This window comes from Bradyrhizobium ingae, assembly GCF_055791185.1.
The window spans coordinates 1-114,784 of record NZ_JBVUBB010000002.1; the positions used below are offsets into that span (position 1 = coordinate 1).

Sequence of the window (114,784 nt, forward strand, 5' to 3'; positions counted from 1 at the left end):
TGGAACTCGTGTCGCGGAAACCATCTTGGCCAGCGGTCCAACAAGCCGCATCAACAGGCCGGACATATGGATGCAAGCGATCCGATCAAACCTCACTTGGCTCTTGTGCCACGGGGGCCGTCCACATATGGGTCCTGGCTTTCGCCAGGACGACGCTGAGGAGAGAGCGCCGCAAGCACCTACGCCAGCGTATGCACGATCACAGGCCCGGCCGCAGCACTGGCGTGGCCTGCGAGCAGCGGGCCCAGATCCTTCTCGATCCAGGCAATCGCGCGCCGGTTCGCCTCCTCCGCCTGCTCGAACTTGTCGAAGATGGAGATCGCAGTCACCGTGTCGTCGCCGGCATAAACCACGTAATAGGCACGGAAGCCGTCGACATCGCTGATGATCGGAACGGCGCCTTCCTTGATGCGGCGCGCCAGCTCCTCTGCGCTCCCGCTTTTCGCCTTGGCCTGACGGATGGCGGCATACATGGGATCCTCCTTCCGGCTCGCTGATGTGGGGCCTGGTGCCCTCCGGGCGATGTTACGCCGAAGCGCGGGGCCGATCCACGCCCTCGCGCGAAGTTGTGCAAGCGCCCCTCCCGCCCCTTCACATTGCCAAGCGGATGCGGCATCTGCATAGTCGCGCGCAACAATCGTGACCGTTACGAAGAGGATAAAAGACATGGCGGACGCCGACCTGGATGTCGTGATCCGGCAGCTGGCAAGACAGCTCCACACGGGCCTGATGGCCCGCGCCAAGGAGCGGCGGGATCGCTTCAACACCCTCGCGGCCAAGGCCAAGGGCAAGGACGTGCGCGATCGCTACAAGCTGATCGCGAAGAACACCATGGAGCAGGCCACCACTGCGGCCAAGCGCCTCCAGATGTCCGCCGACAATGTCGCCGACAGCTACGCAAGGTCGATGCGCCTCGCAGCTAGCGCAGCCGCCGAGACGGTTGAGAAGAAGCAGGCGGCGGAGAAGAAGCCGGTGAAAGAGAAGCCGGCCGCCAAGAAGAAATCTGCGAAGAAGAAAAAAACCTAGAAACGCGATGCCGCCTCTTGCTCCCTTGTGGAAGTAAAAACCGTTGAGGCATCAAAGGCTCGGTGGATCATTATCCACCGGGCGCCGCAATGACGCACGGCAAGATGGCGCGTCCAACGCCGAGTGATCGCAATCGCCCTGGCGGGCCTCCCATCGCGGGTGCATCCTGCCGTTGCCGCGATTGCTTCAGGCCGCCGGCATGGTCGTAACGAGGAAGCACACCCAAAAGTAGTACCTCCAGATCGCGGTTCAGAATTCACATAGTTTGTTTTTTCGTAATTGCACGCGCTGCCACGATGGCCTTCGATATTGCGGGCAAAGCGAAGAGACCTTCTTGATGAGTCTGCAGCAAGTGTTGCCCGATCACGATGATCGGGCCGTCGCGCATTCCCAACTGAGTGCTTTCAGGCAGTGGTGTGAGGGCCGGACCGGGTTGCACTTGCCCGATCATGCCGCGATGGATCGCTTCTCGGTGAATGACTTTCGCAGTTTTTGGCGCCTCTTCCTGGAGTGGTGCGGCCTGCCGCGCGATGGTGCTGTGGATCCGGTCTGCGTTGGCGATGCCTGCGAGACCGCCCGCTTTTTCCCGGATGTCCGTCTCAACTACGCCGAGTGCCTGCTCGCCGGGAGTGCGGACCAAATGGTTCTGACGGCCCGCCACGCCGGTTGCAACCCGGACAGGTACACACGCGGCGAACTGCGCATCGCGGTCGCCCGGCTTGCGACATCGTTGCAGCGACTGGGCGTGCGCCGTGGCGATCACGTCGTGGCGATCGCACGCAACAATGCCGAGGTGGTCATTGCCGCGCTGGCCAGCACTGCCATCGGCGCGGCCTTCGCCAGCTGCGCGCCGGACATGGGCATTCCCGCCGTGCTCGCGCGCTTTGCTCCTCTCAATCCCGTGGTGTTGTTCGGCTGTTTCGAGGCGAAGCCCTGGGATCCGGGCGTTCCGGTCGCAGAGCGCGTCGCCGGCGCGGCGGCCGGCCTGCCGAGCCTTGCCGCGATCGTCGCGCTGGATGGTGGTTCGCTCGTCGCCGGCGAGAGAACGGTGTCGATGCACCGATTTTCCGATCTGCTCGGTGATGCCGTCGACGGCGAGGAAGGAGCTGGCTGGCTCCGTCATCCGTTCGACCAACCTCTGTTCACGATGTTCTCCTCCGGCACGACAGGGCCGCCGAAACGCATCCGGCACGGCGCCGGCGGTACCCTGCTCGAGCATGTCAAGGAGCACCGGTTGCACTGCGATCTCGCCCCCGGCGACAAGCTGTTCTTCCAGACCTCCTGTGGCTGGATGATGTGGAACTGGCAGCTTTCCGCGCTCGCTTCCGGCGTTGAGATCGTTCTCTACGATGGGCCGCTCGAAGGGCCGGATACTTTCTGGCAGATCGTTGCCGAGGAACGCGTGAGCGTATTCGGCACCAATCCTGCCTATCTGCACTTTTGCGAGCAGCTCGCCTTCTCCCCGCGCCGGAGATTCGACCTTTCAACCCTGCGCGCTGTGCTCTCCACCGGTTCGATCCTGTATCCCCGCCAATACGATTGGGTCCGCGACGAGGTGAAGGCGGCCATGCCGCTGCAATCGATCTCCGGCGGCACCGACATCATCGGCTGCTTTGTCCTGGGCAGTCCAAATCTGCCTGTCCATCGCGGCGAGGTACAGTGCCGCAGCCTCGGCCTCGACGTGCGCGCGCTACCGCCGCGCGATGATCCCAAGGCGCTGATCGGTGAGCTGGTCTGCGCCAACCCATTCCCTTCGCGTCCCCTCGGCTTTCACGATGATGCCGACGGCAGTCGCTTCCATGCCGCCTATTTCGCAGAGAATCCTGGCTTCTGGACGCATGGCGATCTGATCGAGGCCACACCCCATGGCGGTTGGCGGCTTCATGGCCGCTCCGACGGCGTCCTCAACGTGCGCGGCATCCGCATCGGCACCGCGGAGATCTATCGCATCCTGGACAACGTCGAGGAAATCCTCGGCGCGATGGCGGTCGAGCAGCATGCAGAGGGCGAGGTCGGCGGCTCGCGCATCGTTCTCCTGGTCGTACTGCGCAACGGCCTGCTGCTCGACAATGCGCTGGCGAAGCACATCCGCTCGACGCTTGCGCGCTGCGGCTCTCCGGCCTTCGTCCCGGCGCGCATCGCGCAGGTCGCCGCCCTTCCCGTCACCTTTAGCGGCAAGCAGTCCGAAGCCGCGGCGCGGGACGCCGTGAACGGCCGCCCGGCCCGGAACCGTGATGCCCTTCAGAACCCGGAATGTCTCGATGCCATTGCCGGGCATCCGGCTCTCGGGACCGCGGCTGCGGCCGTCGAGCCGCGGCCGGAGCCGGTGCTCGGCCGCAAGCTGATCGCAAATCCGGATCGGCTACGGCCGGAGTTGCAGGCGATCTGCGAGCGCGTGCTAGGCGTGTCGCCCATTGCCTGGTCCGAAAACATTCTTGATGTCGGCGCGGATTCGCTTGCAGTGACGAACCTGCTGCTCGAGATCGAAAATTATACCGGCCATCCCGTGTCCCTCTCCGACTTTCTGGCTGCGCCGTCGGTCGAAGGGTTGGCAACGACTTTGTCGGTCGGTCCGGTGTCGACGGCCGCGCAGCGGCCCGATCAGTCGGGCTTGCAGCTGCGTGCTATGGGTCCGGACGACAAGGAGCCGGTATGCCAATTCCTCGCGCAAATCTGGGGAGGGTCCGGCATCAAGTCCGCCGCCTGGCGCCGGCTGTTCGAGCATGCCTGGTCCGATCACGGCGGCGGCTTCATCCTCCACGACGGCAATGCAGTCGTCGGCTTTGTTGGCACCATCGTCACGCGGCGACAGGTTAACGGGAAGGCCGCGCTCGTCTGCAACATCTCGTCCTGGGCCGTGCATCCGAAATACCGCGGCTGGGGGATGGCTCTGCTCGCTGCGGTACTGCGGGACGAGGGCCTGACCTATACGGCTTTTACGCCGGCGCCGGTTTCCTGGTCTGCCCTCATGGCGCAGCGTTTCACGGCGCTGGAATCGAAGAGGATCGCCATGCCCCCGCTGCTGCAGGCAGAGACGCTGTTCGCGGCCGACCGACCGGTCGTCAGCTTCGATCCAACGACGGTGCGCAATAGATTGACCAGCGAGCAACGACAGATCTTCGACGATCATGCGCCGTATGATTGCCTGCAGCTCACCGTCACCGACGGGCCCGATCACGCCTTTCTCGTGGTGAAACGCCGCCGGCAGCGGTTCAATGGAGCGCGATTGGGCGGGCTGGCGAGAGTTCTGCCTGTCCGGATCCCCTATTCGGACATCCTGTACTGTAGTGCCCCAGAGCTGCTGTTGCGGCATCTCGAGCGCGTCAAGCTGGCGATCCTGCGCCGACAACGGACGGTGGCGCTTGTCGCGGAGGCGCGCCTGTTTCCCGTCCGGCCCCGAGGCGTGACGCTCCCATTGAGCAGTTGTTACCGTTCACCGCTGCTGGGCGCCGGCGAACTCGACAGGCTATATTCGGAACTCGTGCTCCTGCCCATCTGAACAGGCATCACCCCGTCCTCTCGCACAAAAGCCCGCAGCTTCGGGGTGGCGCGGAGGTCACCGCAGCGGAACGGAAATGTGGGTCGGCCTTGGTTCGCCAAGCTCGCTGAGCTTGGCGCGCGCAAGCTGATGGGCGGCGCCGTCGGGGCGTTCCGGAAGTGCGAGGACGGCTTCGAAATCGGCGCGCGCTTCCTCGGTTCGCCGGCTGCCGAGCAATGCCAGGCCGCGATTGACGCGCGCATCCGCATCATTCGGCGCAAGGCGGATGGCGGTATTGTAGCTCAGGATCGCGCGATCGAGATCGCCCCTGGCCGCAAGCGCGAGGCCCCGCTCGAAATAGGACGCGGCGGGCTTCGGATCGAGCGCGATCGCCTGGTCGTAATCGGCAATTGCAAGGCCGAGCTGGCCGTTCCGCCAATATGCCTGCCCACGGTCGCGGAAGGTCGCGGCACGGTTCGGGTTGAGATGAATGGCCTGGTCGAAATCCGCGATCGCCCGCTTGGCGTCACCGTGCCGCAACGCGATGCGGCCGCGTCCCTCATAGGCAAACGCGATCAGCGAGCCGCGGAACGGGCTGAAGCCGATCACGGCCGAGCAGATGTCGGGCTCGTTGGCATCGCCGCAATTGACCACGGTGTGCAACGACAATCCGACAAGAATGCCCGACACGATCAACAATGGCGCGGTCAATCTGGTCATCGCCGGCGGTCGCCGGCGAGAGGCCGGCCACGCATCCCCTTTCAGACGCTTGAGATCTGCACCGGTGTTAGCACCGGCGGGGACGATCTTGTGTGCGCCAGCTCACAAAGGCGCCTGCAATCTCTGCCGCGATAGGCCTTTAGGTCACCCCGTCAAACGCCCCAGGAGAGCGCTCTCATGAGCCACATTGCCAGCAGACAGAGCCAACCGATTGCGGCAAGTGCAAAGGATGTCAGGAGGAGCGCGCCTTCCGCCTTCACCAAATTCTCGTGCGACGCGGCCCCGTCCCGCACGACCCGGTTCATGTGCAACATGCGCACCTCCGGCAATCTCGTTTAAACAATTCTCCCACTCGGCAAGCCGTCCGGCCTTGCCGACTCGCCGAAAAAAGCGAGTCGCATTGGTGTGAATCAATGCGAGACGAAGCGCAAGAGTCCTTTGGGACAATGATGGGAGCAAATCGCATCCTGACGCCCGGATGCGAGGCTGAATGGCTGGTTCCCCGCATCAATTGCGACGCCGATCCGTGTCAGCTCATCTCATCCCCACGGTCCACGCGAGGACGAGCGGCCCCACGGACTCTGCGGCGGATAGTTTTCGTTGGCGCCGAGCGAGGGTGCCGCGTTCGCGCCGAGCTCGGCCGCGAGCTGCTGGAGCGCGTCGATGCGGTTCTGCGTCGAGGGATGGGTGGCGAAGAGATTGTCCACGCCGTGCCCCGACAGCGGATTGATGATGAACATGTGCGCGGTGGCCGGATTGCGCTCGGCGTCGAAGTTCGGCACCTGATGCGCGGCATTCTCGATCTTGACCAGCGCGGATGCGAGCCACATCGGCTGGCCGACGATGCGCCCGCCGAGATCGTCGGCGGCATATTCGCGGGTGCGGCTGATCGCCATCTGCACCAGCATGGCCGCCAATGGCGCGAGGATCATCAGCAGGATCGAGCCGACGATGCCGGGGCCGGAATTGCTGTTACGATGGCCGCCGAAGAACATGCCGAACTGCGCCAGCATCGAGATCGCGCCCGCAACCGTCGCGGTGATGGTCATGAGCAGCGTATCGTGGTTTTTGACGTGCGCGAGCTCGTGCGCGATCACGCCGGCGAGCTCCTCGCGGCTGAGCTGATGCATCAAGCCGGCGGTGACGGCAACGGCGGCATTCTGCGGATTGCGCCCCGTGGCGAACGCGTTGGGCTGCGCCTCGTCCATCACGAACACGCGCGGCATCGGTAACCCGGCACGGCCGGCAAGCTCGGCGACGAGGCCGACCAGTTCCGGCGCGCTGGTACGATCGACCTCATGGGCGCCGTACATCGAAAGCACCATGCGGTCGGAGTTCCAGTAGGCGAAGAGATTGGTCGCCGCGGCGATCAGCAGCGCGATCATGGCGCCAGTGGCGCCGCCGATGAGATAGCCGATGCCCATGAACAGGGCGGTGAGGCCTGCAAGCAGGATTGCGGTACGAAGATAGTTCATGGCCGGTCTCCCTCGCCGGCCGGGCGACCGCCTGCAGCCGGCGCCATGGAGGTAGGCATGCCCCATCGTGCTGCAAGATCGGCCGCTGCGTCGCAGAGCCGCGGCGCGTGCGCGCAAGGTGGGTGTTCGGCAATGATAAACCTTACGGCGCATTTGCGCCAAAGCCCACGCCGAAGTTTACCGGTTGGAAAGGCAGCCGTCGCTTAATCGACAACAACCGGGCACTCCAGGCCTGCCTGGGCATTTCCCGGTTCCATGCCACAAGTCAGCAAGGTGACTGCCCATGATGGACCGGTCTCGAGCGGCTTCCGCCGGCGATACATCTCCGCCCTTCGCGCACGAGGCAGAAGGTGCCTCCGATGCCAAGAACTTGGACGCCGGGAGCTTGGATGCCAGGAGCCTGCAGCATGCGCTGCACGAGCGCCTCTTTGCCGAAGAAGAACACCCACAGGAACCCGCCGCCCGGATGGAAGCCGCGGAACCGGCGCGGCGTTGGCCGCACTTCTGGCGGGGCGTGAAGATTGCTGCGGGCCTTGCCGTCATTGCCGTGTTCGGCTGGCTGCCGCTGCGCGCCATGTTGCAGAATTCCAGCGTCGAGGCCGTGCTGAATTCCCGCCTCGTCACTTTGCGCACGCCAATCGGGGGGCGCGTTGCCGCCGCTACTCCCCTCAAGGACCAGGCCAGGCTCGATGCCGGCACCGTCGTGCTGCGCGTGGTGAATTCGCGCAGCGATCGTACGCGGCTCGACGATCTCCGGCGGCAGAAGTCTCGCCTGGAGAACGAGCGGCCCAGCGTCGCCGCCAAGCTGGCCACGGCGCAGGCCTCGCAAGCAGATCTGGCGCGGCAGGCCGCGCAGTTCAGGGACGGCCGCGTGCTCCAGCTCGAGGCACGCATCGCCGAGATCCAAACCTCGATCGAGGCGGCCGCAGCGCGGCGCGAGGAGGCCAGCGCCGCCGTCGACCGCGCCTCGTCGCTGGCGAAAACCGGCAACGTCTCCACCGTCGAGCTGGCGCGGCTGACACGCGAGCTTTCGGTGGCCCAGCAGACCGAGCTCGGCGCGCACAAGCGGCTCGATGCGGCCAAGGTCGAGCTCACTGCGGCGAAGGCCGGCTCGTTCCTCGGCGACAGCTACAACGATCGGCCGAGCTCGGTGCAGCGCGAGGAGGAGATGCGCCAGCGCGCCCACGATCTTGATGCCGATCTTTCGCGCATCGACACCGAGATCACCTGGATCAGCAACGAAATCATCACCGAGGAGATCCGCTTCGCCGATCTGTCGGAGGCCGACATCAAAACCCCGGTCGCGGGCCGCGTCTGGGAGATGATGACCTCGCCGGGCGAGGACGTGCAGGCCGGCCAGCCTCTGCTCAAGGTGCTCGATTGCAGCGGCGCCGTCATCACGGCCAACGTCACCGAGAGCGTCTATAACCGCTTGCAGCTCGGTGATCACGCCATGTTCGAGCCGAACGACGGCGGTGAGCCGATCGCCGGCATCGTCGTCAACCTGACCGGCGCCGCCGGAGCGCCCGCCAATCTCGCCATCAATCCGGATGCGCTGAGCAAGGAGCCCTATCGTGTGACGGTTGCTCCGGCCGACACCGCCGCCCAAGGCTGCATGGTCGGACGGACGGGCCGCGTGGTCTTCGCCCGCCGCGAGACCACGCCATGATGATGGCGCTGGCGCCCGGCTTTCTCGCGCTCGGCGCCTTCATGGCGATGGTGCCGCTTCTCAGGCGTGACAACACGCTGGCGCGCTCGTGCCTCGCCGGCGTCGCGTTCGTTCTCCTGCTGCGCTACTTCTATTGGCGCGTCACCAAAACCCTGCCCCCACCGGGACTGACTGCGGATTTTCTCTTCGGCTATCCCTTCATGCTGGCGGAGGCGGCCTCGCTGGTCGCGACCGCGTTGTCGCTTCTATTCCTCAGCCGCACGATCGAACGCACGACCAAAGTCGACGGCCGCGCCACCGATCCGAAGGCCCCGCTGATCGACGTCTTCATCTGCACCTATAACGAGGAGCGATCGATCCTCGAGCGTACCATCATCGGCGCGACCGGAATGGAGTACGGCAATTACCGCGTCTGGGTGCTCGACGACGGCCGGCGCCTGTGGCTGCGGCACCTGTCGAGCGAGCTCGGCTGCCATTATCTCACGCGTCCCGACAACCGCCATGCCAAGGCGGGCAACATCAATCACGCGCTCAGGCATGTCGGCGGACTGCCGGAACGGCCGGACTTCGTTGCCGTTCTCGATGCGGACTTCGTGCCGCGACCTGATTTTCTGGCGCGGACCATCGGCCTGATGGACGATGCATCCGTCGGCGTGGTGCAGACGCCGCAGCACTTCATCAACCCCGACCCGATCCAGACCAACCTCGCCGCGTCGGACGTGTGGCCCGACGAGCAGCGCTTCTTCTTCGACATCCTGATGCCGGCCAAGGATGCCTGGAGCGTCGCGTTCTGCTGCGGCACCTCCTCGCTGATCCGCTATGCCGGGCTGGTGCGGATCGGCGGATTCCCGACGGACTCCGTGACGGAGGATTATCTCCTCACACTGCGTTTGAAGGAGCAGGGCCTCAAGACCGTCTACCTCAATGAGCGGCTGACGATCGGGCTCGCGCCGGAGGGGCTGAAGGAATACATCACCCAGCGCGGCCGCTGGTGTCTCGGCTTCATGCAGATCGCGCGCGGCCGCAGCGGCCCGCTGTCGCGAACATCGAAGGTCTCGTTGATCGATCGGCTGTCGCTGGTCGACGCCTTCATGGGCTGGACGGCGGTTTACGTGGCGAAAGCCTTCGGGCTCGTGGTGCCCTGGCTGTTCCTGCTGTTCGGCGTCAAGGCGGTGCAGGCGGACCTCGGCGAGCTCTTGCAAGCCTTCCTGCCATTCTATGTCTGGCACGGACTCACGATGGTCTGGCTATCGCACGGCCGTTCGCTTGCCATGATGAGCGACGTGTCTCAGCTCGTGGCGATGCCCGCGGTGCTGAAAGCCGTGACGACAGGCCTGTTGAAGCCGAAGGGACACAAGTTCAAGGTCACGGCCAAAGGCGGCGACCGCGACAAGAAGTTCGTCGAATGGCCGCTGCTACGCCTCTATGGCACCGCGCTTCTGATCACGCTCGCCGCCATCGGCTATGCCTTCATCCTGCACCTGCGCGGCGAGAGCATCGCCTATGGCGGGCTGGCACTCGCTTGGAGCCTCTACAACGTGCTCATCCTCACCGTTGTCTGCTTCGTCTGTATCGAGCAGCCGCGCAAGCGCAAGGCGGAGCGGTTCAATCGGAACGAGCCGATTTTGCTGCGCCAGGGCGGCAGCTCGCATCTGGCACGGCTCGCCGATATCTCCATCACGGGGGCGCGGCTGATCGATCCCGATCCGCCTGCGGTCGGTAGCGCGGTCGAGTGCCGGATCTATGGGCGCTCCATCGCGGCCATCGTGGTGCGGCGGACCGTGGACGGATTTGCCGTCAGGTTCGAGGAGGGCATGGATACGCGCGTCCATGCGATCCGGGCATTCTATGCCGGCGAATATGTCCGCGCCTATCGAGGTATCCGGGCGCTCCCGGTCGGCAAGGCGCTGTTGCTGCGGCTGTTCGGTTAGTTGCCCAAGGGATGGCGTGAGGCCGACACTTCACCTAGACTTCGGCAGATTCCACTGCCGCCCTTTCCCTCCGCCGGAACCCCGATGATCCAGACCAGATTTGCGATGGCGGCCCTCGCGCTTTTCGCATGCTCCACGACCGCTTCCGCCCAATTGCTGCCGCCGCCCGCAAGGCCTGTTGCGCCGAAGCCCGCGGCCGCCTCGCCGCGTGCGGCCTCGTGCCACAATGGCGCGAGCTTCGACCGCTTTCTCACTGAGGTAAAGCAGCAGGCGATCGCCGCCGGCGTGTCGCAGCGCGCGATCAGCGAGGCTTCGCCCTACCTCGTCTACGACCAGGGCATCGTCAATCGCGACCGTGGCCAGCGCGTGTTCGGCCAGCTCTTCACCGAGTTCGCCGGCCGCATGGCCGCGACCTATCGCATGCAGAACGGCCAGCAGCACATCAAGCAATATGCAGCAGCGTTCGCACGCGCCGAGAAGGAATATGGCGTGCCGCCGGCGGTGATCGCCGCCTTCTGGGGGCTGGAGAGCGATTTCGGCGCCAACATGGGCAACCTGCCGACGCTGAAGTCGCTGGTCTCGCTGGCCTATGACTGCCGCCGCTCGGAGATGTTCGTGGGCGAGACCATCGCGGCGCTCAAGGTGATCGATCGCGGCGATCTTACGCCGTCCGAGATGCTCGGCTCCTGGGCCGGCGAGCTCGGGCAGACGCAGTTCTTGCCGACGCATTACGTCAACTACGCCGTCGACTATGACGGCGACGGAAGGCGCGACCTCTTGGGCAGCGGGCCCGACGTGATCGGCTCGACCGCGAACTACATCGCCAACGGGTTGAAGTGGCGGCGCGGTGAACCGTGGCTGGAAGAGATCAAGGTGCCCGCCAATTTGCCGTGGGAGCAGACTGACCTCTCCGTGCAACAGCCGCGCTCGAAATGGGCGCAGTTGGGCGTGACCTATCCCGACGGCCGGCCACTGCCGAACGACAATCTCGCAGCTTCCGTACTCCTGCCGATGGGGCGGACGGGGCCGGCCTTCATGGCCTATCCGAATTTCGCGGCCTACACCGAGTGGAATAACTCGCTGATCTATTCCACGACCGCCGGTTACCTCGCCTCACGCATCGCGGGCGCGGCTCCCATGCGCAAGCCGGCGCAGCCGGTGGCGCAACTGCCGTTCAGCGAGCTGAAGGAATTGCAGCAGCTCCTGGTACGCGCCGGCTTCAATGTCGGCAAGGTCGACGGCGTGCTGGGCCAGCAGAGCCGCAGCGCGGTGAAGGCGATGCAGATCAAGTATGGCCTGCCCGCCGATTCCTGGCCGACGGCGGAGCTGCTCGCGCGCATGCGCGGCGGTACGGCGCAGGCGCAGCCGACCGGCGTCGTGCGGTAGAATTTTTAACCCGCGAAGGCCATTTCGGCGATTGTATTTTCCTGCGTTGCTCCCATGTCTTGGGATCAGGATACCTCCTGATGTCCCAACAAGAAGAGAGCATCACATGTCCTTTTACGACGCCGTCGTCCCTGCCTATCTGCAGATGCTGAACAGCCTCACCGGCCTGCTCGTCAAGGCAGAGGCCCATTGCGCGACGAAGAAGATCGAGCCCAGCGTGCTGATCGGATCGCGGCTCTTCCCGGACATGCTGCCGTTTGGCAAGCAGATCCAGCTCGTCAGCGACTTCGCTGCCAAGGGCTGCGCGCGGCTCACGCATACCGAGGTGCCATCGATGCCGGACACCGAGACGACGTTTGCGGAGTTGAAGCAACGGCTGGCGAAGACGATCGATTTCGTGAAATCGTTCAAGCCCGAGCAGTTCGACGGTGCCGATGGCAAGGATGTCACATTCCCAGCCGGCCCCGACCGGACCGTGACGCTCAAGGGGCAGCAATTCTTCAGCTCGGTCTCGCTGCCGAACTTCTATTTCCATGCCGCGACCGCGCATGGGATTCTGCGTCACAACGGCGTCGAGATCGGCAAACGCGATTTCCTCGGCATGAGCTGAAATTTGCGATCCATATTTTCCGCGGCGCGGAGATCAACTCCGCTGCTGCGGACGAGACTGCAGAAGAGCCATCCTTTTTCGGCATCATCACTGCCGCCTTAGCGGAGCTCTCCTGCAGTTTCCGTATGGCTTTGCCCTTGCGCGGCGTGTGGCGATGCACAAGTGAGGTTGACCTGCCACTGCCCGAAAGCATCCGCCCATGAGCCGTTCGACCAAATTGTTTGAGCCGTATAAGCTTGGCCCGATCTCGCTGGCCAATCGTTTCGTGATGGCGCCCCTGACGCGCAATCGCGCAGCGCCCGGGACTTTCGTGCCGAGCCCGCTTGCGGCCGACTATTACGGGCAACGCGCCTCCGCCGGGCTGCTGGTCACCGAAGCGAGCCAGGTCTCCCAACAGGGCCAGGGCTATCAGGATACGCCCGGCATCTATTCGAAGGACCAGGTCGCCGGTTGGCGCAAGGTCACCGACCGCGTGCATGAGAACGGCGGGCGCATCTTCATCCAGCTCTGGCATGTCGGCCGGATCTCGCACACTGCCCTGCAGGCCAATGGCGGCGCGCCGGTAGGCCCCTCCGCGATCCGCGCCAAGGGCAAGACCTTCGTCAACGGCACCTTCGCCGACGTCTCCGAGCCGCGCGCGCTCGAGCTCGCCGAAATTCCAGGGATCATTGACGATTTCAGGCTCGCGACGAAAAATGCGCTGGAGGCGGGTTTCGACGGCGTCGAGATTCACGGCGCCAACGGCTATCTGCTCGATCAGTTTGCGAAAGACGGCGCCAACAAGCGCACCGATTTTTACGGCGGCTCGATCGAGAATCGCGCCAAGCTGATGTTGGAGGTCTCGAAAGCCGTCGCGGCTGAAGCGGGCGCCGACCGCACCGGCATCCGCATCTCGCCGGTGACGCCGGCGAACGACATCACCGACTCCGATCCGCAAGCACTGTTCGACCATATCGTCGACAGGCTCAATGCACTCAAGCTCGTGTATCTCCACGTCGTCGAAGGCGCCACCGGCGGTCCGCGCGACTATGCGCCATTCGACTATGCGAGCCTGCGCAAGCGCTTCTCCGGCGCCTACATCGCCAACAACGGCTACGATTTCGAGCTCGCGACCAAGGTGCTCGATGCCGGCGCCGCCGACCTCATCGCGTTCGGCAAGCCCTTCATCTCCAACCCCGACCTCGTCGAACGGTTGAAGAAGGGCACGGCCCTGAACGAATGGGACAAGAACACCTTCTACGGCGGCGGCGCGAAGGGTTACACGGATTATCCGACGCTGGAGGCGGCTGAGCCGGCGGAGTAGTCCCCTCTTGCTACGTTATTGCGAGGAGCGAAGCGACGAAGCAATCCAGGCTGCCGCTGCGGAAAAATTCTGGATTGCTTCGCTTCGCTCGCAATGACGGCGCGGGAGCAGCACGCACCAACCTGTAAAGGCCGGGAGCAATCCCGGCCTTCCTTATCGAAGCGTCGCCGGCAACTCCGCGACTCGTTCTGCACCGAGAAGCGCCATCGCCGTGTCCATCTCGCCGATGACCATGCGCAGCACGGCTTCCGCACCCCCCTCGCCGCCAGTTGCGAGGCCCCACAGCGGCAGGCGGCCGAGCAGGACGGCCTCGGCGCCGAGCGCGAGATATTTCAAGACGTCCGTGCCGCGACGGACGCCGCTGTCGGCAAGCACCGTCAGCCGCCCCCTCACGGCATCCGCGATGGCCTGAATGCACTCCGCCGGTGCAGGCAGGCAATCGAGATTGCGTCCGCCATGGGCGGAAACCACGATGGCATCACAGCCGAGCCCGGCCGCGATCTCCGCATCCTTGGCGGCCAGGACGCCCTTGATGATCAGCTTGCCCGGCCAGATCTGGCGCAGCCAGCGCACGTCGTCCCAGTTGAGGCGATGGTCAAGCCGCACGGCCTCCGCGATGCTTGGCCGGGTGATCGCCGTGCGGAACCCGTCCGGATAGTGCCCATAGGTCGGCATGCCTTCGCCCAGGAGATAGCGCGCGAAGACACTGACGAGCCAGCGCGGATGCAGTGCGACATCGATGGTGCTGCGCAGGCCGGGTACGAAAGGAATGCCGAAGCCGTTGCGCTTATTGTACTCGCGGTTGGGCGAGACGGGCGTATCGGCCGTGACGACCAGAGTTTCGCAGCCGCAGGCGCGGGCGCGCTCCAGAAGCTTTGCCGTCAGCGCCCGATCGCGCCAGACATAGAGCTGAAACCATAGCGTCGCATCGGGCGCGCCGCGCCGGATGGTTTCGACCGTCGTCACCGATTGCGTCGAGATGCAGACGGGAATGCCGACGCGCGAGGCCGCGCGCGCCAGCTTGGTTTCGCCATCATGCGCGACGAGGCCGGCGAGCGCCGTCGGCGCCACAACGAGCGGGGCTGCGAGGCGCTGTCCCAGGAGTGTGGTGTCGAACGATCGCCTGTCATGCCCGGTCAGCACCGATGGCATCAGCGTGATCGCATCGAGCGAGGCGCGCAGGCGCCTCAGCGCGACCTCATCCTCCGTGCCGCGATCGATATACTCGAACAGGCCGCGCGGCAGGAATTTTTGTGCGCGACCGCGGTAGTCGTCGGCATTCAGCAGCATCCGCATCAGGCAGCGTAGCGGTTGAATTTCGATTTCGAGATCGAGGTCGCGGCGACATGGACATGCTGCACGAGCTCGGCCTCGGCACGCTCCTTGGTCCAGCGTGTGGTCGGCACGGAGATGTTGACCGCGGCGACTGCGCGGCCGTGCTCGTCGATGATCGGCGCCGCAACGGAAATGTCACCCATGACGCTCTGGTTGATCTGGATCGAATAGCCGCGCGCCGCGGCGACGCGCACCTGCTCCAGAAGCTTGTCGGGATCTGTGATCGTATACGGCGTAAGCGGCTCGAGTCGCGTACGCATCAACAGATCCTGCCGCACCTCCTCGGGAAGAGCCGACAGAATGGCTATGCCGGACGCCGTGAAATAGGCCGGCAACCGGCTTCCGATCACGAAATCGATATGGATGAGGTGCCGGCCAGGAAAACGCGCCACGAACACGACCTCGTGCCCATCGAGCTCGTGCAAATTGCAGGTCTCGCCGAGATTGCGGCTCATGTCCAGAAGATAGGGCGAGGCCTTGTCGATGAGCTCGTTGGCCTTGAGATAGCTGTGCGAGAACTGGAGCACCTTCGAGGTCAGCCCGTAATTGCGTGTCCCCTCGATGCGCTTGAGATAGCCGAGCGTCTCCAGCGTATAAACCAGGCGCTGGGTGGCGCTGCGGTCGAGATTGGCTGCGCGCGCGATGTCGGCCAGCGTCATGAAGCGCTGCGGCCCGTCGAAGGCGTGAAGGACCTGAAACGCCTTTTCCGTCGAGCCGACGAACAGCGAGGAGCGCGCCAGCTTCGCTCTCTCTCCAGCGCTCTTTTCGACGCTCTTTCCAGCGCTCCCGGCCTTGCGCACCTTCTTCGTGCCGCCCTCGCCGCTACGCGTCATCTGTCATTCCTCGCCTCATGCAATCCCTTCCGAGACCGCCAATTGCTTGCCGAGCTCGGCGCGGAAGGCCGAGACCAGCGCCGGGGCCGGCTGCAGCAGCGGCGCCAGCATCCGCGGCGCGTCGACGCCGACCATGTCCATGACCGCCTTCATCGGCCCCGGATTGGTCTCGGCAAACGCCATGTTCATGAACGGAATCAGGCGGCGGTGCAAACTCAGCGCCTCCGCGGTCCGGCCTGCGATCGCCGTCTCGTAAATCTCTCGCCAGGCGCGCGGCAGAAGGCATGCAGTGACGACGATGCCGCCCGTTGCACCGGCCGCCAGATGCAGCGGAAACAGGCTGTCCTCGCCGCTGAGCACCGCGAAGCTGTCGTCGATGCCGGCCACGACCTGAAGGAAATGATACATATCGAGATTGCAGGCCTTCATGCCGATGATGTTGGGATGCTTCGAGAGCTCATGCAGAATCCTCGGCTCGATCGCGATCCGGGTGCGGTAGGGAATCTCGTAGATCAGGACAGGCACGGGCGAAGCATCGGCATAACGCAGGAAATAGTCGCGAATGCCGGTCTGAGTCGGATTGGTATAATATGGCGTAAGAACCAGGAGGCCGTCCACGCCCTCGGCGGCGAACTCCTTGCCCGCCTGAAGAGCGTCATGGAAACCGGTATCGAGCACGCCCGCGATCACGGGCCCCCGGCCCGCCATGGCCTTCACCGACAGGCCCGCCATCCGGATGCGCTCGGCGCGCGCGAGCGCGCCATATTCACCGGTGCCACCGAGCGGCACCACGCCGTCGATGCCCTGCCTGAGCAGCCAGGCAAACAGCGCCGAGACCGCCTGGGCGTCGATCGTATCGTCGGCCTTCACCGGTGTCGGAATGGCGGGGAACAGGCCGCGAAGACGATTTGCAGTGAGCATGACGAAAACCTCTGGTTGGAACGCGGGGTGACTACCTTGCGGCAGCGCGCCGACGCAGGCGCTCGGCGATGAAGATCAAGAGACCCATGAAGATGAACAGGCAGGTCGACACGGCGGCGATCACGGGCGAGACCTGAAGCGTCACCTCGTCCCAGAACTGCTTTGGCAGCGTGGCATTGAGGCCGCCGGTCGCGAACAGTGCGATGGTGAGCTCGTCGAACGAGGTCGCGAAGGCGAACAGGAACGAGGAGAACATGCCCGCACCGAGGATCGGAAAGGTGATGTAGCGCAGCGTCGCAAAGGGGCGCGCGCCGAGGCTTTGCGCGGCATGGTCGAGCCGCGTGTCGTAGTTGCGCAGCACCGCCATCATGGTCATGACGACATAGGGCACCGCGACGACGGTATGTCCGAGAATGAGGCCAAAAGCGCTGCCGACGAGGCCCATGCTCGCGAACACGTAGAACATGCCGACCGCGATGATCATGCGCGGCACGACGATCGGCGACAGGATGAAGGCGAGCCAGGCGGCCTTGGCGGGGATGTTGCTCCTCACCAGCAGAAACGCCGCCGGGGTTCCGATCAGCATGGCGAGCCCGCCCGTCCCAAGGCCGACCAGCAGCGAGCGCAGGAAGGCCTGGGTCCATACCGGCGAATGCAGCACGGTCTCATACCAGTGCAGCGTAAATCCCTGCGGCGGCCAATTGAGGCCACCGGTGCCGAACGACAGCGGGATCATCAGAATCGTCGGGGCACTGATGATGATGAGCATGGTCCAGACGAAGGCCTGCAAGCCGAGGCCCGCTTGATCCGGATTGCGACCGCGACGGCGCGAGGGCAGTGCGAGAACGATGCGATCAGAGATCACACCGAGCAGCGTCAGCACGGCATCGCCGATCCTCTGGGCGGGACCCGCAAGGCGCGAGGGTGCCGCGCTGCGCGGCGCCGCTGCGCCCGTCATGGTCGACAGGCCGAGCAGCCGGTCGTAGACGGCAAAGACGATGAGCACGACGATCAGGAGCAGCACGGAGATCGCGCCGGCAAATCCCCAGTTCAGGGTCTGCTGGACCTGGTCGATGATCAACTGCGTGATCATGGTCTCGCGGCGCCCGCCGAGCAGCGCCGGCACGATGAAAAATCCGATCGCGGTGACGAACACCATGATGCCGGCCGCGGCAACGCCTGGCAGCGAGAGCGGAAAATAGATCTTCCAGAAAGCCATACCCGGCCGCGCTCCGAGCGTTGCCGCCGCGCGCGGCAGGTTGCGGTCGATGTTCTCCATCACCGAAAGCATGGTCAGCACGGCAAGCGGCAGCAGCGCATTCACCATGCCGACGAGGACGCTGCCGAAATTGTAGAGCAGGCTCGCCGGGCTCGATATGATGCCGAGCGACAGCAGCAGCTTGTTGATGACGCCGTTGCGCCCGAGCAGCACGATCCAGGCGAAGGCGCGCACCAGAAAGCTGGTCCAGAACGACAGCAGCACCCAGAACAGCAGCGTCGCCTTCCGTTCCTTGCCGACGACGGAAATCAGATAGGCGATCGGGTAGCCGGTGATGACACACACCAGCGTCGTCGCCAGCGAGATCTTCAGTGTGATGAGGAGGACGTCGATATAGACGGATGAGGCAAAGAGCTGGCGGTAGGGCGCAAGCGTGAATCCGCTATCGTTGTGGATGCTGAGCAGCAGCAACTGGCCGACGGGGTAGACCAGGAAGAGAACGAGCAGCAGAACGAGCGGGCCGCCCATCGCAGCCCAGGTCCAGGCCCGTGACCGGACGCGAGAGCGCGTCGTGGTCCGAAGCTGTCCCGGCTCGATCGCAGGCGCTTTGGCCAATGCCATGGCGTCAGTGTCCCCTGCCGTCACGGATCGCCACGGCATCCGCGGGATTCCAGCCGAGCGAGACGAGCTGGCCGATCTCGTAAGGCGATGCACTCGATCGCGTCGGATAGGCTGCAACGAGTTGCGGCATGTCGGCCTTATCGGGCGCGATGTAGAGCCGGGTCATGCTGCCGCTGATCATCACGTCGACCAGCCTGCCGGTGAGCTTGCCGTTGGCCACGTCCGCGACATGGAGGTTCTGGGGGCGGACCATGAGCTTGATCGGCTCGCCGGCAGCGAAGCGGGCGCCGTTGCCGACAGCGCGCGAGGCCGCCGCCTGGTCGGCCAGTACGACGTCAAGCCCCTGCGCATCGACCTGCCGCACCGTCGCACTGAGCAAGTTGGATTCGCCGAGAAAGTCCGCGACGAAGACCGATTGCGGGCGGAAGTACAGATCCTCCGGCGTGCCGAGCTGCTCGATCGCGCCTGCGTTCATCAGGCAGATGCGATCGGACATGGTCATCGCTTCCTCCTGGTCGTGGGTGACATAGATGATCGTGGTGCGAAGCTCGCGATGGATACGCTTGATCTCCAGCTGCATCTGGTCGCGCAGCTTCTTGTCGAGCGCGCCGAGCGGCTCGTCCATCAGGATGATCGCGGGCCGGTAGACGATGCAGCGGGCGAGCGCGATGCGCTGCTGCTGGCCGCCCGAGAGCTCGCGCGGATAGCGTTTTGCGACATGCGGCAGGCGGACTGTCTCCAGCGCCTCCGCGGTGCGCCGGCGCGCTTCGGCATCCGTGACCTTCCGCATCTTCAGCGGAAACGCGATGTTGTCCTCCACCGTCATGTGAGGGAACAGCGCGTAGTTCTGGAACACGACGCCGATGTCCCGGTCATAGGCCGGGCTATGCGTCACATCGGCATCGTCGACCAGGATCTGCCCCTCGTCCGGATGAGCGAGCCCCGCAATCAGGCTGAGCAGCGTCGTCTTGCCCGACCCCGAAGGGCCGAGCAGCGTGAGGAATTCTCCCTTCGCGACGTCGAGACTGGTCGGCGCCAGCGCGACGAAGTCGCCATAGCGCTTGGTGAGTCCTTTGACGCGCAAGCTCGACGATGTCATGCCCTGCTCCGATCGCGACGATTCAAGCTAGGATCCAGCTATTGAAGCGCTCGATGACGGCGGCCTGGTTGTCGTACCAGAACTTCGCATCGATCTTCAGGCCGGCCTTGATGTTGTCCGGATAGGTCGGACAATTCCTGGCGAGCTCCGGCTTGACGTAGTTGAAGGCCTCCGGCTGCGTGAGGCCGGCGGGGAAATACTCCATCAGCGCGGCCTGCCGCTTCGGATCGGAGGCGAACTTGATGAACTCGCGGCAGGCATCCGCATTCGGCGTGCCGGCGAGGATCGACCAATTGTCGCCGCCCCAGATGCCCTGATTCCAGACGATCTCGACCGGTGCGCCGGCCGCCTGCGCAGCCTGGGGACGCGACACCCAGGTCGGCAGCAAATCGATCTCGCCCGAGGTCAGCATCTGCTCGACCTGTGCGCCGCTGGTCCACCACACCGCGACGGAAGGCTTGATCTTGTCGAGCGAGGCAAAGGCCTTGTCGAGATCACAGGGATAGACCTGCGCGGTCGGCACGCCGGCGCCCATCAAGGCCTCCTCGATCGTGTCGAACGGATGCTTGCGCACGGCGCGCCGTCCCGGAAACTCCGCCACGTTCCAGAAATCGGCCCAGGACTGCGGTGCCTTGCGGCCCTTGAAGGCGTCCGTGCGGTAAGCAAGCACGGTGGTGTAGACGTTGGTGCCGACACCATAGGGCGACATGAATTCGGCGGGGATCGACTTGATGACGGGCTCGGATTCGAGGCCGTGCTTTTCGAGATATTGCTTGCTGCCGGTGGTCAGCAGCAGGATCGCGGGCCAGCTGATCTTGGCCATGTCCCAGGTGTAGTTCTTGGTATCGACCATCGTCTTGATCTGCGCGACCGGCTCGGCATTGGCCTGCACCCCGACCACCTCGATGCCCGTCGCTTCGGTGAACGGACGATAGAACACCGCGCCATAAGCCTTGGTGTAGATGCCGCCGTCGTCGCGCACGACGATGCGTTTTCCTGCGGCGCGCGACGGAGACCATACGGCCGGCGCGGCAAGCGCGACGGCACCGGCGCCGGCACCGAGAAGCAGGCGGCGGCGGGAGGTGAGGATCTTCGGAAGATGGCTCATGTCAGTCCCCTCTGTGTGATGTTGCAATGGATGGCGATGGCAGAACGCGGCCGGGATTGAAGAGCCCCTTTGGATCGAAGGCCTGTTTCACGACACGCATCAGCGCGAGCTCGACGGGTTGCTTGTAACGGGACATCTCGCCGGTCAGCGTGCGTCCGACCCCGTGCTCGGCGCTGAAGGTGCCGCGCAGCGAGCTCGCGACGTCGTTGACCGCGCGGCGGATTTTTTGCGCGACGACGTCGCGATCATCGAGCGCGTCCCATTCGGCGAAGCCAAAGAACGGAATGAAATGGATGTTGCCGTCGCCCATATGACCGACGATCACGAACGCCAGATCCGGTACGATGGCGCGCACCGCCGCCATCGCCCTTTCAATAAAGGGCGGTACGGCCGACACGGGAACCGCCGTGTCCGAAGTCAGGCCGACGCCCGCCTTCTTGTTGGCTTCCGACACGCTGTGACGCACCAGCCACATCGCCTTGCGCTGCGCTTCGCTCGAAGCGACGACGCCGTCGCTGATGATGCCGGCCTCCAGCGCGCGCTCGAGCACGGCCTGCATCGTAGCGGCGAGCTCTTCGGCGTTTCCGGTGTCGGACAGTTCGACCAGGACATGCCAGGTGTCGATCCGCTCGACCGGACAGCGGCGGCCGGGAACCTGTTCGAGCACCAGCTCGATCTGCCTGGCATTCATGAGCTCGAAGGCCGAGAGCCGCGAGTTGCAGGCGGCCTGGAACAGGCCCAGCATGTCGAGCGCGCGTTGCGGATTGTCCACGGCGAGCCACGCCACGGCTTCCGCCTTCGGCAACGGATGCAGCTTCAGGACGGCACCGGTGATGATGCCGAGCGTGCCTTCCGAGCCGATGAAGAGATGCTTGAGGTCATAGCCGGTGTTGTTCTTGCGCAGCGCCGAGAGGCCGTCCCAGATCGAGCCGTCGGGGAGCACGACCTCGAGGCCGAGCACGTTGTCTCGCGTGTTGCCATAGCGCAGCACGCCCGTGCCGCCGGCATTGGTGGCGATGTTGCCGCCGATCTGGCAGGAGCCCTCGGCGCCGAGGCTCACCGGATAAAGCCGGTCCGCCGCCGCGGCCGTCTCGTGGATGGTGGCGAGCACGCAGCCGGCGTCGACCTCCATCGTGTTGTTGACGGGATCGATCGACCTGATGCGGCGCATGCGCGTCAAGAGGACGATGACCGGTGGCCCGGAGAGTTCTGACGGCGTCGCGCCGCCACACAGGCTGGTGTTGCCTCCCTGCGGCAGCACGGGCGTGCCACTCTCGACACAGAGGCGGACGATGGCTGCGACCTGCTCGGTGCTTGCCGGAAGCACAGCGCAGAGCGCGGGGGCGCGAAAGCGGCCGCGCCAATCCTCGGTGACAGCCGCAAGGTCCTCCTCGCGCGTCAGCACGGCTGTGTCGCCCAGCAGGCGCTTGAACGCCTCGATCAATGCCATCAACCGGCCTCCCGGATGGGGCCGCCAGTGGCCCCGACCGCATGTTTCGTATTAATTGCTATGCGATTACTTCGATCGCATTATGCTAATCATGGATTTGAGACCGGACGGAGTCAAGCGGGTGCCGATCGATGGGCCGGACCCGGGGCCCTTCGCCGCATCCTGCGCCGTCGTCACTCTCCGGGAAGGTGAAGCCGGCAGCGAGATGGAACCGATGAGCCGCGGTACTGGATCGTCCGCTTTCGCGGACGATGACGGCGGACAATTGGAGGGCGCAGCGCACAGCGCAAAAGAAAAAGGCCGGGATCGCTCCCGGCCTTTCGTTTTGGATGACGTGATGCGCGAGGCTTACTTCGCTTCCGCGCGCTTGGGCGGGCTGGCCGGCCACGACTTGATCAGCGTGTCGTAGTCGATCGTTTCGCCCTTCGGCTTCTCGTTCGCGAGCTTGCGCTGCGGAGCGATGGTGCCGTCCTTCTCGGCCTTGGCGAACCAGTACTCGGCCGACTCCTTCTTGTGGAGCTTCGGACCGCAGGCGCCCTGCACGCCCGACTTCTCGATGCGCTCCATGACGGCGTCCTGTGCAGCAGCGAGCGAGTCCATCGCGGCCTGCGCGGTCTTGGCACCCGACGACGCGTCGCCGATGTTCTGCCACCAGAGCTGCGCGAGCTTCGGATAGTCAGGCACGTTGTTGCCGGTCGGGGTCCACTGCACGCGCGCGGGCGAGCGGTAGAACTCGATCAGACCGCCGAGCTTGGGAGCACGTTCGGTGAACGACTTGTCCCAGATGTCGGATTCACGGATGAAGGTGAGACCGACATGGCTCTTCTTCAGCGACACCGACTTGGAGACGATGAACTGCAGATAGAGCCAGGCCGCCTTGCGACGGTCAGCCGGGGTCGACTTCAACAGCGTGAGCGAGCCGGCGTCCTGGTAGCCGAGCTTCATGCCTTCCTTCCAGTACGAGCCGTGCGGAGACGGAGCCATACGCCACTTCGGCGTACCGTCCGCGTTCATCACGGCGATGCCCGGCTTCACCATGTCGGCGGTGAAGGCGGTGTACCAGAAGATCTGCTGGGCAATGTTACCCTGCGCCGGGACGGGCCCCGACTCGGAGAAGGTCATGCCTTGCGCCTGCGGCGGGGCATACTTCTTCAGCCACTCGAGATACTTCGAGATGGCGTACACCGAGGCCGGACCGTTGGTGTCGCCACCGCGATCCACGCTCGAGCCGACCGGACGGCAGCCTTCCATGCGGATGCCCCATTCGTCGACCGGCAGACCGTTCGGAATGCCCTTGTCACCGTTGCCGGCCATCGAGAGCCAGGCGTCGGTGAAACGCCATCCGAGCGAGGGGTCTTTCTTGCCATAGTCCATATGGCCGTAGACCTTGACGCCGTTGATCTCCTTGATGTCGTTGGTGAAGAACTCGGCGATGTCCTCATAGGCGGACCAGTTCACGGGCACGCCGAGCTCGTAGCCATACTTGGCCTTGAACTTGGCCTTGTAGTCGGGGTTGGTGAACCAGTCGTAGCGGAACCAGTAGAGGTTCGCGAACTGCTGGTCGGGAAGCTGATAGAGCTTTCCATCCGGCGCTGTGCCGAAAGACTTGCCGATGAAGTCATTGACGTCGAGCATGGGGTCGGTGACGTCCTTGCCCTCGCCGGTCATGTAATCCGACAGCACGATGGTCTGGCCGTAGCGGAAGTGCGTGCCGATGAGGTCGGAGTCGTTGATCCAGCCGTCGTACACGTTCTTGCCGGACTGCATCTGGGTCTGCAGCTTCTCGACGACGTCACCTTCCTGGATGATGTCGTGCTTGAGCTTGATGCCGGTAAGCTCGGTGAACGCCTTGGCGAGCGTCTGCGACTCGTATTCGTGAGTCGTGATCGTCTCCGAGACCACGTTGATTTCCATGCCCTTGAAGGGTTCGGCGGCCTTGGCGAACCACTCGAGCTCCTTCTTCTGGTCGTCCTTCGACAGCGTCGAGGGCTGGAATTCCGCGATCCACTTCTGGATCGTGGCGTCATCGGCGGCGCGAACCGGCGCCGAGGTCGAGAATGCAGCCGCAATGATAGCTGCGGCACTAGATACCGTCAGAAAGCTGATCTTGGTCAATGGACCTTTCCTTCTCCTAAACTGTCGCATGTTGTTCCTCCGTTGCAGCGACAAACTCTAACAGGCCCGGGTTGACCCCGGATCTGGTCTTCTTCGCGAGCTTCAGACCGTGCGGAATATGAGCGCGGCCGTGACAAGCGAAATTCCTGATGCGAGCCACAGGCTCGACAGTTCAAACCCTTCCTCGCCGATCGGCAGCGTCGCGATCGTGTCGGTGCCGACGAGGCCGATCCACGCGAGATGGATGACGGCGGCTGCGATCAGCGAGATGAACAGGCGATCGCCGCGCGTGGTCGGAATGCGCAGTACGCCGACGCGCTCTGCCTCGGGATAGACAGCGGCAAGATACGTCATCACTGCGAGCGTGCAGGCAAGCGCGCCGAAGAAGATCGCGGTCGGTATCGTCCAGGCCATCCATGCGATGGATTCCATGGTTATTGCTCCTTGCGCATGATCTGATCCGAAAACCGGTGTCCACTTTTCGGGATCATGCGCGTTACACCCGGCCGAGCGCGAAACCACGCGCGATGTAGTTGCGGACGAACCAGATCACGAGCGCGCCCGGAATGATGGTGAGCACGCCGGCGGCAGCGAGCAGCCCCCAATCCATGCCCGCCGCGGAGACCGTGCGCGTCATGATCGCAGCGATGGGCTTGGTTTGCACCGACGTGAGCGTGCGCGCGAGCAGCAGCTCGACCCAGGAGAACATGAAGCAGAAGAAGGCGGCGACGCCGATGCCGCTTGCAATCAGCGGGATCAGGATCTTCACGAAGAAGCGCGGAAAGGAATAGCCGTCGAGGAACGCGGTCTCGTCGATCTCGCGCGGCACGCCGGAGACGAAGCCTTCGAGGATCCAAACCGCGAGCGGCACGTTGAAGATGCAGTGCGCGAGCGCGACGGCCCACGGCGTATCGAACAGGCCGATCGCCGAATAGAGGTTGAAGAACGGCAGCGCGTAGACCGCGGCCGGCGCCATGCGGTTCGACAGCAGCCAGAAGAACAGGTGCTTGTCGCCGAGAAAACGGTAGCGCGAGAAGGCGTAAGCCGCCGGCAACGCCACCGTGATCGAGATCAGGGTGTTGAGGACGACGTATTCCAGCGAGTTGATGTAGCCGGAATACCAGCTCTCGTCGGTGAAGATGCGCTTGTAGTGCTGCAGTGTCGGCGCATGCGGCCACAGCGTCATCGTCGAGACGATCTCGCTGTTGGTCTTGAAGCTCATGTTGACGAGCCAGTAGATCGGCAGCAGCAGGAAGATCAGGAACAGCGCCATGATGACGCGTCGGCCGGGGATCGAGTGCATCAGGCCACTCCTTCCTTGGGCTGCAGCGCATGCGCGGGCTGGAGCGCACCGGCGGGCTTGAGCTCCGCCGCGGGCTCTTTCTCGGCCAGCGTTTTGCGCTCGACGCCGGCATTGGTCATCACGGTGTAGAACACCCAGCAGACGATCAGGATGATCAGGTTATAGACCAGCGACAAAGCGGCGGCCTTGCCGAGATCGAACTGGCCGAGCGCGATCTTGACGAGCTCGATCGAGACGAAGGTCGTGGAGTTGCCGGGACCGCCGCCGGTGACGACGAACGGCTCGGTGTAGATCATGAAGCTGTCCATGAAGCGCAGCAGCACCGCGATCAGCAGCACGCGATTCATCTTCGGCAGCTGGATCGCAGTGAACACCGCCCAGCGCGAGGCGCCGTCGATCTGCGCCGCCTGGTAATAGGCGTCCGGAATCGACTTCAGGCCGGCGTAGCACAAGAGCGCGACGAGGCTCGTCCAGTGCCAGACGTCCATGACGATGACGGTGACCCAGGCGTCGATTTCGTTCGAGACGTAGTTGTAATTGATTCCGAGGCTGTTCAGCGTGTAGCCGAGCAGGCCGATGTCGGGACGGCCGAAAATCTGCCAGATCGTGCCGACCACGTTCCACGGAATCAGCAGCGGGAGAGCGAGGATCACGAGGCAGGCGGCCACCGTCCAGCCCTCGCGCGGCATCGACAGCGCGATGACGATGCCGAGCGGCACCTCGATGGCGAGGATGACGAGCGAGAAGAACAGGTTGCGGCCGAGCGAGGCCAGGAAGCGGCCGCCGAGATCGGTCGAGGGATCGAGCAGCTCCTTGAACCAGCCGACGCCGTTCCAGAAGAACTGGTTGTTGCCGAAAGTGTCCTGCATCGAATAGTTCACCACCGTCATCAGCGGGATCACCGCGGAGAAGGCGACGACCAGGAACACCGGCAGGACCAGGAACCAGGCTTTTTGATTGATGGTCTTGTCCATCAGGCAGCTCCCTCCACCAGAAGGCTGTCCGCATAGACGTGGACATGGGACGGATCGAATTTCAGCCCGGCGGAGCCGTCGGAGCTGGTGAAGCCGCCCGGCGCACGGGCAGCGAGCTTGGCATCGCCGACGCGCACGCGGGCGAAGCGGATGCGGCCGAGATCGTCGATCCGGTCGATCTTCGAGGTGAGCAGCCCCGGCGCCGGCGCGACCACGTCGACGAACTCCGGACGCACGCCGATCTCGATCTTGGCTCCCGCGGGCAGATTGTCGTAGCTGCGGTTGAGCGCGATGACGTGGCCGTCGATCCGCGCCTCGCGGCCCTTCACCTCCGCCGGCATGATGTTCATGCCGGGCGAGCCGATGAAGTAGCCGACAAAGGTATGCGCGGGCTTGTCGAACAGTTCGGCCGGCGTGCCGCTCTGCACCACGCGGCCATCGTGCATCACCACCACGGTGTCGGCGAAGGTCAGCGCTTCGGTCTGGTCGTGGGTGACGTAGATCATCGTGAGATCGAGCTCGCGATGCAGCGCCTTCAGCTTCGAGCGGAGCTGCCACTTCAGCTCGGGGTCGATCACCGTCAGCGGCTCGTCGAACAGCACGGCGGCAACGTCGTTGCGCACGAGGCCCCGGCCGAGCGAGATCTTCTGCTTGGCGTCGGCGGTGAGCCGCGTCGCCTTGCGGTTCAAATAGGGCTCGAGATCGAGCAGGCGACCGATCTGGGCCACGCGCTTGTCGATATCGGCCTTCGGCACGCCGCGGTTCTTCAGCGGAAACGCCAGGTTCTCCCCCACCGTCATGGTGTCGTAGATCACCGGAAACTGGAACACCTGGGCGATGTTGCGCTTCTGGGTTGACAGCGGTGTGATGTCCTTGCCGTCGAACAGGATTTTTCCACGCGAGGGCGTGATGATGCCGGAGATGACGTTGAGCAACGTGGTCTTGCCGCAGCCTGAAGGCCCGAGCAGCGCATAGGCACCCCCCTGCCGCCAGGTCATGGTCACCGGCTTCAGCGCAAAGCTTTCGGGCGCAGCATCATTGCCGCCGTAGGAGTGCGCGAGATCGACGAGGTCAATGCGGGCCATGGCGCACCTCCCTCACGTGCTTATGGAGCCGGGCGCGGCGACCAGGCGGTCGGCCGCGTCGAACACGAAGACGTCCTGCGGATCGAGCACGGCGTCGAGCGTCTGACCCGGCTCGAACTCGTGCACGCCGTGCAGCACCGCAACCCAGTTCAATCCGTCGCGGGTCAAATGCACGAAACTCTCCGAACCGGTGATCTCGGTCACCGTCACTGTGGCGTGGAAGGCGTGGCGATCGGTCTGCCCATTGGCGAGCCCGAGCTGGTGGGCGCGGAAGCCGACACGATAGGGGCCGTCGGCAAGTCCGGCATAGAGGCCGGAGGCCGGCGCCGAGCTGCCGCCGGCATAGGCGACCTGCCCGTTCTTCTTCTCGATGCCGACCAGATTGAGCGGCGGATCCGAAAATACCTGCGCAACGCGGAGCGTCTGCGGGCGGCGATAGACGTTGGAGGTCTCGCCCATCTGGAGCGCCCGGCCCTCCCACATGCAGACGGTGTTGCCACCGAGCAGCAGCGCTTCGGACGGTTCCGTCGTCGCATAAACGAAGATCGAGCCCGCGGCCTCGAAGATGCGCGGCAGCTCGGCACGCAGCTCCTCGCGCAGCTTGTAGTCCAGATTGGCGAGCGGCTCGTCGAGCAGCACGAGATCGGCGCCCTTCACAAGCGCGCGCGCGATCGCGGTGCGCTGCTGCTGGCCGCCGGAGAGCTGAAGCGGCGTGCGCTTCAGGAACGGCTCGAGCCGCAGCAGCTTTGCGGCCTCAGCGACGCGCTTCTCGATCTCCCCGCGCGGCTTGCCCTGCACGCGCAGCGGCGAGGCAATGTTCTCATAGACCGTGAGCGAGGGGTAGTTGATGAACTGCTGGTAGACCATCGCGACGGAGCGCTGGCGCACGTCGATGCCGGTGACGTCCTTGCCGTTGACCAGGACCCTGCCGGTGGTCGGCTTGTCCAGCCCCGCAAGCAGCCGCATGATCGAGGTCTTGCCCGACAACGTCGGCCCGAGCAGCACGTTGAGCGTGCCGCCCTCGAGTGTCAGCGAGACGTCGCGGATGTGAGGAACGCCATCCACGGAGCGGCTGACGTGATCCAATGTGACGGTCATGAGCGTCCTCCTGCTTCGAGCAGGGGACTCTGCGGCACGGCATGGCTGGCGATCCAGTCGTCAAGTGCCGCGATCTGATCGGCACTTAGTCGCAGGCCAAGCTTGGAGCGCCGCCAGACGATATCCTCGGCGGTCACCGCCCATTCGTTGTTCATGAGATAGCGAACCTCGCGTTCCGTCAGCGTGGCGCCGAAGGACTGGCCGAGATCGGCCGCCGACCTGGCGTCGCCCAGGAGCTTGATGGCACGGGTGCCATAGGCCCGCGCCAGACGGCGGGCATGTTCGACGGAAAGGAAGGGATAGCCGCGCTGGAGGTCCGCGATCAGGGCATCGACGGCCGACACGTCCATGTCGCCGCCGGGAAGCGGCCATTTGCCGGTCCAGCCCTCACGCGCCTTGGCGCTGCGCAAGTAAGGCGCCAGACGCTCGAGTGCCTCTTCGGCGAGACGGCGGTAGGTCGTGATCTTGCCGCCATAGATCGAAAGCAGCGGCACGCCGCCGGGCGTGTCGAGCTCGAACACGTAGTCGCGGGTCGCGGCCTTGGCCTCGCTGGCGCCGTCGTCATAGAGCGGGCGCACGCCGGAATAGGTCCAGACGACGTCCTCGGGCTTCACGGGTTTGGCCAGATATTCGCTCGCGGCGGTGCAGAGATACTGGATCTCTTCCGGCGTCGCCTTCACCTTGGCCGGATCGCCGTCATAGTCGCGGTCGGTGGTGCCGATCAGCGTGAAGTCGTCCTGGTAGGGAATGACGAAGATGATACGGCCGTCCGCGTTCTGGAACATGTAGGCGCGGTCGTGGTCGTAGAGCTTTTTGACGACGATGTGCGAGCCCTGCACCAGGCGGACTTTTGCCTTGGCATTCACGCCGGCGCCGCGCCCGAGCACGTCCTCGACCCAGGGGCCGCCGGCATTGACCAGCGCACGGGCGCGAATCGTCGAACGCACGCCTGTGATGGTGTCGACCATGCTGACGGTCCAGACGCCGTCGGACTGGCGGATTTCGGTGGCCCGGGTGCGGGTGCGGATCTCCGCGCCCTTGTCGGCGGCATCGCGCGCATTGAGGACGACGAGGCGGGCGTCGTCGACGAAGCAGTCGGAATATTCGAAAGCGCGCGAATAGCGATTCGGGATCAGCGGACGGCCGACTTCATCCCTGGTCAGATCGACCGAACGGGTCGCCGGCAACAGATGGCGGCCGCCAATATGGTCGTAGAGGAAAAGACCGAGACGGAGCAGCCAGGCCGGACGCAGGCCGGCGTGATGCGGCAAAACGAAACGCAGGGGACGGATGATATGGGGCGCCACGCCCCAGAGGATCTCGCGCTCGATCAGCGCCTCGCGGACCAGGCGGAATTCGTAATATTCGAGATAGCGCAGGCCGCCATGTACGAGCTTGGTCGACCAGGACGACGTTCCACTCGCCAGGTCGTTCATTTCGCACAGGAAAACCGTGTTGCCGCGGCCGACCGCATCGCGCGCGATGCCGCAACCGTTAACACCGCCTCCAATGATGGCGAGATCGAAAATACGCTCCAACAGACGCATCCCCCGGCGATCGCCCGTTCGCTTGGGCGATTTTGCTTTCGGTTTCGATTAGATCAGAACCGAAAACGAAAGCAAGGCGAAAGGAAGCGAAGATGGAACTTTTTTCGTGGGCAATTAGGGGGGCTTTACTGGGCAATCGGATGAAACGGTGAGCACTGCCGCCATTCCAGGTAAGCGAAACGCGCTACCTCAACCGCACCACCGGCGCCGCCTCCGGCGCGGAATCCTGTGTGGGTTCCGTCGCCGCGTCGTCGTCGGGCGAGCCCTTCGGCATCGCCTCCACAACCTCGATGCCCTTGCTGTGGCAGATCGTGGCGAGGCGCTCAGGGAGCTCCTGGTCGGTGACGAACGTCTGGATCTGGCTGATATGAGCGATGCGCACCGGCGCGCTGCGGCGGAGCTTTGTTGAGTCCGCGACCAGCATGACGCTGCGCGCATTCGCAATGATCGCCTGCGCCACCTGCACCTCGCGATAGTCGAAATCGAGCAGCGCGCCCTCTTCGTCGATCGCGGATGCGCCGATAATGGCATAGTCGACCTTGAACTGGCCGATGAGCTGCGTCGCGGTCGAGCCGACCACCGCACCGTCGGCGCGCCGCACCGTGCCGCCGGCGACCACCACCTCGATGCGGGGATGGCGATAGAGCAGCATCGCGACGTTGAGGTTGTTGGTGATGACGAGCAGGTCCTCGTGCGAGGTCAGCGCACTTGCCACCTCTTCCGTCGTGGTGCCGATGTTGATGAAGAGCGAGCAGCCGTTCGGGATGAGCGAGGCGGCCGCGGCGCCGATCGCCTTCTTCTCGTCGGCGGCAACGAAGCGCCGCGCCTCGTAGGCGAGATTTTCGACGCCCGAGGCGATGATCGCGCCGCCATGGATGCGGGTCAGCGAGCGTCGCTCGCAGAGATCGTTGAGATCTTTCCGGATGGTCTGCGCCGATACTTCGAAGCGGCGCGCGAGCTCTTCGACCATCACCCGGCCCGAGGCGCGGGCGATATTGAGAATTTCGGCCTGGCGATGGGTCAATCCGGTCATGGGCGGCAACCTCACATCAGAGTTTTGCATGGTGCGGCGGTTCGACGCCGTGGTCAACGAGAGAGCACGGTAAAGTTAACGACAGTGCACCGGCGCCCTGCCCTCACCACTTCATGGCGGCCGCGACCAGCTTCATCAGGGTGTCATCATCGTAAGCGCCGGCCGAGGCGACGGCACCGGCGGCGACCAGATCGTCGTGACTGAGCGAGGTTCGCATGCCGATCGTCGGTATGCCCGCGGCCGCAGCCGATTGAATTCCGGAGCGGGAATCCTCGAATGCGATCGAGGCATGGGCGGCAGCGCCGGCGAAGCGAAGCCCTTCCAGATAAGGCAGCGGATGCGGCTTGCCGTGCGGCAGTTCGTCGCCGATCACGATCGCCTTGAAGCGATTCATGATGCCGAGGCCCGACAACAGCATTTCGGCATTCAGCCGCGGCGCATTCGTGACGGCGACCATTGGAATGCCCGTCGCGTCCGCCTTGTCGAGCAGCGCCATCAGGCCCGGCACCGGCTTGATCTGCCCGGCCACCAGCGTACGGAAGATGTGCTCTTTCTCGTCAAGGATCGCTGCGCGGGCTTCGAGCGATTCCCGCGGCAGAAACCGCTCGCCGATCGACGCATTGGAGAAGCCCTGCAGCTCCTTCGAAAACCTGATGTGGTCGAATACATGACCGCGCGGGCCGAAGATCTGGTTGAACGCCTCGCGGTGCAGCGCGTCGGTATCGGCCAGCGTGCCGTCGATGTCGAACAGCAGTGCCTGGCCCGTGGCTTGCGACATTTCAATCGATTCCTCTTCGTCAGGACGCACCAATAGCCGAGGAATGCCGGGAGTGAAACACTCGACAAATCTGTGGGCGGCTGCAACACTACCTGCAAGAGCAAAAAGGAGAAAACGATGACCATCAATCGGCGCGAACTGGCCGTCTCAGCCCTGGCACTTGCAACCCTCACCGCGGCTCCCGTGCTCGCTGGCTCGGCGGACGAGGAAACGGTCGCAAAACAAGTCGAGGCGTTTCGCCTCGCCCAGATCGCAGCGGATCCCAAGGCGCTCGGCGCGCTCTGCTGGGATGATCTCAGCTACAGCCATTCCAGCGGCAAGGTCGAGGACAAGGCGACCTTCATCGCCAACGCCACGGATGGAAAGTCGAAATTCCTGTCGATCGAGTACAAGGACCCGACCATCAAGGTCGTCGGCCCCGCCGCGATCGTACGTTTCCACTGGATCGCCGAGCAGGAAATGGCAGCCGATGGGAAAAAAGTGCCGACCAACCTTCACATCCTGATGAACTGGCAGAAGCAGGGCGACGACTGGAAGCTGCTGTCGCGCGCCGCGACGAAGCTGTGATGCTTCTCTTCCCTTCTCCCCTTGCGGGAGAAGGTGCAGCGGAATCGCGGTTGGCGCATCTCAACTACGCTTCCGCATTCCGCGACGCGTCACGCCGCTTCCTTCAAATCGCCATTCACCAACCGTCGCGCTGCGCGTTCGGCTTCGCGGGCATTGCGGAAGATCTGGCCTTCGAGGCGGTTGAAGCGATGGGAGGAAGCGAAGAAGCGGTATCCTTCCGGATTGCGTACGACGATACCTGCGGTCTTTGAATTGACTTCGATGATGTAGCTGTCCGGCATTGCCCGTGATTCCTCGAGTGCGGGCAAATAACGGTGCTCCTACCCAAAGGTTCCTATGGGTATTGCGGCCGTTTCCACCCCGAATCGACACGCAATGGAGTACGCTGCGACCTCATCCGTTTTATGACTTGTTCTTGGCGAAGCCGCGACATCCGCGGCGCACGATCACCACATGCGTTAATCACCACATGCGCCACGGCGCCGCGCGCGCTTACGTCGCGATCGGCGGCGCGGTGCGGTTGACGGTCTGCGGACGGCCGTGATCGTCGATCGAGACGTAGGTGAAATTGCCGTCGGTGACGAGAAACGGATGCTGCTCTCCGCGGCGCAGCGCCCAGGCTTCGAGGCGCACGGTGAGCGAGGTGCGTCCCACGCGCACGAGGGTGGCGTAGACCGAGACGAGATCCCCGACATAGACCGCCTTACGAAAATTCATCGCCTCGATCGCGACCGTCACGGTGCGCGACTTCGCGACTTTCGAGGCGAACACGCCGCCGCCGACATCCATCTGGCTGAGCAGCCAGCCGCCGAAGATGTCGCCATTGGCGTTAGTGTCGGCGGGCATCGCGAGCGTGCGGATGCAGAGATCGCCGCGCGGTTCGGTGCTGGTCTGTTCGGTCATGCGTGTCCCGTGTGAAGATGTTTTCGTGGCCCGGATGGAGCGAAGCGCAATCCGTGGAGCCGTGCAAGAATAACCCGGCGTGCAAGAATAACCCGAATTTCGCTGCGCTCCATCCGGGCCATGCATCGACGAGAGCGAGGCAAGATCAATCCGGCCTCACCATCTCGAACATGTTTTCCGGCTTGATTTCGAAATAGTCGCCGCGCCGGCCTACACGGACGATCGGACGCGGCGCAGCCGTCTGATAGACGCCATCCTTGATAAAGGCCTTGTCGATGTGGACGGCAACCACCTCGCCGAGCGTCAGCCATGCGTTGGCCTGCCGGCCATCGGCGCCCGAGATGCATCCGCGGAAGGATTCTGGATTGCTTCGCTGCGCTCGCAACGACGGAGTGTGTTGAACCGATTTGCCATGAAAATTCCGGGTTCGATGCTTGGCATCGGCCCGGAATGAGGGTCAACACAAATTATTGGGGGCAAACCGCGTCAGTGGCGCGGCGAGAGGCCCGCGATCACGAAATCAATCATCTGGTCGATGCTCGGGCCCGGCTTGGTGGCACATTGGGCGATCATCTGAGGGTGGAAGAAGCGCATCATCGCGGTGCAGGCACACAGCGAGGCCAGTTGCAGGTCTGGTGCTTCGAATTCGCCGGAGGCGGCACCTTGCGCGATCATCTGGCCGATGATCGAGGCGATGCACTCCATATGGGCGACGCAGACGTCCCAGTCCTCCTGCATCGCGATCTCAACCATCTCATGCAGCTTGGAATCACCGACATAACGCTCGGTGTTCATCCGATGGATGGTGGTCAGAAGCTGCCGGAAGCGATCGCGCACCGGACCGGGCTGGGCCACGATCCGCTGCGCCTCGAGTTCGACCTCGCCCATCAACGCCCGGGCCACTGACTGATGGATCGCCTTCTTCGATTCGAAGAAGCGATAGACGTTGGCCGGGCTCATTCTGAGCTCTTTGGCGATGTCGCCGACAGTTGTCTTCTGGTAGCCGATCTGCCGGAACAGCCGCTCGGCCACCTCGAGAATACGCTCCCGGGTGTCGCTTTCGATATGTTCCGAAACCAGTGTCATCTGTCAGGACTCGTCAGTACTCACTCTTGATCTATTCAGCCGCTTCAGCAAGCGGAAATGCGGGCTCGGCATCGCTGCCATGCTGCGGCGCAACTTCCGGCTGCCCGGCCGTTCCAGCCTCGTCGAGGCTCTTGCGGAACCACAGGGCATAGAGGCCCGGCAGATACAGCAGCGTCAGGAAGGTCGCAACGAACAGTCCACCCATGATGGTGATCGCCATCGGGCCCCAGAACGCCGAGCGCGACAGCGGGATCATGGCGAGGATCGCGGCGAGCGCGGTCAGCACCACCGGACGCGCGCGCCGGACGGTTGCCTCCACGATCGCCTCGCGCCGGGTCAGGCCATGGGAGACGTCGGTCTCGATCTGGTCAACCAGAATAACGGTGTTGCGCATGATCATACCGGCGAGCGCGATCAGGCCGAGCAGTGCGACGAAGCCGAACGGCTGATTGGCGACGTTGAGTCCGAGGGACGCACCAACGATACCGAGCGGCGCGGTCAGAAACACCAGCAACAGGCGCGAGAAGCTCTGGAGCTGGATCATCAGAAGCGTCAGCATCACCATGACCATCACCGGGAAGAGGATGAAGATCGAGGCGTTGCCCTTGGCGGATTCCTCGAACGCTCCGCCCGGCTCGATGCGGTAGGCCGGCTCGAGGGCGTCCTTGATCTGCTGCAGCTTCGGCGTGATCTGGCTGGTAACGTCGGGCGCCTGGACGCCGTCGACGACGTCAGAGCGCACGGTGATCGCCATGTCGCGGTTGCGCCGCCACAGGATCGGCTCCTCGTGGGAATACTCGATCTTGGCAATCTGCTGCAGCGGCACGGCGACGCCATTGCGCGAGGTGATGGTGAGATCGCCGACATGGGCGAGGTCGAGCCGCTCGGACGGGATCGCCCGGGCGACCACGCCGACCTTCTCGATGCCGTCGCGCACGGTCGTCACCTGCGCACCGGAGATCAGCATCGCGAGCGACTGCGAGACCTCCTGCGGCGTGAGGCCCATGGCACGCGCGCGATCCTGGTCGACGACGAGCTTGAGGTACGGCGACTGCTCGTTCCAGTCGAGCTGGACGTCCTTGACGTTCTTGTTCTGCCGCATGACGTCGCGGACCTGATAGGCGATCTCGCGCACCTTGTTGGGATCGGGCCCGATCACGCGGAACTGCACGGGGAAGCCGACGGGCGGACCGAAATTGAAGCGGTCGACGCGGACGCGGGCTTCGTTGAGCGCGCCGTCGGCGACGGCGTTCTCGAGCTTGGCCTTGATGCGCTCGCGCGCCTCGACGCCCTTGGCGACGATGACGATCTCGGCAAAGGCCTCGTTCGGAAGCTGCGGATTGAGGCCGAGCCAGAAGCGCGGCGAGCCCTGCCCGACATAGGCCGTGTAGGTCGCGATGTCCTGGTCATCCCTGAGCAGCTTCTCGGCATCCTTCACCGTCTTTTCGGTGACGTTGAAGGCGGTGCCTTCCGGCAGGCGGAGCTGGAGGAACAGCTCGGGCCGCTCGGACAGCGGGAAGAACTGCTGCTGCACGTGGCCGAAGCCGACGATCGAGGCGGCGAAGACGCCCACGGTCGCGACCACCACCGTGATACGGTGATTGACGCACCATTGCACGATCGCACGAAGGCCGCGGTACATGCGGGTCTCATAGACCGCGTGCGGATCGTGATTGTGATGCACCTTGATGTTGGGGAGCAGCTTGACGCCGATATAGGGCGTAAAGATCACCGCGACGAACCAAGAGGCGACCAGTGCGATCGCCACGATCCAGAAGATGCTGCCGGCATATTCGCCGACTGCCGAATTGGCAAAGCCGATGGGGAGGAAGCCGGCGGCCGTGACCAGCGTTCCCGTGAGCATCGGAAACGCGGTCGATTCCCAGGCAAAGGACGCGGCGCGGACGCGGTCCCAGCCCTGCTCCATCTTCACCACCATCATCTCGACCGCGATGATGGCGTCGTCGACGAGCAGGCCGAGCGCGATGATCAGCGCGCCGAGCGAGATGCGGTGCAGGTCGAGCGACATCGAGTTCATGACGATGAAGACTATGCCGAGCACGAGCGGCACCGACAGCGCGACCACGATGCCGGTGCGCCAGCCGAGCGCGACGAAAGAGACGAACAAGACGATCGCGAGCGCCTCGACGAAGGAATGCACGAACTCGCCGACCGCATGCTCGACCACGTTGGGCTGGTCGGCAATCAGCTCGACGTCGATGCCCTGCGGCACGGCCTTCATGAATTCGCTGGTCGCCTTCTCGACGTCCTTGCCGAGCTCGAGGATATTGGCGCCCTTTGCGGTGACGACTCCGATGCCGATCGCGGGCTTGCCTTCCTGGCGCACGACGAAGCTCGGCGGATCGACATAGCCATGGGTGACGGTCGCGATGTCGCCGAGGCGGAACACGCGGCCGTTGCTCTCGACCGGCGTTTCGGCAACAGCCTTGGCACCGTCGAGCGCACCGGTGACGCGCAACGGCACCCGCTGCGACGACGTCTCGACCGTGCCGGCGGGGGTCACGTTGTTCTGCTTGGCAAGCGAATCGAACAGCGCTTGCGGCGTGATACCGAGGGTCGCAAGCTTGGCGTGCGAAAACTCGACATAGATGCGCTCGTCCTGCGTGCCGTAGATGTCAACCTTGGTCACGCCGGGAACCTTAAGGAGGCGCTGGCGGAAACCTTCGGCGGTCTTCTTGAGCTGCGCATAGTCGGCGCCGTCGCCGGTCATCATATAGAGGATGGAATCGACGTCGGAGAATTCGTCATTGACGACGGGCCCGAGAATGCCGGCGGGCAACTGGCCCTGCACGTCGACGAGCTTCTTGCGCAAGAGATAGAAGAGATACGGCACGTCCTTCGGCGGCGTGTTGTCGCGGAAGGTCACCTGCATCGCAGTGAAGGCGGGCTTCGAGTAGGTCTGCACCTTCTCGAAATAGGGCAGCTCCTGCAGCTTCTTCTCGATGGGATCGGCGACCTGGGTCTGCATCTCCTGCGCGGTCGCACCCGGCCAGATCACGGAGACGTTGACCACCTTCACCGTGAAGAACGGATCCTCGGCGCGCCCAAGCTTCTGATAGGAGAAGAAGCCGGCGGCGCCGAGCACGATCATCAGGAACAGGACCAGCGTCGGGTGGCTGACGGCCCAGGCTGAAAGGTTGAAGCGCTTCATCGCACTCTCTCCAGAGATGACCCAATTGCCGAGAACGAGATAATTTGAACCCATCATTGCGAGGTGGCGAAGCGACCCAAGGGGCTGGGCAGATTTGGATCGCTTCGCCGCTTCCGCCCTTGCATTCGCGCGCAGGCGGAAAACTCTCCTCGCAATAACAAACGGTGTGACTAGAACGACAGCGAGGACACGATCCGGACCTTCATGTTCGGATCGAGCTTTTGCACACCGAGAGCAACGATCTTCGCGCCTTCTTCCACGCCACTGGTGATGACGACGTCGTTGCTCTCGTAGGATTTCACCGTGACCGGCTTCAGCGCGACGGCGCCGTTATCGCCGACGACATAGAACGAGGGCTTGCCGCCTTCGTTGAACAGCGCCGACAATGGCAGCCGCGCGACGCGCTCGGTGGCGGCATCGGACAACGTCAGTGTCGCCGTCATGCCGAGCGCGACCTTGTCGTCGGCTTCGGGCAGCGAGAATTTTGCAAGATAGGTGCGCGTGGCGGGATCGGCGGCAGGCGCGATCTCACGCAGCCTGGCGGCATACTTCTTGTTGGGCTCCGACCAAAGAGTGACGCTGGCGACGCCCGACTTGGCGCGTCCGACCAGCGTCTCAGGGATCGCGACGACCGCTTCCTTCTCGGCAAAGCGGGCGACGCGGATCGAAGCCTGGCCCGCGGCGACCACCTGGCCGGGCTCGATCAGCGTTGCGGTGACGACGCCGCGGGCGTCGGCGTTGAGCGTCGCGTAGGAAAGGGAATTCTTGGTCAGCTCGACCGAGCGCACGGCGCGGTCGAGGCGCGCGCGGGCTTCGTCAGCCGATGCGCGGCTCTGGTCGAGTTGGGCATCAGTGGTCCAGCCCTTGGCCTTCAAATCCTTGGCGCGCTGTTCGGCGGCGGCGGCCTGGGCGAGCACACCGGTAGCCGCGGTCTGCTCGGCCACGGCTTGCTCGGCCTGCAGCTTCAGATCGACTTCATCGAGAGTCGCGAGCGGCTGGCCCTCTTCGACGGTCTGGCCGACCTCGACCAGGCGCTTGGCGACCTTGCCGGCCACGCGAAAACCGAGATCACTCTCGATCCGGGGCCTGATGGTGCCGACGAAGCTGCGCTCCGGCGTATCGGCCTCATAATGAGCGGTTGCGACCAGAACCGGCCGCGGCGGCTCGGCCTTTTGCGCCACGGTGTCGTTGCATCCGGCCAGCGCCACCGCCATCAGGGCCAGGGTGGCACCGGCCAAGAGTCTGGAATAGCTCGACAAAATCGACCGGACGAACATCGGACACTCCTGCGGCTGTGCTGGGGAGGAATGTCGACTAATCACTGATAAAAGTCAATAATCGTCAGTCATCAGAAAAACGTGAGCGTTAAGGGAGAGTAACTCCCCCTCTCGTCGCCCTTGCGAAAGCCAGGGCCCATTACCCCAGAAGTCGGTTGCTCAAAGAAAAGCATTCGCCCGCGTGCCCCGAGCCGGGCCGCGGGTTATGGGCCCTGGCTTTCGCCAGGGCGACGGAAGCTAGTTACCTGGCTCGCCGGCGAACTCGTGCTCGCTCTCGTGGCCGCCGACGAACACCAGGACGCCGGCGATCAGGGGCAGAATGGCGAGGACCAGGAGGCCGGTCGAGGTCTGGCCGGTGGCTTCCTTGACCCAGCCGATCAGATAGGGCCCGGCGAAGCCGGCGAGATTGCCAATCGAGTTGATCAGAGCAATGGCGCCGGCGGCCGCCATGCCGGACAGCCAGGCCGTCGGCAGGGTCCAGAACACGCCGAAGCAGCAGAACACGCCGATCGCGGCCACCGTGAGCGCCACCATCGTCAGGGTCGGGTCGGTGAGATAGGACGAGACGGCGAGCGCGACGGCGGTCAGGAGCAGCGGCGCGCCGACATGCATCACGCGCTCGCGCGTGGCGTCGGAATGCCGCGCCCACAGGATCATGGCGACGGTGCCGAACAGATACGGGATCGCGGTGACGAAGCCGGTCTGCGCATTGGTGAGGCCAAACGCCTTCACGATCTGCGGCAGCCAGAACTGCATGCCGTAGAGCGCGCCGACGAAGCCGAAGTAGATCAGGCTCAGCGTAATCACCTTCGGCGACGACAGGGCCTCGCCGAGCGATAGGTGCTTCACCGCCTGCTTGGCCGCGATCTCCGAATCAAGCCGGGCCTTGAGCCACGCCTTCTGCTCGGCCGACAGCCAGTCCGCCTTCTCCGGCTTGTCCGTGAGATAGAACCAGGTGACGATGCCGAGCAGCACCGATGGCACGCCCTCGATGATGAACAGCCACTGCCAGCCCTGCAAGCCCAGCACGCCATCGAGACCGAGCAGCAGGCCCGAGATCGGCGCGCCGATCACGGTCGAGACCGGCACCGCGATGGCAAAGGCCGCAAGGAAACGCGCGCGATATTCGGCAGGGTACCAATAGGTGAGATAAAGGATGATGCCGGGGAAGAAGCCGGCTTCAGCGACGCCAAGCAGGAAGCGCAGGACATAGAAGCTCGTCACCCCGTTCACCGTGGCCATCAGCGCCGAGATCACGCCCCAGGTCACCATGATGCGGGCGATCCAGCGGCTCGCGCCGAATCTCTCCAGCGCCAAATTGCTCGGCACCTCGAAGATGAAATAACCGATGAAGAAGATGCCGGCGCCCCAGGAGAAGATCAGCGGCGTGAACTTCAATTCCGCATTCATGGTCAGCGCGGCGAAGCCGAGATTGACGCGGTCGAGATAGGAGAAGAAGTAGGCCAGCACCAGGAATGGAATCAGGCGCCAGGAGATGGCGCGGATGGTCGAGGTCTCGATCGCGCTCTTGTTGGGGTTCTTGGCAGTGCCTGCGGAACCCGCAAAGGTGGTGGTCTGGCTCATGGCGTCCCCCTTGGTTGCTGTTTTTTCTCAGCCTGAGGGCGGTTTTGGGCATCGCGGCGAAAGAGTCAATGGAGCGAGCAATGCACGGAACGCAATCGACCAACCCTGTTGCGCCGTTGCAGGTGTCGCTGACCCGCGCGGCCCTCGCCCTCGTCGTGATCGCCTGCGGCCTCGCCTTGCGCTGGTATGGCCTTCCGCTCGGTCTCTCCGCCTTCGTCGTGAAATATGGCGGCTCGCTGTTGTGGGCGACTATGGTGTTCTTCCTGGTCGGAGCCTTGCTGCCGCGCCTGACGCGGGCACAGATTGCGGGCATTGCGGCGGCGACCGCGGTCGTCGTCGAACTATCCCGCCTGGTGCATACGCCCTGGCTCGATGCGTTCCGGCTCACCACCGCGGGCGCGCTGCTGCTCGGCCGCATCTTCTCGCTGTGGAATGTGGTGGCGTATGGCGTGGGGATTGTTGTCGGCGTTTGGATTGATCGTCTTGTCGCGCTGCGCAGGCTGGGTTAGCCCTGCGGCTGCGCGAAGCGCAGTCCGCTAGGCGTAACCCACCTCTTCTCTGTCCCCTCGGAAAGTAAAGCGGTGGGTTACGCTTCGCTAACCTACCCTACGACGCTACGCAGCCGCATCTTGCTCCGCTAACTGAAACCGCTCGAAACGATCGAGCTCGTCCTCGATCCTGCGCTTCAGCTCCTTACGCCCCGCAGTCTTCTTGCCGTTGCTGACCCAGGTCCATTTCTGCATCAGGAGTTTCTTGTTCTGCCGATCGGCCTTCAAATCGAGCGCGGCGACGATCTCGTCGCCGACGAGCACGGGTAGCGCGAAATAGCCGAGCTTGCGCTTGGCCTTCGGCACATAAGCCTCGAACAGATGGTTGTAGCCGAAGATGAGGCTGGTGCGTTTGCGCTGGATGATCAGGGGATCGAACGGTGAGAGGATGTGCACGAGATCCGGCGGCGCGCCCTCGCCCGGCTCCAACGCTGACGGCGCCACCCAATGCTCCTGCTTGCCGGCGCCCTCGAGCGCGATCGGCACCAGCTCGCCGCGTCGGACCCGTGATGCGATCAGGCGCGCCACCGCCTGCTTGCGCGGCGCGTCGAGATGGCAGATCGAATCGAGGCTCACGAGCCCTTGCGACCGCAGCGCGCGGTCGAGCAGGTAGTTCGTGCTGTCCTTCGCGGAGGCCGGCTTGGGCAGCTTGTCCCAGCCGAAATGGCGCGTCATCAGCTCATAGGTCTTGAGCATGCCCTGACGTTCGCTGATCGTGACGGCACCGGTGTAGAAGGCAAGTTGCAGCGCCCGCTTCGAGGGCTTGCGGCTCTGCCACAGATGCTCCTTCTCGGTGAGGACGTCATCCTCGATGTCGCGGATCGTCAGCGGGCCGGCCCGCACCAGCCGCATCACCTTGCGCATGTCGGCCGAGGTCACCGATGCGAACCATTTGTGTCCGTCGCGCCGGTGCTCACGCATCGCCGGCAGGAAGAAGCGGAAGTCGCTCGTCGGCACGTAGGACAGCGCATGCGTCCAGTATTCGAACACGCTCCTGTCAACGCTCTGGGCGTGGCGCAGATCGGCGCGGCGATAGGACGGGATACGGCTATAGAGAATGTGGTGATGGCAACGCTCGATGACGTTGATCGTGTCGATCTGCACATAGCCGAGATGGGCGATGGCTTCGGCGACCGCCTGCGCGCCCGCGCCAAAGGGCTCGCGCGTGTCGAGCCGCTGCGCGCGCAGCCAGATCTGCCGTGCCTGTGACATCTGAAGCGGAAGTGGGTCGGGCGTGCGGGACATTGCGAGCGGCAATGTAGCCGGATTCGCAAGGAGGCAAAGAAACAACGGCAAAGAAAACGCCGCGCTGCCACCTGCTGACAGCGCGGCCGAACCCGGCCAGAGCTGGCCGGCTCAAGGGCCGCGCTTCGATCCCTTGGTGCGGTCGCCGACGCTGCCGGTCGCGATATCAGGCTCGCAGGCTGCCTTGCCGCGGTCGGTCGCCTGGCAGCGATAGACGCTGCCGGTCAGGCGATCGACCAGCCACATATTGTCCTCGGTCACGCCTTCCAGGCCGACATAGCGATTGGTGAGACCCGTGATCAATGTCGACAGCAGGATCGCGACCGCGATCATCGCCGCGCCGATATAGATGGGCATTGAACTCTGCGAAGTCGTCCGATCCGGCGGGCCGCCACGATTGAACTGATACTCACTGGGCCTTGGCACTGTTCGGAACCGGCTCCCTTCGCCCGGCTAGCGCTTCTTCCGGGGTAAAGGGGGTTGCTAGGCGCCCATCTGGCCGATTTCTTGTTCGCAGCCGGGCCGCGCGACGACCGCTTTGCGACCATCGTCAAGCACGGCTTCCAAAACGAAGAGGCGGCCCGGATCAGGCCGCCTCCGCTTTGCCTGTCTGCTTGTCAGCGACGGCCGAACAATCCGCCCATCATGCCGCCGAAGAGGCCGCCCGGGCCGCCCATCGGGCCGCCACCGCCGCCGCCGCCGCCACCATGATAGCGGCGGCCACCGCCGGAGGAGTGCCGGCGCGCCGGCTCGTCGTCGGCCTGCTCGGAGGAGGCAGCGCGGGTCGACACGATCTCCGACAGCAGTGCCTTGTGCTGAAGCTTGTTGAGGTAGCCGGTGGCGGGGTAGCCACGCGCCGCCTGCCACCGCTTGAGCACCGAACGGGTCTCGTCGTCGAATTTACCTGTCGCCTTCACGTCAAAACCGAGCCCGGTAAGGCGACGCTGCACGTCGCGGCGCTGACCTTTGTCGAGACCGATCTGATCTTCGGTGACCTGGCTGGCTTCCTCGGTGAAGGTCGCGGGATCGACCCCGGCGGACAGGTTGCGCGTGGTGTTCGAAGGCCCGTCCTGCAGCGCCGCAATGCGAGCGAGGGCAATCGCCTTGAACGTGCCGTTCGGATAGTTGGTGAGATAGGCGTTGAGCTCTTCCACCTTGTTGGAATCCTTGATCGAGCGCCAGAACTCGAGCTCGACGTCTGCGCCCTGCCGGGTCGCAGCCGATGCCGGTTCGCTCGGGGCGTCGCTCGCGGTAACGGCCGGCACGCCGACCGGATTGAGATAGACGTTGCCGGTGAGGTTGGTGTGGCCCCAGGGCAGTTGCCCCTTGTTGGTCTCGTCGCTGACCTGGGCGCGGACCTTGGTCATCGCCTGCTGGATCTCGAGGCCGGGCTGGGCAATGTTGGCCACGAGCGCGCGGGTGAACGGGCTGTTGGTGCCAGCCTCGCCGTCGAGAGCGGTCTGGCCAGGGCCGGTGGCAAACGCGATCAGCGTACCCTCGCCCGATTTCATCTCGGCAAGGCCGGTCTGCACGTTGACCGAGCGCGTTGCCTTGGCCGAACGAATCTTGGCCGCGAACGGGTTGTCGCGGCAGGCATCCAGGAATACGAGCTTCACCTTGGCGTCCGCCATGGTCTGATCGAGCGTGATGTCGACGTTGATCGCCGCACCCAGCTTGACGTCCATCTCGGATTTCAGGTCGGCGTCGATCGGCAACAGGTAATTGGTGCCGTTCACGGCGATGCCGTGACCCGCATAGAAGAACACGGCGACATCGGCGCCTTCGCTCTTCTTGCCGAACTCCAGGAGCTTTGCCGTCATGGCATCGCGGGTGAGGTTGGAGCCCTCGACGACATCGAAGCCGACATTGCGAAGCACCCTGGCCATCGCCTTCGAATCGATCGCCGGGTTGGGAAGCTGCGGGACATTCTTGTAGGCGGAGTTGCCGACCACGAAGGCAACACGCTTGTCGGCCAAGGCCACGTCGCCACTGACAAGAAATGCTGCGATTGAAATTGCTGCGATCAAGAAGCGCATGATCATTCTCCCCTGATCCAAACTTCTTCGCTGCCATCGGATCGATTTGAGCTGATCCGATGGGTGCAATCTGATCCAGTCCACGAGAAAGCACTGTGATCTGGATCACTCGGGGATTTCTGCTGCTCGAACCGAGCTGGACGACGCTGCGACGTCTACTCTTCAGGCTGCTGACGCAGCGGCAATAACGGCGGTGACGAGCAATGGCAGAAAGCGAGCAATGGCGGAAAGAATGTACCCGTTGGCGCGCGGAGTCCAGCGAGCGCGATGCCTGTCGCTGCAAACGATCCGAAAAGCAGACAGTCAATCCGCGGCGCTCTTTAAAAGCTTGAAAGAGACAGCCGTACTTCCCGATCAACGCAAAGACTCTCCGCCTTGCCGGCCAGCATGCGATTGGATGGCGGGCGGCTCCAGCGCTAAAATGCGCGCAGACATGAGGCCATTTTTGAATGTGATACGCATCACATCCGGGTGTTTAAGCCTGACCTAGGCTCGCGGCATCAAATCGCCAACAGGCGTAACAGCGAGGACTTACGACTATGACCCGTTTTGATAAGTTTTTCGGATTGAAGGCGATTACCATCTCGGCCGCGCTGTCGTTGACCGCCGGCCTGGCACTCGCCGGCGACAACAACGTCACCGCCGGCCAGATCCTGGATGCGCTGAAGTCGAAGCCCCTCACCCGTGGCCTGTCCGCCGCGACGCAGACCGGCACTGCGGATCAGGCCAAGGAGGCCAGCTTCCTCAATACCGTGCGCAACCGGCAGACCCGTTCGCTCTCGATGGGCGAACGCGATCAGATCGCCGAGCTCGCGGCAAGCAAGCCGAAGATCGATCTGGAAATCCAGTTCGACTACAACTCGGCCAACATCGCCCAGGGTTCGCTGGGCTCGGTGCAGGCGCTCGGCAAGGCGCTGTCCGATCCGGCTCTGAAGGGCTCGACCTTCGTGGTCGCCGGCCACACCGACGCGATCGGCAGCGATCCCTTCAATCAGGACCTGTCCGAGCGTCGCGCCGACACCATCAAGAAGTATCTGGTGCAGAACTACGGCCTCAACGGCGGCGACCTCGTCACCGTCGGCTACGGCAAGACCAAGCTGAAGGACGCTGCGAACGGCGCCGACCCGGTCAATCGCCGTGTCCAGGTGGTGAACATGGAAACCAAGACGACCGCCTCGAAGTGATGGCGGCGACCAACTCGACAAATCGCCCGCCGCGTCCGCGACGGGCGATTCTCATATCCAGTTCTGGAAGATCATCAGCCGGTTGAAAGTCTGCATCGAGGTGCCGACGAAGGCCGCGGAGATCGGCAGCATGACGGCGAAGCCGACGGCCGCGAACGCGACGTAGGCCCACAGCACCCAGGGCGGAAGCTTGTCACGTCGCAGCGCATAGACCAGTGCGAGCGAGGACGCAGTTGCTGCCGGCAAATAGTAGTAGATGAAGCCGAGCGTGCGCGGCAGGAGTGCCCAGGCGAGATACGGGCCGAAATAAAATGCCGCGATGAGGAACGCATCCCAGCGCCGTGTGACGATGAAGTCGCGCAACACGACCGCCAGCGCGAGCAGCGCCGGCCACAGAACCAGGGGATTGCCGAGGAAGACGACCGCGGAGATGCGGTCGTCGCCGACCTTGTCGAACAGGAACCACACCGGACGTACGAGAAACGGCCAGGACGGCCACGAGCTCATGTAAGTGTGCCCGGCGATCGCGGTCGTGGTGTTGTCGGTGAAGATGCGCCGCTGAGCCTCGATCAGCTCGGATGGCGACAGCCCATACAGCGGCACGAAGGCCGCAAGATAGAGCACCGCCGGCAACGCGACGAAGCAAAGTGCGAAATGCTGCGTCCGGAAATCCGGCCAGAGATCGGGGCGATACCAGTCGGTCGGCTTGGCGTCGGCGAACAGCGTGCGCCAGCTCTGCATCAAACGGATCGCCGCGACGATGACAATGCAGGTCGCGAGCGGAAACAGCCCGCTCCACTTGCAGGCAGCGGCAAGACCGAACAATGCGCCGGCCAGCGCAAACAACCGGTGCGGCCGCTCTTTCCGAAAGCCATGCATGAAGGCCGCCGATGCCAGCAGGCCGAAGGCCAGCGCAAAGATGTCGAGCATCGCGATGCGCGACTGCACGAACAGCATCTGGTTGAAGAAGGCGATCATGGCGGCAGCGATCGCGGGCCCTTCCGCCGCAAACAGCGCGAGGCCGCAAAGATAGACCGCGACAACCGCGAGCGCGCCGAACAGCGTTGCCGGATAGCGCCAGCCCAGCGAATTGTCACCGAAGGCCGCGATCGAGAGCGCGATGAGCTCCTTTGCCAATGGCGGATGCATCGGATTGAGCACGGGCTTGGGCATGATCGGCTCGAGCATCTGCCGCGCGGCCGGCACGTAATGCACCTCGTCGAACACAAATTTGTCCGGTGTCGAGACGCCGACCAGGAACGCGAGATGCGCAACCAGGAAAATCACGACAGCGATCACTGCGCTTCGCGACATCGGCGACGCAGGCGTCATTTCGTGCTGTCGTCGTGGGGATGCTTTGCGTGGCAAATCTGCTTCACCGCGAAGAAAAATATCTTTGCTCAGCGCATTGAACGCATTCTGCCGCAACTGTCACTAACCATGACGCTCGTGCTGCGCTACTTGTGATAATTATACCACATCGCAAACGAGTGCGATCCGGTACGATACGGGACACATCGATCGGTTACGAAATGAATTTGCGCCTTCGCGTTCTTTTTCCCTTGTTGCTTGCAGCTCTCTCCTGCGCGGCGTCTGCCGCGCAAGCCCAGACGCGCGTCGGCGAAGCCGTGGTGATTCAGAACGAGGTGGTTCGCGTCGCGGCGACGGCGACGCAGATCAATGTCGGCGACAGCATGCTGCGCGACGAGACCGTACGCACCGGCACCGACGGCGCGGCACGTTTCGTCATGGCCGACAGCACGAATCTGTCGCTCGGGCCGGGCGCCACGCTCAAGCTCGACCGCAGCGTCTTCAACGACGAGCACAGCTATCGCGACGTTGCGATCCGCATGACCACCGGCGCGTTCCGTTTCGTCACCGGACATTCGGAAAAGGCCGCCTACAAGATCACGACGCCGCTCGCAACCATCGGCGTGCGCGGCACCACGCTGGACATCCTCTCCCAGCGCGGCCGTTCCGTGGTGGTCTTGCAGGAGGGCGCGGCGAGCGTCTGCACGCTGGGCTTCCAGTGTGTGCAACTGACCCAGCCTGGCGACACCGCGATCATCACTTCGACGGGCGGCCGGACCACGATCACCAGGACCGGCACGCCACCCTGGACCTTTGCCGCGACCTGCACGGCTGCGGCCGGACTGTGCTCGGTCAACCAATATGCGGACGCTGCGCCGACCATCACGCCCGCCGTCCATGACGACGGCATGCTGTGCGGGCGGTGACCATGGCGAAGCTCGGGACTCGCAGCATCGTCCTCTCGGCCGCGTTGATCGCGGTGACCTCGCTCGTGCTGCTCGCGACGCAGTTGCGGCCGGCTGCCGCCCAGAGCTGCACCGAATGCTCTCCGACGCCGACCCCCACTCCGACGTACAGTCCCTCGCCTACGCCCACGCCCTCACCCAGTCCTTCGCCGTCACCGGCTCCGACAACGACGCCTGGGGCGAACCCGAGCACGTCAGGAGCCGACTCCAGCGCCGGCTCGATCGGCGACCTCGCCAACCAGCGCTTCAACCAGATGATCACCAACAGGGTGCTCGGCTCGGTGCTGCTCGGCGTCAACGAGCAGGTCAATTGCAGCGACTGCATCAGCGCCTTCGGCTCGGCCGGCTCGTTCTCCGCCGGCGTCCACGGCCGCAAGGAGCTCACCAGCAACCTGTCCCTGCTCGCCGGCCTCGCCTACACGCAATACAACGAGGGCGGCTATCACGTCACCAGCGCGCCGATCGGCGCCTTTGCGCTGCGCTACGATTTCACCGACTGGGGCTCGTCCCGCCCGTTCTTCGACATCGGCACGGTGCTCACGCCCTGGGAGAAGGTGCGCTACACCCGCAATTATCAGACGAGCCTCGGCGCAGTTACTGTGACCGGATCGACCGATAGCTCGAACTACGCCGTCTATGGCCGGGCCGGTTGGATCAGCCGGGTGTCGCCGCGCGACGAGATCGCGGCTTCCGTCGAGCTCTGGCAACTCTGGCAGCGCGTGTCCGGCTATAGCGATCCGACCGTCGCGTTCAACCCGTCCGATGCAACGATCGCTGGCGGCACCGATCGCACCAGCCTCGTCAAGCTCGGCGGGCAGTGGACGCACCTGTTCGGCAGCACGGTGGAAGCCAATGTCAACGGCGGCTGGGTGCAATCGTTCGGCACGCATTCCGGCATCGTCGCCACCGTCACCGGCAACGGCACGGTGGTGCCGACCATCGGCAATCAAGGCTGGTTCGAATATGGCGGCCGCCTCGGCTTCCGCCTCGCGCAAGGGTGGATCGTCGACCTCTTCGCCAACGGCACGCTCGGCCCGCAGCCGGTCGGCAACACCATCCACGGCGGCGTGGGCTTGCGGATCAATTACTGAGAGACCGCACTTGGTCGGCGCGGTCGCCGGCCGCCAACTCGGCTGTCATGCCCCGGCTTGACGCTCGCGAACCCGGCTCGCCGAAGCTTTGGTGAAGGCGGCTAGTCGGCGATGACACCGAGAATGTGTCGCGAGCGCGCCGTCACGCCGCCGATTTACCCTCGAATGCGCGGCGCAAGATGTCGACATCCAACTTGACCATCTTCATCATCGCCTGCATCGCGCGTGCAGCGGCGGCCTTGTCCGGACTCGACAGAAATTCGAACATCACCTTCGGCACCACCTGCCAGGACACGCCGTAGCGGTCCCTGAGCCAGCCGCACTGCCCTTCACTGCCGCCATGAGCCAGGAACGCACTCCAGACGCTGTCGACCTCGGCCTGGTCGTCGCAATGGATCATCAACGAGAGCGCGTGGGTGTACTCCATCTTCATGCCGCCGTTGAGCGCGACCATGGGCTGGCCGGCCACCGTGAACTCGACGACAAGCACGGAGCCTTCCTTGCCGGACGGATTGTCGGAAACGTTGCGCTGGACGTGCGTGATCGCCGAATTCGGAACGAGCGAGACATAGAACTTGGCGGCTTCCTCGGCATCGCCGTTGAACCACATGCAAGGCACGAGCTTGGACATCGTGAATGATCCTCTTCAATCCTCTGGGCTTCGATCAGGTGTTCGCCATGCCGGGCTGGATCGGCGCCGCCGCCATGTCCAGCCAGTTCACACCCCACATATGACCATCGGGATCCTCGAAGCTGCGGCCGTACATGAAGCTGTATTCGTCCTTCGGGCTGGGATCGGCCACCCCGCCCGCAGCCTCGGCCCTGCCGACGATATCGTCGACCTCGCTCCGACTGTCGGCGGACAAGCAGAACAGCGCCTGGTTCGAGATCTTTGCATCTGCGATCGGCTTCGGCGTGAACTGGCGGAATTTGTCGTGGGTCGTCAACATCGCGTAGATGGTCTCGGAAATGACCATGCAGGACGCCGTGTCGTCACTGAATTGCGGGTTCCTGGTCGCGCCTATTGCCTCGTAAAAGGCGGTTGCGCGCTTGAGATCGGTCACCGGCAAATTGACGAAAATCATCCTCGGCATCGGAAGCTCCTTGGGCGGGGTTCTGCCCAAGGACGGATGGCCCGCCGGCGATCCGACACCGCTTCCGAATTTTTTACTCCCGACCTGCGGGGCCCGTCGCAGCGCCCCCACGCGATCTTTGAGCAGCCTCACTTCTCCTTGCCGGGATCCCGATGCACCGGGCCGCCGGGGCCGGCCTCCGAGGTGAATTGCGGGCTCTCGCCGCAGCGCTCCGCGCAATTTTTGCGGTCAGGTCGCGATCGGCGTCGGCATGGTCAAGAATGCCCGCGTGGCGTGCCAGAACAGGGCCCGATTGATCGCCAGCACCACCGAATGTGCGGTTCCCGGCAGGATGACGAATTGCCGGTCGCCGTTCGGCAGCTTGTTGTAGAACGCCTCGAGGTCGGCGACGGTCGCGATGCCGTCGAACTCGCCGCGCACCAGGAGCACCGGCGCGAGCACCTTCGCCGGGTCCACCACCGGCAGGTTGGCCGTCATGTCGAGATAGGTACCGGTCGGGATCTGGTCGCCGAACTGAAGCTCGACCTCGGCGAGCACGTCCATCACCGCGGGATCGCTGGTGCCGGGCTTGTCGCGGGTCGCGATCGAGCGGATCATCTCGCGGTCGCGCTTGCGCATGTTGTGGGTGCGGTAATAGTCGACCTGCTCGGCGCGTTTTGCCAGGGTCGGCGAGCCTTCGCCCTTGTAGGTGAAGGCCGCGAATACCAGCCGATCGATACTCTCGGGGGCGACCATCGCGTAGGCGCCGGCACGCAACGCGCCGGAAGATTCGCCGACGAAGTGGAATTTTCGCTGCCCGGTCTCGCGCGTGATTACTTCGGCCGCCGCTTTCAGGTCTTCGACGCCGCTCGCGATGTCGGAATTGCCGGAGGTACGCCCCGACTTGCCATAGTTCTCGTGGTCCAGCGTCCAGCAATCGAAGCCGTAGCGGGCGAACTCGTTCATGGTCGAGTATTCGCCCTTGCCGGGCACGCTGAGATCGAACACCCGCGAGGTGACGGATGAGCCGTGCACGAACACCACGACCGGCCGCGCCGCCTCGCCCGCTCTGGGTGCACCTATCCGCTTGCGGTACATCCACAGCGGCACGTCGCCCTTCTTTGCCCAGTATTCGCTGGACCAGATGTCGGCGGGTTGATCGGCGGCGCGGGCTGCGGGCAACGCCCCGGCGAGCGCAGCGCCGAGCACACCGGCTCCTTTGATTAGCGCGCGCCGTTGTCGCGAATGGTCGGGTTTCGCCATCGTCGTCTCCCTGGCCTTGCTTTTTGAGTGCAGGCTCGCCGGGGCAACCCTACCAGACGTGGTGAACGACGTCAGCCGCATCCTCTGTCATTGCGAGCGCAGCGAAGCAATCCAGAAATGCATCCGCGGAGGGAGTCTGGATTGCTTCGCTGCGCTCGCAATGACGATGTGGTGAGGTCGCGACGCCTAACCCCGACCAGTCACTTCGCTTCGTTCGGATCGCGGTGCACGGGGTCGATCCACAGCACGGTCTCCGGCTTCTCGACCGGCTCGATGTCGAGATTGATCGCAACCGCCTCGCCATCGCTGCGCACCAGCACGCATTCCAGAACTTCGTCGGGGCTGGCGTTGATCTCCTGGTGCGGCACGTAGGGCGGCACGTAGATGAAGTCGCCGGGGCTGGCTTCGGCGGTGAACTGGAGATGCTCACCCCAGCGCATACGCGCTTTGCCCTTCACGACGAAGATGATGCTTTCGAGATGGCCGTGATGATGCGCGCCGGTCTTCGCATCCGGCTTGATGCTGACCGTTCCCGCCCACAATTTCTGTGCACCTACGCGCGCGAAATTGATCGCAGCCTTGCGGTCCATGCCCGGCGTCGACGGAACGTTCGGATCGAGCTGGTTACCGGGGATGACGCGCACACCATCATGTTTCCAGCGATCGTCGTGATCGTGTGCATCGTGAGAATGCGTGTGGTCATGGCCCGTCATTGGTCTTGCTTTCTGTTGGTTCCGTGTGCGGCAAGCTAACCAATGCCGCGGCATCAAGCCATACCAAAATCGGAACTCCCTTGGTCGGCCCGGCGTTGTTTCCGCAGCGAGAACCGGAAGGAGATTTCCATGGGTAGTACGAGCGACAAGATCAAGGGTGCAACCAACGAGGCCGTCGGCAAGGCCAAGCAGGGTATCGGCGAAGCCACCGGTTCCGACCGCATGAAGGGCGAAGGCACCGTACAGGAGATCAAGGGCAAGGGCCAGAAGGCCATGGGCGATGCCAAGGACGCCGCGAAGGAAGCGATCGATCGCGCTGCGGCGAACGCCAAGCGCACGACAGAGTGAGCGCGCGCGACTGAAATGAAAAGACCGGCCGCAAGGCCGGTCTTTTTTTGTTTGCGCTTGGTACCCGGCGTCACTTCACTCCGAGCAATTCCACGTCGAACATCAGCGTCGCATTCGGCGGAATCACGCCGCCGGCGCCGCGCGCGCCGTAGCCGAGCTGCGGTGGAATGATCAGCGTGCGTTTGCCGCCGATCTTCATGGTGGCAACGCCCTCATCCCAGCCTGCGATCACGCGGCCCTTGCCGATCGGAAACTCGAACGGCTCGTTGCGGTCGACGGACGAGTCGAATTTCTTGCCCTTCTTGCCGTTTTCATAGAGCCAGCCGGTGTAGTGCATCACGCAGATCTGGCCGGGCTTTGGCGAAGCGCCAGTGCCGACGACGCTGTCGATGATCTCGAGGCCTGAAGCTGTGGTCATGGTTTTTCCTGCGGTCTGGGCCGATGCCGGGGTGAAGACGAGCGCCGGCACTGCGCCGATCACCGTGATCGCGAGCGCCGACATGAGGGTGAGGAGTGCATGCTGGACACGCTGCATAAGACACCTTCTGCTTGGAGCGGGAGGTGTCTAGCGCAACGCGCTCGGCGTGACCAGCCTTATCAAACCTCGATGTTCTCCAGCCGCACCGGCAGCTTGCGGATACGCTGGCCGGTCGCGTGATAGACCGCATTGCAGATCGCGGCATTGGTGCCGACATTGGCGAGCTCGCCGAGCCCCTTCACCCCGGCGGGATTGATCCGGTCATCCCGCTCGGACAGCAAGATAACCTCGACATCAGGCACATCGGCGTTCACCGGCACCAGATAATCGGCGAAATTGTCGTTGACGTAGCGCGCAGTCCGCTCGTCGATTTCGGTCGCTTCGAGCAGAGCCGAGGACATGCCCCAGATCAGCCCGCCCATGAGCTGGCTGCGCGCCGTGCGCGGATTCATGATGCGGCCGGCGGCAAAGGCGCCGACCAGGCGCGGCGTGCGGATTTCATGGGTGAAGCGGTTGATCCTGACCTCGACGAATTCCGCGCCGAAGGCGTAGGCAATGCCGTCCTTCAGGCTCGGGCCACCAACCAGGCGGACGTGACCGCTATGCATGGCCTGGAAAGAATCCGGCGGCGCGCCCTCCGGTTTCCATTCGCCATATTCCTCGACCACGCTGATGCCGAGCGCATCGAACGCCTTTTCGCGATCAAGAGGCTGATCACTCCGCGCGGCCTGCATTGCTGGCGTCTGGCCCATGCCGATCGTTTCCTTGGCCTTGTCGGTGATGCCCTCGTTTGGCATCAGTGCGCGGAATAGCCGCTGGCGAACCTTGTCGCACACCATCATCACGGCCGAGCAGGTGCTGGCAGTCGAGTTCGAACCGCCCGCGACCGGAGCCGGCGGCAAGTCGCTGTCGCCGATGTAGACGGCGACCTTCTCCAGGGGCACGCCGAGCCGCTCGGCTGCGGCTTGGGCGATCACCGTATAGGCGCCCGTCCCGATCTCATGACCAGCGAGTTCGACGCGGGTGCGGCCGTCACGCTGCAGGCGTACGCGCGCCGCCGACGGTCCCATCTGGGTCGGATAGCAGGTGGCGGCGCAGCCGTAACCGATCAGCCAGTCGCCATCCACCATCGATTTCGGCCGGGTCGAGCGCTGCGACCAGCCGAATGCTTTCGCCGCTTCGTCGAAGCAGGCCATCAGAGATCGCGAGGTGTAAGGCTTGCCTCCGATCGGCTCGTTCATTGTGTCGTTGACACGGCGCAGTTCAATCGGGTCCATGTCGAGCTTGACGGCAAGCTCGTCCATCGCGCTCTCCAGCGCGAACATATAGGGCACCTCCGGCGGCGAGCGCATGAAGCCGGGCGTATTGCGGTCGGCGCGCACGATCGAGACGAGGCTGTCGACATTCGGGCACGCATAGAGCCGCGTCGTCGTCTTGGTGCCGCCGACGCAATAGGCGTCGGGCCGCGAAGAGATCTCCGCGCCCTCGTGACGCAGCGCCACGAGCTTGCCATCTCTGCTCGCGCCGAGCTGGATCTGATGCCGCGTCTCCGCGCGATAAGTTGCAATGGTAAAACCCTGGTCGCGCGGCGGCACCAGCTTGACCGGACGGTTCAGCCGGCGCGCGATGCTGGCGACGATAGCGGTGCGTGGCGTCATCGAGCCGCGCGAGCCAAAACCGCCGCCGACGTAAGGATTGACCACGCGAACCTTGTCGGCGTCGATGCCGAGCTGCTCGGCGACGCCATTCTTCAGGCCGTAGACATACTGGCTCGGTTCATAGATGAGCAGATTGTCGCCCATCCAGACGCAGCTCGTCGTGAACAGCTCCATCGGATTGTGGTGCTGCGTCGGCGTCTCGTAGGACGCAGTAAGCTGGACCTCGGCCTCGTCGAATGCCTTTGCGAAGTCGCCGACCTTCGGGTCCTCCTTGAACATCGCGTTCTGGCCCTTCGCAGCGGCCGCCGTCGTGCCCTGCGAGTCGAACGTCGCCGCCGGCATCAGCGCGGTGGTGTTGACCTTGACGCGATTGGCGGCTTCGCGTGCCGCTTCGTAGCTCTCGGCAACGACCACCGCGACGATCTGGCCGTCATGGGCGATATCGGCCGATTTCATCGGCTGGATCGTGGTCCCGGCATAACCGCCGTTGGAGAACAGCTTTGACTCCTTCAGCTTCGGCCCATTCTGGTGCGTGAAGATGTCGATCACGCCGCGCACCCGCTTCGCATCATCAAGCTCGAAACTGTCGATGCGGCCCTTGGCGATCGCGCTGGTCACCAGGAAGGCGTAGGCGGGGTTGGCGAGCGGCATGTCGGAGGCGTAGGCCGCCTTCCCCGTCACTTTTGCAGCGGCGTCGTAACGCGGCACCGGCTGGCCCATATTGGCTTTCGGCTCGGGAGCAGCAGTCGTCATATCAGATCTCCATCGTTACGGCCTGCTGGAGCGCGCGAGCCACCACGCGCCGGCCGAGCGCGATCTTGTAGGTATTGTGCCGCCGGCCTTTGGCATCCGCGAACGCCGCATCGGCAGCATGCCGGGCGAGGCTGTCGTCGAACTGCTGACCCTTCAGCAGCGCTTCCGCCTCGCGGGCGCGCCACGGCACGGTGGCGACGCCGCCGAGCGCGATCCGGGCGTCGCGGATCACGCCGTCCTGCACGTCGAGCGCGATCGCCGCAGACGACAGCGCGAACTCGTAGGATTGCCGGTCGCGGGCCTTCAGGTACACCGAACGCGGCCACCGCCCGGAAATCGCGAAAGCCGAGATCAACTCGCCGGGCTGCAAAGTCGTCTCGATCTCCGGCGAATTGCCGGGCGGCTTGTGCAATTGCGCGAACGGCAGGCTGCGCGTCCCGGACTTTCCGGTGATCTCGACCGTCGCATCGAGCGCCACGAGAGCCTGCGCGAAATCGCCAGGATAGGTCGCTATGCATTGGTCGGAGGTGCCGAGCACCGCATGCATCCGGTTGAACCCATCCATCGCCGCACACCCGGAGCCAGGATTTCGCTTGTTGCAATTTTCGTAGGAGATGTCGCGGAAATAGCTGCAGCGCGTGCGCTGCATGACATTGCCGCCGAGCGTCGCCATATTGCGCAGCTGCGGGCTCGCGGCGAGCTTCAGTGAATTGGCAATAATGGGATAGTTGCGCTGAATCTCAGGGTTCGCGGCAACATCGGACATTTTTGCGAGCGCGCCGAGCCGCAGATTATCACCGCCGAGATCGATCGCCGACCAGCTCCTCGCCAGCGCGTTGATGTCGACGACCGTCGCTGGCCGCATCACGTCGAGCTTCATCAGATCGATCAGCGTCGTGCCGCCGGCGAGCGGCTGCGCCGTGGCTAGCGTCAACGGATTGTTGTCGGAGGCGGATGAGGCGAGAGCTGAGACGGCGGCGCCGGCATCGGCAGCCCTCTGATAGGAGAACGATCGCATGCGCCTAGCCTTTCATGATGTCGGGCGCAGCCTGCTTCACGGCCGCGACGATGTTGGGATAAGCGGCGCAGCGGCAGATGTTGCCGCTCATATATTCGCGGATGTCCGCGTCACTGCCGGCGTGCCCCTCCTTCACACAGGCGACCGCGGACATGATCTGCCCGGGTGTGCAGTAGCCGCACTGGAACGCATCGTTGTCGATGAAGGCCTGCTGCATCGGATGCAGCCGGTCGCCGCTTGCGAGGCCTTCGATGGTAGTGATGTCCTGGCCTTGCGCGGCGACCGCCAATGTCAGGCACGACACCACGCGCCGATCGCCGATCAGCACCGTGCAGGCGCCGCACTGGCCGTGATCGCAGCCCTTCTTGCTGCCGGTGAGGCCGAGATGCTCACGCAGCGCATCGAGCACGGTGGTGCGCGCATCGATGCGAAGATGCTTGTCCTCGCCATTGACGCGCAATGTCACATCGACCGGCAGCGTCGGATCCTGCGCGGCCGCAGCGTCTGATCCTTGCGTGGCCGCGCGCGCGGTCAGCGGAACGAGCGTGCTTGCGGCAGTGCCCGCCATGAAGGCGCGACGATCGAACCCGGAACCTGAATTATCGGACATGTCGGCCTCCGCCGCTTTCCAAAGAAAGCAGCGCACGCCTGCGCCGCTCATCGCCCCTTAACCGGTGGCGATGAGCTCCGTTCCTCCGTCAACTTTTCCTGATCGCGCGAGGAACTTCGCCTCGCGCGCCGAGGCTCAGTAGCCGAGTGCGCAGCCGTCCTTGCGCGGATCGGAGCCGCCGGTCAGCGTCCCCTTGTCCCAGTCGATCCAGATCGCCTGGCCGCCGCCGAGCGGGCCGACGAGGCTCGTGGTCTTGTGGCCGAGCTTCCTCAGGCCGTCGACGACTGCGGCCGGCACGCTGTCCTCGAGCTGATAGACGCCTTCGTAGTGAAGGCCGCGCGGCATATCGATCGCCTCCTGCACGTCGCAGCCATAGTCGAGGATGTTGGTCAGAACGTGCGTCTGGCCGACCGGCTGATATTGCCCGCCCATCACGCCGAACGGCATGATCGCGCGGCCCGCCTTGGTGAGCAGGGCCGGAATGATCGTGTGCAGCGGACGCTTGCCGCCGCCGATGCAATTGGGATGATCGGGCTGGATGCGGAAGCCGCCGGCGCGGTTTTGCAGCAGCACGCCGGTCTTGTTCGATACGATCGCCGAACCGAAGGAATGCGCGATCGAATTGATGAAGGAGCAGACGTTGCGATCCTTGTCGACCACGCTGATGTAGATGGTCGAGGGGTTCATCGGCGGCGCGACATTGGGCAGGTCGAGCAATCCGTCCATGCGGATTTTTGCGATGTATTCGTCGGCGAATTCCTTGGCGAGGATTTTTGCGACGTCGATCTTCATGTGGGTGGGATCGGCGACATGCAGTTCGCGGATCATGTAGGCAATGCGGGCGGCTTCCGCCTCGAGATGGAAGCGCTCGACGCTGAGTGGCGCGAACTTCGTCAAATCGAACCGGGAGAGGATGTTGAGCATCACAAGCATGGTGATGCCGGGTCCGTTGGGCGGGCACTGCCAGACGTCGTAGTTCTTGTAGGTCGTGCCGATCGGCGTGGTCACCTCGGTCGTATGATCAGCGAAATCGTCGAGCGTATGCAGCCCGCCGATTCCGCGCAGCGTCTCGACCATGTCCTCGGCGATTGCGCCCTTGTAGAAGGCGTCACGGCCATCCTTGGCGATCGCACGCAGCGTCTTGCCGAGCTCGGGCTGGCGGATGACGTCGCCGGCGACCGCCGGCTTGCCGTGCGGCAGCAGGTAGCGCTCGGTGTTGGTGCCATTCTTCAGCTTCTCGAACTGGTTCTTCCAGTCGAAGGCGATGCGAGGCGCGACGACATAGCCCTCCTCCGCCGCCTTGATCGCCGGCTGCGCCAAGCGGTCGAAGCCGAACCTGCCGTGGTCGCGCAGCACGGTCGCAAAGGCGTCGACCGCACCGGGGATCGAGACCGCGTGTGCCGAGGTCAGCGGCACGGAGTTGATCTTGCGCTCGAGATACCACTCGACTTTGGCGGCCTTGGGCGCCCGGCCCGAGCCATTGTAGGCGGCGATCCTGCCCTCGCCGCGCGGCTGGATCAGGGCAAAGCAGTCGCCGCCGATGCCGGTCGATTGCGGCTCGATCACCCCGAGCAACAAACTGCCCGCGACCGCCGCGTCCGCCGCCGTGCCGCCCTCTCGCAGCACCTCGACCGCCGCAAGCGCAGCCAGCGGGTGCGAGGTCGCCACCATCGCGTTCTGGGCGTGGACCGTGGACCTGCCGGGGAAATGGAAGCTTCTCATTGCCTGTTCTGCTCTGCTGCCGCGGGACGCGTGAAGATCGCGTCCTCTCGAAAATCCGGGTCTACATGACACATTCAGCCCTTGCCGGGCAATGCTGGCATACCACGGAAATGGCTGCCATCCGCTGCGCGAATGGGCTCGCAGGTTGCGGGTTTTCCGGGCGGCTGCCGCCTGCTAAACGAGCCGCCATGACTCCTGAGAACACGGCTTGCAAGGTCGCCGCCTTCTACCAGTTCGCGCGGCTCGCAGACTACCGCGAGCTGCGTGAGCCGCTGCGCGCATTCTGCGCCGGCCTCGGCATCAAGGGCAGCGTGCTGCTGGCGCAGGAAGGCATCAACGGCACAGTCGCAGGCTCCGGGAAGGCGATCGACGTCCTTGCCCACGAGCTCGCACACGGCGACATGTTCGGCGGACGGCTCGACAATCTCGAACTGAAGTTCTCGACCAGCGAGGCGATGCCGTTCGGCCGGCTCAAGGTGCGGCTGAAGAAGGAGATCGTCACGCTGGGCGATGCCACCGCCGACCCGACGCAGCAGGTCGGCACCTACGTCGATGCCTCCAGCTGGAATGCGCTGATCGCCGAGCCGGATACGCTGGTGCTCGACACCCGCAACGCGTTCGAGGTGGCGATGGGCACGTTCGAAGGCGCGGTCGACCCCAGCATCAGGAGCTTTGGCGAGTTCAAGGACTTTGCCGCGCAGCAACTCGATCCCGCAAAGCATCGCAGGATCGCCATGTTCTGCACCGGCGGCATCCGCTGCGAGAAGGCGAGCGCGCATCTGCTCGCACGCGGCTTCGCCGAGGTCTATCACCTCAAAGGCGGCATCCTCAGATATCTCGAGGACGTGCCGGAGGAGCAAAGCCGCTGGCACGGCGAGTGCTTCGTATTCGACGAGCGCGTCGCGCTTGGCCATGGCTTGCGCGAGCGGCAGAAGGACGCCTCCGCCGATGAATGAGATCAAGTCGCTCAGCGAACGCATCGATACGCTCGAAACACGGCTCGCCTATCAGGACGACACCATCGAGCAGCTCAACCAGACCATCACCGCGCAGTGGAAACAGATCGATGCCCTGACGCGGCAGATCGCAGCTCTGAACGAGCGTCTCCTGGAGGCCGAAGCCAACGCCCCGGGCCCCGCCAACGAGCCCCCGCCGCATTACTGAGACGAGGGGCTCTACTGCCCCGAAGCCAGCGGCAGCAGGTTGACGACCTCGACCGACATCACCAGCCGGTCTCGCCCGTCCTGCTTGGCGCCATAAAGCGCGCGATCGGCGGCCTCGACGAGCGTTCCCGGCCCACCGGTTCGCTGCAGCCACGGGCGGCAGGTCGCACCGCCGACCGAGGCGGTGACGCAGCCAGCGGATTCATTGGAGCTATGGACGAGGCCCGCGGCACGAATCGCCTGGCGGATCCGCTCGCCGATCCGCGCGCAGCCGGCCGCATCGATGTTCGGCAGCAGCACGGAAAACTCCTCGCCGCCGTAACGTGCCGCGAGGTCGCTGACGCGCTGGGCCTCCGCGGCGATGACCTTCGCCACGGTGCGCAGGCAGGCATCGCCCGCGGGATGACCGTATATGTCGTTGTAGGCCTTGAAGTGATCGACATCGATCATCAACAGACCAAGGCTCGAGCGGTCGCGATAAGCCCTCGCCCATTCCTCGTCCAGCCGCTCGTCGAAGCGACGGCGGTTGGCGAGCCCGGTGAGGCTGTCTTCGATCGCAAGCGTCTCGAGCCTGTTTTCCAGGTTCTTCTGCTCGGTGATGTCGCGCGAGATCGCGACGACGCCATCGACCTCTCCGGTGACCTTGCGGGTGACCTGCATGCTCGATTCGAGCCAGATCTCGGACTTTTCACGGTGCACGTTTCGATAGGTGACCCGCGCCTCCTCCCTTTCGCCGCGCTTCAGCGCGTCCACGATCGCCTGGACCTCCGGCAGATCTTCCGGATGGATGCCGGCAAGCGCGGGCGTGCCGATCAATTGATTGGCGCGCCAGCCGGTCACGCGGGCAGACGAGGGCGAGACATAGCGGAGCCGCTCGTCGAGCCCGATCCGGGTCACCATGTCGCTCGAGCCTTCGGCCAACAGGCGGAAATGCGCTTCCTTCTCCACCAGGGCCGCCGCCATGCGCTGACCGCGCTGCAACTGACGGACCAGCACCGCACCGATGATTGCGATCAGGATCACAAGGGCGAAGACGTACAGCATGCGCGAAATGGCCGCCGCCCGCCAGGGCGCCAGCAATTCGTCGCGATCGACGGTCGCGATCAGGAGGAGCGGAAAGCGGCCGCTGCGCTTATAGAAGCTGACGCGATCCACGCCGTCCAGCATCGACTTGAACTGATAGGCTCCGCTCGGCTGCAGCTTCGATTCGCGAAACAGCACCCCATCGGCCACGCTGCGTCCGACGAACTTCTCATTGCTGGGATCGCGCGCGATGATGATACCATCGCCATGCACCAGCGTGATGGAGCTGTTTCGACCGATCAGGAACTGCTGGTAGAAATGCGACAGATAGTTCGCGCTGATGGTTGCAAGCACGACGCCGCCAAAGCTGCCGTCGAGCTTGTTGAAGCGTCGCGACAACGTAATCACCCACTCACCATCGACCAGGCTTTTGATCGGGCGGCCGACATAGGCCTCGCGCCTCGGCGAGAACTGGTGATGCCTGAAGAACTCGTCGTCGCTGAGCGTGGAAGTGACGGCGCCGGCGGACGTCAGCCAGTTGCCCCTGTCGTCGATGATGGCAAGGCTGTGAATGCGCTCGATCGCCTTCTTGCGGATTTCGAGGAGGTTGCGCAGCTTCGCGATCGTCGTTGCATCGGTCCCGTCCATCTCCAATCGACTGACGACGCCAACGACGCCGGAATCGAGCAGGTCGAGGCTGTCCTCGGCGTGCTGGGTCAGCGATCGCGCGAGGTTCGCCATTTCCGTCTCGGTGCCGCGCAGCAAGGCCTCGCGCGAACTCCATTCACGCCAGCCACTGATGCCGAGGATGGCAGTGCAGGTGAGCACGACGAATGCCGCCGCCCGCAACGGCAGGCGGCTCAAGCCGGCTCTATAGCTCATGACGTTCATGCGAACAGGATTCTCCGATCGCCGGAAAATCCGCTGCTTCTGTTATCGAAACCTGAAAAGAACGGCGCAATTCGCCTCAAACTGCGCCGATTTACGTAGTCCTACGGTGCTCGCGATCATCTGATCGCTAACGGCAGGTTAGCGCGTCGAAAAGGAATCGGGCCCGCACGAGGCCTCAGCTGAACATCGCCTTAACCTTGTCCCACAGCGAGGGGCTGTCCGCCTCCGCATCGGCCTTCGATGGCGTCGGCTGGGCGGCACTCACGGGATCAGAGGCCGGGAAGGTGTCGACCAGCCCGGCATCGAGCCTGGCATGGGCCTCGCGATCGGCAGCGAGCGCCTCGCGAGGATTGTCAGCGTGCTTGTCGTGCGGCGCGGGGTTGAATTTCTCAGCCATGAGCTCCTCCATTGGCCGGTCAACGTCGCCGCCCGCCGCGAGGTTCCGCTGTTCCGCTTGGCCCGGCGGGAGTGGCGGTGTATCAGGAACCGCAACATGTCCCAGGGATCATTCGTGCCGCCCTCCTCCGCAAAACCTTTCGTCGACGTGCTCTCCGGCCAGCGGCAGCCCGTTCCGCCGGTCTGGATGATGCGGCAGGCCGGCCGCTATCTGCCCGAATATCGCGAGGTCCGGACCAGGGCCGGCGGCTTCCTCGATCTCTGCTTCACGCCGGAGCTCGCTGCGGAGGTCACGCTGCAGCCGATCCGCCGCTTCGGCTTCGATGCGGCGATCATCTTCTCCGACATTTTGGTGATCCCCTATGCGCTCGGCCGTTCCGTGCGCTTCGAGGTCGGCGAGGGTCCGCGACTGGAGCCGCTCGATGATCCGGATAAGGTTCGCACGCTCGCTCCGCGCGCAGATTTCGGCAAGCTCGAGCCGGTGTTCGAGGCGCTGCGCATCGTGCGCCGCGCGCTCGATCCGAAGACAGCGCTGATCGGCTTCTGCGGCGCGCCGTGGACGGTCGCGACCTACATGGTCGCGGGCCATGGCACGCCAGACCAGGCACCGGCGCGGATGATGGCTTACCGGCATCCGGAGGCGTTCGGGAAAATCATCGACACACTGGTCGACAACTCCGTCGACTATCTGCTCGGACAACTCGCCGCGGGTGCCGACGCGCTCCAGATCTTCGACACCTGGGCAGGCGTCTTGCCGCCGGCCGAATTCGCGCGCTGGTCGGTCGAACCGACGCGGCGCATCGTCGAGGGCGTGCGCGCAAAAGTACCGGATGCCAAGATCATCGGCTTTCCTCGCGGCGCCGGTGCGCTGCTGCCCGGTTATGTGGAGGCCACCGGCGTCAATGCGGTCAGCATCGACTGGACGGCGGAGCCAGCCTTCATCCGCGAGCACGTACAGTCACGCGTCGCCGTGCAGGGCAATCTCGATCCGCTGGTGCTGATCACCGGCGGCGATGCGCTGGACCGCGCCGTCGACGACGTGCTGGCGAACTTTGCGAAAGGCCGCCTGATCTTCAATCTCGGCCACGGCATCCAGCCGGAGACGCCGATCGCCCATGTCGAGCAGATGCTGAAGCGCGCGCGCGGCTGACGCTTCACAAAAACTCGAAAACAACCCCACGCAAAGTAGAACGGCCCCCCGCCCGGCCGGGCGCTCCGGCGCTCACCGCGGCCGGCTGCGCTCGATGATCTCGGCGGCGCCTCTGGCCAGCAGGTCGAGCCCGACCGCACGGCCGAGCTCGCGCGGGCGGTTTGCGGGGCCAGCGCGGGACGCTTCGATGATGGTGTTGCCGGAGAGATCGAGCACCGATGCGGTCAGCGACATCTGATCGCCGTCGATCGTGGAGAACCCAGCCACCGGCGAGTTGCAGTGGCCGTTGAGCACCCACAGCACCTCGCGTTCGGCGTCAGCGCAGGCATGCGCGGCGGGATCGTCGATCGATGACAGAATGCGCCGTGTCTGCCAGTCCTGCGCCGCGCATTCCACGGCGACGATCCCCTGCCCAGCCGCGGGCAACATCTCCGCTGCCGAGAATTCGTAGGCGATCCGGCTCGCAAGACCGACGCGATCAAGCCCCGAGCGCGCCATGATCAGGGCGTCAGCAGGACCAACCGCGCCACCGTCCGGCAACCGCTGCAACTCGCAATTATCGAGCTTGCGCACGCGCGTGTCGGCAGCGCCGCGGAAGTGGATCACCTCGGCGTCCGGAAACAGCCGCCGCGCATAGGCCGCGCGCCGCACCGCATTGGTGCCGATCTTGAAGCCCTTACCGCGCGACTGCCTGAATGCATCGAGCACAACACCGTCGCGCAGCACCAGCGCATCACTGGGTGGATCGCGCGAAAGGGTGGCGCCAATTACGAGGCCAGGGGTATCCTCGTTGCCCGGCATGTCCTTGAGCGAATGCATCGCCGCCTGCAACTCGCCCGACAGCACCGCGGCCCGGATCTGCGCGACGAAAGCGCCGCCCTTGCCGCCATGGGGCAGCAGCTTGCTGGTCTGGTCGAGATCGCCCGTGGTGTCGAACTTGACGATCTCGACGTCGATATCGGGCACGGCGGCGGTCAGGCGGCGCGCAATTTCTTCCGTCTGTGCCAGCGCCATCGCGCTCTTGCGCGTGCCGATCCGCAATCGAATAGCCAAGTCCAAGTCCTCTCAAGACGCGTTTATCGCGCATCCTCCAATATCATGTCGGAGGCCTTTTCGGCGATCATGATGATCGGCGCATTGGTGTTGCCCGATACGAGATCAGGCATGATCGATCCGTCGACGACGCGCAAGCCCTCGATGCCCCTCACCTTGAGCCGCTGATCGACCACGGCGAGCGCGTCATTGCCCATACGGCAGGTCGAGGTCGGATGATAGATGGTGCTGCCGCGCCGGCGACAGAATTCCAGGAGCTCCGCATCGCTCGCGACCTTGGGGCCTGGATCGACCTCCTCCACCACGAAGGGCTTCAACGCCGGGGCATGCAATATCTTGCGCAGGATCTTCAGGCCTTCGACATTCGTGGTGCGATCGGTTTCGGTCGACATGTAATTGATGCGGATTTCCGGCGGCACCGTCGGATCGGCACTCTTGATGCGCAAGCTGCCGCGGCTTTCCGGACGGAGCTGGCACACGGATGCGGTAAAGCCGGAAAAATCGTGCAGCTTCTCGCCCATCTTGTCGGTCGAGAACGGCAGGAAGTGCACCTGGATGTCGGGCGTCGCGAGCCGCGGACTGGTCTTGAAGAAGGCGGCCGCCGTGCCCGCCGCGATCGTCAGCCAGCCCTGGCGGAACAGTGCGTAGCGCACGCCCGTCAGCGTACGCCGGATCGGATGGTTGATCGCATCGTTGAGCGTGATCGGCTGCGAGCAGCGCATCACGATCCGGACCTGCATGTGATCCTGGAGATCGTGGCCGACGCCCGGCGCGTCGAGCACGACGTCGATGCCATGCTTGCGCAGCAGGTCAGCCGGGCCGACGCCGGAGAGCTGCAACAGCTGCGGCGAGTTGTAGGCGCCGCTCGAGACCAGCACTTCCTTGCGCGCCCGCGCGCGGCGCAAGACTGAAGCTTGCCGATATTCGACGCCGACGGCGCGCCGACCCTCGAACAGGATGCGCTGGCCCAGTGCCGAGGTTTCGATCTTGAGGTTGCCGCGTTTCTTCGCGGGACCGAGATAGGCGACAGCCGTGGACGCGCGGCGGCCTTTTCGCGTGGTGGTCTGGAACAGGCCGACGCCTTCCTGCGAGGCGCCGTTGAAATCCGGATTATAGGGCAGGCCTGTCTCGACCCCTGCCTTGATGAAAGCTTTCGACAGGGGATCCGAGAGGATCAGATCGGAGACCGGCAACGGCCCTCCGGTGCCGTGAAACCGATCGGCGCCACGCGCCTGGTTCTCGGCCTTCTTGAAATAGGGCAGCACGTCGTCATAGCCCCAGCCGGTATTGCCGAGCTGGCGCCAGCGGTCGTAATCCTCGTGCTGGCCGCGGACATACAACAAGCCGTTGATCGAGCTGGAGCCGCCCAGCGTCTTGCCGCGCGGCTGGAACACTTGCCTGCCGTTGAGCTCGGGCTCCGGCTCGGTCTGGTACATCCAGTTGACGCTCTTCTCCTTGAACAGCCGGCCGTAGCCGAGCGGCACATGGATCCAGATATTGGAATCCTTCGGGCCGGCTTCGAGCAGCAGCACCGAATGCTTGCCGTTCTCCGACAACCGGTTGGCGAGCACGCAGCCGGCCGAGCCGGCGCCGACGATGACGTAGTCGAATTCGGGATCTGTGGACTGAAGTTGGCTGGTCATGCTTTTTCGGTTCTTATTGTTGTTGTCTGCCTTTCGGATCGAAGGTCCATAGCACACTCATTGCCGCAGACGCAGCGCCTCGATCAATGACTTGAACGCGCGGGCATATTCCGCGCCCGCCTTGGCGATGTCGGCTCTTCCGGCGCAGGCCACCGCGGCCTCCGTCACCGCACCGAGCAGCAGCCGCGCCAGCGGCTCGATCGGCTGCCGCGCGATCAGGCCCGCATCCATCGCGGCCGCTAGCGCGCGGGGCATCTTGCCGCCAAAATGCTGCGCGTCGATCTCGCGCCAGCGCTCCCAGCCGAGCACGGCCGGGCCGTCGCGCAGGATGATCTGGCCGGTCGGGCCCTTGGCGGTCGCGGCGAAATAGTGCTGCGTGCCGGCGACCATCGCGGCGAGCACGTCCTTCTCGGCACGAACGGCGCGGTCGATCTCGGCGACGAGGTCGTGCGAGACCTGATCGAACACCGCGGCGAAGACCGCCTCCTTGGTCTTGAAGTGATGATAGACCGCGCCCTTGGCGACGCGGGCGCCGTCGGCGATGTCGTCCATGGTGGTGGCGACAAAGCCCTGCGTTCCGAACAGGCGGCGCGCCGCCGTCAGGATCGCCTCCGTGGTCGCGGCCCGCCTCTCCGCCTGCTTTGCCATGGTCTCTTCTAATCTCGCTGCGTCGCAGGCCTCTCATGGTGCGGAGCGCGTGTGACGCAACAGAACTAGTCGAATTCCGCGCAAGCTGCCAGTTGACTTTTCGACTGGCGGTCGGTATTTACCGACTATCAGTCGGTTTATAATCGTGAGGTGCTGCAATGCCGAGCCGTGAGATTGTCGAAGCATTTGCGACGTACCTCGAGGACGGCGACTTCGTCGGCGCGATCGAGCGGTTTTATTCAGCCGACGCCGCCACCTATGAAAACCAGGCCGAGCCCATGGTCGGCCGCGACAAGCTGGCGGCGAAGGAGCGCGGCGTGCTGGCTGCCTTCAAGGAGGTCAAGGCCGCGCGCCTCGGTCCAAGCCTGATCGCCGGAGATCATGTCGCCACGCGCTGGAAATTCGCCTTCACCAAGGCCGACGGCACCACACGCACGCTGGAGGAGATTGCGTCCTGGCGCGGCGAAGAGCTGATCGAGGAGCGCTTCTTCTACGATCCGAAACAACAGGCGTAATACCGGACGCGGGAACCAGAGTACGCCGGCATTTGCATCGATTTGTTATCGATATCGGCGGTTCCATATGCACATCGTGCCGGGGCGATGCCGACGCGGGCGATAATTCATAGATCGTCAAAGGTTTGCAGCGAATTCTCGGGCCTGAGCCGAATATGAACGGCCCATGCTGCAGGCTCTCGAATGCGGTCCCGAGTGACGTCCTATCTGACCAAGCTGTTCGCCGGCGATCTCGCCGCGTTCGGCGGACCCGCAACCGACGACACCGTCGCCGGCCACATCCGCGCGGAGCAGATGTCGCTCGTGCTCGGCTATTCCGTCGGCATCATGCTGGCCAATGCCTGCAATGCGGCCGTGCTTGCCATCGCGCTCTGGGATTCGCCGGACTCGAAGTTCGCCGTGGCCTGGGCGGCTGCAGTCGCGGGCGCTGCGATCCTGTTCGGCGTGCAATCCCACAGCGCCCGCCGGATCACAAAACCGCAATTCGTATCGCGCCGCGCCATGCACCGGCTGGTGCGCAACGCGTTCATCCTCGGCTCCGCCTGGGGCATCGTGCCGGTGGCGTTCTTCGCGAACGCCTCCACGGGCGGCCAGCTCATCATCACCTGTCTGTGCGCCGGCATGCTGGCCGGCGGCGCGCTCGCCTTCGCCACCATCCCGATTGCGGCCATCGCGTTCACGACTCCCCTCTTCCTCGGCATCGGGATCTGTCTCGGCAGCGGGGGCGATCCCGCTTACCTGCTGATGGCCGTGTTGGTCGTGGTCTACGGGGGCGTGCTGCTGCGCGGCGTCTTCGTCAATTCCTTCACCTTCATGCGTCGCATCATGCGGCAGCTCGAAGCGGAACGGTCGGTCCGCCAGGATCCGCTGACGCACCTGCCGAACCGTTTCGCGTTCAACGAGACGCTCGATGCCGCGTTGAAGCGACTGGCCCTGTCCGGCGAAGAGTTCGCCGTGCTGCTGCTCGACCTCGATCGCTTCAAGGAGGTGAACGACAAGTTCGGCCACCCGGCCGGCGACGAATTCCTGGTCCAGGTCGCCAGCCGCCTGCAACGCTGCACGCGGGCAGCCGAGCACGTCGCGCGCATCGGCGGAGACGAGTTCGCACTGGTCATGGCCAATCTCACCCGGGCCGAAGACGCGCTCGAGATCGCGGAGCGGTTCGTCGCGGCCTTCGCAGAGCCGTTCCCGATCGAGGGGCGCGAGGTCGTCGGAGGCACCAGCGTCGGCATCGTGCTGGCGCCGCGGGACGGCGATACGCAGCTTGACCTGCTCAAGCATGCGGACGCCGCACTCTATCGCGCCAAGAAGAGCGGCCCCGGCACGATCTGCTTCTTCGAAGCCGCCGACGACAAGTCGGCGCGCGACCGCAAGGCGCTGCAATCGGATCTGGAGCTCGCCATCCTGCGCGACGAGCTGTTCCTGGTGTATCAGCCGTTCCTCAATCTCAGGGAGAACCGGATCACCGGCTTCGAGGCTCTTCTGCGCTGGAAGCATCCGGTGCGCGGACTGGTGCCGCCGAGCGAGTTCATTCCGATCGCCGAGGAAACCGGCCTCATTCACGAGATCGGCGAGTGGGTCATCCGGCGCGCCTGCGCGACGCTGGCCGAGTGGCCCCGCGATATCAGGGTCGCGGTGAATTTCTCCGCGGCGCAATTCCACAACACGGGCATTCTCCAGACCATCGTGCAGGCGCTGACCGAGGCCAACGTCGCCCCTCACCGGCTGGAGATCGAGATCACCGAGTCCATGCTGCTGTCGAAATACGGCTCGGCATCATCGATCCTGAACGCGCTATTGCAACTCGGCGTCACGGTGGCGCTGGACGATTTCGGCACCGGCTTCTCGTCGCTGACCTATTTACGCAAGCTGCCGTTCAGCCGCATCAAGATCGATCAGTCCTTTATCAGCGACATGCTGGCGCAGCCGGACTGCGCCGCGATCGTGAAGTCGGTAATCGCGCTCGCGCGGGACCTGAATATCGGCGTTGTCGCCGAAGGCGTCGAGACGACCGATCAGCTCGAATATCTGCGCCAGACCAATTGCGACGAGGTCCAGGGCTATCTCATCAGCCGCCCGGCTTCGGCCGAGCAGGTCTTGGCGCTGCTCGACCCGAAGAAGCATAGGGCGACTTACGCGGCGTAGGGCCGGTGCTCATAAACATCATCTTCCGAGGGTAAAGCGGAAGCCGCCCCGCTTGGTGGTCATCGACGGCTTTTGCCAGAGCCGAACATCCGCTTCATTTGCCACTCGCCGCTCCGGCACAAAGTGTTAAGCTCTCGGTCCTCCAGGCGTGGTCCTTGAGGGGACGCATGCGACGGCGGGAAGTTAGCCCACGCGCCTGAAGCTGGTGATTAGCCTCAACGCCGCAAAAGCGCAGGGACCGACCATGCCGCCGACACTGCTCACTGGCACTGAGATGATCTCACTGGCACTGAGGTGATCGAATGAAGCGGCGCGAACTTCTTGCGGGATTGTTGGCCGCCACGACGGCGAGCGCGCTGCGGGCAGCCGAGCCGAATAAGACCTACCGGCTGGCATTCCTGTCGTCGGTTGCCGACCTAAGCGAAACCGGCATTTACAAGCCTCTCTTTGCCGAGTTGCGACGACTTGGCTACGTGGAAGGACAGAACTTCGTTGTTGGGCGCTTCTCGGCAAAGGGAGATGCGTCGCGCTACGACACAACCATTCGCGACGGCGTCAGTTCGTCCCCGGACGTCATCCTCATTACGGGGACTAGCGATCTAGTTCTTCGAGTAAAAGCGCTGGTTCACTCCATTCCCGTCGTCGCGACGATGAGCGATCCGGTTGCATTGGGGATCGCCAACAATTTTGCGCGACCAGAAGGAAACATAACCGGGATCAGCGTGGATGCCGGGATCGAAATCTGGGGCAAGCGGCTTGGGTTACTTCTGGAGGCTGTTCCGACAGCCAGCCGCGTCGGATATCTTTTTACAGAACTGTACTGGAACAGCAGGGCCGGTGACGCTGCGCGCGCGGCAGCTCGCAAGTTCTCAGTTACGTTAGTGGGTTCGCCGATGCGGGCTCTGCAGGAGCCAGAATATCTACGCGTTTTTGATCTACTCCAACGTGAACACGCCGACGCCCTACTTGTCAACGAAACTGGAAATCACTTGGACAACCGACGTCTTATTGTGGACCTCGCAGAAAGGAATCGCCTCCCAACGCTCTATGCCTACCGGGAATTTGTCGATATCGGAGGATTGATGGCGTACGCCATCGACAGAAACAACATGTTCGGTCAAGCGGCGCGATACATTGACCTGATCTTCAAGGGAGCCAAACCCGGCGAGATACCGATCTATCAATCGGACAAGTACATGACCTTCATCAACCTCAAAGCCGCCAAGACGCAGGGCATCACCATCCCCGCATCACTGGTCCTCCGCGCCGACGAGGTGATCGAGTAGCTCCCTCTCGTTGCGGCGCATAAGTCCGGAAATGGCCCGATGGCGAAGTTCGACTTGCCTCCGAAGCCGTCCGCTGATCGGGATAGACCGGAAATACCCGCGGGATATCGATTAGCTGGTACTCGACGGCGTAGGCGTCGCAGCATAGTGATCGAAACGCATTGTGAAGGTTGCACGCCCCCGGCTCATCGAGCGCAGATTATTTACAAAACCACTCATTTTCAGGAGCGGCACCATCGCGTTGATGACAGTGGAATTGCCGCGCATGTCCTGGCCCTGGATCTGCCCGCGCCGCGAGTTGAGGTCGCCGATGATGGAGCCGGTGTAATCTTCCGGCGACACCACCTCGACCTTCATTATCGGCTCAAGCACCACCGAGCCCGCTTTATGGAGCGCCTCGCGAAAGGCCGCGCTCGCGGCGATCTTGGAGGCGAGTGGCGAGGAATCGACATCGTGATAGGCGCCGTCGATCAGCGTCACAGTGAGGTCCACAACCGGAAAGACGGCATCGGCCCTCGACTTTGGCTCAATCGCGATTTCGAGCTTTAACTGTGCGGACACTTCATCCGCCATTGCATACGGATTGAGTTCCGGATGGCCAGACTTCCACTTGACCCATTCATCGGCGTCGCGATGCGAAACAAAGTCAGCAATCGGGACATCAGTGAGGTCCGCCTGTCGGTGAATGACACGCCAGCCGCCCTCTTGAATGCGCTGAATAATGAAAGTTTGCACGGGCAAGGAGGTCATCGGCGAATGTCACAGGTGCAGGCTTCGGATTGTTTTCCTAAAGTTAGCACAATCTACTATGTGAATGGTTGACAAAATTGGCGTACGCAACCGATAGAGGACTCCGTAGGAGCGCTAGGTGTTGTACGCAATTTCCCATTGGCATGCGGGCTGGCACGCGCTCCTTGTCGTAGGTTGTTCTGTCCTTTGGCTGCTACGACATCTGTTAGCCGGTGCATGGATGCCGTCGGACGGCGGCCGCATGGAGGCCGAAAGGCGCGGCCGAGAACGAATTATGGAGAGTTACGACAAGTACATGGGCGCGATGACGACGATTAAGGACCGTCTCGCGTGTGGACGGCCTTCCGTTGCAGCGTGTCGACGGTAACTATGCCGCGGGCGCGCGACACGCAGGCGTAGATCTTGTTCTTCCGATTCCGGTGATCGCGTCCGCACGAGCTGCCGGTTGCGGAAGGTCCGCAGGTAGGCTAGCTTCTCCGCCACGAAGAGCCGCCGTGCTCATTCGTTCCCATCGCGCGACTGGCGAGCTGACGTGGAATTGACCACGGTGAAGCGCGAGGGGTTCCGACGCCGATCGCCTGGGCAACCAATCTGCTGGAAAAACAGCGTGATGAGGAGCCCAAGCATGCCGTCGTTTCGCAACGAACTGTCCATCAACGATTCCGAGATCGCGGCCGCCCTTGCGGGGGAAGAGCGCCGTCAGCAAGACGGCGTCGAACTGATTCCATCCGAGAATTACACCTACCCCGAGGTGCTCGAGCTGCTCGGATCGGTCTTCACCAACAAATATTCCGAGGGCTATCCCGGACGCCGGTACTATGGCGGCCAGCAGTTCACGGACGAAATCGAGAACCTCGCGCGCCAGCGGGCCTGCTCGCTGTTTCGTGCCGAGCACGCCAACGTTCAGCCTCTGTCGGGATCGCCGATGAATCAGGCCGTCTATCTCGGCCTGCTCGATCCCGGCGACACCATTCTCGCCATGGACCTGTCGCATGGCGGCCATCTCACCCACGGCGCGCCGGTGTCCCACATGGGGCGTCTGTTCAACTTCATTCGCTACAAGACGGATTCGAAGAGCGGAGCGATCGATTTCGACGCATTACGGGCCACAGCGCGTGAAGCGCGTCCGAAAATGGTGTTGTGCGGCTACAGCTCCTATCCGCGCGACCTGGACTATGCTGCATTCAAGAGCATCGCCGACGAGGTCGGCGCGCTCACGATGGCCGACGTGAGCCACTATGGCGGACTGATCGCCGCGAACGTCATGCGCAATCCGCTTGATGCCGGCTTCGATGTCATGACGACGACATCCCACAAGACCCTGCGCGGCCCCCGTGGCGGGATCATCCTGTGCCGGAAGGAACACGCCGCTCGGATCGATGCTTCCGTCTTTCCCGGTTTGCAGGGTGGACCTCACATGAACGTCGTGGCCGGGACCGCCGTGACGCTGAAGAAAGCGATGAGCCCGGATTTCCAGGCGTACGCGGGGCAGGTCTTGCTCAACGCGAAGATTCTGGCCGGAACGCTGATGGAACGCGGGATGAAGCTGGTCACGGATGGAACGGACAATCACATGATGGTCGTCGATACGGCGGCGTCCGTCGGACTGGATGGGCGGACAGCCGAGGACCTGCTCGATGCCATCGCCATCACCACCAACAAGCAGATCACTCCCGATGATCCGCGCCCACCGCTGAGGCCGAGCGGCATCCGCCTCGGGACACCAGCCGCGACCGCGCGCGGCATGGGCGACACCGAAATGCGTCGTATCGGCGAATTCATCGCCGCGGCTCTGCAGGCGAAAGGAGACGATGCCGTCCTCGCGCGCCTCAGGTCAGAGTGTGTCGAGATGTGCCGGGCTTTTCCTGTTCCAGGCGTGGTGCCGGGATCCGGAGCGAACTGATTGGCCTCGAAACTGCAGACCGCAATTTAACGCGCTGAGATTAAGCATGGAAGGTGCGCTCCCTCCCCCGCTTGCGGGGGAGGGCTGGGGAGAGGGTATCTCCACAAAGAGACTCCCCAAGAGGAGAGAGCCCTCACCCAGCGCTTCGCGCCGACCTCTCCCGCAAGCGGGAGAGGTGGAGGCCGCGGCCCTTTCCGTTCCTCCTAACAGATCCTGCTCCGGACTCGCTCAGATCGCATCCGCCCGTTGCAGCGTGTCCACGGTGATGGTGCCGCGTGCGCGCGAGACGCAGGCGCAGATCTTCTGGTTTTCCTGCTTCTGATGGTCGCTGAAGAAGACGTCGCGATGATCGATCTCGCCCTGGACGTCCACGACGTCGATCGCGCACAGACCGCATTCGCCGCGCTTGCAGTCGTACATCACCTCGTGGCCGGCGGCATTGAGCACGTCCAGCATGGAGCGTTCGCGCGGGATTTCGAGCTCGACGTCGGAACCCTTCAGACGAACGCGAAATGCTTCCGTCGGCAGCGAGCCGCTGGAGCCGAAGGTCTCGTAGCGCAGATCGGAGAGCGGGCGCCCGGCCCCGATCCAGGCATGGCGCGCGGCGTCCAGCATCCGCATCGGGCCGCAGAACAGCGCCAGTGCGTCAGGCGGCAGTGAGGCGAACAGAGTGTCGAGATCGAGCCGCCCTCCCTCGTCGCTGGCGTGGACGACCAGACGATCGCCCAACAGCGCGGTGAGATGATCGAGATAGGCGGCATCCTGGCGCGAGCGCACCGCATAGTTCAGCGTCATGCCGACGCCGCGGCGCGCCAGCGCCTGCGCCGCACCGACGATCGGCGTGATGCCGATGCCGCCGGCGACCAGGCAAAAGTGCTTGCGGCTCCAGTCGACCGCGAGCAGCGAGGAGGGCAGCGTGACGTCGAGCCGCGCGCCCGGCGCCAACTGCCACATGTAGCGCGAGCCGCCGCGGGAATCCTCAGCACGGCGAACGGCGATCCGGAAGCCGCGCGGATCGGCCTCACCGACCAGCGAATAGGACCGCGTCTCCGGCTGGCCGTTGATGGTCACGGTAATGTTGATGTGGCTGCCGACCGGATAGGCGGCGCCGTCGAATTGATCCGGCAGGATCAGGAATTCGCGGATGCTGGGCGAAAGGTCGCGCGTCTCGACCAGGGTCGCCGGAGTCCAGGTTTCGATGAATCGCATGGCACTCCCCTAGTCGGTTGCGGATCTGATCAGCGCGAGCGCCGGCAGCAGTTCCAGATGGGTCCGATTACGCAGCGCGAGCCGCAAATTTCGTACGGCGAGCCGCGCATGCTCGCGCATGATGGCTTCGGCGCGGCCGCCCTCGCGGTTCTCGATCGCATCGATCACGATGCGATGATGCTCCTGCCCGATGATCAGGATCTGCTGCGCCTCGGGCAGCGCCGATTGCGCCATCACGAAGCCGCTGGGCGAAGCGAACGGCAGCGCGGAGGCGCGGTCGATCTGCCGGATCAAGGGCGGGCTGCGCGACAGTTCGGTCAGCAGGGCATGGAAGCGCGCATTCAGCGTGACGTAGGTCGAGAAGGCATCGACCGAGATCGGCATCTGGCGCAACAGCTCGTCGATCGCGGCATGGCACTCCCTGAGCGGCTCGAGCTCACGCGCCGAAATGCCGCGCTCGGCGGCGAAGCGCGCGGCGAGCCCCTCCAGCGTGCCGCGCAGCTCGATGGAATCGAGGATGTCGCGCTCGGAGAAGGCCTTCACCATGAAGCCGCCGGAAGGGATCGCCTCCAGCAATCCCTCCTCCTCCAACCGCACCAGCGCCATGCGCACCGGCGTACGCGATGCGCCCGTGGTCTCGACCGCCTGCAGCTCGGAAATGCGCTCGCCGGGACGCAAAGATCCCGCCAGGATCTGGTCGCGCAGCGCGAGCTGCGCCTTCACGGTCTGCGAGACGGAGCGATCGACCTCGCGCTCGGCCATGACCTACTCCGCGGCCTGGAGATGTTGCGGCCCGTTTTCCTTCGCGACCATCTTGTCGATCAGCCGCCGCGACCACATCGCACCGGCATCGATGTTGAGGTTGTAGAATACGCGATCGGGATTCTCATCCATCGCGCGCTGCTGCGCTTCGAGGATCTCCTCGTCCTCGCGGAAGATGCCCGAGACGCCCTCGCGGATCTCCGTCGTGACGCGCTGATCATTGAGGCGATAGTTGCGGGCGAAGGCCCAGAAGTAGTGGCAGGTCTTCTCGGTTTCGGGCGTGATGGTGTTGAGCACGAAACCGTTGACGCCCTGCGAGCGGTCGCCTTCCGGCGCGCCCGCGCCGGTCGGCGCCACGCCGACGTCGATGGCGACGGTGCACGGGGCCTCGAAGCGGATGATCTGCCAGCGGTCGACGAGGCCGGGCTTGCCGAGCTGCTTGGCCCAGAACGGCGGCGGCTCGATGTTGCGCATCCAGCGCGTCACCGTAACCGTCTTCTCGCCATGGGTGACGTCGAACGGCGCTTCAGCCACCGCCTCGTTCCCGATCGAGGAGCCGTGCACGAAGGTCTCGTGCGTGAGATCCATGAGGTTGTCGACCACGAGGCGATAGTCGCACTTCACATGGATGGTCTTGCCGTCGCCGGCCCAGGCCGGATCGTCGTTCCAATGCATGTCGGGAACGAGCGCGGGGTCGGCCAGCGCGGGATCGCCCATCCACAACCAGATGAAGCGGTGGCGCTCGACGGTCGGATAGGCGCGGACGCAGGCCGACGGGTTGATGGTCTCCTGCGAGGGCATGAAGGTGCAGCGCCCCTGCGCGTTGTATTTCAGGCCGTGATAGCCGCAGACGACGGTGTCGCCTTCCAGCCGCCCCTTGGAGAGCGGCACCAGGCGGTGCCAGCAGGCGTCCTCGAGCGCCGTCACGGCGCCATCGGCCTTGCGGTACATCACCACATGCTTGCCGCAGATCGTCCTCGGCAGCAGCGCCTGCTTCACCTCGGCGTCCCAGGCGGCGGCGTACCAGGCATTCATCGGGAATGGTTTTGTCACTGGTCTCTCTCCCATGGGCTTATGAATACGTTATGTATACAATAGTCGGGGAGATGGTGCTATTGGAGGTTTTTTGATACCTCCATACGGATTAATGTATACATATTCGCGGATTGTGGCCGCGGGCGCGATATAACCTCTTCCGGCTGCGGGAGAGGTCGGCGCAAAGCGCCGGGTGAGGGCTTTCGCAGCCAGGGATCTTCTCCGAAAGCTTCAGACAATCCCAGCGCGGATGCACCCTCACCCCAGCCCTCTCCCGCAGGCGGGAGAGGGAGCGCACCGTCACCGCGGCTTGAGCGGGGGCGCGCTCTCTTCGGGAAGTTACGCCCCGAACACCTTCTTCAGGCCGGCCTGGGCTTCCTGCTGGATGCGATGCAGGTGATCGGTACTGCGGAAGCTCTCGGCGTAGATCTTGTATACATCCTCGGTGCCGGAGGGCCGCGCTGCGAACCAGCCGTGGTCGGTTTCGACCTTGATGCCGCCGAAGGGCTGGCCGTTGCCGGGGGCCTTGCTCAGGGTGGCCCGGACGGGGTCGCCGGCGAGGTCTTTCAGGCCGAGCTGCTCGGGGGTCACCGACTTCAGCACGCTCTTCTGGGCCGCCGTGGCGGCGACGTCGATGCGCTCGTAATGGGGCACGCCGAGCTCGGCGGTGAGGTCGGCAAAGAGCTGGCTCGGGTCGCGGCCGGTCTTGGCCAGGATTTCGGCCGCGAGCAGGCCGAGGATGATGCCATCCTTGTCGGTGGTCCAGACCGTGCCGTCGCGCTTCAGGAACGAGGCCCCTGCACTCTCCTCGCCGCCGAAGCCGAACGAGCCGGTGACGAGGCCATCGACGAACCATTTGAAGCCGACCGGCGTCTCGACCAGCTTGCGGCCAAGCTTCTTTGCGACGCGATCGATCACCGAGCTCGAGACCACGGTCTTGCCGATCGCAGCATCACCGCCCCAGTGCGGCCGGTGCGCAAACAGGTACGCGATCGCAGTCGCCAGATAGTGGTTGGGATTCATCAGTCCGCCGCTCGGCGTCACGATGCCGTGGCGATCCGCATCGGTGTCGTTGGCAAAGGCGACGTCAAAGCGGTCCTTCATGTGGATCAGGCTCGCCATGGCGTAGGGCGAGGAGCAGTCCATGCGGATCTTGCCGTCCCAATCCACCGTCATGAAGCGGAAGGTCGGATCGATCGCCTCGTTCACCACCGTCGCTTTCAGGCCGTAACGCTCGATGATCGGATGCCAGTAATGCACGGCCGCGCCGCCAAGCGGATCAATGCCGATGTTGACGCCGGCCGATTTGACGAGCTCGAGATCGACGACATTGCCGAGATCGGCGACGTAAGGCGCGACGAAATCGAAAGCGTGGACGGAAGAGGATTTGCGCGCTTTCGCGTAATCCATCCGCGCGACGCCCTTCAGGGCGTCGGCGAGCAAGGCATTGGCGCGCTTCTCGACAACCCCGGTGACGTCAGTGTCGGCGGGGCCGCCATGCGGCGGATTGTATTTGTAGCCGCCATCTTCCGGCGGGTTATGCGACGGCGTGATGACGACGCCGTCGGCGAGGCCCGATGTGCGGCCCTTGTTGTAGGACAGGATCGCGTGCGAGATCACTGGCGTCGGCGTATAGCCGCCGGCCTGGTCGACCATGACGTCGACGCCGTTGGCAGCGAACACCTCGATCGCGCTGACGAGCGCGGGCTCGGCGAGCGCATGGGTGTCGATGCCGATGAACAAGGGACCGGTCAGCCCCTTCTCGCGCCGATAGTCGCAGATCGCCTGCGTCGTTGCGAGGATATGGCCCTCGTTGAACGAATTCTTCAGCGAGGTGCCACGGTGGCCTGACGTTCCGAATGCCACCCGCTGGGCCGGATCGGCCGGGTCAGGCTTGTTGGCGAAATAGGCCGTGACAAGCCGTGGAACGTTGGCAAGCGCACTCGGCGCAACCGGCTTACCCGCCGCGGGATCGACTTTTGCCACTGCAACTCCTCGTAACCTTCAAACGACAGTCTCGAACACCATACCATCGGTCAGGCTGCCGCCAAGCCGATTACCGGACCGGCCAGTCCGCGCGCCTGCCGACGATCAGCCGACAACGCCCATCCACCACGAGACGATCCATCGGCAATCATCCATGGCCGATCTCGTACTTTGGTGCCGGATGTCGGTTGATTCAGGACAAGGACGTTGCGACGCCGCACCGGCAGGTTGTTTCTCGTTTGATCACTGAAGTGCCGGAAGTTGCAGCACTTTCACCGGCATATCCCGAGGGGAGCGGATTTGAGATGATTGGACGTCAGATTTTTGCGCTGATGCTGGCGAGCGTCGCCTCGTCGGCTCTCGCTGCGGAAGGCGATCCGGCCGTCGGCAAGGTCGTTTTCGAACGAACCTGTGCAAATTGCCACGCGAGCGTGATCGGGGTGAACAAGGTCGGCCCAAGCCTCTGGAATGTGGTCGGCCGCAACCCCGCCGCCGTGCCGGATTTTGCCTATTCGGAGGCAATGAAGGCCAACAAGGAGGTCTGGACACCGACCGCGCTGGACGGCTACCTCGCCGATCCCCGTGGCGACGTCCACGGCGTCAAGATGTTCTTCAAGGGGCTACCGAACCCCTCAGATCGCAGCAACGTCATCGCCTATCTTGCGACGCTGAAGTGAGCGATTGAGGCTGGCCTCCGGCCGGCAAGTCCGGTGAACGCCCGTTCGCCGGATGGTGCGGCTCTGCTATGGTCTCGCGCGGTCACGGAGAATCACCCCGCCCATGGACCTCGCGCGCCGGCTCGTATCCGTGCTCTGCTTCCTCGCCATCGCAGGCGTAGCAGCTGACGCGAAGGCTGCCGAGTTCTACACCGAGGATCTCCGCATCCCGATGGCGGCGGCAGGGCCGCAAGGGCTTGAGGCCTTCCTGGTGCGCCCGGCCGCCTCCAGGCGCTATCCGCTCGCCTTGCTCAGCCATGGCACGCCGCGGGACTTCGACGACCGCGCGACCATGTCGGCGCACAAATACTATGCCATTGCGCTGGAGTTCGCCCGGCGCGGATTTGCTGCACTGATCGTGCTGCGGCGCGGCTATGGCACCTCGCCCGGCGACCGGGTCGACAGCCTTGGTCCCTGCGCTCGCGCCGCCTATCTGCCGGCGACCGCGGTTGCAGTCGCGGACTTGCGCGCCGCGATCGATGCAATGGCGCGGCGGAGCGACGTCACGACGACCGGCATGATCGCGATCGGCCATTCCGCGGGAGGGCTTGCCACCGTGGCGCTGACCGCGCAGGCCCCGCCGGGACTTGTCGCGGCGATGAACTTTGCCGGCGGACGCGGCTCGTCCAGCGACAATTTCGTCTGCAATGCGGATGATCTCGTGCAGGCGTTCGCGACCTTCGGCAAGACCTCGCGCGTGCCGACGCTGTGGGTCTATGCCGCAAACGACCTGTTCTTCGCACCAGCGCTGGCGCATCGCTTCTACGACGCATTCCGCAGCGGCGGCGGCAATGCCCAGTTCATCGATGCGCCCGCCTATGGCGATGACGGCCACTATCTCTATTCCGCCGTGACGCGCCCGCTCTGGACGCCCCTGGTCGACGCATTTTTGCGCGAGCATGGGCTAGGCAGCCGCGAGATGTTGAGCCCGCCGGATCCGCCGCCGGCGCCCGGACAACTCTCGGCCTCAGGCAAGGACGAGTTCTCACGCTATCTCGCCAGCATCACCCCGCACAAGGCGTTCGCGGTCGCGTCCAAAGGTGCCTTCGGCTGGCGCTCCGGCCGCGCCACGACCAATGACGCCCAGCGCGATGCGCTCGCAGCTTGTGGCAAATGGGCGCCCGATTGCAGCCTCTATGCCGTCGACGAGCACCTCGCGGGCAACCAGGCGGCCTCCGCGCGCTGACACGTCCAAAGCGCGATGAGACGTCGCGCCTTTGGCAGACGGACACGCTGGTCTTGCGCTGCGCTTTGCCTAGAGTCGCTCGCTGATCGCGAGCTTGTAGCCAACACCGGTGACGGTGGCGATCACCGGCGTTCCGTTGCCGATCAGCTTGCGGCGCAGCCGCGCCACCAGCGCATCGACCGTGCGCACGTCGACCTCGGTCTGGCGGTTGCTGACGACCTCGATGAGGTAGTCGCGGCTAAGCGGCCGGCCGTCGGCACCGACGAGGGCGGCCAGCAGGTCGAACTCGGCGCGGGTGAGCGCGACCGGCTTGCTGTCGCCGTCCATCAATTCCCGGCGCATCAGATCGATGATCCAGTCACCGAATGCGATCGAGCTGTGGTTGCGCGCCGCCTTGTGATCGATCGAGCGCCGCCGCAGCACGCTGCGCGCACGTGCAAGCAGGTCACGCAGGTTGATCGGCTTGGTCACGTAATGATCGCCGGCGATCTCGAGACCGAGGATGCGGTCGACGTCGGTATCGCGGCGCGTGACAAAGATGATGCCGGCGTTGCTGAGCGCCTGAACTTCCTTGGCAAGCTCAAACCCGTCGCCGTCGGGGAGCTGAACATCGAGGAAGACGAGATCGGTGCGGACGCGCAGCGCCTGGCGGCATTCCGCGCAGGAGCCGGCGCCTACCACGTCGAAATTGTTCTCACTGAAATAGCCGACCAGCATGGCGCGGGTCACCGGATCGTCCTCGACAACGACGATACGATCCGACCGTCGCGCGTCCTGTGATCGCAAGTCCTGGGATACGGAGCCGACCATGCCGTCAGTCTTTCCCTGAACGTGTGACGTCATCGACACGATGCACGTGGGAGCCAGCCACGCAGATGCGCCCGCAACGCAATGCGCCGCGATGTGAACCGTCATTCACAATGTATTCGAAAGCCCCCGCGAACATGGCGCGATAATACGCGCCTCGGCGTGCGCAAACAATATTGGTCACGATCTTGAAGCATTAAAGATGAATTGCCCCAATTCTCATCCCACGCATCATCGCACGGGCCTTGCTTGCGCAGGCGCTCGCCGCCGTGCTCGGCTGCCTCGTCGCACGCGACCTGCATCAGATCGAACGGCACGCAGGATCGCTTGCCCCTCTACCACCTTCGAATCTACCGTATGGCTCGAGGATCCACGAATTCCCGGGATATGATGACCATGGGCATGCGATGCACGACGCGGCGCGCAGGTCTTGTAGTTGTCGACCGCTGGGGCGGCGTGGTCAGATCCTCCGGCCCTATGCTGGAGTAGACACCATGGAGATCATACTGCTCGGCACTGGCGGCCCGCGCCCGGACCCCCGCCGCATGGCGACGACCACGCTGATCAGGTTCGGCGAGGAGAATATCCTGTTCGATGCCGGCCGCGGCGTCATGGTGCAGCTCAGCAAGGCCGGCGTGCCGCTTGGCTCCATCAACACGGTCTTTCTCACGCATCACCACTTCGACCACATCGGCGACCTCTACGACGTGATGCTGAATTCATGGATTCATGGACGCAAGAATGATCTGCGCATCTATGGGCCGCCGGATACCGAACGGCTCGTCAACACGCTGGTCACGCAGGTCTACGACAAGGACATCACCTGGCGCGATCAGGGCGAACCGACCTTCGGCGGCTGGAAGCCGGTCGTCGCAACGGACATTCTTCCCGGCCCCGTTCTCGACACCGGGCGATGGAAGATCAGCGCCGAGCTCGTCTTGCATGGCGACGGCCTCGACATGTCCCCGGCCTTTCTCGCGCGCTGGATGTGTCTCGGCTACCGCTTCGAAGCGGACGGCAAGGTCATCGCGATCTCCGGCGACACGGTCCCCTGCCCTGGTCTCGAGCGACTGGCACAGGGAGCTGACCTGCTCGTCCAATGCTGCTTTCTCGCGACGCCGGAGATCAACAACGAGCATTTCCGCCGGCTTGCGAAGTTCACGATCGCCTGCGGCGATACGGTCGGCAAAGTCGCGGCCAAGGCCGGCGTCAAGAAGCTCGCACTGACCCATCACCGGCCACGCAGCGACGATTCCATGCTGAACGCGTTGCTCGCCGATGTCCGACAGGACTATTCAGGCCCTGTCGTGCTCGGCGAGGATCTCACGCGAATCGAGGTCTGAGAGCGAGGGCCGTCGCACCTCGAACGCGACCAAGCGCCAGCGTTATATCGCTCGCAGCGCGGCATGTATCTGCGAAAGGTCGTCCGACCTCAGGACGGTCCTGAACGACAGCGTCTCCTCCGCGCGCGACGACGTTTGAGCGAGCCGTGGTAACAGTGAATGCTGCAGGGAAAATGGCCTTGGCAAAGCGGTGGTGCGAAAACACGAAAAGCGCCTGGGAGCCCTGGCTTTTGCGGCAGCGGATATGCCAGGATATTACAGGCGAATCTCGAACAGCACCAGGGAATGAGCGCACCCTGAAATCGGTAAGCGTCCAACCCTCACGCAATTGTATCGCGAGGCGCATGGCGGGTTGGCGCGAAGTTTAATTTCCCCGGAAAAAGCGGACAGACTTAGGCGGTACACTCAACCCTCCGCTTGTGTTCCATCTTTGCCGCGGTGTCCCCGTCTTTTGCCGCAGCAGAACCGGAATCTCTGGTGATCTTGTCGAAGCACACGTCGGCCGTCGTAAGAAACAACGGAAGGGGCCGGATGGAACAATCCGTCGACCGCCACCAGAATCTGCATTGACCTATTGCTACACCCTTTTACGTTGAACGTTTACGTTAATTTCGAACTGGAATAGACGCTGATAGAGGCTCGATCATAGCATCGCCGAGTTGGACGGCACTAACCGGTACCGCGGCCGCAACTTCAATGTTCGACGCGAGCCGCCGGGCTTTCTGGCAACCGCATGATCGCGGCCCCAATCTATTTTGAAGATTGGTACAATGTGTATTTTGAACAATGATGTTTCTGTGCTTTTGGCCTCTGCTTCCTTTGGCGGCACGATCGCGGCTGTCCGCCATCTCGCAAGATGCAACATCGACGTCAGCATCCTAACAAGCCAACGCCTGGACGCAGCGGCATGGTCGCGTCATGCGGGGCGTGTCTATTCGGCCCCGCCAGAAAGCGAAGCTTCATCATACCTTGAGCGACTTGTTGCGATAGGTGCGGACGATCCCGGAAAGATATTACTGCCGACGTCGGACGAAACTGCCTGGATGTATACGGAGAACACCGCGCTTCTGGCGCGGTATTTTTGTATGTATCAACCGTCGATCGCGACCATGCGGCGCATTCTTGAAAAGAAGCTTCTTGCGGATGCTGCAATCAACGCCGACCTCACTGTGTTGCCGAGTTGGAACCCACGAAACATCGATGATGTCGCAAAGCTAGCTCCGATCCTACCCTATCCAATCCTTATAAAGCCGCGCACTCATGTTCGCCGACTAAGGAGCGATAAGGGGATAGTAGCCTACTCGAGCGGTGAGCTGCTGAGCAAATATCAACTGTTTGTTGATCGCGAGCGAGGCCCAGCGGCTGACAACCCAGTTTTGGCTGACGCCAACTTGCCGATTCTACAACAGTTTGTCCGAGTCGGGAGCGAGGGCGTGCATTCGGTGACGGGATTCATCGATAAAACTGGAGAGCTGTTTGTTACCCGTAGCGCAACCAAAGTGTTGCAGCGATCCCAACCGGTGGGGGTGGGGCTTTGCTTTGAAGCGCTGCCACCAGCCCCGGCACTTTCAGAGGCAGTTCGCCGCCTTTGTCGCGAGCTAGAATACTTCGGAATATTTGAAGTTGAGTTTGTTTTGTTTGATGGCCGATGGGCGGTTATCGACTTTAACCCGCGCCTGTTTAATCAAATCGGCATGGACATCCGCCGGGGTATGCCGCTTCCCTTGCTTGCGTGCCTTGACGCTGCTGGTGACACCAAATCCTTGCGCGAAGCCGTCAGGAAGGCGCAGGACAATGAGCAAGACAATGACCGAGTTGTCTTTTGCGATCGCTTCGCGCTGCGCGCGTTCCTCTTTGCGCAGACTCTCACGAGGCGAATGTCGCATAAGGATCGCGCGTATTGGCGTGGCTGGCTTAGAACGCACGCAACCGATGCGGTCGATTGCGCCGCGGACGGCAACGATCCAGTTCCGTGGATAATCCATTCGCTCTCGCAAATCCATCTGGGCGTCAAAGCTCTGCCGCGGTTCATGCGCTTGTCGGCGCTAGATTCCGCCTGGACGTCACCGACAGTCATGCAGGAATTGTCATGAGCCGGGTCGCCGTCGCGATCATCGGAGCCGGTCCATATGGGCTTTCACTCGCCGCCCATCTTTCGGCGCGCAAGGTAGAACACCGCATTTTCGGACAGCCGATGCGATTCTGGTCAGATATCGCTGCGGCCGGCGGCGAGCGCTATCTCAAATCCTTCTGTTTTGGAACCAATCTCTCTGCACCGGTGCCGGGTTATTCGTTCGCTGATTACAACGAGCCTCGCGGTCTTGAGACTTTTGAGCCCTGCTCGATCGCGAATTTCACGGAGTACGGGCGTTGGTTCCAGCAACACAATGTGCCTTGGGTCGAGACCGTCGAGGTTGAACATGTTGATCGGCAGGATGACGGTTTTGCGATCCTGCTGTCCGATGGAGAACGACTCGTTGCAGATCGGGTGGTCGTTGCCACGGGGTTATCAGGCTTTGCGCATATCCCGCCGGAGTTGGCATCCTTGCCACGGGCTCTTGCAATCCATACGTCCGGGGTTACCAGCTTCGACGCGTTCAAAGGGCGCGATGTCGCGGTGATCGGAGCTGGTCAATCAGCTCTCGAGGCAGCAGCCTTGTTGTGCGAAGCTGGCGCTCGGCCGCAGCTTCTCGTGCGGGAGAGCGCGGTTCGCTGGCATGATCGCTCCGCATCCGAACCTGGTCTTTGGGAACGTGTACGCTGGCCCATCTCAGGGCTGGGTCGCGGGCTCAAAGCCAAGGCGCTGACCCAATTTCCGGGCGCGATGCATCGAGTACCCGCCAAATGGCGAACTCGGTTCGTCAAAAGCCACTTGCCAGCTGAGGGGGCATGGTGGCTTCGTGACCGCGTCGAGACTCGGTTGCCCATCCATCTTGGAATAACTGTCATCAAGGCGCACGAAGTGTCCGGGCGCGTGGTGCTGGAACTGCGCACTGCCAATGATGCAGGTGAACGTCGGCTGATGGTTGACCATGTCATCGCCGGCAGCGGTTATGAAATCGACGTTGGACGCCTGACGTTCATCTCTCGGGATCTGCGAAGTGCGATCCAATGCCTTGGGCGGGCGCCACAACTGAACGCTACCTTCGAAGCGTCGGTACCAGGACTTCACTTTGTCGGCCCCTCCTCCGCGATGAGCTTTGGGCCGCTCTTTCGCTTCGTGATAGGAGCCGAATACAGCGCGCGGGTTGTTTCGAGCCGTCTGTCGGCGCGGGCCGGCCTCCTTGTAGGCCAACAATGGGGTTACTTGAGCCCGGCGCGCGCATCCCGCCCCGAGTGATCTTCAACGGCGGCATTGATGCTGCGGATTGGGCGCTGTTCGAATAGCGCTCCGCATTTCGTGAAAGTCGTCGTTGGATTCGATCGATAGTGCGTCGGCGGCAAGGAAATCAGATTGAGGTCCCTAGCCCAACCGCAATCCGAAGCGACAACGTCTCCTCGCCACCCGGCGCGATCTGCATCACGCCGGGTTTGCTCGCAAATTCACCATCGAAGCTCAGGGGGGATGCATAACCGCGCCAGGGCTCAATGCAAAGGAACGGCGCCCCGGACGGCTTCGACCAGACGCCAAGCTCGCGGAAGCCGGTCCAGGACACCTGCACCCAGGGATCCCGCGCCGCCGCGTAGCGAACGGATGGGCTCTCAAGGCGGTCAAAGATGATCGCGTCGTCGATGAATAGGGCTTCAGTGAGGGGAAGCACACGGTTGTTGACCGGGCTTGGCGCCGAGGCGCCCAGCAACCCAGCCTCCAGCCGCCTGATCAAATGCGGTTCATCCTGGGAGAATGTCAGAGAGTGGGCTTCCTTGCTCTCCCCTGGCACTAGCGGCCAGTTGAAGGCCGGATGGCCGCCGAGAGAGGCCGGCAGCGTCTCCTCGCCCGTGTTGACGATCTGAAACCGGACGTCCAGGCCGGCTACGTCGAGGCTATAGGTCACGACCAGCCGAAACGCGAATGGATAGATCGCCCGCGTCTCGGCATCGTCGTTCAGTGCGAGAATGCATTGGTTCGCACTTCGCTCGAGCCACGCAAACCGCCGGTCGCGCGCAAAGCCATGCTGCGTCATCCGGTACGCCTTGCCGCGATGCCGCAGCTCATCATTCTTCAGACGGCCGACGATGGGAAACAACAGCGGCGCATGACGCGGCCAGGCAGGTCCCGCTTGCCAGATGCACTCGAGGCCCGCGTCGGACTTCAGCGAGCACAGTTCCGCGCCCTGCGCCATGATGGTCGCACTGAGGCCGCCGCTGCGAATGGTGTGGGTGTCCTCCGTCATGTGTCGCACCTCCACTGCAGCTCGCCCCGCCGCAAACTATCGCGCGGCGGTCGGTTGGCTCGCAAGATACGCCTCATAAGCCCGTCGGATTCCATCCGCGAGCGATGTCTGAGCGCGCCAGCCGAGTTCGGTCAGGCGGCTGACATCAAGCAACTTGCGCGGCGTGCCGTCGGGGCGTGAGGTGTCGAAGGTGATCTCGCCACCATAGCCGACAATGTTGGCGACGACGCGGGCGAATTCGGCAATCGCGATATCCTGGCCGGTACCGATATTGATCAGCTCGGCGCTCGAATATGTCTTCATGAGGTGCACGCAGGCGCCCGCCATGTCATCGACATAGAGAAACTCGCGCCGCGGCGTGCCGGTGCCCCAGACCGCGACGCTCACCGCATCGTTCAGCTTCGCCTCGTGGAACCGGCGGATCAGGGCGGCGACGACGTGGCTGTGTTCGGGATGATAGTTGTCGCCGGGACCGTAGAGGTTGGTCGGCATCACGCTGATGAAGTCGCGCCCATATTGGCTGCGATAAGCCTCAACCATCTTAATGCCGGCGATCTTGGCGATCGCATAGGGCTCGTTGGTCGGCTCGAGCGGCCCCGTCAGCACCGCATCCTCGCGCAGGGGCTGCGGTGCGAGTTTTGGATAGATGCAGGACGAGCCTAGGAACATCAGCTTCTCGGCGCCGTTCTGATGCGCGGCGTGGATCACATTCGCGGCGATCGCGATGTTGTCGTAGAGAAATTCGGCGCGCAACGTGTTGTTAGCGACGATGCCGCCGACCTTGGCGGCGGCGAGGAACACGGCCTGCGGTCGCGCTTTGGCGAACCAGTCGAAGACCTGGGCCTGGTTGCGCAGATCGACCTCGCTCCGCTCCACCGTAACGAGCTGCACATCCTCCTGCGCAAGCCGGCGCACGAGCGCGGCTCCAACCATGCCGCGATGGCCTGCGACATAGACCGTCTTGCCTTTCAGCTCAAACGATGCGCTTGGCATTTGCGGCTTCCAGTTTCGCCTCGGCCAGATCGCTCGCAACCATTTCCTGGACCAACTGCGCAAAGCTCCGCTTCGGCTTCCAGCCGAGTTGTTGCCGCGCCTTGCTGGCATCGCCGATGAGGAGGTCAACCTCGGTCGGCCGGAAATAGGTTGGATCGATCCTGACCACGGTCTTGCCACTTATCGCATCGAGGCCGACCTCGTCGACGCCCTTGCCGCGCCACTCGATCCTGCGTCCGGTCTCGGCAAAGGCAAGCTCGACCATCTCGCGCACCGAGCGCGTCTCGCCGGTTGCGAGCACGAAATCGTCGGGCCTCTCAGCCTGCAGGATCATGTGCATGCCCTCGACATAGTCGCGTGCATGACCCCAGTCGCGCTTGGCCTCAAGGTTGCCGAGATAGAGTGTCTCTTCAAGACCGACCTCGATGCGAGCAACGCCACGGGTGATCTTGCGGGTGACAAAGGTCTCGCCGCGGATCGGGCTTTCGTGGTTGAACAGGATGCCGTTCGAGGCAAACATGCCATAGGCTTCGCGGTAGTTCACCGTGATCCAGTAGCCGTAGAGCTTGGCCACCCCGTAAGGCGAGCGCGGATAGAACGGAGTGGTTTCCTTCTGCGGGATCTCCTGGACGAGGCCATAGAGTTCCGAGGTCGAGGCCTGGTAGAAGCGCGTCTCCTTCTCCATCCCGAGGATACGGATCGCCTCCAAAAGACGCAGCACGCCGAGCGCATCTGCGTTCGCGGTATATTCCGGGCTTTCGAAGCTGACGCCAACGTGGCTTTGAGCGGCCAGGTTGTAGATCTCGGTCGGCCGGATCTGCTGCATCAGGCGGATCAGATTGGTCGAGTCCGTCATGTCGCCGTAATGCATCCGGAACGGCACGTTTCCGACATGCGGGTCCCTGTAGAGATGATCGACGCGTGCGGTGTTGAACGAGGACGAACGCCGCTTGATGCCATGGACGACATAGCCAAGCGACAGCAGATATTCCGAGAGATAGGCGCCGTCCTGTCCGGTGACGCCGGTAATCAGAGCGACACGCTCAGCCATGCAAAAACCTTGTTCTCAATCAATCGGGGGTTCTGGCCCAAGCGGCCGACACCGGCGGCCGAGAAGCCGCCCCCGGCCGATCTTTCTTGGCCGCATCAGTCGACCAGGTCAACCCTGGAGGACTTTGCAGTGAAAGCCTTTTGAGCCCGCAAAGGCACCCCGAAAGGCCACTTTGCAGCCGGCGAGGCAGAGAATCGCGACCAGTGCACCCCTATTCGCAAGAGGTGGCTGACTTATGTGTACAGACGTATACAATCTTACTCGGAATGGTTGACGGCGCTAACGAGCAACGGCGGGTTCGTCCGGGACACCGTGATCTCAACCGTTGAAGACCCTTCGTCATGCCGGTTCTTACCCACCACCGTGAGGGTGAACTTGTCCGTACCCGAAAAGTCCGGCTTTGCGAAATAGCGGAACCCGGGCCCGACCATGACGATCTCGCCGCTCTTTGGCTTCTCCGTCAGCTCCACTTTGTAGATTTGCATTGTCGACCAGCGCAGCCCCTGGATGCAATCGGCTCCCGGTGCGATCGACATCGACCACTCAATGGTGTCGCCGGCAAGCTTGTAGGGCTTGATGTCGCGCAGGCAATTGGGCGTGGCGTGGGTGGCTGAGGCTGATGCAAGAAGCGTCAGGATTGCCCCGATGGATGCGCGGATGGATTGGCGTGACATTGCTTATACCCCTTCCCGTGTGCGGTCGAGAATGGGGCCGGATGTTGAATCATCGGTAAGGACGACGAATTACCCGATTCTCTTGGTAAACTGCTCGTTAGGTGCTCCCCGCCGGACGTGCTCAACTTCGCGATTCAAACTCCAATTCGCCGCACTTTATCAGGATGATGGCCGTCAAAATCGGTGGTATGGCGAAGTCACCCTCGGGGTTGCTGTGAGTTTGGTCGACCCGAACTGCGTTGCCCTATCAATTGCTTAAGGAACAACAATCAGGGCTTCGGCACGGTCGTTCTCAATTTCGCGGACATTCGAGCGAAACTTGCTTGGCGGTTTGGATTTGATAGATATCCACGAAGCGATTGGGTGATTTTGCGTGCTGGGTCTTATACTTCTGTTGTCTACGGCCGTGCTGTCTTTCGCTGCCGGCTACGCCTTGCGCGCGGTGATCTCCCGCAAACGGCATGAACAATATCGACTATACGAGCCTTATCTGATGCCCACGCGTGTGAACCAACCGCCGGCTTTTCTCATGCGCCCTCCTACGAACTCGAATCCATCGATCCCGTCTCGAAGCTCTCGCGCGGGATGACGGCACAAGGCCGAGCCGCATAACAGAACAAGCTCTCCACTGGCACGACGCTCGATCGAGGCAGACAGACGCTTGCGTTCGCTCCCCAAGAGGTGTCGCGCCCTGGTTGAGCGGATCCATGTGTCTGGCACCTTGCTCACGAAGCAGCCGATTTTGCTCGCCTGGCACCGACCGCCTGACAGTTTCTTTTTGCGCGGAGATCAGCTAGGAGCTGGAGCCAAGATCAAACTGGCAAATTTTCATGCAAATGTTTTCCTGGCTCGCCGCTGCCATGACATGGGTCGTGGTTCAGATCGTTGCCGCTGGATTCAGCCCGGCGGCAGCCGGCCCCAGCGCCGAAACCGCCAAGAAGTGCGTCCGCTACTCCTACATGCTCTATCCCTACCAGCGCCCGGGTTCGGTGCGCATGAGCGAAGATCGCAACAATTATTTCAGGAATTGCATGGCGAAAGACGGCGACGTCCCGGAGCCACCTCCTGCGAAAGAACCGGGCGCAACAACGGACAATGTTGAGCCACACGTCCTCGCGAGAAGCATCGTCTTCGCGACGGATACGGAAATGCACCTCCAGGCACCAAGGCTTTGAACCCGGTGCTTTCGGACGCAGGCAGGGTAGACCGCAAAGGTCTTTGCCAACAATTGAAATGTATCCGAGCTCAGCGGATGCGTGCAACTCGTGGCATGAGCCAAGAACGCCCTCGGCGTGCCAATCGCCTTCATCACGCCAACACGATAGAGACGGGAACGGCTCTCTGATGCTGCCCAAGGCGGCCAGAAAAGTCGCGTCCAATACTCCAGTTAAACACGGAACGAAAAACCGCTGTGTGGATCTGGCTCATCGCCTCGTGCTTGCCCGACTTGGCGACGTTCAACGGTGAGACAAAATCGTCATCGACCAGCGATACGTCGGTGAAGCCGGCGCATGATACAAAATTGTGCCATCAGATGAACATTTGGAGTTGCAGATCGCCCGCGTGCATCTAAAGCTGACCTCACTGGCGGGATCATCCTGATTCGGAAAATGGGGATCGAACGTGAGCGCTCGGGTGGAGATTCCGCGAACCGTCTTTCGTTCGTTGACCGATGCCCCGCGCTTTGATCACCAAACCTCGCAATTCGGAACCTTGCGCCCGACGTAAAGTTAAGAATACAATCTTTGATAGAAAATCTTCGGGCGTTTCAATGCATCTCCTCTTCAGAACTCTTGAATGGCTGTCTGTCTCTCTCGGAACGTTAGCGCTACGTCTAACGTACGAGGGCAGTACGAATCGAACCAGCGGGACCGAAAACCCGAACCACGCCCGGGGTGGAATGGCGTCTCGCGACGCAGGCGCCGACTGCGCATCGCGAGCAGCCCATTAGCACGGCGTCGCGAACACGATCCAACTATCCCTACTTCCCGGCGCTGTCGTCGTCGACCTTGCCCGCATTCGCAACGCATTTGTTGAAGTAGGCCTGCTGATCGCGACCCGTTCCCTTCGTGCTACCTGCCGCGGGATTGCCCGGCTCTCGAGGGGGAAACTGCTTAGCCATGAGCGCGCTGCACTTTCTGGCCACCTCGGCGGTGACGGCAGATGCAGGATCCGTCGCGCAGAACAGAAGGAGAGCGGCAAAGCACAGTGCGGCGGTTTCAGGGCGCAATCTGATGAGCATGGTCTTACATTGGATCGATGCGGAGGTCAGATATTCTAGTTTGTTTTGAGGCATTTGGAACGCCGAAATTGTTTTCGCCGTAGTCACACCGAAAGCATTCAAATAGACATGAAGTCGCCAATCAAGAGGGTATCAGGCCTTGGGAAGCTGCTCGCGACAGAACCCGCGATCGAGCATCCCTATGGCACCGCGACGATAAGGCTGATAATTAAGGCTAGCCATTGAAGAGACAAGACTTTCCGGCCTGACTGAGGGACTTTGGCGGGGATGAGTTCGCGCGATTTGAGCACAACTGGCGAGGACGGAACGGAGCCTGCCTCCGCAGAGATTCAGTTCGCCCTCGTGATTTCGCGTATGCTTGAGACGGTACAGAATCATCCCGAGCACATGCGCCAGGTCGTCTATGATCTGGCCCGCTACAAGCTCGATGAGCAGTTCACCCACGCCGATGCTCAAGACATTCGGCGGTCAAAGCAGGCCTTGGAGACGGCGATCCGCGGGGTCGAGGAGTTCTCGCGGCAGCCGGTCAGCATCCCACCGCCGTCGGCCCCGCAGCTGCCGGGTTCAGGCCTGCCGGCTGCTCACGAGCCGGCGGTTCGGGCTGCACGTACCAACATTGAGATTGACCGCGGCCCCATTAGAGCAAGCCAACCCTTCTGGTCGATCACCAGGCGAACCGCGATATTGCTGCTAGTTGCCGGTGCGAGCCTGCTCGCCGTGGTGCAACGGGAGCGGTTGGCTTCACTTGCGGAGTATTTCCCACGTGAGGGACGTCAAGCCGTCGCGACGACGCCGGTTGCCCTTGCGCCCCCCCAACCCGCCGCGAGCACGCCCCAGCGTTCTCCCCTTCGACCGACCGACTACGGCGTTTATGCCGTGGTCGACGACCAGTCGCTCGCTGAACTGCCACTGCTACCTGGGAGACCACCGGATGCCCGAGTCGCCATCTCGGCGACTTTCAAGGCTCCCGATCAGGCCGGCCTGCCGAATAGCCATCCGAAATTCATCGTGTTCCGCCGCGATTCCCTGAACAATGGTTTGGAGCGGGCAGAAGTGCGCGTAGTCGCCAGGATAGCCCGCGAATTCTCGGCAGAGGCGACGGGCAAAAAGCTGGGCGACGGCGATGACGCCTGGGTGATCCGCAACTTCTCCTACCCCTTCCGAGTGTCTCCCTTGCCCGACAACCCGGAGATGTATGAGCTTCACAGCGAGGATCCGACACTGGAACTGCCCCCCGGCCGCTATGTGCTGATCCTGAAAAATCAGGCCTACTATTTTAGAGTGGATGGAGACATCATCGACCCGAGGCAATGCATCGAGCGGGTGGTCGCCACAAACGGCACTTTTTATTCTGCGTGCAAGAAACCGTGACCTCTTCTCAAAGGAGCAATGAGGCCCTAAGTGCAGTTGATGCGTAAACTCCACCGGATGGAGACCGTTATGATCATCGTCAAGTGTTTGCTCGTAGCAGCAGTGGTTTTCACCCTCGCCGCACCGACGTTGGCCCAAAACGCCCAGCAAAGGAATACGACGATCCGATCGCAGGGCTATACCACCGGTTCACGCGCGCCGGTCGCCACTCAACCCAGCAACAATCCGTTCCGCAACCCGATTGGACAGGGTGTCCCGCCAGCCACTTCGGCTAATCCAAATCTAAATAGCAATCGAACGAATGTTCCTCGCTAGACTGCAGCATCGCGGAAGGGCCTCTTAGGCGGAGCGCGTCCGCTCGCAGGCTCATTGCCGGTTGACATCCACCTCAAGAGAGGAGGCTCCGTCGACGTGCAGCGAGCTGCCGCTGATCTCGATCTTGAAATAATCCGAACTGCCTGCAGAATCCGCAAAATAGCGGAAAGACGGTCCCTCAACGATGAGACGTCCGGCTTTTGGCGGTTCAACGATCGAGACCTTGTCGATCATGAGCGTCGACCAGCGCAGGCCCTGGATGCATTGCTCGCCGGATTTTATCTTGATCGACCAGCGAATGGCGTCGGACCTCAATCTGAACGGCTGAGGATGCAGGATGCACGTGCCTCCAGCAAGTGCCGCAGAACACGCCAAGACCTGGACCAAGAGCGCGGCGATAATTCCTCGAAGCATTTTTCTCCCCCGGTGAGCTAATCCATCAAATAACGGTTAGCTTTTACGCCGCTCCCAGCTCCAAAGCGAGAGCCGCGAGGGCGCCCTAAGCGTGCAGGAGAAAGCCATGAAGATCAGTAATGTCGATATGAGATGTGGCCTCAAGATGAAGCGCCCCCTGCTCAAGGGTGCGATCGAAGTTCGTTAGGATTTGGTTTGCCGTCGGTAGGCCTTGATCGTGCGCGTGGTCGGCCCAGATCAAGGGGTGAGTCGGGCTAACGACGGCGGTCCCGGTGAAGATGAAGGCATCACCGGCAACTGCCGCGGCATGAATCGGCATCGGAGGCGACATTGAGGCCTTCGCAAAGGAAAAAATGAACTGATCGACGGGCGGGTCGATGACCAGAGTGCCTCCGCTTCCATTGCTCGACAAATTGAACGTCGAATGGGTGTAGTCACCGACCAGCTTAAGCTGCGCCGTATGGTTCTGCGCATCGGAGACGGTAAGGATTCCGCCCGACGTGTCGCCCGAATAGGCACCCTTGGTACCCGTCCCGAAAGAGATGTCCTTGAGGTCGAGAATGTCCGAGCTGGACGGATCACCGTTGCCGGAGAGGCCATAGATTTTCCCGGTGAACTGGGAGGCATGGTCGAGCACCAGGGTGCCCGTCGCAGCGGCGAACGTGACCGCACCTGATACGGTGCCGGTCAACTCGAGCGTCGCACCTGCCTCGATCGTCACCGCCTGGCTCATATTGCTCAAGCCAAGCACCGCCTTGCTGGAGATGTCCAACACGGTTGATGCCGTGTTGATCACGCCATCGCCATTGAAGTCCTGCAGGAACGAGCTCTCCAAGCCCTTCAACGTGCTGCTGGTCCCGGCCACGTGGAGATAAGACGTCTCATTGCCGTTGTTGTCCGCGGTCCAGATCGAATATTGACCGCTGCCGATCGACCAGACGACCTGGTAGCCGGTCGAGGTCTTCTCGGCGCCGAGCGGAGTGACATGGCCGGTCGGGTCAACCACCTGGGCGACACCGGCAAACTTCAGTTCGGCATTGTAGCCAGTGCTCGCGGTGCCGACATAGAAATTGTTGCCGATCTGAGCCAGGCCCGCTGAGCCGTTGGTCTCGATCAGCGTCATGGGCGCTGGCGCCATGACGGCAGGCGTCGCCGTGGCTGGTGGCGCGCCGATCACGCCATCACCGTTGAGGTCCTGCTGGAAAGTGGTTTCCAGGCCCTTCAACGTGCTGCTGGTGCCGGACACATGGAGATAGGACGTCTCGTTGCCTTTGTTGTCCGTGGTCCAGATTGAATATTGACCACCGCCGAGCGACCAGACGACCTGGTAGCCGGTCGCGGTCTTCTCGGCCCCAAGCGGGGCGACGCGGCCGGTCGAGTCGACTACCTGGGCGACGCCGGCAAACTTCAGCTCGGCGTTGTAGCCAGTGCTCGCGGTGCCGACATAGAAATTGTTACCGATCTTAACCAGGCCTGCGGTTCCGATCGATTCGATCACCGTTCCGACGACCGGATCGAGCACGGCCGACAGATTGCTCACGTTGCCGGCCGCATCCGTTGCGGTCGCCGTGAATGCATGCGTCCCATCGGCAAGCGGTCCGGTGGTGACGCTCCACGTTCCATTCGCTGCCGTCACCGCCGTCCCGAGAAGCGTCGTCCCCTCGTACAGCTTGATCGTGCCGCCTGCCTCCGCCGTCCCCGACACCACAACTTTGTTGGATGCGGCGAGCGTATCCGAGACGAGAACCGGAGCATTGGGCGCAACCGTATCGACGGTGACGTTCAAGGCGACCGACACCGTGCTGACATTGCCGGCCGCATCCACCGCCTTGCCCGTGAAGGCATGGGTCCCGTCGGCTAATGTGCCGGTCGCAAACGACCAATTTCCGTTGGCATCGACCGTGGCGGTGCCGATCTGCGTCGTACCGTCGGACACCAGGACCTTGCTGCCGGCTTCAGCCGTCCCGCTCAACGTCAGCTGATTGGCTTTCGTGATGCCGTCGCCCGCGATATTGCTGTCGGGCGAGAAGCTCGCGATTGAGGGCGCATTCGGTGCAGTTGCGTCGATGGTGATTACAACGGAAGTTGAAACGCCGCTGACATCGCCGGCACTGTCCGTGGCAATCGCCGTGAACGAATGGCTTCCGTCCGCCAGGGTCGACGTCGAAAAGCTCCAGACGCCGTTACTGTCGGCCGTCGCAATCCCGATCTGCGCCGTCTGATCGAATATCTTGATCGTTACTCCGGCCTGTGCCGTCCCGGTCAGGGTCAGCTGGCTTGCGTTCGTAAGTCCGCCAGCGGTCAAGGGGGTCGAGCCAGCCAGAGACATTGTCGGTACAGTCAGTCCCGCCATGGTCATGGATGCGCCAGTTGCAGAGACGAACGCGTAATCAGACGATGACAGCTGTGTTACCCCGGCGATTCGAAGATCGTCGGTTCCACCCGCATAGTGAACGGTCCACTCGTCCCCGACATTTGTCAGATAGGCGCTGGCGTCGTACCCCTTCAGCACCAGCTTGTCGTGCTCTGCGGTCGCACTCGTGAACACGTGGAAATCGGCTATCGTGTCATGGCCACTCCCGATGCCGTAGATGAACGTGTCATTGCCCGCACCGCCGAACAGCCAATCGTCGCCACCAGCACCGTTCAGGATGTCATTCCCACTGGAGCCGACCATCCGGTTCGCCAGATCGTTGCCGACGCCAGTAAGTCCTCCCGTCATCAGGGTCAGGTTTTCGACATTGGCGGGCAAAACATATGATGACCAGGCTTGAACACTGTCGATGCCGCCGCCCGGATTTTCGATGATCTTCTGGTTTGGATTGCCAATGACGTAAGTATCGTCGCCTGTCCATCCCACCAGGGTGTCATCGGAGTTCACCGCCGTGATCTGATCATTTGCGGCAGTGCCGTAGACGATATGGCTGCTCGTCGAGCCGCTGATCCAGGACGTGATAGTACCGCCCACCGGCAAAGTCGACGGCAGCTGGAAGTCGTCGCTCGTGAAGTCCGAGATCGTCGTATTGCGAAAAACCAGCGTGTCCTGGCTCGTCAGCGTGAGATACACGTCGTTGCCGACCTGCGTCATCGCCGCCTTGATGTCGTTGAAGGACGTGAACGCAAAGCCGTTCAATTGAACGACATCATGCCCCGTGGCCGATCCCGGCGTGAAGTCGGTGATGATGTCCGAGCCGTCACCCGAGTTGATCACGAAGGTGTCTGCGCCCCCGCCGCCGGTCAGGATGTCGTTGCCGAGTCCGCCGGTAATGACGTTGGCCGCATCGTTGCCGATGATGATATTGGCCTCGGAATTGCCAGTGCCGTTGATCGCGGCCGACCCGGTCAGCGTGAGGTTTTCGACATAGTCCGGCAGCGTGTAGGAGACCGACGACACGACCGTATCGACGCCGCCGCCGTAGCTTTCGACGACCTTGGCGCCCGGATCCGTGACAATATAGGTATCGTCGCCGAGACCGCCGGTCATCGTATCGGCGCCGCCGGCGCCTCCGAGCAGGTCGTTGCCTGACGTTCCGGTCAAGGAATCCGCACCTGCGGTGCCCGCGATGGTCGTCGTCGGAGTGCCGCTGGTCAGAAGCGTGTAGTTCGCAAGCGTGTACTCCGGCAGCTGATAGGCCTTGATGTAGTCAATGCTCATCTGCGCCGTCGCGCTAGGATCCGCGTTCCCGGCCCAGCTTCCGCCCATTGCCAGGTTGGCGATCATATACATCGCGGTGTTCATGTCGGACGGAGTAGCGACCTGTCCGACTTCGACCCCATCGACAAAATAGGTCAGCGTGTAAGGCGTCCACTCCACACCAAAGGTGTGATCACCGGCCGCAAGATCAGAGGTATTCGCCCAATAGCCTTGATTCGACGTACTCGACGAAACGAAGCCGTAGTGGGATTGGTCGGGGTCTTTGCCCAGCGCTTCAAGCGCATCCAGTTCTGTGCCGAGACCATGCGTGTTGATCGGCAACATCCAGAAGGCAGGCCACGCACCCTTGGTGTCGGGCAACGTGGCCTTCATCTCGAAGTAGCCGTAGGTTTGAACGAAGCTGTTCTCGGTCGTTATCACGCCCGATGAGAATTGATGGTTGCCGACATAGGCAGCGTCGCTCGATGGAATGGGCGCCGCGGTAATGACGAGATGGCCATCCTGTATGGAGAACGGGTTGAGGCCCAGCGGACTCGACGCCTTGCTTCCAGGCAGGCCGGCAAAACTCGGGTCAACGTAGACCTCCTGCTCGCCGGAGAGCGTGTAACTTGCTGCTCCGCTCCAGGCGTAGTTTGTTTTCCAGGTCAGATGCGGGTCCTGGCCGGCGGAGAGCGAATTGAAATCATCGCCAAAGGTCTGAATCAGCCCCGTTGGCGCTGTGACGATATTGATGTTGGCCGTCGTGAATTTCTGAACCTGCGTGTTTTCTAATGTTATCTTCTCGCCGTTGCCGAGCGAAAGAACGACATCCGTGCCAACCTGCTGCATTGCTGCCGTGACGTCGGCTGGTGTCTTGAAGGTCGTGCCGTTGATCTGGAGGATGTCCCCGCCGGCGCCGGTTTGGAAATCTGTGATGGTGTCATTGCCGTTTCCGGTCCGGATGACAAAGGTGTCGCTCCCGGCTCCGCCGGTGAGGACATCGTTGCCCTTGCCGCCATCGATCATGTTGTTGCCGGCGTTGCCGACGATGATGTTATCGAGATCATTGCCGGTCGCAGGGGCGTTATAGCTTCCCCCCAACGTCAGATTCTCGACATTCGGCGCATTGACGAGGCTGTAGCCGTCGATCATGCCATCGTAGATGGTATCGATGCCCTGACCGGCGAGTTCGACCACCTTCGTCTCGTGATTGTACATGAAGTACGAGTCGTCGCCGCCGCCGCCGATCAGCGTGGCACCATCCCCCATCGCCTGCAGTGAGTCGTTCGTCACACCGCCCGTAAGCGTCCCCCCGGCCCCGACCGTGGTCCACGCCGTATTCGGCGATGCGCTGACCGGCAGCGGATTGTCGAGGACGACGTTTGCCGCGGTCAAAGACGAGAGCGCAACGCTCTGCAACGTGAGCGTCTCGCTCGACGAGAGAGTGACGACAACGTCTGCACCGGTCTGCTTTGCAGCGGACATGAAGCTTGCAAACGTAGCAAAACCGTAGTTCTGCACACGCAGCACGTCTCCACCGGTGCCGCCCTGAAAGTCGCTGATGGTGTCGGAGCCATACCCCTTCGAAATAACGAAGAGGTCGCTCCCGGCGCCGCCGGTTAACAGATCATTCCCGGTGCCACCAAACAGGATATCGGCGCCGGAAGTTCCGTTGATCGTTAAAACATAGGTCATGACGGTCGCGTGCTCTTGTTGCACGACGACCATCGAAGACGCGTCTCAATGGCGACTTAGCCGTATGCGGACAATTTGAGATATGGGGTGATTCCTTGAGCGACTCCTCTAACGAGGCGCTAAAATCGCCCCTTCACGAAGCATTCACTTTCATGTCCCCGTAGATTTCCGGGGGCGCTGCTTTGTCGCATCCTACGAGAGCGCTATCGCGCCGCGGTTCCCTGGTCCGCTTGAGAACGTATCGCGGTAATGACGCAAGCCGTCGTAGCTAACAGCAGCGGCCAGGTTGGAGCTGTGTATCTCTCTAAACCGCTCTCCACGGTCGCCGTCGCCAAATAGCTCAAATGAACGCAACTCGCCATGAGGAGCGCTTCCGGCATCCCCTTTGCTCGCAGCCATCGCCGTGGATTCTGAAACAGCATCACGATCATCAAGGCGTTTCCAAGCAGGAATGAGATGCTAATACCGCGAACAATCCAAACCCGCACAGCGGCCTTTGGCCGTGGTATCACCTGGAAGTACTCCTTCGTGGCCATTTCGCTTTGTTCAAACGTTGAAAGATATGGCAACGGCCCCAACGCACGATATGACGCCTCCAGCGCCTCCCGCTCGGAAGGGGTTACGATTCGAGGAATGCCCCATAGAGCTATGTAGTCCAACGTTGACAAGGACACATATTCCCACGGATCGTTCCCAATAAACGAACCAGCCAACGCGCCAGCGAGCTTGCCTTTCTCATAGTCAGATGCCGGCTCCCATCCAGGAAGTCTCTCATCGAACTCGTGCCAAAAGACAAACCATCGCAGACACTCGTAGTATTGTCTCAGGACCAGCATCTTCAGAACAGGATCATGAATCCTGTCCAATGCTTGGCGAACTGGGGCCACTTCTTCCGCAATCCAGGCGGTCGAACCAACCTCGTTCGATGATGGAATGGGTTTCGCAAGAACGAGTCCGCGGCCGAGTAGACTCATGCCGCCCCACGATCCAATTCTGAATTGGCCGTTACGCAGCTGATTGCTGGTTGCAGCAAGTACAGCGCAGAACCCAATTGGAAGAACAACGGCGAAAACCGCGCTGCGAACGCAGGAAACGCCTACACGCCTGAGATGAACAATTAAGAACACGACAACCGCGGGAAGAATAGCAGCCCCGATTGTCCTGGTAATGCAGGCCATCCCGAGCAAACTCGCCGACCCGATCAGGAAGGGCAATTTGTTCCGAGCGCCGTACAAGATAAGCAGTGCAATGCTGGCGACGAGACTCGCCTCGTAGACGGTGTCCGACATGACCTCGGCAACATTACTAAACGGACGCGCCAAGCTCGCGGCACCGAGCACCATCCAAGCCACAACAACGCTCCTGGTCCGCCACCCAATTACCATCGCGAGAAGAAGATGACTTAAGAAGAGCAGCAACAGCTGAAAATGTGGCAGAAACGACAAATCCCCGACGATCTCCCGATAAGCGTCGAGAAAGAGGGTATATCCATGCGGCCGATAGTCTGCGCCGGCCAGATAGCCGGAAGAATCATTCCCCATTGACGGCTCTCGTGGCAACCCACTGAACCGCCACAGCCAGATCCCCCCTTCAACGACTACCATGGCGAGCACCCAACGACAGCGCAGCCACACGCGAAACTCGACGAAAGATTCCTGCTTCATTGCACCTCTATCGGCCATCAGGAGCCGGATACTAATTTTGTGGAACCCAATCTGGACCCGGTACGCGGCTCGATTGACGTTCGACAAGCACGATCCAGCATTACCTTGGGCAACAACCACATTTGGCCACGATCAATCAAAATGATCGAAAGCGCTCCCATTCGAGGGTACTTCTAACGATTGCATCGAGGGTGCCGAAAAATGGCGTCCACCCAAGCTCAGATCGCGCGAGGCTCGGGTCGGCCACAACGGCAATCGGATCTCCGGCGCGCCGCGCTACTTTGCGGATGTCCAGCTTCGTGCCGGCGATCTGCTCGACGGCACGCAGCACCTCCATGACTGAATAGCCTCGACCATAACCGCAATTTGCCGTGAGATTTGATCCCCCGTTCCGAAGCCGAGCAAGAGCAAGCCGATGGGCGACCGCGAGATCCCTAACGTGGATGTAGTCTCGAATGCAGGTCCCATCAGGAGTTGGATAGTCGACGCCGAACACCTCAACAAATCGCCTTTTGCCGAGGGCCGCCTCGCTCGCGACCTTGATCAGGTGACCCGCGCCTCGCGTTGCCTGCCCAATGCGCCTCTCCGGATCGGCTCCTGCCACGTTGAAGTATCGCAAGACGGTGTATCTCAGCGGGTGCACCCTCGAGACGTCTTCCAGCATCCACTCCGAGATCAGCTTGGATCGTCCGTAGGGTGACTTCGGTCGAACGGGATCGCCCTCCCTGGCCGGCAACAATCCCTCGGAGCCGTACACTGCCGCGGTCGATGAAAATATGAAATGCGGCACACGACCTGCAACCGCGGCCTCGATCAGGCTCCGCGTCTTACTGGTGTTGTTCAGATAGTAGTGAAGCGGGGCAGCGATCGATTCTGGAACGACGATCGATCCGGCGAAGTGGACAATGGCATCAATATCGCACTCGGCAATGAGGCGGGACACGAGCATCGCGTCGCCGACATCTCCAACTACCAACCGAGCATTCGGAGATACAGCAGCTTCGAAGCCGGAGGACAGGTCGTCGAGCACGACGACCGTTTCGCCGGCATCAACCAAGTCCAATACTGTTTGGCTACCGATGTAGCCTGCCCCGCCAGTCACCAGAATTGACATATGCGATGCTCCCCTTTGCACATATCAATTCAAAGGACGCGATTTTGCGCGGCCGCTCCACTTATTTCTCAGTCGATGAATCAACCACCGCCCCACTTCAGTTGCGGCGATGTTCGCGAAGCGCAGGGTTCGCGCGACGGAGCGAAGCCCAGTCTTCGAGCGCCAGCCGCGTCTCAGGTCACTTACGACCTCATCCTTATAGTATCTGACCCAGACCCGGCGTCCCAGGAGACGCTCATCTTCCAGCAAGGGAGTGCCCGCCGTGCGGGCTCTTTGGCGATCATTGATGCGGAGCACCCATGTCAGCATGATGGAAGGATCAGAAGACATATTCTGTCCGTGCCAGCGATAGAGTGCAACGACCTCAGGGTGAGAACGGACAGGGTATTTCGCTGCCATGCGGAAGTAAACATCATAGTCCTCACAACGAGGCAGGGAGACATCGAACGCCCCGATGTCGCACAGCTTCTGCCGATCGTAGATAACCGTGGCATGCATGCCAATGGCATTACCCGTCAAAAAGGTACGAAACGCGTCCGGGCCAATGTCCGAATAGACGTCTCCGCCCAGCGGCTCGTTTTGGGGTCCTACGCGGCGGTGCGCTCCATAGACCAGACCCGTGCAAGGACTACGGGCGTGGCAGGCCAAGCCCGCACGCACCGCATTCGGCATCAGGAGATCGTCAGCATCAAGGAAAACGATGTAGAATGACGACGATGCTTTTAGTCCCGCGTTGCGCGCCGCGGCAAGTCCGGCATTGCGCTGCGTGAGCAGCCTGACGCCTGGATAAGCGGAGACAACGGACGCCGGATCGTCGGTTGATCCGTCATCGACGACGATGATTTCGTCAAACGGAACGGTCTGGGCGAGTCCGCTTTCGATCGAGGCGGGAAGGAAATGAGCCTGCTGATAGGTATTGACTACAAGTGCGATTGAAGTGGTCATGAATCTCGTCCGCGGCCGACAACGTCGGGGGCAGCCCGGCATTCCCTCAGCCGCAAGTCCCCGCAAACGTGAGAAACTATAGTCGATTGCGCCTTCACAGATAAGATCGAGCGAACAGCCGCTTCGCCTGCCACAGATAACTGGAAAACCCGGACCAGACCACTTGGCTTCGTCAAGTTACCTTAACAGCGACATGGCCGGAACGGGTCGTTGCCCCAGTCCTGCCGATGAGATCCTCCAAGGTCATATCCTGCCAACCGAACACGTCTCCGCCATGACTCAAAGCACGGCCCTTGCAGAAAGCTCGCTGATCGCTCCCCTTGACGCCCGTTTTGCATCCGCAAAAGATCGAGCGAGATAGGCCTCATGAGTAATCAGCAACCTTGTCTCCCTGGAATATTGCAGCTCAGACGAGGGTTGAATTCTTGGGTTCGGCTCGCCTATCTTGGACCAGATTGACCATTCGACGGACGGCGTCACTTCCTAGCGTTGCGGACCCAAGGAAACGTAAGAAGATGGAAGTTTGAATCGTGCCGACGCCGAACTCTCACAGTCTCTCGCGTTGGGTCGTTAAGAAATATGACTAATATCAACCGCGGCGCGACAGATCCGGAAGATGCGCAAGGGCCAGCACATCGACCCGACATCAGCGTCATCGTCGTTACCTACAACCACGAAAACTTCATTGCGCAAGCAATCGAGAGCGTACTGGCACAGTCGACCCATCGTCTTCTCGAAGTGATCATCAGCGAAGACAAGTCCACAGACCGAACGCGCGATATTGTGGAAGACTATGCAAGGCGTGATAAACGCATTCGCCTAATGCTTTCGGAGCAGAACATCCGCTCAAATGAAGTCGTTGCCAGGGCACTAAGGGATGCGGGAGGACGTTACGTTTGCATCCTAGACGGTGACGACTATTGGTTAGCGAACGACAAGCTCGAGCGACAGGCAGGTTTTCTCGATGCCAACCCGCGCTGTTCCGCCGTTTTTCACAACGCCCTCATCGACGATATGTCTCCCGACAGGCGCCGCTGGACGAGACCTGATTTGCCGAAGCTGTTTACCTTGAACGAGATCTGGGAAGGCAACCCATTTGCGACCTGTGCCGGCATGCTTCGTCGCGCATGTCTCGAAGGCTTGGGCAGCTGGTACGAGGCATTGTTCCCCATCACCGATTGGTCACTCTATATCCTTTGCGCAGAACACGGGCCTATCGCCTTCACAGACGAAATTGTCGGAGCTTATCGGCAACATCCGAATAGCGAATTTTCAGCTCTTTCAAGTCGTGAGAAAATGGATCGGACCTCGAGTTTCTATCGCAGAATGGGAAAGACCGGAGGCGTCTCACGATGGGCTTTTGCTCAGGAAGGCTGCTCACGGTATTTTTTTGATTGGGCAACGGTTTACGCAGGGAACGGACAGCCTCGCTTAGGATGGGACTGTCTTTGGCGAAGCGTGAAAGGAGGCGGTATCGGGCGCTCCGTATCGTGGGTTGATGCGTGCAGGCTCGCCCTTCGTCTTTCCAAAGGAGGACTACATTAGCGATAGATTGCTTGGTCATGCATCGATCTTTCGATCGCGCGTGCTTCCGATAACACACGGCGAGCCGCGGCCGACATGGTCGATCATGATTCCGACATTCAATTGCGGGCGTTACCTCGAACAGGCATTGCAAAGCGTTCTGGACCAGGACGCGGGCAGCGTGGAGATGCAGATCGAGGTAATTGACGATGCATCAACGAGAGATGATCCGGCCGAGATAGTTCGGCGCCTGGGAAAGGGACGCGTAGCGTTCTATCGCCAACCTGCCAACGTCGGACATATTCGAAATTTCGCGACTTGCCTGAATCGAGCTCGAGGGCACCTCGTGCACCTTCTTCATGGGGACGATTTCGTGTCGCCGGGATTCTATGCAGCCCTTGAGCGAGGATTTCGCGCTGATCAAAGCGTAGGAGCAGCTTTTTGCCGTCATGCTTTTGTAGATTCGGAAGGTCATTTCAAGTCGTCTTCCGAGCTGGAACGAGCGGAGGCCGGCTGCCTCGATGATGGGCTTGCTCGTCTTGCAGAAGAGCAACGGATCGTCACGCCATCGATAGCCGTGCGTCGAGCGGCGTACGAACAACTCGGCGCCTTCGACGAGAGACTCACATGCAGCGAAGACTGGGAAATGTGGGTCAGGATTGCCGCTCAGTACAAGGTCTGGTACGAACCGCGACTTCTGGCGAGTTATCGGATGCACGAGGATTCGAACACGGGCCGCCACAGAAGACTGGCGCAGGAGTTGGAATATTCACGACAGGCCATCGCGATATTCCAGGACTACCTGCCTAAGCAATTGCGCCACGTGGCAAGTCGCGCTCGGAATATTTATGCCGGCGTGGCTTTGACGACGGCAGAAGAGTTGTTGTTGCGAGGCGATCTTGAAGCGATGAATGCCCACCTCAGGTGCGCGCTGCGGCTAAGCTGCTCCCCAAAGATCGTGCTGGGCTTCTGTCGGCTCCTCTCGAAGAGGCTCCGCATGGTGAGCAAGAAATGACAACCGCAAAGGCCGGGCATTCATCGCCAGTGCGAGTGGCCGTGGCGGGCTGCGGCGCAGTTTCTCGCCTGTATTACGCACCGGCTTTGCGGCGACTCGAGGCAGCTGGTCGTCTCCACGTCGAGGGGGTCTTTGACCCGGATGCGAAAGCGGCTGACATCTTCGCAAAGAACTTCACCGGAGCAAAAACGGTATCATCTTACGGAGATCTGCTTTGTAAATCGACCGAACTGATCATTCTCGCCTCGCCGCCGGAATCTCACGCGCAACAGGCGATCCGCGCACTAGAGTCGGGCGTCGCGGTGCATTGTGAGAAGCCGCTAGCAACGAGTGTCAGGGACGGCGAGCGCATAGTCGAGGCAGCAGCGAAATACAACCGACTGCTATCGGTCGGCCTGATGCGGCGTCGGTTCGCGGCTACCCGGTCGATACGGGAGTTGCTCAACTCCAAGTTCTTGGGGGACGTTACTTCCATCGATATTTTTGAAGGAGGTCCTTTCGATTGGCCCGTCGCATCTGCAGACTATTTTACCCAGCACCAGAGTGGTGGGGGTGTACTGCTGGACATCGGCACACATGTTTTCGACCTCCTCCGATGGTGGTTCGGCGAACCGCTTTCCGTCATCTACGAAGACGATTCCATGGGGGGCGTTGAGGCGAATTGCCGGATTGCTTTAACGTTCCGCGGCTTCAGGGCGAATATCCGGCTCAGCCGCGATTGGGCACGGCCCAATCGTTATTTTATCCGGGCGACCAAGGGCTGGCTCACATGGACTGCAAATGAGGCGAGGAATTTCTCCTTCGGCCTTCATGGAGCTGGTTCCGCCGCTGAAGTGCTTCTTCATCATCCCCTCAACCGCGGCGCTGAACCTACCCTCGGCTCAGCTTGCCAAGATTTTGAGTTCGCCTTCGATTCGCAGCTGGAGGCCACGATTGCTGCGCTAAGTGGGCAAGCAGAAATTGTTTCCGGAACTGACGCCCTCGCCACTCTGAAACTCATTGAAGGATGCTATGCAACACGGGCTCCAATGTCTGCTGGCTGGATGCTTTAACCGTAAGCGTGTGAACTTGGATGCGGAATGATGCGACAGATCGCGATTTTGGGTGCAAGCGGATTTATCGGCAATCGAACCGTCGAGATTTTCCAACGCGACGGTGGAGCGCATGTGCGCCCCATCATTCAGCGCCCCTCCCGAGCTGCATTGCCGCGACGCTTTAATCTTCCAGTTCAGATTGCTGATGCCCTCGATACGAAGTCGCTGACGGCCGCGTTTGACGGCTGTGACGATGTCATCATGGCAATAGCGGGACCTCCAGAGACGATCGTCGGCTCCGTAGAGCCCGTCTATCGGGCGGCAATGATATCCAACGTGCGACGGCTAATCTATCTCAGTTCGGCCTCTGTCCACGGGCAAGCGCCAGCACTTGGTGTAGACGAGACGACACCGCTCTCCCACCGACAGCCGATTGCTTACAACAACGCGAAAGTCCTTGCAGAGCAAAAGCTGGGGCAACTACGAAAGATCGGTCGAGTCGAAGTCGTCATTTTACGCCCTGGCATTGTTTTTGGCCCGCGGTCGCAATGGACCGGTGGACTCGCAGACGAGATCCTGAACGGTACCGCATACCTTACCGAAGGTGGTTGGGGCGTTTGCAACTCGATCTATGTGGACAATCTTATCCACGCGATCAAATTGGCGCTCGTTGCGCCGAACGCTGACGGCAAGGCTTTCCTTTTGGGAGATGCGGAAGCTGTCACGTGGCGAGACCTTTATCTCCCAATTTGCGAGGCGTTGGGTTACGATCTCGACGATTTACCAGCACCAAAGATAACGGACGTTGCAGATGAGCGCCTCTCAATGGCGCAGAGACTGCAGGCAACAAGTTCTTTTAGAAGACTGCGCTGGCTCGTCCCGCGACCGGCAAGAGCGGCGGTGAAGGCGGCCCTCCACGAGATGCGCCAGCCTCTCGGGACCGAAAGCCAAACCTCTCGTCCCGTTACGCTGGAGCGCGCGTTGTTGCATACTTCGTCATACCGGCCGCCCTATGCTCGCGCTCAACGCGAATTGGATTATTGCCCGCCCATAAGCTTCGAAGAGGGCTGCCGGCGATCGGTCGAATGGCTTGGTTTTGCGGGTTACCCCGTTAAGGGCGCGTCGAGCCTCGCCAGAGCCGAATCGGCAAGCATCTGTTAGCTACTGCAGATCAACCCAATATCGAGCCAGCAAGACCGAACGGTTTGCCTCCGATGAGTTCTTTCGTAGTTTCCAATGCGGACATGCCGACCCATCTGAGATATTAGTAAGGCCGGCTAGCCCAAACGCGCCGCCCGCAGTTATGGGTATTGAATCTTATGAACCCCAAAGTCAGCTGCATTATCATCGTCTACAACGGAGAAAAATTCCTTGGCGAAGCAATCGAAAGCGTCATAGCGCAAAGTTTCTCCGATTGGGAGCTTCTTGTCGTCGACGACGGCTCAACAGACTCAAGCCGTGAAATCGCGCAGAGATTTGCACAAGCATCCCCCGACATTGTTCGTTCGCTGCATCACGCGGACGGGCGAAATCATGGAATGAGCGCGACGCGCAACCTGGGACTTTCGCACGCACGTGGCGACTACGTCGCCTTTCTGGATGCCGACGACGTGTGGCTCCCTAACAAGCTGATGGCACAGGTTGCGGTTCTCGACGCACGGCCTGATGTGGGCGCGACCTACGGAAGAGCACTCATTTGGCATTCGTGGGAGGAAAGGAATACGAACGAAGCAGACTTCTTCTATGAGCTTGGCGTGATGCCAGATCAGATTCATTATCCGCCGACGCTGCTCCTTTCGCAATTGCGAAATATCTACCAGAGCCCGACTACAAGTGGCTGCCTTTTGAGACGAGCCCTGGTGGAGAAGGCCGGCGGGTTCGAACCTGCCTTTGCGAATATGTTCGAGGACGCGGTGTTCTTTGCCAAGGCTCTTTTGATTGCCCCCTTCTACGTATCTGCCGACGTGCTGTTCAAGTATCGCCAGCATAGCTCAAGCGCTGGCGCTGTATCCGCTGCGGCAAATCGAGATGGGTGGGCGCGCTTGCGTTTTCTACTCTGGCTCAAACGATATCTTGAGAAGACAACAGCAGATCCAAGGGTCCCCAAATTGGTTCGGTCACTCGTTCATAAGCAACTATGGCTGCTAGCATCGGAGAGCCTGAAAGCCATCTTTCGTGAACCGAGAGCCGCCTTGCGCAGGTTGATACCGAGCTAATGCCGACCATTTCAGTCATAACTCCATTTCTCAACGTCGAACGATATCTGTCTGCCGCGATCGAAAGCGTGCGCGCGCAAACGTTCGCCGACTGGGAGATGATACTCGTGGATGATGGATCCTCCGACCAAAGCGTCGAGATCGCGGCCGCAGCCGCGGCAGAAGATCCGAGAATTCGCCTCGTTCGGTCGCATGGTCGTGGCGCAGCGGCAGCCCGCAACACGGGATTAAGAATTGGATCTGGCAGGTTCGTCACGTTTCTTGATGGTGATGACTTATTCGAACCGGAAACGCTTGAGAAGCATGTCGAAGCGTTTGAAGCCAATCCGCAAGCAATGTTGACGTACGGACCAACCTTATGGTGGTTTCCCGACGCCCCCTGTGACAACTGGGTCGAGCAGATGTCGGGAGAATCCGGCATTTTGCATATGCCCCCAAAACTGCTCGACATGGTCATCCTTCGTCAGCGCTCCCAAGTCCCTTGCATCTGCGCCGTCATGATTCGCCGCGAAGCTCTGCAATCCGTTGGAGGATTCGATGAATCGTTTCAGCTTTATGAGGATCAAACGCTTCTGGTAAAATTGCTGCTGCGCTACCCCACGTTCGTAACGGACACCCCGACCAGCCGGTATCGACAACATGCCGACTCCACGTCAGCCCGCGCGACAGCCGCAGGTGACTATGACCGCATGAAGCCTCACTCCGCACGCGTTCGTTTTCTTGAATGGGTTAACGCCTATATCCTCGACTCGAACCTGATGACTCCACGGCTGAATCGATCGATACGCTTCGCGTTTGCACGCAGCCTGGCGCCACGCTTGCCGGTAACCTTGCAGGATAGAATTGACCTGGCGGCAGAAACCGCCCGCTTGCTCACGCAGAAGCTAAAGGCAGGGCGCATTCTAACGAGAGCTTGCGGCCTGATCCGCTCTCTCTATCGGTGAGACCAGCCGCCCCAACACCGCTTTCGACTCCGCATAGCAGACAGGCACGTATCCGGTCGTCGTCGGCCGCCCGGAACTGGCACTCGAGCTTCGGATGTTAATATTACCAATGCTCTGACTAGCGGCACCTCTCGGCTTGACCTGCAATGTGGTAAAGTCACCGCCTTCCGGCGGATATCGGCATCATTCATGAGAATCTCCGCCTCTTCGCCGCAACGAACTCGACGGAAAGGGATTGCTCGCACGTATGATCGCAGTCATCATAACTACGTACAATCAGGCTCACTTTCTGGAAGAATCCATCCAAAGTTGCCTTCGCCAAAGCCGACCTCCGGACGAAATTGTTGTGGTTGATGATGGGTCAGCGGATGACCCCGCGTCAATCGTCGAACGGCATCCGAAAGTACGACTCATCACGCAAATCAATCGCGGTTTGGCAGCCGCCCGCAACGCTGGCCTTTCCGTTACGAGATCGGACCACATTACTTTCTTGGACGCAGACGATCGCCTGCTCTCGAAATCCCTCGAAATCGGCGAACGGATTCTAACGAAGCATCCGGAGGCAGTTCTGGCTTATGGTGCCTATCGCTACATCAATTCGTCTGGCGAGATTATCTCTGGCAAAAACTACGTTGCGAGACTTGATGATCCATATCTTCAGTTTCTCAGAACAGGCAATTTTATTGGTATGCATGCAACCGTTATCTATCGACGCGATCGGTTGGCGGCGACTGCGGGCTTCAACGAGGCCATGCTGGCTTGTGAGGACTATGAGTTGTTCGTACGGCTGGTTAGGACTGGCCAAGTCGTCTCGCACGACAACGTCGTAGCGGAGTATCGAATGCACAACGCCAACATGTCCAAGAACCGACCGATGATGCTTGCAGCCGCACTTCGAGTATTGGATGGTCAGCTGACAGGCGACGTATCAGAGGAGGTGCGGCTCGCTGTGCGCGACGGAAAACGATTCTGGAAGGATCATTATGCTCGTGTACTGAGTCAGGATGCTTTCCAGCTTTTCCGAACCGAGCCTGTTAAATCTATCCGAATGTCATTGCAGGCGGCAGCGATGTCCCCGATGGTTGCACTAGAGATGACAGCATGGCGGGTAAAGTCAAAGGTCAGAGATCACCTACGACCGTGATTCAAACCACGAAGAAGAATCCTCTTTGATCCAAGCAGGTTAGTCGATGACACGTAGCTCGGCGGAATGAGACAGCCGTACAATCCCATGTTCTCTTAAATAAGGCCAATATGAATCGTTGACGGTCGCTGCAACGACTTCGAAGCTGAAGCAGGCATCTGCGGAGAGTCTTGGCTGATCCTCTCCCCAAGTATAGAGCGAATATCCTGCGACATAGGTCCCCGGCAACAGGCCGAGCGAACGCACGTTGAACACAATTTCGACTGGTCGCCTGATGTCGAACTGATCGACGCCTTCCGCGAGGCTTTCGAGGGACGAGATTAGTGCTCCCTCCTGATCGAAGATGTTGATCTGCGCGACGCCCCGCTTGAACGGTTCTTTAGCCCCCAACCGAAGCACGAAGTCGTAATCTCCGCCGAATTTCAAGTGATCGCAGGGCGCCTCGGACGATGGTTCGAAAATGCGAAGCTCTCCCCAAAGATCGTCCGTCCCAGTCCGCTCGCCGTGAGCGGAACGTGGGGTCGAGCTCAGCAGGTAGGCATCGATGACTGAGGAGGATGCGCCGATCTGCTTCAGCTGACCGGCCTCCAGATAAACCGCCATGTCGCAGAGCTGGCGCACCATGGCCATGTTGTGGCTCACGAACAGCACGGTTCGCCCTTCTCCTGCGGCATCCTTCATCTTGCTCAGCGACTTGCGCTGGAAGTCTGCATCTCCGACCGCCAGCACTTCATCCACCAGCAGGATATCGGGCTCGAGATAGGCGGCAATCGCGAAGGCCAGACGGACATACATTCCAGAGGAATAGCGCTTGACGGGCGTCTCCAAGACATCGCCGATGTCAGCAAACTGGATGATACGATCCAGCTTCGACCTAATCTCGAGCTTGCTCATCCCGAGAATAGCACCGTTGAGATAAATGTTCTCGATGCCATCAAGCTCGGGATGGAAGCCGGCCCCTACTTCAAGCAGACTGCCAACGCGCCCCCTCAGTGTGGCCTCTCCCTCCTCCGGCTCGGTAATCGACGTCAGCACCTTGAGAAGGGTCGTCTTGCCCGAGCCATTGCGGCCGATAATTCCGCAAACACTCCCGGCGGGAACGGAAAACGTGACATCCTTCAGCGCGTAGAACTCGCTGCTTGACCGCGCCGGCCGCTGATTGCGGCGGCGAGCGAGAAATAGCTCGACCTCCTCGCGCAGTGAGCTCATGCCAATGGCCCCGCGCCGATATCGCTTCGAGAGACCCCGAACTTCGATGGCTGGATGATCGTGCATTTCAGATGGTATCCATGACGGAGCGCTCGACGCGCTGATAGAGCAGAACACCGCACGCCAGGATAATCGCCGTCGTGAGAAGCGAAGCAAGGAGCTGGCCCGACGTGAGCATCGACTCGCCGAGAAGGGACCAGCGGCTTTCCTCGACGATCGCAGCCAATGGATTGGCAAGGCTCGCCGCCACCCTGTATCGCTCGGGAATGGCGGAGAAGGGATAGAGGACAGGGGTTACGAACATCGAGACCTGGACCAGGAACGACGTCATGAAGCCCAGGTCACGGTACTTGGCCGTTGACGCTCCAAGAATGAGCCCGGTCGCAAGCGAGAAAGCCGCGAGATGCAACACCACCAATGGAAACGCGACTACGCGCCATGAGAGCCCGTCAGTCTTTCCCATCCATTGAAAGGCGATGAGGAACACCAGGACGACGCTGAACTGAAGCAGGAGCGATACTCCAGTCGAAATCAGGGACGACAAGGGAACGACAATGCGGGGGAAGTAAACTTTGCTGAAAAGGTGTTCGTTTTCGATGAAAACCTGGCTGGTGGCGAAGATGACCTGAGAGAAATAGGACCACACGATCAACCCCGAAAGATAGAATAGCGGCGCCGGCTGATTCGCGGTCGATACCCCGGCCACGCCGCTGATCGTGGCTGTGAACACTGCCGTCCAGACAAGAGGCTGAAGGATCAGCCAGCCGGGACCAAGCAGCGTCTGCTTGTGACGAACCTTGACGTCACGCAGCGCAAACAGAAGCAGAAGATCGCGGTGTTCCCAGATGCGCCGCAAGTCAAGGTCGAACCAACCGCTTCTACGCCCGATGATCGTGATTCGCTTTGCGCTTCCGGTCATAGCGACGGATCCTCAATCCTCTTTTCGAACTCCTGGCCCTCCCAATCACCCACGCATATTCGCGGAAGCCTGAGGGGGTCGGCATTTCGCGTGACAGAACGATTGTCCACCGTGCAGGCGAGATCGAATCCGGCTTCTCTGACTGCTCGCACGGTCGCGTCGCTATGATCACCAAACGGGTAGGCAAAGGCCCGCACGGCAGCACCCGCAAGCTCCGCGCAAGCTCGCCGGCTTTCCGCGATTTCCTTCAACTGAACGTCCACGCTGTGCGCCGGCAAGGTCGGATGCGTCAGCGTGTGTGCCCCAATCGTAATCAGACCGTCGGAGATATTCCGCACCTCCACAGCCGTCATCGCCCGATGCATCTCCCGAGCTGCGAGATCGCAGGACGACCATTCGCCGATCTCCGATAGCAGCTGCGTCTGAGCGTCGTGCGAAAGGATTCGCAAGCGGCCCCATACCTCGCGGAAGATCAGATCGCGCGCCTCATGATCCGAGAACGGCGGCACCGTCCAACGACACTCCTTGCCCGCAATATCCAACGCAAGACTCTCGGGCAGATGTTCGATTTCGAGGAAGACCCGCGCAACAGCGTCCCACCAAAACTCCCTGTCGGTGCCGATGATCCCGGTCGTCACGAACAGTGTCATAGGGCAGTCAAGCTTCTGCAATATCGGTCGCGCGTTCGAATAAACGTCGTGATAGCCGTCGTCGAAGGTAATTGCCGCGAGCGGCTTGTCCGATGACGCGCGGCGCCGGTCTAGATCAAGTAGTTCGTGGAGATGAACAACACGTCGAAGGCGCCTGAGACGCGAGATCTGCTGTTCGAACCGAGCCGGGTGCACCGCAAGCCCCCAGGGATCCACTGGAACATCTGCGACGCGGTGATACATCAGGATGATCGGACCGGCGCCAAAGATCCGCCGCCCAATCGATCGCTTGAGGCTTCGCAGCGGTTGGAGCGTCATTCGAGCCGCCTTCGTGCCGCGGCGGCCACAATCACGGGAAAAGACCGATCAAGCACGTCAAGCTTGGCCTGTTGTACCTCAGAGACCGCCAATCCCTGCAGGAAGCATATCGCCGAAAACACGTTCCCGAACGTCTCGAGCTCAACATCCTTTTGCTCGAAGAAAGACCCCAGCAGTCGTCCTAGTGCGATCTCTGTCAACGACCAGAACCAGTTAGGCCTCCACTCTCCACGATCAACCGGGGTAATTCCCGGCACCGTCACAAGAAGCGTTCCTCCAGGCTTGAGAGCTCCGGCAAGCTGCGCCAACGCCGCCTGCATGTCGAAGATCAGATGGAGGGTTTGCGTGAGGATAACACAATCAAAAGCCTGTCCAGGCAACGTCCCTGGGACCGATATATCCCCGATGATCGTGGCCGCGGGGTTCCTCACGTCGACATGGAGAACATCGCTTTGATCGACCTGCTTGCCACCGAACCGAAACGTATACGTATTGTCGCCGATCTCAAGGACTCTGCCGCGAATCCTGGCAGCGTTGCGGGCCAGAAAACTCTCGATGTAGTAGCGATCGATTGGTACTCCCCTGTCGAAGCCGAAATCGGCGCTGATCGGCTCGGTTCGTCCGAAATCTCCGAAATCGATGGTGCCTGACGGCGGCGCCCAGAGGCGACGCGACAGACGCTGACCGATGGGCGCGGGCGCCTTAGCGATGAGATGCAACAATTGCCGACGGCCGAATCTTGCAGCGCGACGAATTGGGGACAAGGCGGTCATAGGTGATCATCCAATACGGGCTGCCTGCACCCGAGGTCAGGCCAGGTCAGGCTCGCGAGTAAGCACCTTTCATCGCGCCTGATCACTGCCGCCCCCCCCTTCCGTAGTCCTCACAACAGTTTTGGCGCCTCCCTGTCCGGCTAGCCAGTCCAGAAATTCCCTAGATGCAGCCAGGAAACCATTGCTTAGCAACTCGTCGGTCGTCGACAGCATCCTCGCCGACTCAAGCTTCAGGCAAAGACCCGGCAGCTTTTGAAGCC

Annotated in this window: 98 protein-coding genes, 2 pseudogenes and 1 riboswitch (1 of these 101 cut by a window edge); of the genes and pseudogenes, 35 read left to right on the forward strand and 65 right to left on the reverse strand. The window is 62.4% G+C overall.

Translation table 11 applies throughout. The features are described 5' to 3' along the window. Window positions 1-179: 179 nt before the first annotated feature. Window positions 180-473: an antibiotic biosynthesis monooxygenase gene (locus ACV1FX_RS02635; protein ID WP_027522803.1), complete on the reverse strand. Its 294-nt coding sequence runs from the start codon at window positions 471-473 to the stop codon at window positions 180-182. A 193-nt stretch (window positions 474-666) separates the two neighbouring features. Here ACV1FX_RS02635 and ACV1FX_RS02640 point away from each other — a divergent pair, with 193 nt between their 5' ends. Continuing rightward, the gene (locus ACV1FX_RS02640; protein WP_473115987.1) at window positions 667-1,026 is read left to right on the forward strand and encodes a hypothetical protein; all 360 of its coding nucleotides are present in this window, start codon (window positions 667-669) and stop codon (window positions 1,024-1,026) included. A gap of 337 nt (window positions 1,027-1,363) precedes the next feature. Then, the gene (locus ACV1FX_RS02645) at window positions 1,364-4,525 is read left to right on the forward strand and encodes an acetoacetate--CoA ligase (RefSeq protein WP_473115988.1); all 3,162 of its coding nucleotides are present in this window, start codon (window positions 1,364-1,366) and stop codon (window positions 4,523-4,525) included. Window positions 4,526-4,582: 57 nt separating this feature from the next. On the opposite strand, the gene ACV1FX_RS02650 is transcribed toward ACV1FX_RS02645, so the two are convergent. Together ACV1FX_RS02650 and htpX are read right to left on the reverse strand one after the other, a co-directional pair. Further along, on the reverse strand, window positions 4,583-5,224 hold the full coding sequence (locus ACV1FX_RS02650; RefSeq protein ID WP_473115989.1) for a tetratricopeptide repeat protein: 642 nt from the start codon (window positions 5,222-5,224) through the stop codon (window positions 4,583-4,585). A gap of 539 nt (window positions 5,225-5,763) precedes the next feature. Next, window positions 5,764-6,699 (reverse strand): zinc metalloprotease HtpX, encoded by a 936-nt coding sequence (gene htpX, locus ACV1FX_RS02655; protein ID WP_473115990.1) that lies wholly within the window; start codon window positions 6,697-6,699, stop codon window positions 5,764-5,766. A gap of 466 nt (window positions 6,700-7,165) precedes the next feature. Between htpX and ACV1FX_RS02660 the strand changes: the two genes are divergently transcribed. From ACV1FX_RS02660 to ACV1FX_RS02680, 5 genes are all read left to right on the forward strand, one after another. Then, window positions 7,166-8,368: an HlyD family secretion protein gene (locus ACV1FX_RS02660; RefSeq protein WP_473115991.1), complete on the forward strand. Its 1,203-nt coding sequence runs from the start codon at window positions 7,166-7,168 to the stop codon at window positions 8,366-8,368. Then, on the forward strand, window positions 8,365-10,299 hold the full coding sequence (locus ACV1FX_RS02665) for a glycosyltransferase (RefSeq protein ID WP_473115992.1): 1,935 nt from the start codon (window positions 8,365-8,367) through the stop codon (window positions 10,297-10,299). Before ACV1FX_RS02660 ends, ACV1FX_RS02665 begins: the two co-directional genes overlap by 4 nt. Before the next feature lie 84 nt (window positions 10,300-10,383). After that, window positions 10,384-11,685 (forward strand): lytic murein transglycosylase, encoded by a 1,302-nt coding sequence (locus ACV1FX_RS02670; protein WP_473115993.1) that lies wholly within the window; start codon window positions 10,384-10,386, stop codon window positions 11,683-11,685. Between the two features lie 106 nt (window positions 11,686-11,791). Further along, on the forward strand, window positions 11,792-12,295 hold the full coding sequence (locus ACV1FX_RS02675) for a DUF1993 domain-containing protein (RefSeq protein WP_473115994.1): 504 nt from the start codon (window positions 11,792-11,794) through the stop codon (window positions 12,293-12,295). 199 nt (window positions 12,296-12,494) lie between these two features. Continuing rightward, complete coding sequence (locus ACV1FX_RS02680; RefSeq protein WP_473115995.1) at window positions 12,495-13,598, forward strand: alkene reductase; 1,104 nt, start codon at window positions 12,495-12,497, stop codon at window positions 13,596-13,598. A 153-nt stretch (window positions 13,599-13,751) separates the two neighbouring features. Here the strand turns inward: ACV1FX_RS02680 and ACV1FX_RS02685 are convergent, their stop codons facing one another. The 16 genes from ACV1FX_RS02685 to ACV1FX_RS02760 form a co-directional block, all read right to left on the reverse strand. After that, window positions 13,752-14,894 carry an alpha-hydroxy acid oxidase gene (locus ACV1FX_RS02685; RefSeq protein ID WP_473115996.1) on the reverse strand — a complete coding sequence of 381 codons (1,143 nt, stop codon included), beginning with the start codon at window positions 14,892-14,894 and terminating at the stop codon, window positions 13,752-13,754. After that, window positions 14,894-15,766: an IclR family transcriptional regulator gene (locus ACV1FX_RS02690; RefSeq protein ID WP_473115997.1), complete on the reverse strand. Its 873-nt coding sequence runs from the start codon at window positions 15,764-15,766 to the stop codon at window positions 14,894-14,896. Before ACV1FX_RS02690 ends, ACV1FX_RS02685 begins: the two co-directional genes overlap by 1 nt. A gap of 15 nt (window positions 15,767-15,781) precedes the next feature. Beyond that, window positions 15,782-16,687 (reverse strand): 4-hydroxy-tetrahydrodipicolinate synthase, encoded by a 906-nt coding sequence (dapA, locus tag ACV1FX_RS02695; RefSeq protein ID WP_473115998.1) that lies wholly within the window; start codon window positions 16,685-16,687, stop codon window positions 15,782-15,784. Window positions 16,688-16,718: 31 nt separating this feature from the next. Beyond that, the gene (locus ACV1FX_RS02700; protein WP_473115999.1) at window positions 16,719-18,527 is read right to left on the reverse strand and encodes an ABC transporter permease subunit; all 1,809 of its coding nucleotides are present in this window, start codon (window positions 18,525-18,527) and stop codon (window positions 16,719-16,721) included. Window positions 18,528-18,531: 4 nt separating this feature from the next. Beyond that, entirely contained in the window at window positions 18,532-19,626 is a 1,095-nt protein-coding gene (locus ACV1FX_RS02705; protein WP_473116000.1) for an ABC transporter ATP-binding protein, read from the reverse strand. Window positions 19,627-19,648: 22 nt separating this feature from the next. Then, window positions 19,649-20,734, reverse strand: coding sequence for an ABC transporter substrate-binding protein (locus ACV1FX_RS02710; RefSeq protein WP_473116001.1), 1,086 nt, complete (start codon window positions 20,732-20,734; stop codon window positions 19,649-19,651). 1 nt (window position 20,735) lies between these two features. Next, complete coding sequence (locus ACV1FX_RS02715; RefSeq protein ID WP_473116002.1) at window positions 20,736-22,184, reverse strand: FAD-binding oxidoreductase; 1,449 nt, start codon at window positions 22,182-22,184, stop codon at window positions 20,736-20,738. Between the two features lie 348 nt (window positions 22,185-22,532). Next, window positions 22,533-24,329, reverse strand: coding sequence for an ABC transporter substrate-binding protein (locus ACV1FX_RS02720; protein ID WP_473116003.1), 1,797 nt, complete (start codon window positions 24,327-24,329; stop codon window positions 22,533-22,535). Window positions 24,330-24,401: 72 nt separating this feature from the next. After that, window positions 24,402-24,731 (reverse strand): DUF2160 domain-containing protein, encoded by a 330-nt coding sequence (locus ACV1FX_RS02725; RefSeq protein ID WP_473116004.1) that lies wholly within the window; start codon window positions 24,729-24,731, stop codon window positions 24,402-24,404. 64 nt (window positions 24,732-24,795) lie between these two features. Continuing rightward, window positions 24,796-25,602, reverse strand: a complete 807-nt coding sequence (locus tag ACV1FX_RS02730; protein WP_473116005.1) for a carbohydrate ABC transporter permease — start codon at window positions 25,600-25,602, stop codon at window positions 24,796-24,798. After that, the gene (locus ACV1FX_RS02735; protein ID WP_473116006.1) at window positions 25,602-26,576 is read right to left on the reverse strand and encodes a carbohydrate ABC transporter permease; all 975 of its coding nucleotides are present in this window, start codon (window positions 26,574-26,576) and stop codon (window positions 25,602-25,604) included. The genes ACV1FX_RS02730 and ACV1FX_RS02735 overlap by 1 nt, the downstream gene beginning before the upstream one ends. Continuing rightward, window positions 26,576-27,661 (reverse strand): ABC transporter ATP-binding protein, encoded by a 1,086-nt coding sequence (locus tag ACV1FX_RS02740; protein WP_473116007.1) that lies wholly within the window; start codon window positions 27,659-27,661, stop codon window positions 26,576-26,578. The genes ACV1FX_RS02735 and ACV1FX_RS02740 overlap by 1 nt, the downstream gene beginning before the upstream one ends. A gap of 12 nt (window positions 27,662-27,673) precedes the next feature. Continuing rightward, window positions 27,674-28,759: an ABC transporter ATP-binding protein gene (locus ACV1FX_RS02745; protein WP_473116008.1), complete on the reverse strand. Its 1,086-nt coding sequence runs from the start codon at window positions 28,757-28,759 to the stop codon at window positions 27,674-27,676. Next, the gene (glpD, locus tag ACV1FX_RS02750; protein ID WP_473116009.1) at window positions 28,756-30,306 is read right to left on the reverse strand and encodes a glycerol-3-phosphate dehydrogenase; all 1,551 of its coding nucleotides are present in this window, start codon (window positions 30,304-30,306) and stop codon (window positions 28,756-28,758) included. Before glpD ends, ACV1FX_RS02745 begins: the two co-directional genes overlap by 4 nt. Window positions 30,307-30,490: 184 nt before the next feature. Next, window positions 30,491-31,339: a DeoR/GlpR family DNA-binding transcription regulator gene (locus ACV1FX_RS02755; RefSeq protein WP_458193863.1), complete on the reverse strand. Its 849-nt coding sequence runs from the start codon at window positions 31,337-31,339 to the stop codon at window positions 30,491-30,493. 103 nt (window positions 31,340-31,442) lie between these two features. Then, window positions 31,443-32,117: an HAD family hydrolase gene (locus ACV1FX_RS02760; protein ID WP_473116010.1), complete on the reverse strand. Its 675-nt coding sequence runs from the start codon at window positions 32,115-32,117 to the stop codon at window positions 31,443-31,445. Window positions 32,118-32,234: 117 nt separating this feature from the next. On the opposite strand from ACV1FX_RS02760, the gene ACV1FX_RS02765 reads away from it, so the two are divergent. Further along, window positions 32,235-32,684 (forward strand): nuclear transport factor 2 family protein, encoded by a 450-nt coding sequence (locus tag ACV1FX_RS02765; RefSeq protein WP_473116011.1) that lies wholly within the window; start codon window positions 32,235-32,237, stop codon window positions 32,682-32,684. Between the two features lie 89 nt (window positions 32,685-32,773). On the opposite strand, the gene ACV1FX_RS02770 is transcribed toward ACV1FX_RS02765, so the two are convergent. From ACV1FX_RS02770 to ACV1FX_RS02800, 7 genes and pseudogenes are all read right to left on the reverse strand, one after another. Further along, window positions 32,774-32,965: a hypothetical protein gene (locus ACV1FX_RS02770; protein ID WP_473116012.1), complete on the reverse strand. Its 192-nt coding sequence runs from the start codon at window positions 32,963-32,965 to the stop codon at window positions 32,774-32,776. Window positions 32,966-33,176: 211 nt separating this feature from the next. Continuing rightward, window positions 33,177-33,587, reverse strand: a complete 411-nt coding sequence (locus ACV1FX_RS02775; RefSeq protein WP_027522776.1) for an acyl-CoA thioesterase — start codon at window positions 33,585-33,587, stop codon at window positions 33,177-33,179. 145 nt (window positions 33,588-33,732) lie between these two features. Continuing rightward, window positions 33,733-33,930: pseudogene (locus tag ACV1FX_RS02780) on the reverse strand (flavin reductase family protein); the annotation flags it as partial. Between the two features lie 143 nt (window positions 33,931-34,073). Then, window positions 34,074-34,673 carry a TetR/AcrR family transcriptional regulator gene (locus ACV1FX_RS02785; protein WP_473116013.1) on the reverse strand — a complete coding sequence of 200 codons (600 nt, stop codon included), beginning with the start codon at window positions 34,671-34,673 and terminating at the stop codon, window positions 34,074-34,076. Window positions 34,674-34,704: 31 nt separating this feature from the next. Beyond that, entirely contained in the window at window positions 34,705-37,845 is a 3,141-nt protein-coding gene (locus ACV1FX_RS02790; RefSeq protein WP_473116014.1) for an efflux RND transporter permease subunit, read from the reverse strand. Window positions 37,846-38,015: 170 nt separating this feature from the next. Beyond that, entirely contained in the window at window positions 38,016-39,122 is a 1,107-nt protein-coding gene (locus ACV1FX_RS02795) for an efflux RND transporter periplasmic adaptor subunit (protein ID WP_473116015.1), read from the reverse strand. A 237-nt stretch (window positions 39,123-39,359) separates the two neighbouring features. Continuing rightward, the gene (locus ACV1FX_RS02800; protein WP_473116016.1) at window positions 39,360-40,706 is read right to left on the reverse strand and encodes an MFS transporter; all 1,347 of its coding nucleotides are present in this window, start codon (window positions 40,704-40,706) and stop codon (window positions 39,360-39,362) included. 80 nt (window positions 40,707-40,786) lie between these two features. Between ACV1FX_RS02800 and ACV1FX_RS02805 the strand changes: the two genes are divergently transcribed. Continuing rightward, window positions 40,787-41,215: a ribosomal maturation YjgA family protein gene (locus tag ACV1FX_RS02805; protein WP_473116017.1), complete on the forward strand. Its 429-nt coding sequence runs from the start codon at window positions 40,787-40,789 to the stop codon at window positions 41,213-41,215. Between the two features lie 105 nt (window positions 41,216-41,320). On the opposite strand, the gene ACV1FX_RS02810 is transcribed toward ACV1FX_RS02805, so the two are convergent. The 3 genes from ACV1FX_RS02810 to ACV1FX_RS02820 form a co-directional block, all read right to left on the reverse strand. Further along, on the reverse strand, window positions 41,321-42,499 hold the full coding sequence (locus ACV1FX_RS02810) for a winged helix-turn-helix domain-containing protein (protein WP_473116018.1): 1,179 nt from the start codon (window positions 42,497-42,499) through the stop codon (window positions 41,321-41,323). 111 nt (window positions 42,500-42,610) lie between these two features. Continuing rightward, a complete protein-coding gene (locus ACV1FX_RS02815) occupies window positions 42,611-42,856 on the reverse strand; it encodes a hypothetical protein (protein ID WP_473116019.1) in 246 nt (81 codons plus the stop codon). A gap of 260 nt (window positions 42,857-43,116) precedes the next feature. Beyond that, window positions 43,117-44,535: a caspase family protein gene (locus ACV1FX_RS02820; RefSeq protein ID WP_473116020.1), complete on the reverse strand. Its 1,419-nt coding sequence runs from the start codon at window positions 44,533-44,535 to the stop codon at window positions 43,117-43,119. A 539-nt stretch (window positions 44,536-45,074) separates the two neighbouring features. On the opposite strand from ACV1FX_RS02820, the gene ACV1FX_RS02825 reads away from it, so the two are divergent. Then, on the forward strand, window positions 45,075-45,719 hold the full coding sequence (locus tag ACV1FX_RS02825; RefSeq protein WP_473116021.1) for an OmpA family protein: 645 nt from the start codon (window positions 45,075-45,077) through the stop codon (window positions 45,717-45,719). A gap of 51 nt (window positions 45,720-45,770) precedes the next feature. On the opposite strand, the gene ACV1FX_RS02830 is transcribed toward ACV1FX_RS02825, so the two are convergent. Continuing rightward, on the reverse strand, window positions 45,771-47,051 hold the full coding sequence (locus ACV1FX_RS02830; RefSeq protein ID WP_473116022.1) for a phospholipid carrier-dependent glycosyltransferase: 1,281 nt from the start codon (window positions 47,049-47,051) through the stop codon (window positions 45,771-45,773). A gap of 200 nt (window positions 47,052-47,251) precedes the next feature. Between ACV1FX_RS02830 and ACV1FX_RS02835 the strand changes: the two genes are divergently transcribed. Both ACV1FX_RS02835 and ACV1FX_RS02840 read left to right on the forward strand, forming a co-directional pair. Continuing rightward, a complete protein-coding gene (locus ACV1FX_RS02835) occupies window positions 47,252-47,956 on the forward strand; it encodes a FecR family protein (RefSeq protein WP_473116023.1) in 705 nt (234 codons plus the stop codon). A gap of 2 nt (window positions 47,957-47,958) precedes the next feature. Then, window positions 47,959-49,086 (forward strand): hypothetical protein, encoded by a 1,128-nt coding sequence (locus tag ACV1FX_RS02840; protein ID WP_473116024.1) that lies wholly within the window; start codon window positions 47,959-47,961, stop codon window positions 49,084-49,086. 142 nt (window positions 49,087-49,228) lie between these two features. Here the strand turns inward: ACV1FX_RS02840 and ACV1FX_RS02845 are convergent, their stop codons facing one another. From ACV1FX_RS02845 to ACV1FX_RS02860, 4 genes are all read right to left on the reverse strand, one after another. Continuing rightward, a complete protein-coding gene (locus tag ACV1FX_RS02845; RefSeq protein ID WP_473116025.1) occupies window positions 49,229-49,717 on the reverse strand; it encodes a VOC family protein in 489 nt (162 codons plus the stop codon). A gap of 34 nt (window positions 49,718-49,751) precedes the next feature. Then, complete coding sequence (locus tag ACV1FX_RS02850; RefSeq protein ID WP_473116026.1) at window positions 49,752-50,180, reverse strand: VOC family protein; 429 nt, start codon at window positions 50,178-50,180, stop codon at window positions 49,752-49,754. A gap of 228 nt (window positions 50,181-50,408) precedes the next feature. After that, window positions 50,409-51,422, reverse strand: coding sequence for an alpha/beta hydrolase (locus ACV1FX_RS02855; RefSeq protein WP_473116027.1), 1,014 nt, complete (start codon window positions 51,420-51,422; stop codon window positions 50,409-50,411). Between the two features lie 200 nt (window positions 51,423-51,622). Beyond that, a complete protein-coding gene (locus tag ACV1FX_RS02860; protein ID WP_473116028.1) occupies window positions 51,623-52,135 on the reverse strand; it encodes a cupin domain-containing protein in 513 nt (170 codons plus the stop codon). Between the two features lie 129 nt (window positions 52,136-52,264). On the opposite strand from ACV1FX_RS02860, the gene ACV1FX_RS02865 reads away from it, so the two are divergent. Continuing rightward, a complete protein-coding gene (locus tag ACV1FX_RS02865; protein ID WP_473116029.1) occupies window positions 52,265-52,483 on the forward strand; it encodes a CsbD family protein in 219 nt (72 codons plus the stop codon). 70 nt (window positions 52,484-52,553) lie between these two features. Here ACV1FX_RS02865 and ACV1FX_RS02870 read toward each other — a convergent pair whose 3' ends face one another. From ACV1FX_RS02870 to ggt, 5 genes are all read right to left on the reverse strand, one after another. After that, window positions 52,554-53,018 (reverse strand): FKBP-type peptidyl-prolyl cis-trans isomerase, encoded by a 465-nt coding sequence (locus ACV1FX_RS02870; protein WP_473116030.1) that lies wholly within the window; start codon window positions 53,016-53,018, stop codon window positions 52,554-52,556. Between the two features lie 62 nt (window positions 53,019-53,080). Beyond that, the gene (locus ACV1FX_RS02875) at window positions 53,081-55,372 is read right to left on the reverse strand and encodes a xanthine dehydrogenase family protein molybdopterin-binding subunit (RefSeq protein ID WP_473116031.1); all 2,292 of its coding nucleotides are present in this window, start codon (window positions 55,370-55,372) and stop codon (window positions 53,081-53,083) included. 1 nt (window position 55,373) lies between these two features. Next, window positions 55,374-56,390, reverse strand: coding sequence for an FAD binding domain-containing protein (locus ACV1FX_RS02880; RefSeq protein WP_473116032.1), 1,017 nt, complete (start codon window positions 56,388-56,390; stop codon window positions 55,374-55,376). A gap of 4 nt (window positions 56,391-56,394) precedes the next feature. Continuing rightward, window positions 56,395-57,000 carry a (2Fe-2S)-binding protein gene (locus tag ACV1FX_RS02885; RefSeq protein WP_473116033.1) on the reverse strand — a complete coding sequence of 202 codons (606 nt, stop codon included), beginning with the start codon at window positions 56,998-57,000 and terminating at the stop codon, window positions 56,395-56,397. A gap of 135 nt (window positions 57,001-57,135) precedes the next feature. Further along, window positions 57,136-58,722: a gamma-glutamyltransferase gene (gene ggt, locus ACV1FX_RS02890; protein ID WP_473116034.1), complete on the reverse strand. Its 1,587-nt coding sequence runs from the start codon at window positions 58,720-58,722 to the stop codon at window positions 57,136-57,138. A 188-nt stretch (window positions 58,723-58,910) separates the two neighbouring features. Between ggt and trhO the strand changes: the two genes are divergently transcribed. Both trhO and ACV1FX_RS02900 read left to right on the forward strand, forming a co-directional pair. Next, window positions 58,911-59,678 (forward strand): oxygen-dependent tRNA uridine(34) hydroxylase TrhO, encoded by a 768-nt coding sequence (gene trhO, locus ACV1FX_RS02895; RefSeq protein ID WP_473116035.1) that lies wholly within the window; start codon window positions 58,911-58,913, stop codon window positions 59,676-59,678. After that, window positions 59,671-59,886, forward strand: coding sequence for a SlyX family protein (locus tag ACV1FX_RS02900; RefSeq protein WP_473116036.1), 216 nt, complete (start codon window positions 59,671-59,673; stop codon window positions 59,884-59,886). Before trhO ends, ACV1FX_RS02900 begins: the two co-directional genes overlap by 8 nt. Before the next feature lie 11 nt (window positions 59,887-59,897). On the opposite strand, the gene ACV1FX_RS02905 is transcribed toward ACV1FX_RS02900, so the two are convergent. Beyond that, the gene (locus ACV1FX_RS02905) at window positions 59,898-61,799 is read right to left on the reverse strand and encodes a sensor domain-containing diguanylate cyclase (RefSeq protein ID WP_473116037.1); all 1,902 of its coding nucleotides are present in this window, start codon (window positions 61,797-61,799) and stop codon (window positions 59,898-59,900) included. Window positions 61,800-61,974: 175 nt separating this feature from the next. Beyond that, window positions 61,975-62,196: a hypothetical protein gene (locus tag ACV1FX_RS02910; RefSeq protein WP_473116038.1), complete on the reverse strand. Its 222-nt coding sequence runs from the start codon at window positions 62,194-62,196 to the stop codon at window positions 61,975-61,977. A gap of 114 nt (window positions 62,197-62,310) precedes the next feature. Here ACV1FX_RS02910 and hemE point away from each other — a divergent pair, with 114 nt between their 5' ends. Further along, window positions 62,311-63,345: a uroporphyrinogen decarboxylase gene (gene hemE, locus ACV1FX_RS02915; RefSeq protein WP_473116439.1), complete on the forward strand. Its 1,035-nt coding sequence runs from the start codon at window positions 62,311-62,313 to the stop codon at window positions 63,343-63,345. Between the two features lie 72 nt (window positions 63,346-63,417). Here the strand turns inward: hemE and hemC are convergent, their stop codons facing one another. Genes hemC through ACV1FX_RS02930 form a run of 3 tightly spaced genes read right to left on the reverse strand, consistent with a single transcriptional unit; the run spans window position 63,418 to window position 66,689 of the window. Then, entirely contained in the window at window positions 63,418-64,398 is a 981-nt protein-coding gene (gene hemC / locus ACV1FX_RS02920) for a hydroxymethylbilane synthase (RefSeq protein WP_473116039.1), read from the reverse strand. A 23-nt stretch (window positions 64,399-64,421) separates the two neighbouring features. Beyond that, complete coding sequence (locus tag ACV1FX_RS02925; RefSeq protein WP_473116040.1) at window positions 64,422-66,041, reverse strand: GMC family oxidoreductase; 1,620 nt, start codon at window positions 66,039-66,041, stop codon at window positions 64,422-64,424. Window positions 66,042-66,098: 57 nt separating this feature from the next. After that, on the reverse strand, window positions 66,099-66,689 hold the full coding sequence (locus ACV1FX_RS02930; protein ID WP_473116041.1) for a TetR/AcrR family transcriptional regulator: 591 nt from the start codon (window positions 66,687-66,689) through the stop codon (window positions 66,099-66,101). A gap of 158 nt (window positions 66,690-66,847) precedes the next feature. Between ACV1FX_RS02930 and ACV1FX_RS02935 the strand changes: the two genes are divergently transcribed. The 3 genes from ACV1FX_RS02935 (at window position 66,848) to ACV1FX_RS02945 (ending at window position 70,635) form a co-directional block, all read left to right on the forward strand. Then, complete coding sequence (locus ACV1FX_RS02935; protein ID WP_473116042.1) at window positions 66,848-67,204, forward strand: nuclear transport factor 2 family protein; 357 nt, start codon at window positions 66,848-66,850, stop codon at window positions 67,202-67,204. Window positions 67,205-67,387: 183 nt separating this feature from the next. After that, window positions 67,388-69,349 carry a putative bifunctional diguanylate cyclase/phosphodiesterase gene (locus tag ACV1FX_RS02940; protein WP_473116043.1) on the forward strand — a complete coding sequence of 654 codons (1,962 nt, stop codon included), beginning with the start codon at window positions 67,388-67,390 and terminating at the stop codon, window positions 69,347-69,349. Window positions 69,350-69,651: 302 nt separating this feature from the next. Further along, the gene (locus ACV1FX_RS02945) at window positions 69,652-70,635 is read left to right on the forward strand and encodes an ABC transporter substrate-binding protein (protein WP_473116044.1); all 984 of its coding nucleotides are present in this window, start codon (window positions 69,652-69,654) and stop codon (window positions 70,633-70,635) included. A gap of 111 nt (window positions 70,636-70,746) precedes the next feature. Here ACV1FX_RS02945 and fusA read toward each other — a convergent pair. Continuing rightward, window positions 70,747-71,142: pseudogene (gene fusA / locus ACV1FX_RS02950) on the reverse strand (elongation factor G); the annotation flags it as partial. Window positions 71,143-71,890: 748 nt separating this feature from the next. Beyond that, a riboswitch (ZMP/ZTP riboswitch) is annotated at window positions 71,891-71,976 on the forward strand. Window positions 71,977-72,010: 34 nt separating this feature from the next. Between fusA and ACV1FX_RS02955 the strand changes: the two are divergent. Continuing rightward, window positions 72,011-73,288, forward strand: a complete 1,278-nt coding sequence (locus ACV1FX_RS02955; RefSeq protein ID WP_473116045.1) for a serine hydroxymethyltransferase — start codon at window positions 72,011-72,013, stop codon at window positions 73,286-73,288. 228 nt (window positions 73,289-73,516) lie between these two features. On the opposite strand, the gene ACV1FX_RS02960 is transcribed toward ACV1FX_RS02955, so the two are convergent. The 4 genes from ACV1FX_RS02960 to pgm form a co-directional block, all read right to left on the reverse strand. After that, the gene (locus tag ACV1FX_RS02960) at window positions 73,517-74,497 is read right to left on the reverse strand and encodes a PDR/VanB family oxidoreductase (RefSeq protein ID WP_473116046.1); all 981 of its coding nucleotides are present in this window, start codon (window positions 74,495-74,497) and stop codon (window positions 73,517-73,519) included. 9 nt (window positions 74,498-74,506) lie between these two features. Continuing rightward, a complete protein-coding gene (locus ACV1FX_RS02965; RefSeq protein WP_473116047.1) occupies window positions 74,507-75,259 on the reverse strand; it encodes a GntR family transcriptional regulator in 753 nt (250 codons plus the stop codon). Between the two features lie 3 nt (window positions 75,260-75,262). Next, complete coding sequence (locus ACV1FX_RS02970) at window positions 75,263-76,312, reverse strand: aromatic ring-hydroxylating dioxygenase subunit alpha (protein WP_473116048.1); 1,050 nt, start codon at window positions 76,310-76,312, stop codon at window positions 75,263-75,265. Between the two features lie 321 nt (window positions 76,313-76,633). Beyond that, window positions 76,634-78,280: a phosphoglucomutase (alpha-D-glucose-1,6-bisphosphate-dependent) gene (gene pgm, locus ACV1FX_RS02975; protein WP_473116049.1), complete on the reverse strand. Its 1,647-nt coding sequence runs from the start codon at window positions 78,278-78,280 to the stop codon at window positions 76,634-76,636. 305 nt (window positions 78,281-78,585) lie between these two features. Between pgm and ACV1FX_RS02980 the strand changes: the two genes are divergently transcribed. Further along, window positions 78,586-78,957 (forward strand): c-type cytochrome, encoded by a 372-nt coding sequence (locus ACV1FX_RS02980; protein WP_473116050.1) that lies wholly within the window; start codon window positions 78,586-78,588, stop codon window positions 78,955-78,957. A 103-nt stretch (window positions 78,958-79,060) separates the two neighbouring features. Beyond that, window positions 79,061-80,182, forward strand: coding sequence for an alpha/beta hydrolase family protein (locus tag ACV1FX_RS02985; RefSeq protein ID WP_473116051.1), 1,122 nt, complete (start codon window positions 79,061-79,063; stop codon window positions 80,180-80,182). A gap of 69 nt (window positions 80,183-80,251) precedes the next feature. On the opposite strand, the gene ACV1FX_RS02990 is transcribed toward ACV1FX_RS02985, so the two are convergent. Further along, window positions 80,252-80,992 carry a winged helix-turn-helix domain-containing protein gene (locus ACV1FX_RS02990; protein ID WP_473116440.1) on the reverse strand — a complete coding sequence of 247 codons (741 nt, stop codon included), beginning with the start codon at window positions 80,990-80,992 and terminating at the stop codon, window positions 80,252-80,254. A gap of 491 nt (window positions 80,993-81,483) precedes the next feature. On the opposite strand from ACV1FX_RS02990, the gene ACV1FX_RS02995 reads away from it, so the two are divergent. The 3 genes from ACV1FX_RS02995 (at window position 81,484) to ACV1FX_RS03005 (ending at window position 85,672) form a co-directional block, all read left to right on the forward strand. Continuing rightward, on the forward strand, window positions 81,484-82,332 hold the full coding sequence (locus tag ACV1FX_RS02995) for an MBL fold metallo-hydrolase (RefSeq protein ID WP_473116052.1): 849 nt from the start codon (window positions 81,484-81,486) through the stop codon (window positions 82,330-82,332). A 770-nt stretch (window positions 82,333-83,102) separates the two neighbouring features. After that, the gene (locus tag ACV1FX_RS03000) at window positions 83,103-84,425 is read left to right on the forward strand and encodes an ATP-grasp domain-containing protein (protein WP_473116053.1); all 1,323 of its coding nucleotides are present in this window, start codon (window positions 83,103-83,105) and stop codon (window positions 84,423-84,425) included. Beyond that, on the forward strand, window positions 84,422-85,672 hold the full coding sequence (locus ACV1FX_RS03005; RefSeq protein ID WP_473116054.1) for an NAD(P)-binding domain-containing protein: 1,251 nt from the start codon (window positions 84,422-84,424) through the stop codon (window positions 85,670-85,672). The genes ACV1FX_RS03000 and ACV1FX_RS03005 overlap by 4 nt, the downstream gene beginning before the upstream one ends. A gap of 109 nt (window positions 85,673-85,781) precedes the next feature. Here the strand turns inward: ACV1FX_RS03005 and ACV1FX_RS03010 are convergent, their stop codons facing one another. From ACV1FX_RS03010 to ACV1FX_RS03025, 4 genes are all read right to left on the reverse strand, one after another. After that, window positions 85,782-86,666: an aldose 1-epimerase family protein gene (locus ACV1FX_RS03010; protein WP_473116055.1), complete on the reverse strand. Its 885-nt coding sequence runs from the start codon at window positions 86,664-86,666 to the stop codon at window positions 85,782-85,784. A 36-nt stretch (window positions 86,667-86,702) separates the two neighbouring features. After that, window positions 86,703-87,659: a GDP-L-fucose synthase gene (gene fcl, locus ACV1FX_RS03015; protein ID WP_473116056.1), complete on the reverse strand. Its 957-nt coding sequence runs from the start codon at window positions 87,657-87,659 to the stop codon at window positions 86,703-86,705. Next, window positions 87,640-88,710: a GDP-mannose 4,6-dehydratase gene (gmd, locus tag ACV1FX_RS03020; RefSeq protein WP_473116057.1), complete on the reverse strand. Its 1,071-nt coding sequence runs from the start codon at window positions 88,708-88,710 to the stop codon at window positions 87,640-87,642. The genes fcl and gmd overlap by 20 nt, the downstream gene beginning before the upstream one ends. A 257-nt stretch (window positions 88,711-88,967) precedes the next feature. Next, the gene (locus tag ACV1FX_RS03025; protein ID WP_473116058.1) at window positions 88,968-89,384 is read right to left on the reverse strand and encodes a hypothetical protein; all 417 of its coding nucleotides are present in this window, start codon (window positions 89,382-89,384) and stop codon (window positions 88,968-88,970) included. 830 nt (window positions 89,385-90,214) lie between these two features. Here ACV1FX_RS03025 and ACV1FX_RS03030 point away from each other — a divergent pair. Continuing rightward, window positions 90,215-90,559, forward strand: coding sequence for a hypothetical protein (locus ACV1FX_RS03030; RefSeq protein WP_473116059.1), 345 nt, complete (start codon window positions 90,215-90,217; stop codon window positions 90,557-90,559). An 806-nt stretch (window positions 90,560-91,365) separates the two neighbouring features. Here ACV1FX_RS03030 and ACV1FX_RS03035 read toward each other — a convergent pair. After that, window positions 91,366-91,680: a hypothetical protein gene (locus ACV1FX_RS03035; protein WP_473116060.1), complete on the reverse strand. Its 315-nt coding sequence runs from the start codon at window positions 91,678-91,680 to the stop codon at window positions 91,366-91,368. 213 nt (window positions 91,681-91,893) lie between these two features. Here ACV1FX_RS03035 and ACV1FX_RS03040 point away from each other — a divergent pair, with 213 nt between their 5' ends. Continuing rightward, window positions 91,894-92,997 (forward strand): hypothetical protein, encoded by a 1,104-nt coding sequence (locus ACV1FX_RS03040; RefSeq protein ID WP_473116061.1) that lies wholly within the window; start codon window positions 91,894-91,896, stop codon window positions 92,995-92,997. 69 nt (window positions 92,998-93,066) lie between these two features. After that, entirely contained in the window at window positions 93,067-93,312 is a 246-nt protein-coding gene (locus ACV1FX_RS03045; protein ID WP_473116062.1) for a hypothetical protein, read from the forward strand. Between the two features lie 51 nt (window positions 93,313-93,363). On the opposite strand, the gene ACV1FX_RS03050 is transcribed toward ACV1FX_RS03045, so the two are convergent. From ACV1FX_RS03050 to ACV1FX_RS03070, 5 genes are all read right to left on the reverse strand, one after another. Further along, window positions 93,364-93,699 carry a hypothetical protein gene (locus ACV1FX_RS03050; protein WP_473116063.1) on the reverse strand — a complete coding sequence of 112 codons (336 nt, stop codon included), beginning with the start codon at window positions 93,697-93,699 and terminating at the stop codon, window positions 93,364-93,366. A gap of 112 nt (window positions 93,700-93,811) precedes the next feature. Next, window positions 93,812-99,055 carry an Ig-like domain-containing protein gene (locus ACV1FX_RS03055; protein WP_473116064.1) on the reverse strand — a complete coding sequence of 1,748 codons (5,244 nt, stop codon included), beginning with the start codon at window positions 99,053-99,055 and terminating at the stop codon, window positions 93,812-93,814. Window positions 99,056-99,258: 203 nt separating this feature from the next. Further along, window positions 99,259-100,719 (reverse strand): hypothetical protein, encoded by a 1,461-nt coding sequence (locus ACV1FX_RS03060; protein ID WP_473116065.1) that lies wholly within the window; start codon window positions 100,717-100,719, stop codon window positions 99,259-99,261. Between the two features lie 136 nt (window positions 100,720-100,855). Then, on the reverse strand, window positions 100,856-101,833 hold the full coding sequence (gene galE, locus ACV1FX_RS03065; RefSeq protein ID WP_473116066.1) for a UDP-glucose 4-epimerase GalE: 978 nt from the start codon (window positions 101,831-101,833) through the stop codon (window positions 100,856-100,858). A 24-nt stretch (window positions 101,834-101,857) separates the two neighbouring features. Next, a complete protein-coding gene (locus tag ACV1FX_RS03070) occupies window positions 101,858-102,778 on the reverse strand; it encodes a glycosyltransferase (protein WP_473116067.1) in 921 nt (306 codons plus the stop codon). A gap of 579 nt (window positions 102,779-103,357) precedes the next feature. Here ACV1FX_RS03070 and ACV1FX_RS03075 point away from each other — a divergent pair. The 7 genes from ACV1FX_RS03075 to ACV1FX_RS03105 all read left to right on the forward strand — a co-directional run bounded on the left by ACV1FX_RS03075 (window position 103,358) and on the right by ACV1FX_RS03105 (window position 110,655). After that, window positions 103,358-104,323 carry a glycosyltransferase gene (locus ACV1FX_RS03075; protein WP_473116068.1) on the forward strand — a complete coding sequence of 322 codons (966 nt, stop codon included), beginning with the start codon at window positions 103,358-103,360 and terminating at the stop codon, window positions 104,321-104,323. An 85-nt stretch (window positions 104,324-104,408) separates the two neighbouring features. Beyond that, window positions 104,409-105,317, forward strand: coding sequence for a glycosyltransferase (locus ACV1FX_RS03080; RefSeq protein ID WP_473116069.1), 909 nt, complete (start codon window positions 104,409-104,411; stop codon window positions 105,315-105,317). Then, the gene (locus ACV1FX_RS03085; RefSeq protein ID WP_473116070.1) at window positions 105,314-106,369 is read left to right on the forward strand and encodes a Gfo/Idh/MocA family protein; all 1,056 of its coding nucleotides are present in this window, start codon (window positions 105,314-105,316) and stop codon (window positions 106,367-106,369) included. Before ACV1FX_RS03080 ends, ACV1FX_RS03085 begins: the two co-directional genes overlap by 4 nt. A gap of 27 nt (window positions 106,370-106,396) precedes the next feature. After that, window positions 106,397-107,512 (forward strand): NAD-dependent epimerase/dehydratase family protein, encoded by a 1,116-nt coding sequence (locus ACV1FX_RS03090; RefSeq protein WP_473116071.1) that lies wholly within the window; start codon window positions 106,397-106,399, stop codon window positions 107,510-107,512. Between the two features lie 158 nt (window positions 107,513-107,670). Beyond that, window positions 107,671-108,567, forward strand: coding sequence for a glycosyltransferase family 2 protein (locus ACV1FX_RS03095; protein ID WP_473116072.1), 897 nt, complete (start codon window positions 107,671-107,673; stop codon window positions 108,565-108,567). After that, window positions 108,567-109,511, forward strand: coding sequence for a glycosyltransferase family 2 protein (locus ACV1FX_RS03100; RefSeq protein ID WP_473116073.1), 945 nt, complete (start codon window positions 108,567-108,569; stop codon window positions 109,509-109,511). Before ACV1FX_RS03095 ends, ACV1FX_RS03100 begins: the two co-directional genes overlap by 1 nt. A gap of 247 nt (window positions 109,512-109,758) precedes the next feature. Beyond that, entirely contained in the window at window positions 109,759-110,655 is an 897-nt protein-coding gene (locus ACV1FX_RS03105) for a glycosyltransferase (RefSeq protein WP_473116074.1), read from the forward strand. A 39-nt stretch (window positions 110,656-110,694) separates the two neighbouring features. On the opposite strand, the gene ACV1FX_RS03110 is transcribed toward ACV1FX_RS03105, so the two are convergent. From ACV1FX_RS03110 to ACV1FX_RS03130, 5 genes are all read right to left on the reverse strand, one after another. Beyond that, the gene (locus tag ACV1FX_RS03110; protein WP_473116075.1) at window positions 110,695-111,864 is read right to left on the reverse strand and encodes an ABC transporter ATP-binding protein; all 1,170 of its coding nucleotides are present in this window, start codon (window positions 111,862-111,864) and stop codon (window positions 110,695-110,697) included. A gap of 67 nt (window positions 111,865-111,931) precedes the next feature. Then, entirely contained in the window at window positions 111,932-112,783 is an 852-nt protein-coding gene (locus ACV1FX_RS03115) for an ABC transporter permease (protein ID WP_473116076.1), read from the reverse strand. Continuing rightward, window positions 112,780-113,751 (reverse strand): polysaccharide deacetylase family protein, encoded by a 972-nt coding sequence (locus tag ACV1FX_RS03120; RefSeq protein WP_473116077.1) that lies wholly within the window; start codon window positions 113,749-113,751, stop codon window positions 112,780-112,782. Before ACV1FX_RS03120 ends, ACV1FX_RS03115 begins: the two co-directional genes overlap by 4 nt. Then, window positions 113,748-114,524 carry a methyltransferase domain-containing protein gene (locus ACV1FX_RS03125; RefSeq protein ID WP_473116078.1) on the reverse strand — a complete coding sequence of 259 codons (777 nt, stop codon included), beginning with the start codon at window positions 114,522-114,524 and terminating at the stop codon, window positions 113,748-113,750. Before ACV1FX_RS03125 ends, ACV1FX_RS03120 begins: the two co-directional genes overlap by 4 nt. A gap of 69 nt (window positions 114,525-114,593) precedes the next feature. Continuing rightward, window positions 114,594-114,784, reverse strand: the 3' portion of a protein-coding gene (locus ACV1FX_RS03130) for a glycosyltransferase family 2 protein (protein WP_473116079.1). The gene runs 859 nt beyond the window's last position; the window shows 191 of its 1,050 coding nt (coding positions 860-1,050); the start codon falls outside the window, past its right edge; it ends in the stop codon at window positions 114,594-114,596.

Bases quoted from the DNA above. Each gene is read 5' to 3' on its own strand.
- ACV1FX_RS02635 (WP_027522803.1), bottom strand. From the start codon at position 473: ATGTATGCCGCCATCCGTCAGGCCAAGGCGAAAAGCGGGAGCGCAGAG.
- ACV1FX_RS02640 (WP_473115987.1), top strand. From the start codon at position 667: ATGGCGGACGCCGACCTGGATGTCGTGATCCGGCAGCTGGCAAGACAG.
- ACV1FX_RS02645 (WP_473115988.1), top strand. From the start codon at position 1,364: ATGAGTCTGCAGCAAGTGTTGCCCGATCACGATGATCGGGCCGTCGCG.
- ACV1FX_RS02650 (WP_473115989.1), bottom strand. From the start codon at position 5,224: ATGACCAGATTGACCGCGCCATTGTTGATCGTGTCGGGCATTCTTGTC.
- htpX (WP_473115990.1), bottom strand. From the start codon at position 6,699: ATGAACTATCTTCGTACCGCAATCCTGCTTGCAGGCCTCACCGCCCTG.
- ACV1FX_RS02660 (WP_473115991.1), top strand. From the start codon at position 7,166: ATGGAAGCCGCGGAACCGGCGCGGCGTTGGCCGCACTTCTGGCGGGGC.
- ACV1FX_RS02665 (WP_473115992.1), top strand. From the start codon at position 8,365: ATGATGATGGCGCTGGCGCCCGGCTTTCTCGCGCTCGGCGCCTTCATG.
- ACV1FX_RS02670 (WP_473115993.1), top strand. From the start codon at position 10,384: ATGATCCAGACCAGATTTGCGATGGCGGCCCTCGCGCTTTTCGCATGC.
- ACV1FX_RS02675 (WP_473115994.1), top strand. From the start codon at position 11,792: ATGTCCTTTTACGACGCCGTCGTCCCTGCCTATCTGCAGATGCTGAAC.
- ACV1FX_RS02680 (WP_473115995.1), top strand. From the start codon at position 12,495: ATGAGCCGTTCGACCAAATTGTTTGAGCCGTATAAGCTTGGCCCGATC.
- ACV1FX_RS02685 (WP_473115996.1), bottom strand. From the start codon at position 14,894: ATGCGGATGCTGCTGAATGCCGACGACTACCGCGGTCGCGCACAAAAA.
- ACV1FX_RS02690 (WP_473115997.1), bottom strand. From the start codon at position 15,766: ATGACGCGTAGCGGCGAGGGCGGCACGAAGAAGGTGCGCAAGGCCGGG.
- dapA (WP_473115998.1), bottom strand. From the start codon at position 16,687: ATGCTCACTGCAAATCGTCTTCGCGGCCTGTTCCCCGCCATTCCGACA.
- ACV1FX_RS02700 (WP_473115999.1), bottom strand. From the start codon at position 18,527: ATGGCATTGGCCAAAGCGCCTGCGATCGAGCCGGGACAGCTTCGGACC.
- ACV1FX_RS02705 (WP_473116000.1), bottom strand. From the start codon at position 19,626: ATGACATCGTCGAGCTTGCGCGTCAAAGGACTCACCAAGCGCTATGGC.
- ACV1FX_RS02710 (WP_473116001.1), bottom strand. From the start codon at position 20,734: ATGAGCCATCTTCCGAAGATCCTCACCTCCCGCCGCCGCCTGCTTCTC.
- ACV1FX_RS02715 (WP_473116002.1), bottom strand. From the start codon at position 22,184: ATGGCATTGATCGAGGCGTTCAAGCGCCTGCTGGGCGACACAGCCGTG.
- ACV1FX_RS02720 (WP_473116003.1), bottom strand. From the start codon at position 24,329: ATGCGACAGTTTAGGAGAAGGAAAGGTCCATTGACCAAGATCAGCTTT.
- ACV1FX_RS02725 (WP_473116004.1), bottom strand. From the start codon at position 24,731: ATGGAATCCATCGCATGGATGGCCTGGACGATACCGACCGCGATCTTC.
- ACV1FX_RS02730 (WP_473116005.1), bottom strand. From the start codon at position 25,602: ATGCACTCGATCCCCGGCCGACGCGTCATCATGGCGCTGTTCCTGATC.
- ACV1FX_RS02735 (WP_473116006.1), bottom strand. From the start codon at position 26,576: ATGGACAAGACCATCAATCAAAAAGCCTGGTTCCTGGTCCTGCCGGTG.
- ACV1FX_RS02740 (WP_473116007.1), bottom strand. From the start codon at position 27,661: ATGGCCCGCATTGACCTCGTCGATCTCGCGCACTCCTACGGCGGCAAT.
- ACV1FX_RS02745 (WP_473116008.1), bottom strand. From the start codon at position 28,759: ATGACCGTCACATTGGATCACGTCAGCCGCTCCGTGGATGGCGTTCCT.
- glpD (WP_473116009.1), bottom strand. From the start codon at position 30,306: ATGCGTCTGTTGGAGCGTATTTTCGATCTCGCCATCATTGGAGGCGGT.
- ACV1FX_RS02755 (WP_458193863.1), bottom strand. From the start codon at position 31,339: ATGACCGGATTGACCCATCGCCAGGCCGAAATTCTCAATATCGCCCGC.
- ACV1FX_RS02760 (WP_473116010.1), bottom strand. From the start codon at position 32,117: ATGTCGCAAGCCACGGGCCAGGCACTGCTGTTCGACATCGACGGCACG.
- ACV1FX_RS02765 (WP_473116011.1), top strand. From the start codon at position 32,235: ATGACCATCAATCGGCGCGAACTGGCCGTCTCAGCCCTGGCACTTGCA.
- ACV1FX_RS02770 (WP_473116012.1), bottom strand. From the start codon at position 32,965: ATGCCGGACAGCTACATCATCGAAGTCAATTCAAAGACCGCAGGTATC.
- ACV1FX_RS02775 (WP_027522776.1), bottom strand. From the start codon at position 33,587: ATGACCGAACAGACCAGCACCGAACCGCGCGGCGATCTCTGCATCCGC.
- ACV1FX_RS02785 (WP_473116013.1), bottom strand. From the start codon at position 34,673: ATGACACTGGTTTCGGAACATATCGAAAGCGACACCCGGGAGCGTATT.
- ACV1FX_RS02790 (WP_473116014.1), bottom strand. From the start codon at position 37,845: ATGAAGCGCTTCAACCTTTCAGCCTGGGCCGTCAGCCACCCGACGCTG.
- ACV1FX_RS02795 (WP_473116015.1), bottom strand. From the start codon at position 39,122: ATGTTCGTCCGGTCGATTTTGTCGAGCTATTCCAGACTCTTGGCCGGT.
- ACV1FX_RS02800 (WP_473116016.1), bottom strand. From the start codon at position 40,706: ATGAGCCAGACCACCACCTTTGCGGGTTCCGCAGGCACTGCCAAGAAC.
- ACV1FX_RS02805 (WP_473116017.1), top strand. From the start codon at position 40,787: ATGCACGGAACGCAATCGACCAACCCTGTTGCGCCGTTGCAGGTGTCG.
- ACV1FX_RS02810 (WP_473116018.1), bottom strand. From the start codon at position 42,499: ATGTCCCGCACGCCCGACCCACTTCCGCTTCAGATGTCACAGGCACGG.
- ACV1FX_RS02815 (WP_473116019.1), bottom strand. From the start codon at position 42,856: ATGCCCATCTATATCGGCGCGGCGATGATCGCGGTCGCGATCCTGCTG.
- ACV1FX_RS02820 (WP_473116020.1), bottom strand. From the start codon at position 44,535: ATGCGCTTCTTGATCGCAGCAATTTCAATCGCAGCATTTCTTGTCAGT.
- ACV1FX_RS02825 (WP_473116021.1), top strand. From the start codon at position 45,075: ATGACCCGTTTTGATAAGTTTTTCGGATTGAAGGCGATTACCATCTCG.
- ACV1FX_RS02830 (WP_473116022.1), bottom strand. From the start codon at position 47,051: ATGACGCCTGCGTCGCCGATGTCGCGAAGCGCAGTGATCGCTGTCGTG.
- ACV1FX_RS02835 (WP_473116023.1), top strand. From the start codon at position 47,252: ATGAATTTGCGCCTTCGCGTTCTTTTTCCCTTGTTGCTTGCAGCTCTC.
- ACV1FX_RS02840 (WP_473116024.1), top strand. From the start codon at position 47,959: ATGGCGAAGCTCGGGACTCGCAGCATCGTCCTCTCGGCCGCGTTGATC.
- ACV1FX_RS02845 (WP_473116025.1), bottom strand. From the start codon at position 49,717: ATGTCCAAGCTCGTGCCTTGCATGTGGTTCAACGGCGATGCCGAGGAA.
- ACV1FX_RS02850 (WP_473116026.1), bottom strand. From the start codon at position 50,180: ATGCCGAGGATGATTTTCGTCAATTTGCCGGTGACCGATCTCAAGCGC.
- ACV1FX_RS02855 (WP_473116027.1), bottom strand. From the start codon at position 51,422: ATGGCGAAACCCGACCATTCGCGACAACGGCGCGCGCTAATCAAAGGA.
- ACV1FX_RS02860 (WP_473116028.1), bottom strand. From the start codon at position 52,135: ATGACGGGCCATGACCACACGCATTCTCACGATGCACACGATCACGAC.
- ACV1FX_RS02865 (WP_473116029.1), top strand. From the start codon at position 52,265: ATGGGTAGTACGAGCGACAAGATCAAGGGTGCAACCAACGAGGCCGTC.
- ACV1FX_RS02870 (WP_473116030.1), bottom strand. From the start codon at position 53,018: ATGCAGCGTGTCCAGCATGCACTCCTCACCCTCATGTCGGCGCTCGCG.
- ACV1FX_RS02875 (WP_473116031.1), bottom strand. From the start codon at position 55,372: ATGACGACTGCTGCTCCCGAGCCGAAAGCCAATATGGGCCAGCCGGTG.
- ACV1FX_RS02880 (WP_473116032.1), bottom strand. From the start codon at position 56,390: ATGCGATCGTTCTCCTATCAGAGGGCTGCCGATGCCGGCGCCGCCGTC.
- ACV1FX_RS02885 (WP_473116033.1), bottom strand. From the start codon at position 57,000: ATGTCCGATAATTCAGGTTCCGGGTTCGATCGTCGCGCCTTCATGGCG.
- ggt (WP_473116034.1), bottom strand. From the start codon at position 58,722: ATGAGAAGCTTCCATTTCCCCGGCAGGTCCACGGTCCACGCCCAGAAC.
- trhO (WP_473116035.1), top strand. From the start codon at position 58,911: ATGACTCCTGAGAACACGGCTTGCAAGGTCGCCGCCTTCTACCAGTTC.
- ACV1FX_RS02900 (WP_473116036.1), top strand. From the start codon at position 59,671: ATGAATGAGATCAAGTCGCTCAGCGAACGCATCGATACGCTCGAAACA.
- ACV1FX_RS02905 (WP_473116037.1), bottom strand. From the start codon at position 61,799: ATGAACGTCATGAGCTATAGAGCCGGCTTGAGCCGCCTGCCGTTGCGG.
- ACV1FX_RS02910 (WP_473116038.1), bottom strand. From the start codon at position 62,196: ATGGCTGAGAAATTCAACCCCGCGCCGCACGACAAGCACGCTGACAAT.
- ACV1FX_RS02925 (WP_473116040.1), bottom strand. From the start codon at position 66,041: ATGACCAGCCAACTTCAGTCCACAGATCCCGAATTCGACTACGTCATC.
- ACV1FX_RS02930 (WP_473116041.1), bottom strand. From the start codon at position 66,689: ATGGCAAAGCAGGCGGAGAGGCGGGCCGCGACCACGGAGGCGATCCTG.
- ACV1FX_RS02935 (WP_473116042.1), top strand. From the start codon at position 66,848: ATGCCGAGCCGTGAGATTGTCGAAGCATTTGCGACGTACCTCGAGGAC.
- ACV1FX_RS02940 (WP_473116043.1), top strand. From the start codon at position 67,388: ATGCGGTCCCGAGTGACGTCCTATCTGACCAAGCTGTTCGCCGGCGAT.
- ACV1FX_RS02945 (WP_473116044.1), top strand. From the start codon at position 69,652: ATGAAGCGGCGCGAACTTCTTGCGGGATTGTTGGCCGCCACGACGGCG.
- ACV1FX_RS02955 (WP_473116045.1), top strand. From the start codon at position 72,011: ATGCCGTCGTTTCGCAACGAACTGTCCATCAACGATTCCGAGATCGCG.
- ACV1FX_RS02960 (WP_473116046.1), bottom strand. From the start codon at position 74,497: ATGCGATTCATCGAAACCTGGACTCCGGCGACCCTGGTCGAGACGCGC.
- ACV1FX_RS02965 (WP_473116047.1), bottom strand. From the start codon at position 75,259: ATGGCCGAGCGCGAGGTCGATCGCTCCGTCTCGCAGACCGTGAAGGCG.
- ACV1FX_RS02980 (WP_473116050.1), top strand. From the start codon at position 78,586: ATGATTGGACGTCAGATTTTTGCGCTGATGCTGGCGAGCGTCGCCTCG.
- ACV1FX_RS02985 (WP_473116051.1), top strand. From the start codon at position 79,061: ATGGACCTCGCGCGCCGGCTCGTATCCGTGCTCTGCTTCCTCGCCATC.
- ACV1FX_RS02990 (WP_473116440.1), bottom strand. From the start codon at position 80,992: ATGGTCGGCTCCGTATCCCAGGACTTGCGATCACAGGACGCGCGACGG.
- ACV1FX_RS02995 (WP_473116052.1), top strand. From the start codon at position 81,484: ATGGAGATCATACTGCTCGGCACTGGCGGCCCGCGCCCGGACCCCCGC.
- ACV1FX_RS03000 (WP_473116053.1), top strand. From the start codon at position 83,103: ATGTGTATTTTGAACAATGATGTTTCTGTGCTTTTGGCCTCTGCTTCC.
- ACV1FX_RS03005 (WP_473116054.1), top strand. From the start codon at position 84,422: ATGAGCCGGGTCGCCGTCGCGATCATCGGAGCCGGTCCATATGGGCTT.
- ACV1FX_RS03010 (WP_473116055.1), bottom strand. From the start codon at position 86,666: ATGACGGAGGACACCCACACCATTCGCAGCGGCGGCCTCAGTGCGACC.
- fcl (WP_473116056.1), bottom strand. From the start codon at position 87,659: ATGCCAAGCGCATCGTTTGAGCTGAAAGGCAAGACGGTCTATGTCGCA.
- gmd (WP_473116057.1), bottom strand. From the start codon at position 88,710: ATGGCTGAGCGTGTCGCTCTGATTACCGGCGTCACCGGACAGGACGGC.
- ACV1FX_RS03025 (WP_473116058.1), bottom strand. From the start codon at position 89,384: ATGTCACGCCAATCCATCCGCGCATCCATCGGGGCAATCCTGACGCTT.
- ACV1FX_RS03030 (WP_473116059.1), top strand. From the start codon at position 90,215: ATGCAAATGTTTTCCTGGCTCGCCGCTGCCATGACATGGGTCGTGGTT.
- ACV1FX_RS03035 (WP_473116060.1), bottom strand. From the start codon at position 91,680: ATGCCTCAAAACAAACTAGAATATCTGACCTCCGCATCGATCCAATGT.
- ACV1FX_RS03040 (WP_473116061.1), top strand. From the start codon at position 91,894: ATGAGTTCGCGCGATTTGAGCACAACTGGCGAGGACGGAACGGAGCCT.
- ACV1FX_RS03045 (WP_473116062.1), top strand. From the start codon at position 93,067: ATGATCATCGTCAAGTGTTTGCTCGTAGCAGCAGTGGTTTTCACCCTC.
- ACV1FX_RS03055 (WP_473116064.1), bottom strand. From the start codon at position 99,055: ATGACCTATGTTTTAACGATCAACGGAACTTCCGGCGCCGATATCCTG.
- ACV1FX_RS03060 (WP_473116065.1), bottom strand. From the start codon at position 100,719: ATGAAGCAGGAATCTTTCGTCGAGTTTCGCGTGTGGCTGCGCTGTCGT.
- galE (WP_473116066.1), bottom strand. From the start codon at position 101,833: ATGTCAATTCTGGTGACTGGCGGGGCAGGCTACATCGGTAGCCAAACA.
- ACV1FX_RS03070 (WP_473116067.1), bottom strand. From the start codon at position 102,778: ATGACCACTTCAATCGCACTTGTAGTCAATACCTATCAGCAGGCTCAT.
- ACV1FX_RS03075 (WP_473116068.1), top strand. From the start codon at position 103,358: ATGACTAATATCAACCGCGGCGCGACAGATCCGGAAGATGCGCAAGGG.
- ACV1FX_RS03080 (WP_473116069.1), top strand. From the start codon at position 104,409: ATGATTCCGACATTCAATTGCGGGCGTTACCTCGAACAGGCATTGCAA.
- ACV1FX_RS03085 (WP_473116070.1), top strand. From the start codon at position 105,314: ATGACAACCGCAAAGGCCGGGCATTCATCGCCAGTGCGAGTGGCCGTG.
- ACV1FX_RS03090 (WP_473116071.1), top strand. From the start codon at position 106,397: ATGATGCGACAGATCGCGATTTTGGGTGCAAGCGGATTTATCGGCAAT.
- ACV1FX_RS03095 (WP_473116072.1), top strand. From the start codon at position 107,671: ATGAACCCCAAAGTCAGCTGCATTATCATCGTCTACAACGGAGAAAAA.
- ACV1FX_RS03100 (WP_473116073.1), top strand. From the start codon at position 108,567: ATGCCGACCATTTCAGTCATAACTCCATTTCTCAACGTCGAACGATAT.
- ACV1FX_RS03105 (WP_473116074.1), top strand. From the start codon at position 109,759: ATGATCGCAGTCATCATAACTACGTACAATCAGGCTCACTTTCTGGAA.
- ACV1FX_RS03110 (WP_473116075.1), bottom strand. From the start codon at position 111,864: ATGAGCTCACTGCGCGAGGAGGTCGAGCTATTTCTCGCTCGCCGCCGC.
- ACV1FX_RS03115 (WP_473116076.1), bottom strand. From the start codon at position 112,783: ATGACCGGAAGCGCAAAGCGAATCACGATCATCGGGCGTAGAAGCGGT.
- ACV1FX_RS03120 (WP_473116077.1), bottom strand. From the start codon at position 113,751: ATGACGCTCCAACCGCTGCGAAGCCTCAAGCGATCGATTGGGCGGCGG.
- ACV1FX_RS03125 (WP_473116078.1), bottom strand. From the start codon at position 114,524: ATGACCGCCTTGTCCCCAATTCGTCGCGCTGCAAGATTCGGCCGTCGG.